107 protein-coding genes, 4 tRNA genes and 2 rRNA genes (1 of these 113 running past the window's edge) are annotated in these 115,343 nt (G+C 41.3%); 50 read left to right on the top strand and 63 right to left on the bottom strand.

Features of this window, described 5'->3' with window-relative positions:
- On the bottom strand, positions 1–50 hold the 5' portion of the coding sequence (locus TPSD3_RS05680) for a 3'(2'),5'-bisphosphate nucleotidase (protein ID WP_086487615.1). 940 nt of this gene lie to the left of the window's left edge; only the first 50 of its 990 coding nucleotides appear in the window; it begins with the start codon at positions 48–50; the stop codon falls past the left edge of the window.
- Positions 51–466: 416 nt separating this feature from the next.
- Between TPSD3_RS05680 and TPSD3_RS05675 the strand changes: the two genes are divergently transcribed.
- From TPSD3_RS05675 to TPSD3_RS05665, 3 genes are all read left to right on the top strand, one after another.
- A complete protein-coding gene (locus TPSD3_RS05675) occupies positions 467–907 on the top strand; it encodes a DUF29 domain-containing protein (protein ID WP_086487614.1) in 441 nt (146 codons plus the stop codon).
- A gap of 133 nt (positions 908–1,040) precedes the next feature.
- A complete protein-coding gene (locus TPSD3_RS05670) occupies positions 1,041–1,319 on the top strand; it encodes a UPF0175 family protein (protein WP_086487613.1) in 279 nt (92 codons plus the stop codon).
- Positions 1,316–1,792 (top strand): PIN domain-containing protein, encoded by a 477-nt coding sequence (locus TPSD3_RS05665; protein WP_086487612.1) that lies wholly within the window; start codon positions 1,316–1,318, stop codon positions 1,790–1,792. The genes TPSD3_RS05670 and TPSD3_RS05665 overlap by 4 nt, the downstream gene beginning before the upstream one ends.
- Before the next feature lie 145 nt (positions 1,793–1,937).
- Here the strand turns inward: TPSD3_RS05665 and TPSD3_RS05660 are convergent, their stop codons facing one another.
- Positions 1,938–2,363 (bottom strand): type II toxin-antitoxin system VapC family toxin, encoded by a 426-nt coding sequence (locus TPSD3_RS05660; RefSeq protein ID WP_086487611.1) that lies wholly within the window; start codon positions 2,361–2,363, stop codon positions 1,938–1,940.
- On the bottom strand, positions 2,350–2,610 hold the full coding sequence (locus TPSD3_RS05655; RefSeq protein WP_086487610.1) for a type II toxin-antitoxin system VapB family antitoxin: 261 nt from the start codon (positions 2,608–2,610) through the stop codon (positions 2,350–2,352). The genes TPSD3_RS05660 and TPSD3_RS05655 overlap by 14 nt, the downstream gene beginning before the upstream one ends.
- 322 nt (positions 2,611–2,932) lie before the next feature.
- Between TPSD3_RS05655 and TPSD3_RS05650 the strand changes: the two genes are divergently transcribed.
- The 3 genes from TPSD3_RS05650 to TPSD3_RS05640 all read left to right on the top strand — a co-directional run bounded on the left by TPSD3_RS05650 (position 2,933) and on the right by TPSD3_RS05640 (position 8,343).
- Positions 2,933–5,044: a type II secretion system protein D gene (locus TPSD3_RS05650; protein ID WP_086487609.1), complete on the top strand. Its 2,112-nt coding sequence runs from the start codon at positions 2,933–2,935 to the stop codon at positions 5,042–5,044.
- A gap of 247 nt (positions 5,045–5,291) precedes the next feature.
- A complete protein-coding gene (locus tag TPSD3_RS05645) occupies positions 5,292–6,782 on the top strand; it encodes a hypothetical protein (protein WP_086487608.1) in 1,491 nt (496 codons plus the stop codon).
- A gap of 55 nt (positions 6,783–6,837) precedes the next feature.
- Positions 6,838–8,343, top strand: a complete 1,506-nt coding sequence (locus TPSD3_RS05640) for a hypothetical protein (RefSeq protein WP_140048495.1) — start codon at positions 6,838–6,840, stop codon at positions 8,341–8,343.
- A gap of 66 nt (positions 8,344–8,409) precedes the next feature.
- Here the strand turns inward: TPSD3_RS05640 and TPSD3_RS05635 are convergent, their stop codons facing one another.
- Together TPSD3_RS05635 and TPSD3_RS05625 are read right to left on the bottom strand one after the other, a co-directional pair.
- Positions 8,410–9,072, bottom strand: a complete 663-nt coding sequence (locus TPSD3_RS05635) for a sulfotransferase family 2 domain-containing protein (RefSeq protein WP_086487606.1) — start codon at positions 9,070–9,072, stop codon at positions 8,410–8,412.
- 571 nt (positions 9,073–9,643) lie between these two features.
- Positions 9,644–9,832 carry a Trm112 family protein gene (locus tag TPSD3_RS05625; protein WP_086486979.1) on the bottom strand — a complete coding sequence of 63 codons (189 nt, stop codon included), beginning with the start codon at positions 9,830–9,832 and terminating at the stop codon, positions 9,644–9,646.
- Positions 9,833–10,281: 449 nt separating this feature from the next.
- Here TPSD3_RS05625 and TPSD3_RS05620 point away from each other — a divergent pair, with 449 nt between their 5' ends.
- From TPSD3_RS05620 to TPSD3_RS05605, 4 genes are all read left to right on the top strand, one after another.
- Positions 10,282–10,761 carry a DUF4381 domain-containing protein gene (locus TPSD3_RS05620; RefSeq protein ID WP_086487605.1) on the top strand — a complete coding sequence of 160 codons (480 nt, stop codon included), beginning with the start codon at positions 10,282–10,284 and terminating at the stop codon, positions 10,759–10,761.
- Positions 10,762–10,938: 177 nt separating this feature from the next.
- A complete protein-coding gene (locus TPSD3_RS05615; protein WP_176329753.1) occupies positions 10,939–12,177 on the top strand; it encodes a muramidase family protein in 1,239 nt (412 codons plus the stop codon).
- 59 nt (positions 12,178–12,236) lie between these two features.
- Entirely contained in the window at positions 12,237–13,163 is a 927-nt protein-coding gene (locus TPSD3_RS05610) for an AEC family transporter (protein WP_086487603.1), read from the top strand.
- Positions 13,164–13,264: 101 nt separating this feature from the next.
- A complete protein-coding gene (locus tag TPSD3_RS05605; RefSeq protein ID WP_086487602.1) occupies positions 13,265–14,380 on the top strand; it encodes a branched-chain amino acid ABC transporter substrate-binding protein in 1,116 nt (371 codons plus the stop codon).
- Positions 14,381–14,455: 75 nt separating this feature from the next.
- Here the strand turns inward: TPSD3_RS05605 and TPSD3_RS05600 are convergent, their stop codons facing one another.
- Complete coding sequence (locus TPSD3_RS05600) at positions 14,456–14,899, bottom strand: CBS domain-containing protein (protein ID WP_086487601.1); 444 nt, start codon at positions 14,897–14,899, stop codon at positions 14,456–14,458.
- 210 nt (positions 14,900–15,109) lie between these two features.
- Between TPSD3_RS05600 and sat the strand changes: the two genes are divergently transcribed.
- A complete protein-coding gene (sat, locus tag TPSD3_RS05595; protein ID WP_086487600.1) occupies positions 15,110–16,300 on the top strand; it encodes a sulfate adenylyltransferase in 1,191 nt (396 codons plus the stop codon).
- Between the two features lie 79 nt (positions 16,301–16,379).
- Here the strand turns inward: sat and TPSD3_RS05590 are convergent, their stop codons facing one another.
- The 6 genes from TPSD3_RS05590 to TPSD3_RS05565 all read right to left on the bottom strand — a co-directional run bounded on the left by TPSD3_RS05590 (position 16,380) and on the right by TPSD3_RS05565 (position 22,840).
- Positions 16,380–17,498 carry a histidine decarboxylase gene (locus TPSD3_RS05590; protein WP_086487599.1) on the bottom strand — a complete coding sequence of 373 codons (1,119 nt, stop codon included), beginning with the start codon at positions 17,496–17,498 and terminating at the stop codon, positions 16,380–16,382.
- A 7-nt stretch (positions 17,499–17,505) separates the two neighbouring features.
- A complete protein-coding gene (locus TPSD3_RS05585) occupies positions 17,506–18,549 on the bottom strand; it encodes a pyridoxal phosphate-dependent aminotransferase (RefSeq protein WP_176329752.1) in 1,044 nt (347 codons plus the stop codon).
- A gap of 208 nt (positions 18,550–18,757) precedes the next feature.
- Entirely contained in the window at positions 18,758–19,807 is a 1,050-nt protein-coding gene (locus TPSD3_RS05580) for an isocitrate/isopropylmalate dehydrogenase family protein (RefSeq protein WP_086487597.1), read from the bottom strand.
- Between the two features lie 3 nt (positions 19,808–19,810).
- Positions 19,811–21,082 (bottom strand): 3-isopropylmalate dehydratase large subunit, encoded by a 1,272-nt coding sequence (locus TPSD3_RS05575; protein WP_086487596.1) that lies wholly within the window; start codon positions 21,080–21,082, stop codon positions 19,811–19,813.
- 3 nt (positions 21,083–21,085) lie between these two features.
- Positions 21,086–21,601: a LeuD/DmdB family oxidoreductase small subunit gene (locus tag TPSD3_RS05570; protein WP_086487595.1), complete on the bottom strand. Its 516-nt coding sequence runs from the start codon at positions 21,599–21,601 to the stop codon at positions 21,086–21,088.
- Between the two features lie 15 nt (positions 21,602–21,616).
- Positions 21,617–22,840, bottom strand: coding sequence for a hypothetical protein (locus TPSD3_RS05565; protein ID WP_086487594.1), 1,224 nt, complete (start codon positions 22,838–22,840; stop codon positions 21,617–21,619).
- A gap of 189 nt (positions 22,841–23,029) precedes the next feature.
- Here TPSD3_RS05565 and TPSD3_RS05560 point away from each other — a divergent pair.
- The 4 genes from TPSD3_RS05560 to apaG all read left to right on the top strand — a co-directional run bounded on the left by TPSD3_RS05560 (position 23,030) and on the right by apaG (position 23,856).
- A tRNA-Pro gene (locus tag TPSD3_RS05560) sits at positions 23,030–23,106 on the top strand.
- A 42-nt stretch (positions 23,107–23,148) separates the two neighbouring features.
- Positions 23,149–23,225 (top strand) — tRNA-Arg (locus tag TPSD3_RS05555).
- Between the two features lie 69 nt (positions 23,226–23,294).
- A tRNA-His gene (locus TPSD3_RS05550) sits at positions 23,295–23,370 on the top strand.
- A 105-nt stretch (positions 23,371–23,475) separates the two neighbouring features.
- A complete protein-coding gene (gene apaG, locus TPSD3_RS05545) occupies positions 23,476–23,856 on the top strand; it encodes a Co2+/Mg2+ efflux protein ApaG (protein WP_086487593.1) in 381 nt (126 codons plus the stop codon).
- Positions 23,857–23,864: 8 nt separating this feature from the next.
- Here the strand turns inward: apaG and TPSD3_RS05540 are convergent, their stop codons facing one another.
- Positions 23,865–24,407 carry a macro domain-containing protein gene (locus TPSD3_RS05540; RefSeq protein ID WP_086487592.1) on the bottom strand — a complete coding sequence of 181 codons (543 nt, stop codon included), beginning with the start codon at positions 24,405–24,407 and terminating at the stop codon, positions 23,865–23,867.
- 17 nt (positions 24,408–24,424) lie between these two features.
- Between TPSD3_RS05540 and TPSD3_RS05535 the strand changes: the two genes are divergently transcribed.
- Both TPSD3_RS05535 and ettA read left to right on the top strand, forming a co-directional pair.
- Positions 24,425–26,545: a hypothetical protein gene (locus TPSD3_RS05535; protein ID WP_086487591.1), complete on the top strand. Its 2,121-nt coding sequence runs from the start codon at positions 24,425–24,427 to the stop codon at positions 26,543–26,545.
- 42 nt (positions 26,546–26,587) lie between these two features.
- On the top strand, positions 26,588–28,258 hold the full coding sequence (gene ettA, locus TPSD3_RS05530; RefSeq protein WP_086487590.1) for an energy-dependent translational throttle protein EttA: 1,671 nt from the start codon (positions 26,588–26,590) through the stop codon (positions 28,256–28,258).
- A 66-nt stretch (positions 28,259–28,324) separates the two neighbouring features.
- On the opposite strand, the gene TPSD3_RS05525 is transcribed toward ettA, so the two are convergent.
- Entirely contained in the window at positions 28,325–29,146 is an 822-nt protein-coding gene (locus TPSD3_RS05525; RefSeq protein ID WP_176329751.1) for a hypothetical protein, read from the bottom strand.
- Positions 29,147–29,395: 249 nt separating this feature from the next.
- Here TPSD3_RS05525 and TPSD3_RS17475 point away from each other — a divergent pair, with 249 nt between their 5' ends.
- Entirely contained in the window at positions 29,396–29,548 is a 153-nt protein-coding gene (locus TPSD3_RS17475) for a hypothetical protein (protein WP_176329750.1), read from the top strand.
- A 3-nt stretch (positions 29,549–29,551) separates the two neighbouring features.
- Positions 29,552–29,752 (top strand): hypothetical protein, encoded by a 201-nt coding sequence (locus TPSD3_RS05520; RefSeq protein ID WP_217884390.1) that lies wholly within the window; start codon positions 29,552–29,554, stop codon positions 29,750–29,752.
- Between the two features lie 59 nt (positions 29,753–29,811).
- Here TPSD3_RS05520 and TPSD3_RS05515 read toward each other — a convergent pair whose 3' ends face one another.
- Positions 29,812–30,105 carry a transposase family protein gene (locus tag TPSD3_RS05515; protein ID WP_245391531.1) on the bottom strand — a complete coding sequence of 98 codons (294 nt, stop codon included), beginning with the start codon at positions 30,103–30,105 and terminating at the stop codon, positions 29,812–29,814.
- A complete protein-coding gene (locus TPSD3_RS05510) occupies positions 30,089–30,598 on the bottom strand; it encodes a hypothetical protein (RefSeq protein WP_086487587.1) in 510 nt (169 codons plus the stop codon). Before TPSD3_RS05510 ends, TPSD3_RS05515 begins: the two co-directional genes overlap by 17 nt.
- A 66-nt stretch (positions 30,599–30,664) precedes the next feature.
- Between TPSD3_RS05510 and TPSD3_RS05505 the strand changes: the two genes are divergently transcribed.
- From TPSD3_RS05505 to TPSD3_RS05475, 7 genes are all read left to right on the top strand, one after another.
- The gene (locus TPSD3_RS05505) at positions 30,665–31,180 is read left to right on the top strand and encodes an OmpA family protein (RefSeq protein ID WP_176329749.1); all 516 of its coding nucleotides are present in this window, start codon (positions 30,665–30,667) and stop codon (positions 31,178–31,180) included.
- Positions 31,181–31,374: 194 nt separating this feature from the next.
- Positions 31,375–31,677: an urease subunit gamma gene (ureA, locus tag TPSD3_RS05500; RefSeq protein ID WP_086487585.1), complete on the top strand. Its 303-nt coding sequence runs from the start codon at positions 31,375–31,377 to the stop codon at positions 31,675–31,677.
- 91 nt (positions 31,678–31,768) lie between these two features.
- Positions 31,769–32,419, top strand: coding sequence for an ABC transporter substrate-binding protein (locus TPSD3_RS05495; RefSeq protein ID WP_176329748.1), 651 nt, complete (start codon positions 31,769–31,771; stop codon positions 32,417–32,419).
- 9 nt (positions 32,420–32,428) lie between these two features.
- Entirely contained in the window at positions 32,429–32,878 is a 450-nt protein-coding gene (locus tag TPSD3_RS05490; RefSeq protein ID WP_086487583.1) for a helix-turn-helix domain-containing protein, read from the top strand.
- Positions 32,879–32,933: 55 nt separating this feature from the next.
- Positions 32,934–33,461, top strand: a complete 528-nt coding sequence (locus TPSD3_RS05485; protein ID WP_176329747.1) for a transposase — start codon at positions 32,934–32,936, stop codon at positions 33,459–33,461.
- Between the two features lie 89 nt (positions 33,462–33,550).
- Positions 33,551–36,286: a cyclic nucleotide-binding domain-containing protein gene (locus TPSD3_RS05480; protein ID WP_086487581.1), complete on the top strand. Its 2,736-nt coding sequence runs from the start codon at positions 33,551–33,553 to the stop codon at positions 36,284–36,286.
- A 126-nt stretch (positions 36,287–36,412) separates the two neighbouring features.
- A complete protein-coding gene (locus tag TPSD3_RS05475) occupies positions 36,413–36,811 on the top strand; it encodes a CBS domain-containing protein (RefSeq protein ID WP_176329746.1) in 399 nt (132 codons plus the stop codon).
- A gap of 49 nt (positions 36,812–36,860) precedes the next feature.
- Here TPSD3_RS05475 and pdxH read toward each other — a convergent pair whose 3' ends face one another.
- Together pdxH and adk are read right to left on the bottom strand one after the other, a co-directional pair.
- Complete coding sequence (gene pdxH, locus TPSD3_RS05470) at positions 36,861–37,514, bottom strand: pyridoxamine 5'-phosphate oxidase (RefSeq protein ID WP_086487579.1); 654 nt, start codon at positions 37,512–37,514, stop codon at positions 36,861–36,863.
- Positions 37,515–37,602: 88 nt separating this feature from the next.
- A complete protein-coding gene (gene adk, locus TPSD3_RS05465; protein WP_086487578.1) occupies positions 37,603–38,262 on the bottom strand; it encodes an adenylate kinase in 660 nt (219 codons plus the stop codon).
- Between the two features lie 70 nt (positions 38,263–38,332).
- On the opposite strand from adk, the gene TPSD3_RS17235 reads away from it, so the two are divergent.
- From TPSD3_RS17235 to TPSD3_RS05435, 6 genes are all read left to right on the top strand, one after another.
- Entirely contained in the window at positions 38,333–38,518 is a 186-nt protein-coding gene (locus TPSD3_RS17235; RefSeq protein WP_140048493.1) for a hypothetical protein, read from the top strand.
- A gap of 194 nt (positions 38,519–38,712) precedes the next feature.
- Positions 38,713–38,931: a hypothetical protein gene (locus tag TPSD3_RS05455; protein ID WP_086487576.1), complete on the top strand. Its 219-nt coding sequence runs from the start codon at positions 38,713–38,715 to the stop codon at positions 38,929–38,931.
- Between the two features lie 224 nt (positions 38,932–39,155).
- The gene (locus TPSD3_RS05450) at positions 39,156–40,076 is read left to right on the top strand and encodes an Rpn family recombination-promoting nuclease/putative transposase (protein WP_086487575.1); all 921 of its coding nucleotides are present in this window, start codon (positions 39,156–39,158) and stop codon (positions 40,074–40,076) included.
- A gap of 84 nt (positions 40,077–40,160) precedes the next feature.
- The gene (locus tag TPSD3_RS05445) at positions 40,161–41,192 is read left to right on the top strand and encodes an IS630 family transposase (RefSeq protein ID WP_086486662.1); all 1,032 of its coding nucleotides are present in this window, start codon (positions 40,161–40,163) and stop codon (positions 41,190–41,192) included.
- Between the two features lie 65 nt (positions 41,193–41,257).
- On the top strand, positions 41,258–42,154 hold the full coding sequence (locus TPSD3_RS05440) for an Rpn family recombination-promoting nuclease/putative transposase (protein ID WP_086487574.1): 897 nt from the start codon (positions 41,258–41,260) through the stop codon (positions 42,152–42,154).
- Positions 42,155–42,671: 517 nt separating this feature from the next.
- The gene (locus TPSD3_RS05435) at positions 42,672–44,960 is read left to right on the top strand and encodes a hypothetical protein (protein WP_140048492.1); all 2,289 of its coding nucleotides are present in this window, start codon (positions 42,672–42,674) and stop codon (positions 44,958–44,960) included.
- A gap of 53 nt (positions 44,961–45,013) precedes the next feature.
- Here the strand turns inward: TPSD3_RS05435 and TPSD3_RS05430 are convergent, their stop codons facing one another.
- Together TPSD3_RS05430 and gshA are read right to left on the bottom strand one after the other, a co-directional pair.
- Positions 45,014–45,658: a ProQ/FINO family protein gene (locus tag TPSD3_RS05430; RefSeq protein ID WP_086487572.1), complete on the bottom strand. Its 645-nt coding sequence runs from the start codon at positions 45,656–45,658 to the stop codon at positions 45,014–45,016.
- A 104-nt stretch (positions 45,659–45,762) separates the two neighbouring features.
- Positions 45,763–47,370, bottom strand: a complete 1,608-nt coding sequence (gshA, locus tag TPSD3_RS05425; RefSeq protein WP_086487571.1) for a glutamate--cysteine ligase — start codon at positions 47,368–47,370, stop codon at positions 45,763–45,765.
- 145 nt (positions 47,371–47,515) lie between these two features.
- Here gshA and TPSD3_RS17230 point away from each other — a divergent pair, with 145 nt between their 5' ends.
- A complete protein-coding gene (locus TPSD3_RS17230) occupies positions 47,516–47,788 on the top strand; it encodes a hypothetical protein (RefSeq protein ID WP_140048491.1) in 273 nt (90 codons plus the stop codon).
- Here TPSD3_RS17230 and TPSD3_RS05420 read toward each other — a convergent pair.
- Genes TPSD3_RS05420 through TPSD3_RS05410 form a run of 3 tightly spaced genes read right to left on the bottom strand, consistent with a single transcriptional unit; the run spans position 47,744 to position 49,484 of the window.
- A complete protein-coding gene (locus TPSD3_RS05420) occupies positions 47,744–48,313 on the bottom strand; it encodes a hypothetical protein (RefSeq protein ID WP_086487570.1) in 570 nt (189 codons plus the stop codon). The two genes, TPSD3_RS17230 and TPSD3_RS05420, sit on opposite strands and share 45 nt — an antisense overlap.
- On the bottom strand, positions 48,310–49,110 hold the full coding sequence (locus tag TPSD3_RS05415) for a hypothetical protein (RefSeq protein ID WP_086487569.1): 801 nt from the start codon (positions 49,108–49,110) through the stop codon (positions 48,310–48,312). The genes TPSD3_RS05420 and TPSD3_RS05415 overlap by 4 nt, the downstream gene beginning before the upstream one ends.
- Before the next feature lie 8 nt (positions 49,111–49,118).
- Positions 49,119–49,484: a hypothetical protein gene (locus TPSD3_RS05410; protein ID WP_086487568.1), complete on the bottom strand. Its 366-nt coding sequence runs from the start codon at positions 49,482–49,484 to the stop codon at positions 49,119–49,121.
- A gap of 185 nt (positions 49,485–49,669) precedes the next feature.
- Between TPSD3_RS05410 and TPSD3_RS05405 the strand changes: the two genes are divergently transcribed.
- Positions 49,670–50,356: a hypothetical protein gene (locus TPSD3_RS05405; protein ID WP_140048489.1), complete on the top strand. Its 687-nt coding sequence runs from the start codon at positions 49,670–49,672 to the stop codon at positions 50,354–50,356.
- 28 nt (positions 50,357–50,384) lie between these two features.
- On the opposite strand, the gene TPSD3_RS05400 is transcribed toward TPSD3_RS05405, so the two are convergent.
- Both TPSD3_RS05400 and TPSD3_RS05395 read right to left on the bottom strand, forming a co-directional pair.
- Positions 50,385–51,203 (bottom strand): thermonuclease family protein, encoded by an 819-nt coding sequence (locus tag TPSD3_RS05400; protein WP_086487566.1) that lies wholly within the window; start codon positions 51,201–51,203, stop codon positions 50,385–50,387.
- Between the two features lie 116 nt (positions 51,204–51,319).
- A complete protein-coding gene (locus TPSD3_RS05395; RefSeq protein ID WP_176329745.1) occupies positions 51,320–54,346 on the bottom strand; it encodes a mechanosensitive ion channel domain-containing protein in 3,027 nt (1,008 codons plus the stop codon).
- 462 nt (positions 54,347–54,808) lie between these two features.
- Between TPSD3_RS05395 and TPSD3_RS05390 the strand changes: the two genes are divergently transcribed.
- From TPSD3_RS05390 to TPSD3_RS05380, 3 genes are all read left to right on the top strand, one after another.
- The gene (locus TPSD3_RS05390) at positions 54,809–56,590 is read left to right on the top strand and encodes an N-6 DNA methylase (protein ID WP_245391530.1); all 1,782 of its coding nucleotides are present in this window, start codon (positions 54,809–54,811) and stop codon (positions 56,588–56,590) included.
- Between the two features lie 48 nt (positions 56,591–56,638).
- Positions 56,639–56,821 carry a hypothetical protein gene (locus tag TPSD3_RS17470; RefSeq protein ID WP_086487563.1) on the top strand — a complete coding sequence of 61 codons (183 nt, stop codon included), beginning with the start codon at positions 56,639–56,641 and terminating at the stop codon, positions 56,819–56,821.
- Between the two features lie 205 nt (positions 56,822–57,026).
- Complete coding sequence (locus TPSD3_RS05380; RefSeq protein ID WP_086487562.1) at positions 57,027–57,512, top strand: hypothetical protein; 486 nt, start codon at positions 57,027–57,029, stop codon at positions 57,510–57,512.
- A 153-nt stretch (positions 57,513–57,665) separates the two neighbouring features.
- On the opposite strand, the gene rlmH is transcribed toward TPSD3_RS05380, so the two are convergent.
- Entirely contained in the window at positions 57,666–58,136 is a 471-nt protein-coding gene (gene rlmH, locus TPSD3_RS05375; RefSeq protein WP_086487561.1) for a 23S rRNA (pseudouridine(1915)-N(3))-methyltransferase RlmH, read from the bottom strand.
- 192 nt (positions 58,137–58,328) lie between these two features.
- Here rlmH and TPSD3_RS05370 point away from each other — a divergent pair, with 192 nt between their 5' ends.
- Positions 58,329–58,655 carry a hypothetical protein gene (locus TPSD3_RS05370; protein ID WP_086487560.1) on the top strand — a complete coding sequence of 109 codons (327 nt, stop codon included), beginning with the start codon at positions 58,329–58,331 and terminating at the stop codon, positions 58,653–58,655.
- Positions 58,656–58,665: 10 nt separating this feature from the next.
- Here TPSD3_RS05370 and TPSD3_RS05365 read toward each other — a convergent pair whose 3' ends face one another.
- The 7 genes from TPSD3_RS05365 to gltB form a co-directional block, all read right to left on the bottom strand.
- A complete protein-coding gene (locus TPSD3_RS05365) occupies positions 58,666–59,658 on the bottom strand; it encodes a glycosyltransferase family 2 protein (RefSeq protein ID WP_086487559.1) in 993 nt (330 codons plus the stop codon).
- A gap of 14 nt (positions 59,659–59,672) precedes the next feature.
- Entirely contained in the window at positions 59,673–60,290 is a 618-nt protein-coding gene (locus TPSD3_RS05360; RefSeq protein ID WP_086487558.1) for a hypothetical protein, read from the bottom strand.
- Between the two features lie 11 nt (positions 60,291–60,301).
- Positions 60,302–61,204: a GTPase Era gene (era, locus tag TPSD3_RS05355; RefSeq protein WP_086487557.1), complete on the bottom strand. Its 903-nt coding sequence runs from the start codon at positions 61,202–61,204 to the stop codon at positions 60,302–60,304.
- Complete coding sequence (rnc, locus tag TPSD3_RS05350) at positions 61,201–61,896, bottom strand: ribonuclease III (protein WP_086487556.1); 696 nt, start codon at positions 61,894–61,896, stop codon at positions 61,201–61,203. The genes era and rnc overlap by 4 nt, the downstream gene beginning before the upstream one ends.
- Positions 61,897–61,901: 5 nt before the next feature.
- The gene (locus tag TPSD3_RS05345) at positions 61,902–62,306 is read right to left on the bottom strand and encodes a hypothetical protein (RefSeq protein WP_086487555.1); all 405 of its coding nucleotides are present in this window, start codon (positions 62,304–62,306) and stop codon (positions 61,902–61,904) included.
- Positions 62,307–62,582: 276 nt separating this feature from the next.
- Entirely contained in the window at positions 62,583–63,989 is a 1,407-nt protein-coding gene (locus TPSD3_RS05340; protein WP_086487554.1) for an FAD-dependent oxidoreductase, read from the bottom strand.
- Between the two features lie 119 nt (positions 63,990–64,108).
- Entirely contained in the window at positions 64,109–68,557 is a 4,449-nt protein-coding gene (gene gltB / locus TPSD3_RS05335) for a glutamate synthase large subunit (RefSeq protein ID WP_086487553.1), read from the bottom strand.
- A 471-nt stretch (positions 68,558–69,028) separates the two neighbouring features.
- Here gltB and TPSD3_RS05325 point away from each other — a divergent pair, with 471 nt between their 5' ends.
- Both TPSD3_RS05325 and TPSD3_RS05320 read left to right on the top strand, forming a co-directional pair.
- Entirely contained in the window at positions 69,029–70,015 is a 987-nt protein-coding gene (locus tag TPSD3_RS05325) for an AAA family ATPase (protein ID WP_086487551.1), read from the top strand.
- A complete protein-coding gene (locus TPSD3_RS05320) occupies positions 70,012–71,004 on the top strand; it encodes a DUF4435 domain-containing protein (RefSeq protein ID WP_176329744.1) in 993 nt (330 codons plus the stop codon). The genes TPSD3_RS05325 and TPSD3_RS05320 overlap by 4 nt, the downstream gene beginning before the upstream one ends.
- A 102-nt stretch (positions 71,005–71,106) precedes the next feature.
- Here the strand turns inward: TPSD3_RS05320 and TPSD3_RS05315 are convergent, their stop codons facing one another.
- The gene (locus tag TPSD3_RS05315) at positions 71,107–72,288 is read right to left on the bottom strand and encodes a pyridoxal phosphate-dependent aminotransferase (protein ID WP_086487549.1); all 1,182 of its coding nucleotides are present in this window, start codon (positions 72,286–72,288) and stop codon (positions 71,107–71,109) included.
- 297 nt (positions 72,289–72,585) lie between these two features.
- On the opposite strand from TPSD3_RS05315, the gene rpsT reads away from it, so the two are divergent.
- Positions 72,586–72,879 (top strand): 30S ribosomal protein S20, encoded by a 294-nt coding sequence (gene rpsT / locus TPSD3_RS05310; RefSeq protein WP_086487548.1) that lies wholly within the window; start codon positions 72,586–72,588, stop codon positions 72,877–72,879.
- A 72-nt stretch (positions 72,880–72,951) separates the two neighbouring features.
- On the opposite strand, the gene hypD is transcribed toward rpsT, so the two are convergent.
- From hypD to coaD, 3 genes are all read right to left on the bottom strand, one after another.
- Positions 72,952–74,097 carry a hydrogenase formation protein HypD gene (gene hypD / locus TPSD3_RS05305; RefSeq protein WP_086487547.1) on the bottom strand — a complete coding sequence of 382 codons (1,146 nt, stop codon included), beginning with the start codon at positions 74,095–74,097 and terminating at the stop codon, positions 72,952–72,954.
- A gap of 62 nt (positions 74,098–74,159) precedes the next feature.
- Positions 74,160–76,208 (bottom strand): YgiQ family radical SAM protein, encoded by a 2,049-nt coding sequence (locus TPSD3_RS05300; protein WP_217884423.1) that lies wholly within the window; start codon positions 76,206–76,208, stop codon positions 74,160–74,162.
- Between the two features lie 75 nt (positions 76,209–76,283).
- Entirely contained in the window at positions 76,284–76,775 is a 492-nt protein-coding gene (coaD, locus tag TPSD3_RS05295) for a pantetheine-phosphate adenylyltransferase (protein ID WP_086487545.1), read from the bottom strand.
- 122 nt (positions 76,776–76,897) lie between these two features.
- On the opposite strand from coaD, the gene TPSD3_RS05290 reads away from it, so the two are divergent.
- Complete coding sequence (locus TPSD3_RS05290; protein ID WP_086487544.1) at positions 76,898–81,136, top strand: response regulator; 4,239 nt, start codon at positions 76,898–76,900, stop codon at positions 81,134–81,136.
- A gap of 24 nt (positions 81,137–81,160) precedes the next feature.
- A complete protein-coding gene (gene coq7 / locus TPSD3_RS05285) occupies positions 81,161–81,802 on the top strand; it encodes a 2-polyprenyl-3-methyl-6-methoxy-1,4-benzoquinone monooxygenase (RefSeq protein WP_086487543.1) in 642 nt (213 codons plus the stop codon).
- Positions 81,803–82,100: 298 nt separating this feature from the next.
- Here the strand turns inward: coq7 and TPSD3_RS17895 are convergent, their stop codons facing one another.
- From TPSD3_RS17895 to TPSD3_RS05235, 10 genes are all read right to left on the bottom strand, one after another.
- Positions 82,101–82,922 (bottom strand): DUF2326 domain-containing protein, encoded by an 822-nt coding sequence (locus tag TPSD3_RS17895; protein ID WP_245391529.1) that lies wholly within the window; start codon positions 82,920–82,922, stop codon positions 82,101–82,103.
- Entirely contained in the window at positions 82,919–83,893 is a 975-nt protein-coding gene (locus TPSD3_RS17890; RefSeq protein ID WP_245391528.1) for a hypothetical protein, read from the bottom strand. The genes TPSD3_RS17895 and TPSD3_RS17890 overlap by 4 nt, the downstream gene beginning before the upstream one ends.
- Positions 83,880–84,128 carry an ABC-three component system middle component 8 gene (locus TPSD3_RS05275; protein WP_086487542.1) on the bottom strand — a complete coding sequence of 83 codons (249 nt, stop codon included), beginning with the start codon at positions 84,126–84,128 and terminating at the stop codon, positions 83,880–83,882. The genes TPSD3_RS17890 and TPSD3_RS05275 overlap by 14 nt, the downstream gene beginning before the upstream one ends.
- A complete protein-coding gene (locus TPSD3_RS05270) occupies positions 84,112–84,987 on the bottom strand; it encodes an ABC-three component system protein (RefSeq protein ID WP_245391527.1) in 876 nt (291 codons plus the stop codon). Before TPSD3_RS05270 ends, TPSD3_RS05275 begins: the two co-directional genes overlap by 17 nt.
- A gap of 800 nt (positions 84,988–85,787) precedes the next feature.
- Entirely contained in the window at positions 85,788–87,326 is a 1,539-nt protein-coding gene (locus TPSD3_RS05260) for a hypothetical protein (RefSeq protein ID WP_086487539.1), read from the bottom strand.
- A gap of 38 nt (positions 87,327–87,364) precedes the next feature.
- The gene (locus TPSD3_RS05255; protein WP_086487538.1) at positions 87,365–88,588 is read right to left on the bottom strand and encodes a glycosyltransferase; all 1,224 of its coding nucleotides are present in this window, start codon (positions 88,586–88,588) and stop codon (positions 87,365–87,367) included.
- 30 nt (positions 88,589–88,618) lie between these two features.
- A complete protein-coding gene (locus tag TPSD3_RS05250) occupies positions 88,619–89,815 on the bottom strand; it encodes a glycosyltransferase (protein WP_140048487.1) in 1,197 nt (398 codons plus the stop codon).
- Between the two features lie 32 nt (positions 89,816–89,847).
- Positions 89,848–90,120: a hypothetical protein gene (locus TPSD3_RS05245; RefSeq protein WP_086487536.1), complete on the bottom strand. Its 273-nt coding sequence runs from the start codon at positions 90,118–90,120 to the stop codon at positions 89,848–89,850.
- Between the two features lie 177 nt (positions 90,121–90,297).
- Entirely contained in the window at positions 90,298–91,251 is a 954-nt protein-coding gene (gene rluC / locus TPSD3_RS05240; protein WP_086487535.1) for a 23S rRNA pseudouridine(955/2504/2580) synthase RluC, read from the bottom strand.
- Positions 91,252–91,259: 8 nt separating this feature from the next.
- The gene (locus TPSD3_RS05235; RefSeq protein ID WP_086487534.1) at positions 91,260–93,506 is read right to left on the bottom strand and encodes a DNA translocase FtsK; all 2,247 of its coding nucleotides are present in this window, start codon (positions 93,504–93,506) and stop codon (positions 91,260–91,262) included.
- Positions 93,507–93,712: 206 nt separating this feature from the next.
- Between TPSD3_RS05235 and iscX the strand changes: the two genes are divergently transcribed.
- On the top strand, positions 93,713–93,925 hold the full coding sequence (gene iscX, locus TPSD3_RS05230; RefSeq protein ID WP_086487533.1) for a Fe-S cluster assembly protein IscX: 213 nt from the start codon (positions 93,713–93,715) through the stop codon (positions 93,923–93,925).
- A gap of 115 nt (positions 93,926–94,040) precedes the next feature.
- On the opposite strand, the gene TPSD3_RS05225 is transcribed toward iscX, so the two are convergent.
- A tRNA-Leu gene (locus TPSD3_RS05225) sits at positions 94,041–94,127 on the bottom strand.
- A gap of 47 nt (positions 94,128–94,174) precedes the next feature.
- Here TPSD3_RS05225 and rnr point away from each other — a divergent pair.
- Positions 94,175–96,442: a ribonuclease R gene (rnr, locus tag TPSD3_RS05220; protein WP_086487532.1), complete on the top strand. Its 2,268-nt coding sequence runs from the start codon at positions 94,175–94,177 to the stop codon at positions 96,440–96,442.
- A gap of 118 nt (positions 96,443–96,560) precedes the next feature.
- Positions 96,561–100,004: a YhdP family phospholipid transporter gene (locus TPSD3_RS05215; protein ID WP_086487531.1), complete on the top strand. Its 3,444-nt coding sequence runs from the start codon at positions 96,561–96,563 to the stop codon at positions 100,002–100,004.
- A 75-nt stretch (positions 100,005–100,079) separates the two neighbouring features.
- Here TPSD3_RS05215 and TPSD3_RS05210 read toward each other — a convergent pair whose 3' ends face one another.
- From TPSD3_RS05210 to cydP, 6 genes are all read right to left on the bottom strand, one after another.
- Positions 100,080–101,063, bottom strand: a complete 984-nt coding sequence (locus tag TPSD3_RS05210; protein ID WP_086487530.1) for an SLAC1 anion channel family protein — start codon at positions 101,061–101,063, stop codon at positions 100,080–100,082.
- A 67-nt stretch (positions 101,064–101,130) separates the two neighbouring features.
- Positions 101,131–101,760 carry a DUF2202 domain-containing protein gene (locus TPSD3_RS05205; RefSeq protein ID WP_140048486.1) on the bottom strand — a complete coding sequence of 210 codons (630 nt, stop codon included), beginning with the start codon at positions 101,758–101,760 and terminating at the stop codon, positions 101,131–101,133.
- Between the two features lie 102 nt (positions 101,761–101,862).
- Complete coding sequence (gene cydX, locus TPSD3_RS05200) at positions 101,863–101,973, bottom strand: cytochrome bd-I oxidase subunit CydX (RefSeq protein ID WP_086487528.1); 111 nt, start codon at positions 101,971–101,973, stop codon at positions 101,863–101,865.
- A 12-nt stretch (positions 101,974–101,985) separates the two neighbouring features.
- A complete protein-coding gene (cydB, locus tag TPSD3_RS05195) occupies positions 101,986–103,125 on the bottom strand; it encodes a cytochrome d ubiquinol oxidase subunit II (RefSeq protein WP_176329743.1) in 1,140 nt (379 codons plus the stop codon).
- Positions 103,126–103,131: 6 nt separating this feature from the next.
- Positions 103,132–104,721 carry a cytochrome ubiquinol oxidase subunit I gene (locus TPSD3_RS05190; protein ID WP_086487526.1) on the bottom strand — a complete coding sequence of 530 codons (1,590 nt, stop codon included), beginning with the start codon at positions 104,719–104,721 and terminating at the stop codon, positions 103,132–103,134.
- An 11-nt stretch (positions 104,722–104,732) separates the two neighbouring features.
- Positions 104,733–104,906 carry a cytochrome oxidase putative small subunit CydP gene (gene cydP, locus TPSD3_RS17465; RefSeq protein ID WP_176329742.1) on the bottom strand — a complete coding sequence of 58 codons (174 nt, stop codon included), beginning with the start codon at positions 104,904–104,906 and terminating at the stop codon, positions 104,733–104,735.
- 182 nt (positions 104,907–105,088) lie between these two features.
- On the opposite strand from cydP, the gene TPSD3_RS05185 reads away from it, so the two are divergent.
- The 3 genes from TPSD3_RS05185 to TPSD3_RS05175 all read left to right on the top strand — a co-directional run bounded on the left by TPSD3_RS05185 (position 105,089) and on the right by TPSD3_RS05175 (position 107,965).
- On the top strand, positions 105,089–106,423 hold the full coding sequence (locus TPSD3_RS05185; protein ID WP_245391526.1) for a sigma-54 interaction domain-containing protein: 1,335 nt from the start codon (positions 105,089–105,091) through the stop codon (positions 106,421–106,423).
- Positions 106,424–106,934: 511 nt separating this feature from the next.
- Positions 106,935–107,390 carry a helix-turn-helix domain-containing protein gene (locus TPSD3_RS05180; RefSeq protein WP_086487525.1) on the top strand — a complete coding sequence of 152 codons (456 nt, stop codon included), beginning with the start codon at positions 106,935–106,937 and terminating at the stop codon, positions 107,388–107,390.
- Between the two features lie 47 nt (positions 107,391–107,437).
- Positions 107,438–107,965 (top strand): transposase, encoded by a 528-nt coding sequence (locus TPSD3_RS05175; RefSeq protein ID WP_176329741.1) that lies wholly within the window; start codon positions 107,438–107,440, stop codon positions 107,963–107,965.
- Here TPSD3_RS05175 and TPSD3_RS18315 read toward each other — a convergent pair whose 3' ends face one another.
- Complete coding sequence (locus TPSD3_RS18315) at positions 107,966–108,157, bottom strand: CAP domain-containing protein (protein ID WP_425353085.1); 192 nt, start codon at positions 108,155–108,157, stop codon at positions 107,966–107,968. It abuts the gene before it with no gap.
- A 99-nt stretch (positions 108,158–108,256) separates the two neighbouring features.
- Between TPSD3_RS18315 and TPSD3_RS05170 the strand changes: the two genes are divergently transcribed.
- A complete protein-coding gene (locus TPSD3_RS05170; RefSeq protein WP_086487523.1) occupies positions 108,257–108,973 on the top strand; it encodes an IS1 family transposase in 717 nt (238 codons plus the stop codon).
- A gap of 77 nt (positions 108,974–109,050) precedes the next feature.
- Here the strand turns inward: TPSD3_RS05170 and TPSD3_RS05165 are convergent, their stop codons facing one another.
- The 8 genes from TPSD3_RS05165 to TPSD3_RS05130 form a co-directional block, all read right to left on the bottom strand.
- Positions 109,051–109,266, bottom strand: coding sequence for a hypothetical protein (locus TPSD3_RS05165; RefSeq protein WP_086487522.1), 216 nt, complete (start codon positions 109,264–109,266; stop codon positions 109,051–109,053).
- A gap of 5 nt (positions 109,267–109,271) precedes the next feature.
- Positions 109,272–109,562: a BrnT family toxin gene (locus TPSD3_RS05160; protein WP_086487521.1), complete on the bottom strand. Its 291-nt coding sequence runs from the start codon at positions 109,560–109,562 to the stop codon at positions 109,272–109,274.
- A gap of 220 nt (positions 109,563–109,782) precedes the next feature.
- Positions 109,783–110,481: a hypothetical protein gene (locus tag TPSD3_RS05155; protein ID WP_086487520.1), complete on the bottom strand. Its 699-nt coding sequence runs from the start codon at positions 110,479–110,481 to the stop codon at positions 109,783–109,785.
- Between the two features lie 287 nt (positions 110,482–110,768).
- Positions 110,769–111,800 (bottom strand): IS630 family transposase, encoded by a 1,032-nt coding sequence (locus TPSD3_RS05150; protein ID WP_086486662.1) that lies wholly within the window; start codon positions 111,798–111,800, stop codon positions 110,769–110,771.
- Between the two features lie 123 nt (positions 111,801–111,923).
- Entirely contained in the window at positions 111,924–112,178 is a 255-nt protein-coding gene (locus TPSD3_RS18310) for a ParE family toxin-like protein (protein ID WP_086487519.1), read from the bottom strand.
- On the bottom strand, positions 112,175–112,468 hold the full coding sequence (locus tag TPSD3_RS05140) for a hypothetical protein (protein WP_217884389.1): 294 nt from the start codon (positions 112,466–112,468) through the stop codon (positions 112,175–112,177). Before TPSD3_RS05140 ends, TPSD3_RS18310 begins: the two co-directional genes overlap by 4 nt.
- Before the next feature lie 43 nt (positions 112,469–112,511).
- Positions 112,512–112,627, bottom strand: a 5S ribosomal RNA gene (rrf, locus tag TPSD3_RS05135).
- Between the two features lie 127 nt (positions 112,628–112,754).
- Positions 112,755–115,343 (bottom strand): 23S ribosomal RNA (locus tag TPSD3_RS05130); the annotation flags it as partial.

The raw sequence follows: 115,343 nt of genomic DNA, 5'->3' as shown, positions 1-115,343 counted from the left end.
GCTTTTAACGCTGCTTCGATTGCCACTTGTTTTTCTTTGATGTAAGCCACGGTGTGTTATCCTTGAAAACGGGTCTAACCAATCGATTACCAAAATCGCGCCCGTTATTTTGCGCAGTTTAAACCCATGACGCAAGGGGACAACGGATATTCTATGTTTAATCCCCCGAATCTTAGGCGAAAAAGGCAATGATGCCACGTCGAGTCTCAGCAAGAAAATGGTGTGGATTTTCGCCGCGGCGCGTCTGGACGGCATTTCTACATGGCATGTGGGAACGAGGAAAAAACAATATTCAGTTGCATGATTGAAAACATCCTAATATAAAATATATACTAAATTGTCTGAGTCAGAATTTCCAGAATTAAAGAATGTTCAAAATTGATTCTTGCACGTCGTTTATTTTCAGCAGATTTTCTATTCTTTAATTCTGGAACTTCCATAAATTGCTTTAAAAGGTTAATTAAAAATGAATAACACTAAGTTGTATGAAAATGATTTTAATGCGTGGATTGCTCAACAAATTAGTTTGTTAAAAGCGGGGAAAACCAATGAAATTGATACTGAGCATCTTATTGAAGAATTAGAAGATATGGGCATAAGTAGTCTAAGGGAATTGGAGAGTCGTTTTGTCATCTTAATTGCTCATTTGCTTAAATGGCAATTCCAATTTGATCAGCAAAGCGGGAGTTGGCGGGGTTCAATCAATGAACAACGAGTACAAGTATTGCGTTTACTCAGAAAGATACCTAGTTTGAAACGCCAGATAAATGATGCAATAACGGATGCTTATCCCGATGCTTTAGAAATTGCAATCGATGAAACGGGTTTACCCGAATCTTGTTTTCCTAAAACCTGCCCTTATTCGGTTGAGCAGTTGCTGGATAAGCAGTTTTATCCTGAGACATAAAAGCAGGTGTTTTCTGTCTGAGTCAGAATTTCCAGACACAAGAATTTTCAAAATTAATTCTTGCACGTCGTTTATTTTCAGCAGATTTTTTACTCTTTAAATTCTGGAAATCCTAATTAACGAGAAAAATACTATGCAAACCTCTATTGAAGTGACTATTGATGAATCTATTTTGCTGTCTTTGAAAGCTAAAAAACAAGAGTTTTCTGAAATGTTATGTTTTTATACTGCATTGGCTTTGTATAAGCAAAATAAACTGAGTTTGGGCAAAGCAGCAAACTTGGCGGGTTATAGTCGTTTAGATTTTATTGATAAATTACGTTTAGAAAAACAACCCATATTTGACTATGAAACTGAATTAACTCAAGAAATGATTCATTCAGGCGATACGCTGTTGGAACGCTTAAAGTGATTGCTGTATTTAATACGACCCCTTTGATTTCTTTGGCGGCAATTCAAAAGTTACATTTATTGCAGCAATTATTTAATTCAATTTATATACCTCAAGCTGTTTACTATGAAATAAAAGCCAAGCATTCATTTGCTTATCAGGAAATAGATGCTGATTGGATAAAAGTTAAAGTTGTTCAAGACAAATCCTATTTGCGTTTGTTATCTAATGAATTAGATGATGGTGAGGCAGAGGCACTTTGTTTAGCAAAAGAATTAGTAGCAGATACACTGGTTATTGATGAACGCATCGCTTATAACATTGCGAAATCACAGGGTATTTTTGTTATTGGTACATTGACTGTATTGTCAATGGCAAAAAAAGCACATTTAATTGAAACGGTCAAACCTTTGCTTGATGAAATGGTTTGTTCTGGACGTTGGTATAGTGCTACTGTTTATCATGATTTTTTAAAAGAATTAGGTGAATTATAAGATATTTTCTGTCTGAATCAGAATTTACAGAATTAAAGAATTTTCAAAATTAATTCTTGCCCGTCGTTTGTTTTCAGCAGATTTTCTATTCTCTTTATTCTGAAAATCCTAAAATTCCGTAAATTCTGATTCAGATGAATAAATTTTATGGTAATAATAAATTTTCAAAAGGATAATGATTTTTCCAGCGATAGGTGTGAAAATCACGCAAGTCTGTGGATAATATACGACCATGCCCTAAATGCTCTGCTAAAATAACCAGCGAAGCATCTGCAAAATCCATCGGTAAATCAGCGTATTTGTCCATCAGCCAATTGATTTGTGGGGCATGTTCAGCACCTATTTCAAAAATTGTAAATAACCCATTTTGGTAGTGGGTTAGAAACTTTCGTTGTGCTTCACGCCCAATTCGCTGGTAAAGTAAATAAGATACCTCTGTCATTACTGCACAAGTGGTAATAAAAGAAACATTATCAGTCGCCATCTTTTGCAGGCATTGCTTGGCGATTTCATGGTGCTGGTCACGTTTGTTAGCGAGTGCCACCCAAAAACCAGTGTCAACGATAATCATATTTCTCATCCACAATACAAGAAAATACTTGTTTATAGTTCGCTGACAGCGTGGGTTCTGCTTCACCACAGCCGATAAAATCTGATTCTAGTAGTGTTTTGGCTGAATTTTTTGGAGCTTGGCATTTAAGCTGAGTCGCCACCCAATTACGCAACACTTCTTCGATAATTTCCTGTTCCGATGTTAGATTGCTTATCGAACGGGCTTGTTGTAACAATTGATCGTCTATAACAATATTTAATTGCATGATTGAAAATATCCTTTATAAAATTAATACTAAATTGTCTGAATCAAAATTTACAGACACAAGAATTTTCAAAATTAATTCTTGCACGTCGTTTATTTTCAGCAAATTTTCTATTCTCTTAATTCTGAAAATCCTAAAATTCCGTAAATTCTGATTCAGACAAAAAATCCTGTAAATCCCGATTCAGACCAAAAAAACCGAAAACCCATAAAATCCCACTTCTCACCATGAACCACAAAAAAATTTAACCTTTGCACTTTTAACTAAACTCTGGTTAAATTCTCTCATTTTTTCGATTTAAACCCATTACTTCCCTGTAAATATGCTTAAACCGTTCTCTGTTATCCTGTTGCTTGGCTTGCTTAGTGCCTGCGCTACGAAACCTATACCTAAAAATGTCACGCTGCCTACGCCGTTACGACCTCCGTTGCAAGCTCTGCCTGATGAGTTTACGACGGTGGCGGGCGACGAAAAAAATCAAAACGTCCCTGAACCACAAAAAGAAACCTTGATTACGGTCATTCCACCCGCACAAGCCAGTTCCGTCATTATTTCTGATCAAGGCTCCGCGCCACTGCCCGAATTTAAAGCACAATCCGCAGTCAGTATTAATGTCGATAATCTGCCTTTAGCCGCATTTATTAATGAATTATTCGGCAATGTATTGGGTTTGTCTTTTCAACTCGATAGCACGTTACAAAATAAATCAGATTTAGTCACATTACGCATCACCCCCCCACAAGAACCTAAACAACTTTATCAAACGGCTTTACAAGTTTTAGCTGATTATGGCGTTGCCGTCAGCTTGTTGCCTAATAATTTGTTAAAATTTACTATCCAAGATAAAACCACGGCCTCTTCTGAACCCCCACTGCTCATCAGCGGGCGCGCTTTGCCTGAAGTGCCTGTGTCGCATCGGCCTGTTTTTTATAATGTGAATTTGAAAATTATTCGCGCTAATCAAATTGAATCCATTTTGCGCGGACTCATCACTGACAGAGATTTTTCAACCCGTTTAGATTTACAAAGTAACTCCTTGCTCTTGTCAGGCCCATTGGATAAAATTAAACTCGCTGTGAATATTATTCAATTCTTTGATCGCCCCTCTATCCGCAGTCAACATGTGTTAAAAATTACACCTGCTTTTATTCCTATAGATGAATTGGCTAAACAATTAAGTGATATATTGCGATTACAAGGTTATTATGCAGGGGTCGGCTTAAATGCACTAGAACAAAGTGCCAGTGTGATTTTATTACCGCTTACACGTAATAATGTTTTGTTTGTGTTTGCTTCGGATGCCAGTGTTTTTCCACCCATCGAACAATGGGCTAAACAATTAGATATTCCTGTCTCTCTTGAAACGAGTTCTAATGCGGTCGGGCTGTTTTATTATCCTGTACAACATGTTCCCGCGGCTGATTTGTCTAAAATGCTTTCTCCTTTGCTCAGTACCATTCAGCACGCCGCAGTAGAAAATCAAGCACCCATCGTTCAAAATCAAGCCAATCCACAGGTTAAGCCCGCAAGAATTGGACAAACTCAAGATGTTTTGGTTGTTGATGAATTGAACAATATGTTAATTTATCAGGGGAAAGTGGATATTTGGATGAATCTTTTGCCTATTTTACGGCAAGTTGATAAACCCGCTCGACAGGTTTTGGTCGAGGTGGTGATTGCAGAAATTACGTTAAACGATGAAGAACGCAGCGGCGTTGAATGGATTACAACAGGGCTTAATATTGGTTCTCTTGATGGCGCATTACGCACGTTGGGCGGCTTAGGTATCGGTGGTGGTGGGTTGAATTACAGTTTTGTCAACAGTTTAGGGCAAACTCGTGCTATCCTAAACGCCTTTGCCAGCGGCAGCCGAGTCAATATTCTGTCTTCGCCCCGTTTGATGGTAAAAAGTGGACAGGAAGCCACAATCAATGTCGGTTCTGAAGTTCCCGTGATTACTGCTCAAAGTGTGGATTCCAGCACGGGGCAAGTCGGCGGCAACAGTGCCTTGTTGCAGCAAATTCAGTATCGACGCACAGGGATTAATTTGCAAGTTAAACCCATTGTTTATGCAGGGAATCGAGTCGATATTGAGTTGACGCAAGAAGTCAGTCAAGCCGAAGAAAACACAACAAGTGCCATCAGTTCGCCCGTTATTTTGAATCGCTCTGTCAGCACGCAATTGAGCCTGAGCGATGGGGGTTCGGTTTTATTGGGTGGATTGATGACGCATACTATCAATCGCGGTTGGACAGGTGTCCCTGTCTTATCCGATGTGCCATTGCTGGGGCATTTGTTTAAAACACAACGCGCCCTCACCACCCGCACCGAATTGATGGTGTTGATTGTACCTTATGTACTAGGAACGGATGAGGCTTTGGAAGAGATTACCCAGTTATTTCGTCATCGTTTACAATTAGAGGGTTTACCTTGATTGTCCAATTATCCTGTGATTCACCACTTTTGTCGTTGTCTTACTTTAGCTTATGTTAAATATTTTTACCACTATCTGTTTGTTTTTATTTTAAAAATGGGTTGATTCGTTGTGGAAAGCGTAAGGCAAAAAAAATTGTTTTTCTCCACAGAGAGTGCTATCCTGATTGACATGTGTTGTGCATACTCCTACACTTTGGGGTATGCTGAATAACCTAAGAAAAACTTAACTTTTAAGGAGTTTCACAATGAAACAAAAACGATTGGTTTTTGCAATCGCCACTGCTTTAGCGGGTAGTCCAATGCTCGCTAATTCGACCGTCACCTTGAACGATGATGGTACGACAACTGGTGTTAGCGTGTGGGCTAAGGAATCGAAGAGAGATGATACAGCGGTAGCTATAATTGATGGTATTACGGCCAATAATTTGGAGATTAGTGTTCCCGTCGGCTTTGGTTTCCCCTCCGGAGGGGTGGAGCGGTTCGTGCGCCTTGATCTACAAGGGGCGAAGTTTAAAGGGTCTCCTGTATGCGATGTATCAGCTATTACTGGTGGTGCTGTTTGTATATCAAGAACAGGTGGAAATGGCGCGACTTATGCCAATTTCAAAGTAACCAGTGGAGCTACTGCCGTTCCGTCTAACGGGTTGATATCGTTTACATTAACAGCTACTGAGGGGCTAACTCCCTCTAACGTTAATGAAATTAAGATTACTTATAGTCTGCACAACAATGATGTGAGTGCCGATAATTTAAATCAGTCTCTCGCTACTGGTATTTTGAACAAAAAGACGGGAACTTATGTTGAGTTTAAGCCTGTCATTTCGATTGAGGCTACTCCTCAGTTGCCGTTAACAGCGGATGTTAGTCAGGGCTTTCTGCAATTTGTTCCCGATACGTTTAGTAGCGCAGGTAGTGGACCAATTGGTTTTTTCAGCTATCCTGATCCCGTTGCCTCAAGTATTTTGACTCTTGACAATATCGCAACTCCTGCCGATTCAGCTCCTGCTACCGTGGCTAGTGTTATTAGTGCTGCGACACTGACTGTTACTGGTGATTTTACCTCTGTTCAGGATTTTACAGGTACTTCTGGTCTAGGGACTTATTCCACTGCTACGAACCGTGTTTACTTGGATACGACTGATCCTGTCGTTGCCCCTGCTAAACCTTGTGATGCGGTTAGTACTCCAGCGAGTGCGGTGACGGAAGGAACGGCAACTTTTGATCTGGGGACAGCGTATACTGGAAATGCCTACATCTGTATTAAGCCGAACGGGATAACTCCCATGAATCCATCTGTGTACAGCATGGCTGTTAGCTTCACAGCAAATACGGGTTACGTTGTTGAGAATTATTCTTTCGATAAGGTTGGGGAAATACGCCAGAATGGTACGGTGCTAGACACACCTTACATTACCACCAATGCGGGCTATATCAGTCGCATAATATTTACAAATACGGGAGCTAAAGCTGCACCTTATACGTCTACCATAGTCACTGACTCGGGCGCAACGGCTACGCCAGGCGTGGGCGCAATAGGGGAAATTCCTGCAGGGGCCAATTTGCAAGTTAATGCTGGTGATTTGGTTGCATTTAGTGGTAAGCCACGCGGTGCGGTTCGCTTCGTTATTACTGCTCCCAATCCATCCATTCAAGCAGTTTATCAAACTGTCAATCTTGCTTCCGGGGATGTTCAGTCTGTATTGTTGAATCGTCGTGGAGGCGGTGATGGTAAGTAATGTGCATAGTGGTGAAGTTGGTCTTAACTTACGTTTGAATAAGGAGCAAGTAATTATGGGTATTAAACGTTTATCTCCGCTAGCGGTGGCGGTTTCTTTGGCTCTGGGCAGTGTTGGTGCGGTAGCACAAGTTGATATTGATGCTCCAGTCGCGGTTAACTACGCCAGTCAGTTGGGATCAGGTGTGACATTGTCTAGTGGTACGGGTTGTGATGTTGATGTAATAGGTAAGCTAGGCACTGCAATTCCGGCGAACTCTACTCGGTATGTACGATTTGGTCTAACAGGGGGAGCAGGATTCGGTGCAGCGTTGGTTGCTGCTGATTTGGTTATCCACACCGCCGGTGCTGTGTCGACGCTTGTGTCTGGCGGTGCTATTGGTTCGAATTTCGTAATTTTTTCAGTTAAAACGGATGCTACTGCCGCTGTCGCAACAGACACCTTCGCTCTTGATGTCACCTCAATAAAGATTGGGGCAGACAAAACGCCAGTTCAGTTGAACTATAGTGTTCATACGAATGACGTAAGCGCGTCGCAGGGATTGGATGGAACGGCGATAGAAAAGAGCTTACCAAATATCAATTATATTGGTTACGCCCCTGGCTTCTCTTATGGGGTTACTCCGTCTAATTTGGTAGGCAGCGTAGAGAAGGGGTTTGAGGTGTTTAACACTTCAACCAACACTAATCCTAGCGGCTCTGCGGGTAGCTTAGGGAAGTTAAGCTTTGCTCCAGCTCTCAATGTGTGTAATGGTGCGGGAAATTACATTTCACTAGCTGATATTTTGCAGACAACCACTACTCTTGAGTTCCAAGGTGATTTATCGCTGATTCAAGATGTTGATAGTGATGGCAATGGGTTGGGAACGTTTGGTTCTACTGCGACTGGCGTAAGTAATGGTAAGGTTGGTTTTTATACGACAGCAGCATGTACAACAGAGGTTGCTCTCCCTCCGACTGCTGCGGTGTCTTCGGATGGAGACAAGGTCACTTTTTCAGGAACTGATGTGTTGGGTCTTGATGCTAGTTTCCTCTGTGTCATCCGCCCAGAAGACTCCAAGGTCAAGATCACGCCGGACGATAGTTATGTGTTGAATTTGCTTCCTGTTTCTCAGTCAGGTTATGCTGCGTCGGCGGTTTCCGCTCCAACAGGTGATATTTTAAGAGATGGTGTGGTATTGGAAGCCCCTTACTTCACTATGGCTACGGGTTACATCAGCCGTTTCATGTTAAATCATTTGACACCTAGTGGAACTGATGCAGCCTTCACCATTGAACTGCGTACTGATGCAGGCAACACGATTGTTCCCAAGACAGATGGTCCTTACCCTTATGATGCCGATACTAAGACCTTCTCAGGTGTTTTACCTGCGGGAACATTGCTGCAAGTCAATGCAGCAGACTTAGTGTCGAGCTTTACGGGTAAAAACCGTGGTTCAGCGGTATTCACCTTTGTTGCTTCCAACAACGACATTCAAGGTATCTACCAAGCGGTTAATACCAATACAGGTGAGTTAAGCAATCTTGTGATGGCTCGTCCAGGTGGTGGTACAGGCAAATAGTCTTTCATTTTAAAGGCTAGAGACTGTCAATAAAGACAGGTAATCTTTCGGGATTGCCTGTTTTTTTTATGCCTGTCGTTGCAGCAAAGCCTGCTGATACAGCGCGACATCTTCAGCGTGATGGTGTGCAATTTCCTCTCGCAACGAGTCCGCGATAGGATAATGTCCTGCGGACTGGCCGACATTAATTTTTTGTGCTTCGATATGGGCGTGTAGATAATGCTTAGTGAAAAAAGCAAAATCCCGTTGATAATGTTCAGTAATTCCGATAAATGAAAAATACGCCAATGGAAAACCAAACAAAAACTGCCCATACACATTTCTCAACTCAGGTCCCAGACAAAACCGTTCTAACGACCAATTTTCCGTCATCATTTTATGACGCAACGGCTTCCCGACTCCCGAATGCGGATTATTTTTCCAAAAATAATAATGGGATAGCACCCGATCTACGGGGTTTCTCATCCACGTGACGAAATTAATGTGTTGCGTATCGGCGAGAAGTAAATATTTCACGGGCAAAAAATGCCCATGAATACATTCTATTTTTTTCTCCTCCGAATCCGCATGAACTAAAGCCTGCTGAAAAGCCCTTCTATGCCGCTCCGTCACAGGCGTATTAAGCGGCGAATCGGCATAATCGTGTAAAAGTTTCTCCCCAAAATGCTGCTGTAATGCTGCGGCAAAACTCGTCCCTGCGGTTTTGGGTAAATGAACGGAGATAATCAAGATGGGGTGTCCTTTTTTTTTGGGGGGTGGATTTGTTTAAGTGCTTACTTTTATATTTTGTGCAAACGAGCGCAAAATCTGATTTTCCCTCGTTCCCAAGTGCCACTTGGGAATGCAGTCTTGACCGCGTTGCGGTCAGTCATTCATCAGTCTGCCATCCCGTATAAACAGGAGTCAAACCGACTTGTCCCAAATAATTACGCACACTAGAATAACACCAATGTTCAGCCAAATCGACATAACCGTGTTTCACTGGATTTTAATGGATGCCTTCTAATTTTCCTCTTTTTTTTGTACTGACCGCGACGCGGTCAAGACTGTATTCCCAAGTGGCACTTGGGAACAAGATAAAGTCACCATGTCAGTAATATAAAATTGCCATTCACGCCACATCAATCAACTCTTTTTCTATATATACCAAAATTAAATCATTTATAAAAATTTATTTCAGAATCAGAATTTCTGAATTTTCAAAATTAATTCTTGCAACTCGTTTATTTTTATTAGATTTTTAATTCTGAAATTCTGTAACTTCTGATTCTGACAGAAAATTTTATGAATGGCTTAACGCTTACGCCAACTTATCCATTTCCTCCAACGACAAACGACGCGCTTCTTCGGGTAACATTACCGGAATGCCGTCCCGAATCGGATAAGCAAGGCGTGCGCCTTTGCTAAGTAATTCCTGTTTTGTTTTATCGTAAATTAACGCGCCTTTAGTCACAGGGCAAACCAAAATATCAAATAACTTTTTGTCCATGTTTATTTCTCTTGTGCAAACGGGCTAATAACTGCTTACCAAAGGCTTCTGGTATAGAACCCATTTGAAATCTAAAAAAGATGTTAAACTTACCGATTTAAGAAGAATAAAATGGAGAAAGACATATCATACTCAAGCAATTTAAATGAAAAAGAATGGATGATGAGAGCCTATATGACTAGAGCATCTCCCAAAGATAAAGACAAACCCGTCCGCTGAAATGGGGGTATAGGGAGATATTAGAAAGTTTTTTTGTCATTGCTCAAAAAGATAAAATTACCACTATTTTGAACGATGATAAATTTAAACCCGCCGCATGGTAATTCATAAAACAGATGGGGAAATAGATAAAAATTTAATTCACTCGTATTTTATTTTATGCTTAACCTTATTTTGCGATATATTTACTGCTTTGCTTTGATTTTTTAAGAAGTTGAGATAACTGTTAGATGGATGCGGAACAATTACACGATATTATTGAATACGCCAGTGTGCCGATGTGGCCATTGGCGGCGGGGTGGTGGTTATTGCTGGCGATGGGTTTACTGTTACTTCTGCTGTTTTTAGGACACCGTCGGCGACAACAAGCACGCCCTGTTTGGTTGGATACCGCTTGTAAAGAATGGCACAGCTTGCAAAATCCACAACTCCCTGTTTCTGTTCGGTTAAAAGGTCTGGCCGTACTGTTGCGACGGGTGGCCATTCAACGTTACGGACGAGAGGCGTGTGCGGGGTTAAGTGGCACTGCGTGGCTCTTATGGCTCACACAGCACGATCCCGCTCAATTCAATTGGGCAGAATCACGGGTGGGCGATCTGCTCGTCCGTTCAGCCTACATGCCGCCTGACGTGCATTTAGACGAACAACACGTGAAACAAATGGCCAATGCTATTCGTGTTTGGATTGGACGCTGTATGTGGCGCGGATAAGCTAGTGTTTACGTTGATTTGTAGGATTGCTTTATGCCACAATGCTGTTGAGATTATTTTTATAACGAGATCAGTTTGTTATGCAAAGTGAATACAATAGAACCGTATCATTGCGTTTTAAGTATGCTTTTAATTCTCAACCTATTGTATTTTAGCCAGCTTTCGGAGTTTAACTGCATGATGTGTCGCCTTCATTTTCGCCAATTTTTGGGAATAGTGGCGGTTGGGCTGTTGAGCGGGTGTACTATGCTCACGCCAGGCCCTACTGAACCTGTGGATACTACCCCGATTCCGCCCGGCAGTCCGGGCATTATCGACACCACACAACCCCCCTCCACCGGTGGGCAAATGCCGTTGTATCATACCGTACAACCCGGAGAAACCTTGTATGGTATTTCGCAACGTTACAACCAACAGTGGCAGCAAATTGCCCAGTGGAATAATATCCAACCACCTTATAATCTCTCCGTTGGACAACGTTTACTGGTTTCTGCTTCTGGAGGCATGACCGGGACTCCTTCTGGCCCCGTGATTTATCCCATTGAAACGGCACAGCCGCCTGCGCCGGTGATTATTGACACGCAACCGTCTTTCCCGTCGCAACCCAGTACACCAGCCGTCGTAGATCGCCAGTTGGGTTATCATACGGTACAAGCGGGCGAAACGCTTTTTAGTATTTCACGACGCTATGGTTATACACCAACACAGGTTGCGGAGTGGAACGGTTTACCGCCGCCTTACACCTTGTCGATAGGACAAATGTTGTTGGTGTCTCCACCGGACGGCGTTTCTGGTATTGTCACTTCTCCTACTGCGCCAGTGACTGCTCCCAATCTCAGTGCGCCCAATAGCGGGCAACATGTTGTGCAGACTGGAGAAACGTTATTTAGTATTGCGCGGCGTTATGGTCATACGGTAGAGCAGGTGGCCAGTTGGAATGGTTTAACGCCCCCTTATACTTTATCAGTTGGACAGCGTCTCTTGGTCAGTCCGAGCGGCAGTGTCCCTGTAGCGACGACACCTAGCGTTTCGGCCAATGTGTCTTATCATACAGTCGCCGCGGGAGAAACCTTATTTAGTATTTCTCGCCGCTACGGCAATACGGTAGAACAAGTGGCTGCGTGGAATCGTTTAACGCCGCCTTATTCGCTTTCTGTGGGACAACGTTTGACGGTAGGACAAGCGGGAACAACACAAACAGGTCTTTCTGCGGCAAGCAGTTCACCTCGTTTAAGTCAAAGCAGTAGTTCTACAACGAGAGGCTCAATTGGTTTTCACACGGTGCAACCCGGTGAAACTTTAGCGAGTATTGCCCGTGATTATCGTCTTACCACACATGATCTGTCGATTTGGAATGGTATTGGGATGCCTTATACGGTTTATCCCGGTCAACGCTTGTTGATTGTGCCACCTTAAACGGCTCATAAAAATACCTGTGCCAAACTTCGGTTTGGCACATTGCTGAATTGCTTATTATGCCTGCTGTTATTACCTTATTGATTCCGCTTTTTTTAATGATTTTGTTGGGATATATTTTAAAGTATTTCAATATTGTTCATGTCGAATTTTGGCCTGCCTTAGAAAAAATCACTTATTTTGTTTTTTTCCCCGCCTTATTAATTCATCAATTATCGCAACCCCCCCTGCATGATTTAAACGCATTGCCTTTGGCAATTGTGTTTGCATTGGCTGTGTGTTTATCTGCGGTGTTATTGTTATTATTGCGGCGTTTTTTACCGATTTCTGAAGTGGTTTTTGGCTCTTTATTTCAGGGTAGCATTCGTTTTAATAGTTATTTAGGCGTAGCGGTGGCTTTATCGCTGCATTCTACGTTGGGATTGTTGGTCTCTGCGGTGGCTTTAATCGCCATGATTCCCTTGATTAATGTGTGGTGTGTGTTTGTGCTGGCGCGGGGAAATGGGAAGCAGAAAATGACGGCGACGGCTTTTGGTGTGGTGTTGTTGAAAAATCCATTGATTATTGGGTGTTTTATTGGTATTTCTCTAAATTTTTTATCGTGGGAATTACCGTTATTTATTAAACCCTTATTTCATATTTTAGGACAAGCCACTTTACCTTTAGGATTATTAGCAGTGGGTGCGGCTTTGCAATTAACGGCGATTCAGAATAATTCTTGGGTATTATTGCTGAGTCTTATTTTAAAATTATTGTTATTTCCCGTGCTGGTATGGTTACTTTGTAAATGGTTGAATATCATAGAAGTGATGCAAGATATTGCAGTGATGTTTGCTGCACTGCCAACGGCAACATCAGCTTATATTTTGGCGCGCCAAATGAGAGGAGATTATGTGTTAATGGCGAACATTATTACGGCACAAACGTTGTTGGCGATGTTGACCATGCCTATTATTATGATGTTATTGGCTTCTCACGCCAATTGACCGCATAGATGTTGCCGTTTCTCAACAGCATCCCCATATTGGTGATGGCTGATTTTATCAGTTATACGTATTTTAACACCACAAACGGAGGCAGTTATTGCATGAAATTATTACCCCAATGGATTAAAACCGCTTTATTAGCCACGCCTTTTGCGTGGGGCGGCATGGTGTCTGCGTCAGACAACATTGTGATTGCGGTCAATGGCCCCATGACAGGATCGTATGCCACCTTTGGCCACCAAATGAAACTCGGCGCGGAAAAAGCCGTTGAGGACATCAACGCCGCCGGTGGCGTTCTCGGTAAACAAATCACATTAGAAATCGGCGACGATGCCTGTGATCCCAAGCAAGCGGTGGCCATTGCCAATCAAATGGCCAGTCGTGGTGCGGTGTTGATTGCGGGACATTTCTGTTCTGGTTCTTCTATCCCGGCTTCAAAAGTGTATGAAGAAGAAGGCATTGTGCAGATTTCCCCCGCCTCAACCAATCCTAAATTGACCGATGAAGGCGGCCCCAATGTGTTTCGCGTCTGTGGTCGAGATGATCAGCAAGGCGCAGTGGCCGGTACTTTCTTAGCGCAACAATTTCCCGATGCCAATGTGGCCATTTTGCACGACAAAACCGCTTACGGCAAAGGTTTAGCCGACGAAACTAAAGCGGCTTTAAATGCGGCAGGTAAACAAGAAGTTTTGTATGAAGCCATTACTGCGGGCGAAAAAGATTACTCTGCGGTGGTGTCTAAGTTGAAAAAGGAAAATGTGGGCGTGGTCTATTTAGGCGGTTATCACACCGAGGCGGGTTTAATTATTCGCCAAATGCGGGAACAAGGCATGAGTACTATTTTAGCTGCGGGCGATGCCTTAATGACGGATGAATTTTGGTCGATTACAGGCGATGCGGGTGCCGGTACACTGATGACTTTCAGTCCAGACCCGCGTAAAAATCCCGTTGCAGAACCAGTGGTTGCTGCGTTCCGTGCCAAAGGCATTGAGCCAGAAGGTTATGTATTGTATACCTATGGCGCAGTGCAAGCGTGGCAACAAGCAGTAGAGCGAGTGGGGACGACAGATACAGAGGCAGTGATTAAAGCCCTAAATGAAGGGACATTTGATACGGTGTTAGGTCAAATCAGCTTCGATGATAAAGGGGATGTGGAAGCACCGGGCTATGTGTTTTACGTGTGGGAAAATGGCACTTACCGTTATTTTTCTGAGTAATCCTAGCGTTCGCTGAGTGCTTTTTTTGGCGTACACGCAGGGGTGAGCCTATCGTGTACGCCGATGGGGGAGAGGTTATAAGTTGATAAAATTACGCAAATACTGCACTTCTACGTCCGTCTCTTCTAATTGTATCCGTACCAAATCGCCAATTGACACCAAACCCACCACTTTTCCCCCATCGACGACGGGCAAATGTCGGAATTTTTTCTCGGTCATAATGGCTTGTACATCTTTCACCAGAGAATCTAAAGTGCCGACGATCAAGTCTCGTGTCATCACTTCGCCCACTTTAACACGATCAAAATCAAGATGATTCTTCGCACAAAAGCGTAAAATATCCCGTTCGCTTAAAATACCCACTGGCTCTTGCTTGGCATTCTGTACCAATACCGCTCCGACTTTGGCATCGCACATGGTTCGTGTGGCGGATAATAGACTGGCATCTTCATTGACCATGATGGTGTCGCCTTTATTTGCTTTGCTATCTAACACCATTTTTAGGGTGATTGCCTCCATAACCTTCGACTCCTTGTTGTTGATTTAGGGTGTGGACTCAGTAAAAATGGGGACTTCAATCCCACATTTCCATTCTACCACGATCTGGGGAGTAAACTGGCGAGTACAAGCAGAAGGCAGCAGAGGCTTAACTTTATGATTAAAAAACTTTAGAATGCCATAGAATTTTGTTATTCGTTTAATTTTCCACAGACCGAAAAGAGTACCTTTATGATTCGTCCTTATGCTACTGATTTTCTGATGCCCTTATGGGTTGCCGATCCGGCGCGCCGCGCTCAATTAGAACAAGAAGCGCAAACGTTGCCTAAATTGCTGATTTCTTCGGCCGCGGCGGCTAATGCGGTGATGTTGGGTGGGGGATATTTTACGCCGTTGACGGGCTATATGAACGTGGCTGATACCCTCAGCGTGGCCGATCAGTTGAAAACCCAAGCGGGCTTATTTTGGCCGATTCCCATTGTGAATATTGTGCCGGAGGTGAGCGGGATTACCGGCGCGACACGTATTGCTTTATGCGATCCCAATCAAGACGGTCAGCCCGTGATCGCCGTTCAAACCGTGGCCGCGATTGAAACCCTCAGCGATGCCCAAATGCAACACGTCGCACAACGTATTTTTGCCACCGATGATGTCAAACATCCCGGTTATGCCACGTTTATGGAACAAGGGCGTTATGTGGTCTCAGGCGCGATTGAGGTGTTGAATTTTAGCTATTTTCAAACGGAATTCCCTGATACATTTCGCACTGCGGTGGCCATTCGGGAAGAAATCCAACAACGCGGTTGGCAGACCGTGGTGGCGTTTCAAACCCGCAATCCTATGCACCGCGCCCATGAGGAATTGTGCAAAATGGCACAAGCGGCCGTGAATGCGGATGGCGTGTTGATTCACATGTTGCTGGGTAAATTAAAGCCCGGTGATATTCCGGCTGATGTGCGCGATGCGTCAATTCGGAAAATGGTAGAATTGTATTTTCCAGAAAATAGCGTGATGGTGACGGGTTACGGTTTTGATATGTTGTATGCGGGGCCACGGGAAGCGGTTTTACATGCGATTTTCCGTCAAAACGCGGGTTGTACTCATTTTATTGTGGGGCGCGATCATGCGGGCGTGGGCAGTTATTATGGGCCTTTTGATGCGCAAACGATTTTTGATGACTCTGTTCCGGCGGGGACGTTAGACATTGAGATTTTCAAAGCCGATCACACCGCTTATTCTAAAAAATTAGGTCGGGTAGTGATGATGTGCGATGTGCCTGATCATCAACCTGAAGATTTTATTATGCTGTCCGGGACCAAAGTGCGGGAAATTTTATCCGCGGGAGAATTACCGCCGCCTGAATTCACCCGTCCCGAAGTGGCGAAAATTTTAATGGCTTATTATCAAAATACTAGCGATTAAATAACCATTAAAACGAAGTTATTGTAGAGACGTAATAAATTGCGTCTCTACTTTTACCAAATGCTGGCTTTTTTTCCTTTTACAGTGCCAATAAATCCGCTAAAAACAAATCTAATTGCGCCCGCGTCACATGCTGCATCACGACAATATGCGCCCAATCGCCTTCAATCGCCAAATCCCATTTTTTACTTAATGCCCGCGGGGGCGGTTTTAATAACACAATATTAGAATGTGGATTTAATTGACAAGGGTAATTGTGTTGCTTTAATTGTTGATATAAATAGTGCGCATTGCTTAAACAAGTTTGCACTTCTTGTTTTAATCCTGCCTCGCCTTTCACCTGCAAAATATACCATAAAATTAATGGCGAATGACCATTACGCGATCCGCTAATTGTGGTGTCTAAAGTATCGACATAAGCAATATGTTTTGCTTCGGGAATAGAGCGCGTTAAAATAATCCCACTGGGAAAAGGACAACCCATAAATTTATGTCCTGAAATGGCTAAACTTTGAATGGGATAACGAAAATCAGGATATTTTACTTGATCCAATTCTAAAAAAGGTAACATCATCCCAAATAATGCCGCATCACAATGAATATAATAATGTTCGGTTTTCGTTTGCGCTAAAATTTCCATAATGCGATCAATAGAATCAATCGCGCCTTTCATGGTTGTGCCAATATTTAATGATAAAATAACAGGCTGATTGGAATATTGTAAAATGGCTTCGGCTAATGCGTTATAATCAATTTCACCGTTGTTTAAACTCGGCACAATATGATGCGACATTCGCAATAAATGCGCGGCTTTAGGAACGGAATAATGACTGTCTTGAGAAAAATATAATATCCCATTCGGATAATATTCCCGCGCCACCAATAATCCTTGTAAATTCGCCTCTGAACCCCCGCCCGTAATGTAGCCGTGATAATCTTGATCCACAGGAAAATGATATAATTTCGCCACAAAATCCAATACTTCCCGCTCATAAGCCCAACTGCATAAAGGAAAAGTATTGTCTTCAAATGGATTGCCTAAATTATTAAAACCAAATAATAAAAATCGGCTTAATGGCTCAAGAAATGCCAAATCTAAATTAATCGGATAACCCAACGAATCGTGACAACGACAACTGCGCGCATAAAGTTGATCTAATTCAAGATGAACGGCTTGTAAATTGGGTCTTTTATTCATGACAAGATCAAGAGTTTTGTTGTAAATAAGTAGAAAAACGATTTAATGCCGGCGCAATGTCTTCTATCGGACACGCAAAATTAAGACGAATAAAACGCGGATCAGGGGTTTGAAAATCTATCCCCGGTGCGCTATTTAAAGCAAATTGTCTAATGAGTTCTAAAGAAATAGTTAAAGAACTTTTATCTAAAGCCGACACATCAAAAACCGCAAAAAAACCTGCCTCTGGAATCGAATATAAAGACAAATGATATTCGGGTAATAAACGATTTAATTCTTGCCAATTTTTTCTCAGCATTTCGCAGTGTTTTTGAATTAAAAAATCCCAGTTTTTTAACAACATCTCCCCGACTAATTGACTGGGTAAACTGGTGCAAATATTCATGGTGGCTTTGGCATTGGTCATTTTCTCAATATAACGCTCAGGCACAATTAAATAACCTAAACGAAACCCTGCAATTGACAGCGATTTAGAAAAACTATTGACAATGAAATGCTGATCCGAATAATGAATGGCACTGGGAATTTTTTTATCACTTAATGACAAGGCTTGATAAACCTCATCAAAAATAATTGGCACGCCTAATTCACAAATTTCTGCCAATTCCTGCTCCGATAACACCGCGCCATGAGGATTACTCGGCGAATTAATTAATAACGCATGGGTATTTTTAGAAATTTGCCGTTTTAAGGCAGGAATATCAATATGAAAACTCTCAGGATGTAAATGCGCCAATTGATAACGCGCCGCAAATAAATTCGCGTAAATGCGATAAACAGGATAACAAGAATCAGGTAAAATAATTTCGCCGCCATTACTGGTTAATAAGGCAAATGCAATTGTTAATGCACCCGATGCCCCATCAGTAATGCAGATACGATTCGGATTTAAATCGTAATTAAATTTTTCCCCATAATAACGCGCTATCGCTTGACGCAAACGCTGCAAACCATTCACATCCCCATACGAAGTATGCGCACTTAATTCTTTAGGTGTTAATTGAATATCAACATGATCAAAAACATTAAATGCAGATACGCCTTTACCCAAATCTAATGGCTTTAAATACGCAGGAGATTCTTTAAAAAAACCTCTAATACTTCATCCATTGCCAAAGAAGAATAAACATGATATTCCTGCATGGTTTTTACCGTCCCAATGGTGTAAAGAAAACAGAAAATAGACAATAAGGCAGCTTTACATCAGACACGTAAAAAAAACCATTTCACTTAAAACGCGCCCTCCTACCTCGTTTATTTTAATGCAAGGCCGACAACACCCGATCTCCCATGCCCGCCGTTGAAACCGTCTCATAGCCCTCTGCGGCTAAATCGGCAGTACGACATTGACTTAATGCAATATTAACTGCATTTTCAATGGCTTGCGCAGCCATTTCATGACCAAAAGTGTGCCGACACAGCATCGCCACAGATAAAATAGTCGAAATGGGATTGGCTTTTTGCTGCCCTGCAATATCGGGCGCAGTCCCGCCCACCGATTCAAATAAACCAAAACCATGCGCATTTAAACTGGCTGAAGGCAATAATCCAATTGAACCCACAATGCCCGCACCTAAATCGCTTAAAATATCGCCAAAAGTATTGCAGGCTAATAACACATCAAAATATTGCGGTTTTAACACCATTTGCATCGCCATATTGTCCACTAAAATATCGTGACATTCGACTTGAGGAAAACGGCGGGCTTCTGCATGTAAAACGTCTAACCAAATTTGAAAGACATCTTTAATCACATTGCCTTTATGCACAAAATGTAATCGTTTACGACGTTGCTGGGCGACTTGTAAGGCTTGTTGCACAATTCGTCTGACTTCAGTTTCATGATAGTATAACTCCTGTCCCGCCCAACGCCCCGCGGCATCGCTGCCATGTCGCATTTGTCCATAGTAAATACCGGACACCAATTCCCGAACGATATACAAATCAATTTCCCGTTCCCGCACCGAACACAACGGAGAAACATCCGCCGCAGCCGAAAAAGTACGAATAGGACGCAAATTCGTAAATAAATCATAGTGTTTGCGTAAAATGCCAATCGGCTCATCAGCCACCGCACCAAACAAAATGCCCGCATTCGGATTGGTTTTTAACTCATCACACAAAGTTTCTGTTTCAACCGAAAGATAACGACCACTTTGTTTAAATTGTTCTTCACCGACAAGGTGTTGCGAAATATCAACATCAATTTTATAGCGTTCAGCAATCGCCCGTAAAACGCGCTCGCCTTCGGCAACAATCTCCGTGCCGATGCCTTCCCCCGGCATCAGTAAAACATGATAACGTGACATGGTTTATTCATCCGTAATATAGCCAGCAATGGCACTGCGGGCGGCCACGTAAGGCGATGATAAGTAAACAAAAGAATTCGGGTTGCCCATGCGACCACGAAAATTACGATTGGTGGTGGATAAACACACTTCATTGTCCCCTAATACGCCACCATGCGCGCCATAACACGCTTTACAGCCCGGTGATTCGATCACCGCACCACTTTCTACAAGCATATCAATCACTTGACTCTGCGCCATACGGCGATAAATTTGAGTCGATGCCGGCACCACCATTAAATGCACGCCTTTGGCAATTTTCTGCCCTTTTAATGTCCGTGCTACTAATTCAATGTCTTCAAATTTCGCCCCCGTACAAGACCCCACGTACACTTGACTGATTGCAACACGTTCTGCTTTGGCTTGTGCGACGGTACAGACGTTGTCAGGACGGTGCGGATAGGCCACCATCGGTTCTAATTGTTCCGCTTGATAGTGTAAACGTTGACTGTATTGGTAATCTTTATCCGTCGTCACGGGATCAAGTGTGGCATTCGGAGCGGCACGATTTAAGTAAGCAATTGCCTTATCCGACAAGGACATAATGCCATTTTTTGCCCCCGCTTCCACCGTCATATTGCATAAGGTCATGCGTTCTTCGGCCGATAAGTGATCAATGGTTGATCCCGTAAATTCCAAAGTTTTACCCGACGCGCCATCCATGCCAATGTCTTGCAATAAACGCAAAATAATGTCTTTTGCAAATACGTTGGGCGGTAATTCTCCTTCAATTCGTACTTCGATAGTCTCTGGTACGCGAAACCATAAACGACCCACACGAAACACATTGAGCATGTCCACTAAACCCACACCCGTCCCAAACGCATTAAACGCGCCGTAAGTCACGGAGTGCGAATCTGTACCTAAAATCACTTGATTGGGTAAAACATGACCTTGTTCACACATTAAAATATGACATACACCATAATTCGCGCCGTAGGGATAGTAGTTCTTAATGTCCTGCTCTGCGGCAAAATTGTCCATCGCCATCGCTAAACGACGACTGATCGCGTCTTTCGCTGGCACAAGGTGATCTTGAAATAACGCAATTTTATTGGGATCGAATACTTTGGCATTTTTGCCAAATTCTTCATAAAACGCCTCGCGTAAGGCTTCTAACACCGGATCATGTGTAAAACACATGTCAATATCCGCTTCAATAAATTCTCCCGTCGCCACGTGAGATTTGCCAGCGGCACGGGCTAAAATTTTATGCGTCATGCTTTGTGCAGGCATGGCCTAGGCTCCTAAATGTAAATGCTGTTTGTTGTACGGGGTAAGGCCGCCTGCTTGGATAATGTCGGTCAGCGGGCCAAAATCATTAAACTTAAACTCTTGATCGCCCACGCGAAAAGTCAAAGCAGGCACGTCAACGGTCACTTCTGTCCCCACTATGTTTTCATCAAACGGATGATCGTAAATGATCGGCAGCAATAAGCCCATATTCACACAATTACGGAAAAAAATACGCGCAAAACTCCGCGCAATCACCACTTTCGCACCCGCATACGCCAAGGCTTGCGGTGCCGTCTCTCGACTGGAACCACAACCAAATTCACGCCCCGCAAAAATAACGGTAAACGGCGAACGACGAGTCTGCGGATCAACAAAAGGCGGATTGGCACGGTAATCAATTAAGGCAATGCTGGCAAGATGATCACGCCCCTCATAAGGCTCAAATCGCCCCGGCGACATGACATCGGTATCCACAAAATCACCACAATAAAAGGCTTTACCTTGAATCAGTTGCTGCATGAAAAATCCTTATTTTTAAAAAGGTTGAGTATTCAGATAATCACGAATATCTTGGCGCGTGAGCCATTTATCTTTGGTTTTGGCATGGGCAAGTAAGCCCTCAATCAAGGCCGTCGTGGGAGTGACATCAAATTGTTCTAACATGTAACGCACGTTAGCACTGCCACTGACTGGCGCAATCAACAATTCTTGCGAGCGTCCCAAATCGCTGGCAGGAACGGCAGAAAAAACATAGTCTTCAAATGCTAAACCCAAAGCCTTTGCCTTCAATACCGCGGCAGAATGGGTGCCGGCCGCAGTAGTAAACGCTTGTTGTCCAATAATCGGCGCGGTTTGCGCGATAGGAACTTGGGTATATTCGGACAATTTATCACAATAAGGCTTGATTGCGGCTAAATGATGGTGCGTATTTCCTGCTTGGGCTAATAACAAAGCCACTTGTTCCAATGCCGTGTTGCCGGTGCGCTCTCCGATACCCAAAAAAGTACCACTGATAATGTCAGCTCCCGCACGTGCCGCCGCAATGGCATTGGCCACGCCCAGCCCTTTGTCATTGTGTCCATGCCACATTAATTCCAGTTGAACGCCCTGTTTGGTGAGATACTCCAAAACAAATTCAGTGATACGTGCAGCACCTTCCGGCGTGCTATCGCCCACGGTATCGCAAAGGGTTAAATTTTTGATCTCTACTTCTAACGCCCTATCAATGGTTTGAATCATATCATCGGGTGGAGTGCGGGTGGCATCTTCGATACTGAGGCCAAACGGGGTTTTTTCTTGAAGCAGATAATTGCCAACGGTTTTAATTCGTTGTAACAGTTCAGAAAACTCCCAATTTTCCACTTTGCGGCGCACAAGACTGGTGCCAATAAAGCTGTCGGCCCGAACTTTTATTTCTGGAAAAGCCCGCGCTAAAGCCACAATCGGCTCGACATCGCTGACTAAGGTACGGGCAAGGAAACTGAAATGCAGCGGTAACTTTTTTTCTTGGGCATGGGCTAATAGGGCATAACAATCATCAAATTCTTGTGTTGAAATGGCCGGAAAGCCAATTAAAACCGCCTGCGTACCCACTGCCGCACTTAATTCAAGTAATTCTTTTCTTTCGGTTAAGGTGGGTTTACGGACATAAGCCCCTTGTAATCCATCACGAATGTCATCTTCTAAACGAACCCGTGCCAACAGGGGATCGGCGGGATTCCATGAATAAAGATAATCCTGAATACGTTCTGTGGTCATGACGTTCCTCACAACTGTAGGGTGTCTTTGGAATAGGACATTTTAGCTGACTAAGCGAAAAGTGGCTATCTATAATAAGCGGGTATGAAAAAATACTGATTTTTTTCTTGACACTTGGTTAGAAGTGGCTTATCATGCCTAACTTTGGTGCAGGTACTTATTGATCAGTCGTCTACAGTTAAAAATAATCGGGGTATAGCGCAGCCTGGTAGCGCAACTGCTTTGGGAGCAGTGGGTCGAGAGTTCAAATCCCTCTACCCCGACCATTCTCATCATAGACTTTACACTTATCATAGATTTTAACACTTGCGCCTGTAGCTCATTCGGATAGAGCATCGGCCTTCTAAGCCGAGGGTAGCAGGTTCGAGTCCTGCCAGGCGCGCCACTTCAGTCCGAAGTTGTGGGAATAACGCCCAACCTGTGCAGCCACACCCGTTTGACGCAACTCGTTATGGTGAGCGTAGCTCAGTTGGTAGAGCCCCGGATTGTGATTCCGGTTGTCGTGGGTTCGAGTCCCATCGTTCACCCCATCCCTTACTGTTTTACCAGTTAATTCTTAAATTCTTAAAAAATTCGCAGTCATCACGACGGCTCATTTCATAAATCCCCGACGATTCACCTCCAAAGGATGGCGCATGATGTTATCGCCCTATCATATTCGTGTTGAAGTCAAAACCCATTATCTCAGTGAACAATCCAGTCCCGAACAGAGACGCTACGTTTTTGCCTACACGGTGACTTTGCACAATGTGGGGACAGTCGCGGCGCGGCTGTTGTCTCGCCATTGGATTATCACCGATGCCAATGAACAAATACAAGAAGTGCGCGGCCAAGGCGTGGTCGGAGAACAGCCTTATTTGCGTCCCGGCGAACGCTTTGAATACACCAGTGCAACAGCTATCGCTACGCCAGTCGGCACAATGCACGGCAGTTACCAGATGTTAGCGGATGATGGTTTGGCGTTTGATGCGGAAATTCCCTTATTTCGTCTGGCCTTACCACATACTCTGCATTGATTTCGGGCTTATTCTGTCATTAATTCTGACTCTCCGAAGCGGGCTTCTAATTCTCTTCGATACGTCTCAAGAATGGGAATATTGTAAGCCATGATACATACTTTTTCCAAGGTGTCAGGATGGGTGTCCAAAAACTCTTGAATGGTGTCCAGCGCAATTTGACAAGCCTCTTCAATAGGATAGCCTGAAGCACCGCAGCTAATAGAAGAAAAAGCGATAGTTTTAATAGGGCGAGTCAGACTAAATCGTAGCGCATTGCGATAACAAGATCGCAATAATTCCGCTTCTCCGTATTTGCCTCCGAGCCACACGGGTCCGACCGTATGGATGACAAATTTTGCCGGCAAGTCATGACCTCTGGTGATTTTGGCTTGGCCTGTTTCGCACCCGCCTAATGTTTCGCACGCATCCGACAATGGAAGCCCCCCATAACGGTGAATGACCGCTTCGACTCCGCAGCTACCGCTTAGGGTTGGACTGGCTGCATTGACAATGGCATCCACATCCATTAGGGTGATGTCTCCGAAGAATAATTCAATTTTATTTTGCATGGCATTAAGCTCCCACTATGATAATTTTTAACAGTGTTTTTGAACCGATTATTTTGGGCAGTGTGTTAATTTTAGCGTTATTATTTTACCGCTATCAACAAAAATTAGCATGGCATTTTAAGGCGATTTTGACGACCGTTTTTATTATTATTGCTTTAACGAGTGCGTTGCGTTTTTTTCAAATTGCCCAAATCCAAATTTATCATGTTCATGATTTATATCATTATGTGATTGGGGGGAAGTATTTTAAATATTTGGGTTATGATCAACTTTATTTAGCCACCGCGCAAGCTTTGTTAGATCAGGGTATGAATTTGGATGAGGTTAATATTAGAAATTTAGCGCACAAACGTCAAGGTTATCATGAAAATTGGCGCGAATTACTACAACAACAACTTAATCCGATTCCTGCTTCTATTTGGGACGAATTTAAAACAGATATTTTTCTGTTTTCCATCCAATTAAATCATGATCCACAACAGTGGCAAAAGATTTTTAATGATCATGGGTTTAATCCTACCCCATTTTGGGCCTTGCAGGCGAAGCCCATTTTATCTTATTTGCCGTTACAGGTGTCTTTAGCGTGGTTAATTTATTTTGATTACGCGCTTATTATCATAACTGGTTTATTGCTGTGGTTATTAACGCGAGATTGGCTGTTGCGTTGGGCGATGTTAGCGATTTATTGGTTTATTTTTGCTTATTATCCTAGTTTTGGTTTGCAAGCCAATTTATATACCATTGGCAGTTTCTTACGTTACACTTGGTTTTTTTACCTTAGTTTAGGCATGATTTTTTTGGCTAAATCGCGTTATTATCGTGCGGGATTTTTTTTAGCTTTAGCGGGATTAGAACGTGTTTTTCCTTTTGTGTTTTTATTTATTGCGGGATTAGGATTAGCGGTGGGATTGACGCGAGAAATTTTTAATCTGTCTAAAATAGAAATCAAAACCATTAAACAATCTAATTTAGTTTATTTTGCTTCGGGAGCATTGAGTGCAATGATTTTAATCGTAGGGATGAGTTTATGGGCTTATCCTGCGGGTTATTTTGCGCAATTTGCCAGCAATATTAGCGCGCACAGTGGTTTATTTGCAACCAATAATGTGGGCTATCAAAAAATGGTGGTCAATTTAAGTGAACGCCCCGGCTATCAGACGTGGTCTATTGCAGCGAATGATCCGCCCGAACAATCACACTCCGCCGATGCTGATCAAGATCGCTTATTTCATCACATCTTATCTCAACGTTATCAAAGCAATACTTTAGCTTTTTCTTTTAAAGTAGGTTTAATTTTTGTCTTGGCATTATTGGCATTTAAAACTTTGCCTTTGGTGCAAAGTACATGGATTTTAGGTACGGCTTTTATTTTTTATTTAACATTAATGTCTTATTATTATCATGCGTTTTTGGCTTCTTATGTGGCGATGGTTTTATTGTATCAGGCCACGCCGAATATTGCGCATAGTTTATATTGGTTAATGAGTTGCTTAATAATCGCTATTTTTGCCTTATGGACACCGCATATTGCAGGGGTTAGTGTGATTATTTCTGTGGTGTTATGGTTTACTATTCCGCTGATCATTACCCATTATTTTTTACTGGCGCGTCAACAGATATTGGTTTTTTTAGGATTGGTGGCGGGTTTGGCTTTATTGTGGTATATGGATCAGGTGAGTATGAACCCACAACAATCTCCTTATGAACATTTTAATGTGCAATTCACCACCGATGCCAATCAACTATTTTTACAAAAACCGCGTTATGAATTATTAGAACTGAATTATTTAGATAATTATGCCCGTCGCATTCGACAACACAGCTTGATTTTAAAACAAAATGAATCAGTCGAATTTACCATTTCTCATACAGAGCCATTTCCGAAAAAACCGCTGCAACTTATTTTAAGAAGTGATTTTAATTACCCAATTACTTTACGTTTTTGGGTGAATGGGCAAGCGATTCGAGATAAAGTGGTAAAACGGGTGGGACATTTTTGGGTGTATGAAACGGTGGTGATTCCTAAAACTTATTTAACATCAGGGGAAAACTCGTTTAAAATTGAAGTGATCGAGGGTAAAGCTTGGGCTTTAGCACAAATTTGGTACGGTTATTTTATTGCCGCGGATGATTTTTAAAATGTTATTATTTTCTCCATTTACAAGGTATTAATTTTTATCATGGCACAGTATATTTATACCATGAATCGCGTGGGTAAAGTTGTTCCCCCGAAACGTGAAATTTTAAAAGATATTTCTTTATCCTTTTTTCCCGGTGCCAAAATTGGCGTATTGGGTTTAAATGGCGCGGGAAAATCGTCGTTATTGCGCATTATGGCGGGAGTGGATAAAGAATTTAATGGCGAAGCCCGCGCACAACCCGGTATCCAAATTGGTTATTTACCGCAAGAACCACAATTAAATCTTGAGAAAAATGTGCGTGGTAATGTAGAAGAAGGTGTGGCGAAAACAAAGGCGTTATTAACGCAATTTGATGACATTAGCATGAAATTTGCCGAGCCAATGAGCGATGAGGAAATGAACGCTTTATTGGCAAAACAAGCTGAATTGCAAGATGCGATTGATGCCTGTCAAGGTTGGGATATGGAGCGGACTTTGGAAATTGCCGCCGATGCCTTGCGTTTGCCGCCGTGGGATGCCGAAGTCGCCACTTTATCGGGTGGAGAAAAACGGCGTGTGGCGTTATGTCGTTTGTTATTGTCCGCGCCAGATATGCTGTTATTAGACGAGCCAACTAACCATTTAGATGCGGAATCAATTGCGTGGTTAGAACGCTTTTTACAAGAGTATAAAGGAACGGTGATTGCAATTACTCACGACCGTTATTTTTTGGATAATGTCGCGGGTTGGATTTTGGAATTGGATCGCGGTTATGGCATTCCTTTTGAGGGGAATTATTCTTCGTGGTTAGACCAAAAAGAAAAACGTTTGGCACAAGAAGAACGTCAAGAATCGGCACGGCAAAGAGCGATTAAACAAGAATTAGAATGGGTGCGTAGCAATCCCAAAGGTCGTCACGCTAAAAGTAAAGCCCGTTTGGCGCGTTTTGATGAATTGGTTAATCAAGATGTGCAGGAACGCAATGCGACTCAGGAAATTTATATTCCACCCGGTGCGCGTTTAGGTGATTTGGTGGTAGAAGCGGTTAATTTGCGTAAAAGTTTTGCGGATCGTTTATTAATTGACGGGTTAAATTTTAATTTACCGAAAGGGGGAATTGTCGGCGTGATTGGGCCGAATGGTGCGGGTAAAACGACGCTATTTCGCATGATCACGGGACAAGAGAAACCCGACGCGGGAGAATTGCGGGTGGGTTCGACGGTGCAATTGGCTTATGTAGATCAGTCCCGCGATGCTTTACCTGATGATAAAACGGTCTGGGAGGTGATTTCTGATGGTCACGATAACATTGTGGTGGGAAAATATGAAATTCCCTCTCGTGCTTATGCAGGGCGTTTTAATTTCAAAGGCACGGATCAGCAAAAATTGGTGAAAAATCTGTCGGGTGGGGAGCGCAATCGAGTGCATTTAGCCCGTTTATTAAAAAGTGGCGGTAATGTGCTGTTATTAGACGAGCCAACTAATGATTTAGATGTGGAAACATTGCGGGCATTGGAAGAAGCGTTATTGGCGTTTCCGGGCTGCGCGGTGGTGATTTCGCATGATCGTTGGTTTTTAGATCGAATTGCGACGCATATTTTAGCTTTTGAAGGCGACAGTGAAGTGGTGTGGTTTGAAGGTAATTATGCCGATTATGAAGCGGATAGACACCGTCGTTTAGGCACAGATGCTGACAATCCACATCGCATTAAGTATAAAAAGTTAATGTGAGGCGATAATTAACTTGTCAGTTGCTTCTGTTTGCATTTTATATTCAGACAGAAGCAACGCGTAAAGTTAAACCCAATTACTGGGATTAAGCAACCCTAAAAATCCGCGTTTCAGTCTTCTTTCTTCACGGTCTAAACTGGCTTGAGTTTGTGCCAGCCATTTATCAAAATCATCATTTTCTTGCTGGGTTTTTTCTTTGCGATGGCGGATGATCATGTCTTTACCTTGTTGCGTTAATTGATAACGTTCTTCCAATGGTAAAGCATGTTTCTCCCGACAAATAAACTTGGCTAATTCGTCTAAAAAAACATCATCTATTTTTCGCGGATCAAGCGAGTAATGTTGCCGTCCCAATCCATCGAAATTGCGCAGGCTTAAATCGATTTTCTGGGTTTTGGCATTGGCTGTGAATTTAAACTCGATATAAATCAGCGGTTCAAGATCGAATAAAACCCGCGTTAATTGGTGATTGCCATCATATTCTTCTCGATGATGAAAACGCAGATTGTGAGAAACTAAATAATCGCGTTGGTTTTTGGCATGAATTTTGTTGGCTTTAGCGAAACGAAATTTAAATTGTCCCACACAAGAAAAACGCAGAACAAATTCATGTTGTGCTTCATCATAGTCACACAAAACATAGTCTTGCTGTTTTAAATGTTCCAGCGTGCTAAAACCTTTCACTTCGTAATTGGCGTAAATATCAGGTTGAACAAAATTAAGTTCCCGTGATAATTCAAACAGATACAAGTGAATTTTTTTAACTTTCCGTCCCAATTCAGCCAAAGTAGCTGCTTTTAATTTCTGATCTCGATCAAGTTCAATGTTATCCGAACGCAAATGGTCAGCTTTTTTCTTTAATTCACTCAGTGCAGGCATGATCATCATCTCAGGTTTTTTGTGGGGGCGAAACTGCTCCGTTGGACGACAAAACAAAGCAATCCGTCGTATAATATTTCATTATCGTATTAATCTTACAATTCAACGGTAATAAGTGCAAGTCTGTACACAAAAAAATTTGCGATAAAAGACTTGAACTACCGTTAATCGGGTAAATGGGGCGTTGGGGGAGGAGAGCAAGCGTAGGGTGTATAAACGCAGTGCCATACCCCTTTTTTCAATACGACTACCAGCTTGGTGGATGACGCTATCGCTTATCCACCCTACTTTAACTTTAACTGGGTGGTGAATAACGTTTTATCCATTGCACAACAATGGGTTATTACTAAGAAAATTGCAGGCGATGTCAGTTTGACGAATTATAGCACCCGCACCACAAAAGGAGTATAAAAAATGACCTATTCAAGAGACTTTCGAGAACGTGTATTAAAAACTAGACAAGAAGAGAATCTGACCCTTGCAGAGGTAGCAGAACGCTTTAAGGTGGCGATAGCCAGCGTAGTAAGGTGGGGTAAAGTCTTAGAACCCAAACGGACGCGCAATAAACCCACTAAAATAGACATGAGAGTTGTGGTCTCAATTAAAATCAAGTAGTTGTGTTTAATCGGAAGTTATGTAGTCCTGCACAGCAGGACAAAATTTTATCATAAAAATCAAGAAATTGCATTTTCCACAACAATACGCTTTGAAGATAGAATTCTATTCTCCTCTTTTTGTTCTAAAGTAAGCGGCTTATTTTTGGATTTCTTGTGAGGAAGACACACCGATTTACAATCATATTGTTTATCCATACCTAAAAAACCTAAATCAACTAAAATGTTAGACTCAATAAAATATTTTTTATCTGGAGAAAGCATTTTCTTTAACACGTTAAAATCATGGCATTTACCATTTACAGGATGGCTTATATACAAAATTTCTTTAAGTTCATTAACAATCACTAACATCTTTACTGTGTGAGTTTTTTTTACCCGAATAAAATTCCTTTTGGATTTCTTTATCCGATGGACGTTGTATATCTTGCTCTGTCACATCAATAATCAACTCCTCTATATCGGAAAAATAAGCTTTAAAATCATCGATATTGTCTATGTCTCTGGCAGGTATATGTTTTAAAGCACACAAGGCATGAGTTAAAATACGCAAGCCTAATTTCTGCGTTTTCTTGGCGTGAGAACCATCCATACCTGCCATCACACCTAAAGCATCATCAGTTAAACTTTGCTTTAAACTGGTTAGCGTAAATAACAATAATTCTCTCTCGTTATTAATGCAGTAAGTGGCTTTATCATTCATCAATCTTGATTTGAGTGTTGAACCTTGTAAAGTGAGATAAGATTGTTTAAAAACTTCCAGCAGTATATCAAACTGCTTTGCATCCAGAGCGATTAAGGCTCTCCATTGTCTGGTTGTGTTTTTATTTGTCAGATTGAAATTCATTTTGATACTCCTTTTTGGAATCGGTTAATACTAGGTTTTTTTGATACCACAAGTCTAATTTTTCCTTTGGGCAGTTATGCCGAAACGCCCGCCTTAAATTTCCCCAGTAATGCTATCGACATTGAACAAGCCTTACAAGCTCCGCCAAAATCGATTATTTTTCGTGGTTTTAATCCCAATCCTACAATGCGTGGGGTAGAAGAAATTGTCAATGATCCGCCTAAAGTGGGCGCAAAAATCCTATTTGACTACGATTCTGCGACCATCAAACCTGATTCTTACCCCTTACTAAAAGAATATGCAACAGCCCTACAAAATGGGCTTGCGGATGCCATTATCACCATTGCAGGTCATGCCGACAGCGACGGCGAAGCGGATTACAATCTTGACTTATCGCGTCGTCGTGCTGAGTCGGTAAAAACCTTTTTAATCAACAACCACAATCTACCCAACCAAGCTCCCCAACGCCTCCGCGTCGAAGCCCACGGCGAACAACAACCCATAGACAGCAATGAAACTGAAGAAGGAAAAGCCCGCAATCGTCGAGTAGAATTTATAAGAATAGGGACTTGGAATAAATAAATTCAATTGTTTTTATTGTTAAAATCTAACAAGAGAACCTCATCTCTTCCTCTAGCAGGAAGGCAGGGAGCGGTAGAAATGCGGATAGTCCAGATTATTTTTGCTTAGTGTTGTGGAGAACATGATGATATAGCGCATTTTTTATGCTACATTAATCACAGAGTTTTTAAAATGAATTAAAAGTGGAAACCATCATGGAATTATCCCCCCGCGAAAAAGACAAATTACTCATTTTTACCGCCGCCCTACTCGCCGAACGTCGCAAAGCCAAAGGATTAAAACTGAATTATCCAGAGGCGGTGGCTTATCTGTCCGCAGCCATTATGGAAGGGGCTAGAGAAGGCAAAACAGTGGCACAATTGATGAGCGAAGGCAGTCAATTGCTCAGTCGTGAAGATGTCATGGAAGGCGTACCAGAAATGATTGCTGAAGTACAAGTAGAAGCCACTTTTCCCGATGGCACTAAATTGGTGACGGTGCATCAACCGATTATTTAATTATTTTCGCTTTTTAATACATCAAAAAAATTAAGGATAACAGGTAATAAACTGTTATCCTTTTATTTGGCTTTAATTCTGGGGAATGAGCGTGTATTTATTTTCTCGAAAAGTTTCTATTACTTTGGTTAGCCTCACCATTATTGTGGCAATTATCAGTTATTTTGTGTTTTTTATTAAAACAGCCAATCCAATTTATATTGGTTTTGCAGGAGCTGCTCATAAAAGTTCGGGTAAAAGTATTATTAATGGCATTGAATTATACCTTGAAATGCTGAATGATAAAGGAGGCATTAATGGGCGTAAAGTCAAGCTAATTACCGCTGATGATAATGGCGATCCGACCTTAGCTGAAAAAGCCGCACAGCAATTAGTGGACAGTGAAGCCGTGGTGGTGATTGGTCACGGCAACAGTGTCACGTCTATAGCAGCCAGTAAAGTTTACAAAACTGCCCAGCTACCCGTGATTGCGCCGACAGCCACCCATGTGGATGTTACTAAAGACAATCCTTGGTATTTTCGAGTTATATTTAATGATGAGCAACAAAGTAAATTCTTAGCTTATTATGCCACTCATATTTTCCAAAAAAAGCACGCGGCTATTATTTCAGATGAACAAGTATATGGTCGTTATTTAGCCGATAAATTCACTCAATTCTTCACCGAACAAAGCGGCCAATTACAACACCATTGGCAGCTATACCAATTTTTTCAGAGTCGTATGATAATACTTTTCAAATAGGAGAGAATAATGAACAAAAGATATGAAGATTTGGAAAAGTTAATGTCAACAGGTGAAGCGAGAGAAGTGAAGCGAGCGATGGCAGTAAGAATGTCTTTGCTTGGTTTTGTGCGTGCGGAAGCGGCTTTAGCGTGTTGTATCAGTGTGCAATTTGTGGATAAATGGAAAGCCATTTATTTAGCGTCAGGGGTGGAAGGATTAAAGTTAGCGTATAAAGGCTCGCCAGGGTATTTAAAGCCGCGTGAACGAGAAGATGTGATTAATTGGATACAAGAAAAGAAGACAATAACAATAGAGGAACTAAAGAGATACTTAAAAGAGGAGTATGATGTTTTCTATTCTTCAAATACTTCTTATACTAAATTATTAGAAGAAGCGAATTTAAGTTATAAGAAGACACACAAAGAGAATTCGGCAAAAGATGAGGTAAAAGTAGAAGCTAAAAAAAAAAGAGATTAAGGATTTAATAGATAAGGAGCGTGAACAGATAGAAAGTGGAGAGGTAATGTACTGGATGCAAGACGAAAGCCATCAGTTGTGGGGAGATATTTGTGGTTATGTTTGGTCGAAAAAAGGAGAAAGAACGTCAATAAAGATGAGTAATTATCGCACTTCTCAAACGTGGTATGGAGCGGTGAATATTTATACGGGAGAATTTATTTTAGATAGGGCAAAGAAAGCTGATACAAAATATACGATAGACTTTATTAACTGGCTCATTTACAGATATAAAGAAGCCCGTCATGTGATTATTTGGGATGGTGCAAGTTATCATCGTTCTGAAGGTTTAAGAACTTATTTAGAGAAATTAAATGGGGGACTTCCAGAATCAGAATGGAAAGTTCGTTTATTAAGATTTGCGCCCAATGCCCCAGAGCAAAATCCAGTCGAGGATATTTGGCTTCAAGGTAAGAATTGGGTCAGAAAGAATTTTCATCGTCTATCAAGCTTTAAAGAAGTCACTAGTATGTTTGAGACCTTTTTGTCAGGTAAAGTGTTTAAGTTTAATAAAATTAAACAGTATCTTATACCTAATATCTAGCTAGATATTAGAACTTAATTTGTTTTTATATCTCACATAATTTTGGTATAGACAGTCAAGATACTTTATTAGATCAAAAAATTGATCTTATGATTGAACAATTAAAAAAAGATAAGACCACAGAATTATTATTTCTATTCACACAAGCTGATTTTGGTGCGCGTTTAGCAAGCCGTTTATTTGAAGAAAAATTAACCGTCACTTTAATTGCACCGGATGCTTATGCCAGTGCTGCTTTTCAGGAAACTTTTGCGCCATCGTTTAAGCGCGGTGAGCATCATCCTGAATTGTACATTTCAACACCGCTTATTTTCGCAGCGGGCAATCAGGAATTGCAAATTTTTCAAGATCGCTACATTCTCGCTTATAAAGAAAAACCCGATTGGCGAGCGGCCTTTGCTTTCGATGCCATTGACGTAGCCGTGACCGCATTAAAACAAGCCCAAATTGAAGGAAAAACCAAAACACGTGCCGCAGATCGCCAAAAAATCCGTGAAAGCATCGCCAGTTTTCGTTATCGACATCGGGCTATTCATGGAATTACTGGGCTGAATTATTTCAATGAGCAAGGGGATGTCACCAAGACCAATAGAATGGCATTATTTCGCCCTGAATCTGGCCAATTAGTGCCTGCTTTCGCGCAATTACAAATACTCACCAATGACAACAATGAGGATATTGCGGAATTTGAATATAAACAGCAAACGGATAATTTTCTCAAAGTTGGCAACGAATATCTGAGAAAAATTAATATTGTCTATACAGGCGTTAAACTAGAGCGCATTCATGATCTCGATGTAAAAAATTTAACCGCAGAATTAGAATTTAAACTGTGGTTTCGTTTTAATAAAAATGTTGAGCCTGAACAAATCACATTTATTAATGCGGTGGAGAATGTGACTTTAGGCGAACCACTCATTCGTATTGATAATGATGTAAATTATCGTCTTTATCATGTTAAGGGTAAATTTAAGTTAGATTTTTTATTAAATCCTCCTGAATTTAATCATCATTATTTAGGTGTTAGTTTTAATAATAGTTATTATGGCTATAATGAATTGATTTATGTCACCGACATGTTAGGAATGGGATTAACTGAGGATTATGTTGAAGAACTGTTGGCTATTTATCAACAACAACGCCTCTTATCGCCTAGTTTAGGTTGGGTGGTTTATGATGTACAGTTTTTTCAGGATTTCATTCATAGAAATTTGCTAGGACATCCTGATTATTTGAATGCCAGTGATGGATTAAAATTTTCTCGGTTTAATTTAGCATTGACTTTGCGTAAAGATGAAATTAATTTTGCTAATTATTTCAATACGTTTTGGCTTATTCCTATTATTACTAGCATTATTTTAATGTTAGTGATTGTGCTGTTTATGCAGCAGCATTATACGGGGATTGCCAAGATGAAAAAAACAATTTGGTTCATCAAACTCATTTTAATTTACGCGCTGTTATTTTTTGCTGAAATTACGCTCACTAAATATGCGTTTACTGTTGGATCATTTTTTGAATTAGGACTGAAAACGATTAGTATTTTATGGTGGTTCACTTCTGCCTTTTTTATTAATTCAGCTTTATTGCAATTTGTGTGGCAACCCATAGAAAGACGCACACAACGCCCTATCCCTGGCGTATTAACAGGCATGATCAGTTTCTTAATTTATTTGCTGGCTATTTTTGCCATTATTGCTTTTGTTTTTGATCGGCAAATTACAGGTTTACTGGCCACCTCTGGAATATTAGCCATGATTATTGGTTTGGCGGTGCAGTTAAATATTTCTAATATTTTTTCTGGCATTGCTTTAAATTTAGAGCGGCCATTTCGCGTGGGAGATTGGGTGCAAATTAAGGAATATCCCGAAGGACAAGTGATTGATATGACTTGGCGCAGCACTCGCATTAAAACACGTAATAACATTTTATTATGCGTTCCCAATAGCTTGGCGGCCGAATCAACCGTATTAAACTTTTCTCAACCCAATTCACCTTATCGCTTGAATGTTAAAGTGTTTATTGATGCCAGCCATTCGCCAGAGCGGGTGAGAAAAATTTTATTAGATGCGTGCTATACTTCTGATGGGATTTTAAGCGATCCTGCGCCTGCTGTTTTATTCCCAGAAATTAATGAAGGGATTGCGTGTTATTTAATTGCCTGTAGCCTTTCTGATTATAGTAAACGCCCTGTGATTAATCATACTTTATGGTTAAAGATTTGGATTAATTTAAATCAAGCAGGCATTTATCCTGCTATTCAAAAACAACACATTTTTTGGCAATCTGAATTGCCTAAGAAAACAGGAGTGATTGAAAATCCATTACAACTGATTAATGTGATCGATATTTTTACTCCTTTATCGCCATTAATGAAACAGAAATTAATTTCTAATCTTTCTGCCCATTATTTAGCCGCGAATAAAATTGTGGTGGAGCAAGGGCAATCAGGCGATTCTTTATTTATTATTGCTGAAGGTGTGGTGAGTGTATTGGTGAATGCCGATAAAGGACAAAAAATTGAAGTGGCACGTTTAGGATCGGGCAGTTTTTTTGGTGAAATGGCGTTATTAACGGGCGAAGATCGCAGTGCCACAATTCGCACGTTAACGGACACTACTTTATTTGAAATTACCAAAGCGGATTTTGCGCCTTTTATTGCCAGCACGCCAGAGATTTCAACCGTGATTAGTAAGATTCTGGTGCAGCGACAACAAGCCACCCAATTGCATTTAGGGCAACAATTCACATTAGAAGTGGTTCATGAGGATAATTTTGTGGAGAGAATGCGCCATAAAATTTTGGCATTTTTTGATATGATTTAGGCGTTTTAAATCCCGCTGCATCATTTAAGAATCACAGCAAAAACAAGAAACTTTACAAATGGGGTCATCTTGTTGAGAATGTTTCTTTCCACCTTATTTTGTCACCCTATTGCCTAAGGAATGATCATGTCTTTGCGTAAAATTACAGTGAGAGAACACATGTCAGCAACGCCTGTTTTACTGATGCCCGATGCCGACATTTTACATGCCATCCAGCAGTTGGTCGAATCGCATCAGTCGGCCGCTGCGGTGGTGGATGAGCATGGTAATTTGATTGGCGTTTTATCAGAAAAAGATTGTATGAAAGTGGCTCTTCATGCGGGTTATTACGAAGAAGCGGCGGGACGTGTGGCTGATTATATGCAAACCCAAGTACAAAGCGTTGATGCTGACATGACTATCATGGAGTTGGCGGCGGCATTTTTGGAAAAACCTTATCGTTTTTATCCTGTTTTGGATGATGCCCGAGTGATCGGTCAGATTACTCGTCATGATGTGTTAAAAGCACTGCAAAAAGTGTGGTAAACGCAGCATTCTTGTCCCGTTCCCTTTAGGGAACGGTATTTTTTATGCCTCACGGCGCAAGCAAAACCCGCTGCCATTCTTCGTTTTCGGTTTGACGGGTATACAGCACCCGATCATGTAAACGATTTGGCCGCCCTTGCCAAAATTCCAAACGCGACGGGGACAAACAATATCCGCCCCAATGTTCGGGTCTGGGAACGATTTTATCTTGATAGTGTTCTGTGAGAGCTTGCAATTTTTTCTCTACGACTTCTTTACTATCAATCACCTGACTTTGATCCGATGCCCAAGCTCCCAACTGACTCCCCAACGGACGGCTGTGAAAATAAGCATCCGAATCTTCTGGCGAAATTTTCTCTACTCGCCCTTCAATGCGCACTTGCCGCTCTAATTCCGCCCAATAAAACAATAAACTGGCGCGCGGATTTTCGGCCAACATGTGTCCTTTTTGGCTGTGATAATTCGTGAAAAAAACAAAGCCTTTTTCATCAAATTCTTTTAACAACACAATTCGCGCACTCGGATAACCGTCACGACTCGCTGTGGCTAATGTCATGGCATTAATATCCAGTAAATCGGCATTCATGGCTTCTTCAAACCATTTACTGAATTGCTTAAAGGGATCGGCATGGGTTTCTGCGACATTTAAACGTGCTTGGGTATATTCGCGGCGTAAGGCTTGTAATTGCTGTGGATTGCTCATGATTGGAGTCAAATTAAATAACGGGGCATTCCCACGCTTAAAGCGCGGGAACGAGAAAAAATAATAGAATGGCTCTATTGAGAAAGAATTATTGTTTTTCTAAAGCCTGAAAAATTTGGTCTCGAATTTCTTCGACCGCACCAATACCATACACCCGCACATAACGCGGTGCATTTTCGCCGCCTTTTTCTGCCCATTGGGAATAATAGCCAATAAGCGGCTCTGTTTGATCGTGATAAACCTGTAAACGTTTTCTGACCGTGGCTTCTTGATCATCATCGCGTTGTACAAGGGATTCACCCGTCACATCGTCGATGCCGTCTTGTTTGGGGGGATTGTAGATCACGTGATAAGTGCGTCCTGAGGCCAAATGGGTGCGGCGGCCGCTCATGCGTTTGACGATTTCTTCATCATCCACGGCGATTTCTACCACACAATCAATGTGAACGTTGGCTTCTTTCATGGCATCGGCTTGGCGTAGCGTACGCGGAAAGCCGTCGAGTAAAAAGCCATTGACACAATCGGCTTGTTGAATCCGATCTTTGACCAAGCCAATGATGATGTCGTCAGAGACTAAGCCGCCTTCGTCCATAATTTTCTTCGCCGCCAGTCCTAATTCTGTGCCTGCTTTGACCGCGGCGCGCAACATGTCACCGGTGGAAATTTGGGGAATTTGGTAGCGTTCTTTGATGTAATTCGCTTGTGTGCCTTTGCCCGCGCCAGGGCCGCCCAGTAAGATTAATCGCATAAAAAGTCCTTTATCGAGTTGGTATGAAAAAGTTAAATCTGACTAAAGTCAGAGGTTAATTGGGTTATTCTTGTTGAATTACGGTGGCAGTGTAGAGTTAGCGTGTCTATTGTCGAACGGACAAGCCTTAAAAACAAGTAATAACCAAATGGATTTTTTCTATAAACCTGCGTCAGTTGTACTATTAGCATTTGCTTATAAGGCGCACGCCGATGGCAGCGGTCAAGATTGGCTACTCCATTTTGGTCGCGGGTAAACAACCAAAAAGGCAACGCGCATCAAATGGGTGTCGTGAATATTATGCCAAAATTCGGTTTTGTGTAAATAAAAAAGGGGAAAGTAAGACTTTAGGAGGTGTATGGATTTATCGGGCGTTATGGATTATCTTATGGTTTACAATGACGCAAGAGAATTGGTTGGTTTGTTTTCACGCAGAACAAGAGTAATTTTATGACAATGAATATACGTCGCAAAAGATGGATTGCTTTGGTAGTAGGGATTGCTGTGTTGATTTTGAGCATAGCGATGGCTTGGTTTATTTGGCAGGGAAGTGAGCGCGATCCGAAAAATGATCCACCCCCAGCCCAACTACCATCTTTCGGTTCAGTTTGGACTGATCCTAAAGGTGAGTTTCACGCCATTCCTTATTTTGATCTATACCAAAATTAAGTCATTCATAAAATTTTTCTATCAGAATCAGAATTTACAGAATTTTAGGATTTTCAGAATTAAAGAATAAAAAATCTGTTTAAAATAAACGACTTGTAAGAATAAATTTTGAAAATTATTGTGTCTGCAAATTTTGATTCTGACAAAATAAGGATTCTACGAACCCTATCTTTTTGGTATATCATTGGTTTTATTTCTTGGCATTAATAAGAGAGTCATCGCTAATGCAAAACCACCGCAAAGCAAAATATATCAATCCATTCACCGATTTTGGGTTTAAGAAACTATTTGGTGAAGAGGCGAATAAACATTTATTAATTGATTTTCTGAATCAGCTTTTACCCGCGAAACATCAAATACAGGATTTGTTTTATAAAAAGGGTGAGCAATTGGGGTCTGGTGAATTAGACCGTAAAGCGATTTTTGATTTGTATTGTGAGAGCCAAGACGGTCATAAATTCATTGTTGAGTTGCAAAAAGCCAAACAGAACTTTTTCAAAGATCGTAGCGTTTTCTACGCCACCTTTCCCATTAGAGAACAGGCCGAACGTGGCGAATGGGATTACCAATTACAGCCTGTATATTGCATTGCATTATTAGATTTCGTGTTTGATGATCATAAAAATGGAGAGCATTATTTGCAAAATATTCAGTTGCGTAATGACGTTTGTGAAATATTTTACGATAAATTGACTTTCATTTTCATTGAAATGCCCCGCTTTAAGAAAAAGCTTGAGGAACTACAAACGCATTTTGACAAATGGTTGTACTTTATCAAGCACTTAGAAAACCTTGATGATATTCCCACTGATTTAAGAGAAGAGATATTTGAACAAGCCTTTACGGTTGCTGAAATCGCACGCTTTAATCCGCAACAACTTGAAGATTATGAAAACTCGCTTAAATACTATCGTGACTTAAAAAACGTCATTGATACCGCTGTTCAAGAAGCCACGCTAGAAGCAGAACAGCGTGGGGTTGAAAAAGGTATTGAAATTGGGGTTGAGAAAGGCATTGAAATAGGTGAAGAACAAGAGAAACTAAAACGTCTTCAATTAGCTATTCAGCAAGGTTTTTCTGTGGAGCAAATCGCCAAATTATTTGGTGTCGATGAAAGTGAGGTGAATCGCTTGAAAAGTGGATAAAGAAAAACCCTGTTTTATTTCTTGGCATTAATATACCAATTTTTTCAGAGTCGTATAATAATACTTTTCAAATAGGAGAGAATAATGAACAAGAGATATGAAGATTTAGAAGAGTTAATGTCAACAGGTGAAGCGAGAGAAGTGAAGCGAGCGATGGCAGTAAGAATGTCTTTGCTTGGTTTTGTGCGTGCGGAAGCGGCTTTAGCGTGTTGTGTCAGTGTGCAATTTGTGGATAAATGGAAAGCCATTTATTTAGCGTCAGGGGTGGAAGGATTAAAGTTAGCGTATAAAGGCTCGCCAGGGTATTTAAAGCCGCGTGAACGAGAAGATGTGATTAATTGGATACAAGAAAAGAAGACAATAACAATAGAGGAACTAAAGAGATACTTAAAAGAGGAGTATGATGTTTTCTATTCTTCAAATACTTCTTATACTAAATTATTAGAAGAAGCGAATTTAAGTTATAAGAAGACACACAAAGAGAATTCGGCAAAAGATGAGGTAAAAGTAGAAGCTAAAAAAAAAGAGATTAAGGATTTAATAGATAAGGAGCGTGAACAGATAGAAAGTGGAGAGGTAATGTACTGGATGCAAGACGAAAGCCATCAGTTGTGGGGAGATATTTGTGGTTATGTTTGGTCGAAAAAAGGAGAAAGAACGTCAATAAAGATGAGTAATTATCGCACTTCTCAAACGTGGTATGGAGCGGTGAATATTTATACGGGAGAATTTATTTTAGATAGGGCAAAGAAAGCTGATACAAAATATACGATAGACTTTATTAACTGGCTCATTTACAGATATAAAGAAGCCCGTCATGTGATTATTTGGGATGGTGCAAGTTATCATCGTTCTGAAGGTTTAAGAACTTATTTAGAGAAATTAAATGGGGGACTTCCAGAATCAGAATGGAAAGTTCGTTTATTAAGATTTGCGCCCAATGCCCCAGAGCAAAATCCAGTCGAGGATATTTGGCTTCAAGGTAAGAATTGGGTCAGAAAGAATTTTCATCGTCTATCAAGCTTTAAAGAAGTCACTAGTATGTTTGAGACCTTTTTGTCAGGTAAAGTGTTTAAGTTTAATAAAATTAAACAGTATCTTATACCTAATATCTAGCTAGATATTAAAACTTAATTTGTTTTTATATCTCACATAATTTTGGTATAAGAGAGTCATCGCTAATGCAAAACCACCGCAAAGCAAAATATATCAATCCATTCACCGATTTTGGGTTTAAGAAACTATTTGGTGAAGAGGCGAATAAACATTTATTAATTGATTTTCTGAATCAGCTTTTACCCGCGAAACATCAAATACAGGATTTGTTTTATAAAAAGGGTGAGCAATTGGGTTCTGGTGAATTAGACCGTAAAGCGATTTTTGATTTGTATTGTGAAAACCAAGACGGTCATAAATTCATTGTTGAGTTGCAAAAAGCCAAACAGAACTTTTTCAAAGATCGTAGCGTTTTCTACGCCACCTTTCCCATTAGAGAACAGGCCGAACGTGGCGAATGGGATTACCAATTACAGCCTGTATATTGCATTGCATTATTAGATTTCGTGTTTGATGATCATAAAAATGGAGAGCATTATTTGCAAAATATTCAGTTGCGTAATGACGTTTGTGAAATATTTTACGATAAATTGACTTTCATTTTCATTGAAATGCCCCGCTTTAAGAAAAAGCTTGAGGAACTACAAACGCATTTTGACAAATGGTTGTACTTTATCAAGCACTTAGAGAACTTTGATGATATTCCCGCTGATCTAAGAGAAGAGATATTTGAACAAGCCTTTACGGTTGCTGAAATTGCACGCTTTAATCCGCAACAACTTGAAGATTATGAAAACTCGCTTAAATATTATCGTGACTTAAAAAACGTCATTGATACCGCTGTTCAAGAAGCAGTACAAGAAGCCACATTAGAAGCAGAACAGCGTGGGGTTGAGAAAGGTAAAGAGCAAGAGAAATTAGAACGTCTTCAACTGGCTATTCAACAAGGTTTTTCTGTGGAGCAAATCGCCAAATTATTTGGTGTCAATGAAAGTGAGGTGAATCGCTTGAAAAATGGATAAAGAAAAACCCTTCCGACTGTTTGAAAGTTAGTACCAATACCACATTCGATTCCACTGAGACAGAAACGGGTGTCGAGCCGCTACCATTCAGAATTTTGTAGCGGTTGCGTCTCCATTGTTTTTATCCTTGTGCTTGTACCCCTACGGACTCACCAAAATATCTGTTTACGCGCCTGATGTGTTAAAATTGACCTAATCCTGTGAACTATTGGGTTTATTGAGCGTTGCCAACGCCTCTTGATCCCAAACAATGGCGCGCACTAGAATATACCAAAATTAAGTCATTCATAAAATTTTTCTGTCAGAATCAGAATTTACAGAATTTTAGGATTTTCAGAATTAAAGAATAAAAAATCTGTTTAAAATAAATGACTTGCAAGAATAAATTTTGAAAATTATTTAATTCTGTAAATTCTGATTCTGACAAAATAAAGGTTTTATAAATCACATCATCTTGCTATAGCTCAGAACAAAGTAAACAAGACCCACCACTTATCCTAAAACAGCAGCCCAAGCGATGTTTAAACCCCTATTCCGCTATCTTAGTAAAACAGATACACCCGCTGACACCGAGCTATCCCCTATTGCGCTGCAAAAACCAACATGGATGGCTTTGGATTTAGAACAGCTTAATACGGGTATTGATAATGTGCATATTGATGTGACATTAGACCCGCAATTCTGTCGCCGCACCTTAAATTTAATCGATGATTTATTAAAAGAACGCAGCACCAATAAACGCCGCTTTAGCGATCAACCTTCTACCGAAGTGCAACACCAATTAGAACAATTTGGGCAGACTTGCAGTCATTTATTAATCAATAGCATTTATCAAGCACGCCAAACAGAAGGTATTGTGCGCATTCGCTTATTAGAATTAAGTTTAATTAAATTTATTTTAGAAAATGTGCAAGCGCGAGCCGAACAATTATTACAAAGTTTACGCCATCATTTATTAGACAATGAAACTGGCGGGCATCAAGCCCAACAACATTATGAACGCTCGATTTGGTTAAATAATAATTACAATCGCTTATTACAAAAAATAACCAGTGATTTATTTAACCAATTATATTGGGCAGAAATGGGTGAGGCAAAAATATTACGACAAAATTTATTTGGACAATCATGGTCTTTACCGATTGATCTATTATCTAATCCTGTGCTGCAAAATAAAGATTGGCAGGATCATGATATGTTAGTGCAGCATTATTGTTTATTATCTTCTGAAATGGATCATCCTTACAGTTATGCCTGTTTGAATGAACGTATTGATGTGTGGTTAGAATTGATTCTTGAGCAATTCCCTGTAAAATCTGATAATTACGCTAATCAAAACATTATTGAAATGTGGGAAGGACATTTATTACAATTCACATGGAAAGATGTGAATGATAATATTCAATTGTTATTCCATACCGAAGCCACACAACAACAATTAGAAGAAAATCCTGAAAGAAAAGAATTAAAATCTCTATTGCAACACCAACAAAATGCTTTAAAATTTCTCAGTCACGCAATCCAAGAAGCGGGCATTGCTGGCCATATTTTAGCGGCTTATGAAACACCTACCTTATCAGAACAATATGCGCAATTAATTAAACCTTATGTGTTATATCAAACTTTGTGTGGAGAATTGAATTTAGATCAAGTATGGTATAAATTGCAATTGGCAGAAAAAACCCGCCCTTTACGCCGCGCCAGTGATAAACCATTAAGCAAAACCGCATTGCAAGAAGCATGGAAAAAAGTTAATCGACAACAAAAACAATTATCTCCCGAATTAACCTATCAATTTATCCTACATTTCACCAACTATCGCCGTGATTTAAAACAACGTCATTTGATACATCGAGAAATGTCGCGTTTGCGTTTATTAACGCAAGACAATGATATTAAATTATCTCGTGCCAATCGCTTGCTTTACGAATTTTTAGAACAACAACAAACTGAACCCAGTTTAGAAAGCGACATGAGTGCGCGAGGGCATGTGATTTTAAAAGCGGATGTGCGCGGCTCAACAACGATTACAGCAGAACTACGTAAACGCGGGCTAAATCCTGCGACGCATTTTAGCCGTACTTTTTTCGATCCGATTCGGCAACATATTGAAACATTTGGCGCGGAGAAGGTCTTTATTGAAGGCGATGCGGTGATTTTGAGCGTATTTGAGCAGCAATCCCAACCCCAACATTGGCTTAGTGTGGCGCGGGCTTGTGGTTTGGGACGGGCGATGTTGTCGGTGGTGGAAGCGCAAAATCGTTTTAGTGTCAAGCACCAATTGCCGATTTTAGAATTGGGCATTGGCATTTGTTACAACCACACGCCCCCTGATTTTTTATACGATGGAGATCAACGCATTATGATCTCCACAGCCATTGGCGATGCGGATCGTTTGTCTTCGTGTTCGTGGAAATTGCGCCGTTATTTTTCTAGTAAAAATAACGTGTTGACGCGAGTAATGGTGTTTCAACAAGCTGAGGATGATAAGTTTAAAGGCGAAAAAGGTATGGTGACGTTTCGTTATAATTTAAATGGCATTGAATTAGATGATAATGCGTTTGTCAAATTATCCACTGAAATTGCGCTAAAAAAAGCCAAATTAAAATTACCATACGATTTTGGTCACAGTGTGTTTTTTGTCGGGCGATATACGGATAGAAAAAATAATTATCATCAATTAATTATCCGCCAAGCACGCGTGTGCATTTGGCGAGAAAATAGTGAAGTATTTAAACCCACAGATAATATTTATTATGAAGTGGTGACGCATCCACGTTTAATTAATGCGTTTAAGAATTTTTAGGGAGAAGCGTAATAAGCGTAATAGAAGGCTTCCCCAAATCATCAAAATCCAAATTATTCCCCGCTGGATTCTCCTCCCTCATCAGAAGAAATTTTGCGCCGTTTTTTCAATTTAATAATGGGTCGATTTCCTGCCGCATCGTTTTTTAATTCATCGGATAATAAGGGTGCGGAGGGATTGGCATGAGGAACGGGAACTTTGACCGCCGTGCGAATGACCACCGCAGGGCGTGTGCCGTGTCCTTGACGCGGGGGACGCGAAGGACGAGTAGAAGGGGCAGGGGCTTGACCGTCCTCTTGTTTTCGCGCTCGCACGCGGCGAGTGGGGTGTTGTACTGTGCCACGGCGTTTGGGCGGGGCTTCCGTGCGGGCAGGACGCGCTTTATCTTTTTTCGTTTTCGCTGGATGTTCTTGATACTCAGCCTCCACCACGCCACACGGCTGACCATCTAAGCCAATTCTCGCCACACCAGGCTGCACCACAGGCTTATACTCGGCAGAACTGGTATACAAAGCCAACGCGCCACGAATCGACATGCGCGTGACCTGTCCTTCAAAGGCCTCAAACAAGTCTTTATGTATTCCTATCTTTAAAGGACGCATCCGCGTGGCATCATCGACAAAAATGTCGGGGAAACGGCTTTTTAGTAAAGCCAGCGTAGGGGCAGCGTTTTGATTTATTTTCGTGTTAATAGCCATTCGTCAAATAGATTCGATGATGCGATCACAATAGATTGATCTTATTCTAACAAGGTCAAACTCGATTGCAATGCCAGAGTGAAAAAAGAATAAAAATTAATGGTTCAAGCACCCGTACAGCGCGTTAAAGCATCTGAAGTCTCTCTGGTTTGATTAAAATATTGAGTCAAATACATTTCAAAAGAGACCTTGTCATTTTTCTCTAATTGCGCTTGTTCTAATAAAGTGCGTTTTGCCAATTGTTCAAATTCGCTATCGAATAGGGTACTAGGCGCGGATTGTTTGAAGAATTGCGCATTTTGCAAAGATAACTGTAAGGTTAAAGGAAAAAAACCCATTTTTTTATTTCGCATTAACGCCAACATTTGCGCGGATGGTGTTAATTCTGGATGTGACAATTTTTCTTTTTCTTGGGCAATGGCTGCGCTATAAATGGGATAATGGGGATCGTCAATGAGTGCGGCAATGGTTTCTAATGCGTCGAACAATTCTTTTGCCCAATGATCCAAAACAATGGCTTGTCCCAAACGGCGCAAAGTTAAACCCGATGCACGACCGCGCAAAGCCACAGCACTTTGATTATACTCAATTTCTTCATGCTCTAATTCGGTAATTGGCGGGCTGTCTTGCAATAAACAAAATAATAACAACACTTCTAAAAAACGCAATTGCGTCTCCGTCACTCCCGTAGGCGCAAAAGGATTCACATCCAACGAACGCAACTCCACATAACGCACGCCGCGTTGTCGCAAGGCTTGAGATGGGGATTCGCCCGCGTGCAACACTTGTTTAGGGCGCATGGTGCTGTAATATTCATTTTCAATCTGTAAAACAGAAGTGCTTAATTGGCGATATTCCCCATTGACCCGCACACCAATCGCTTCGTATTTGGGATGTGGTGTATTCATGGCGCGGCGCAAACTGCCCAAATAAGTGTCTAAATTATGATAGCAAACATTAAGCGTAGGCGTTTTATTGTGATAACCCACATCGCTCATGCGCAAAGAAGTCCCATAAGGCTCGTAAAAAGTACACTCATCAAACACTTCAAAATAATTAGAATGTCCCGCTAGAAATGAGCGACATAATGCAGGAGAAGCACCAAATAAATAAATAATTAACCAACCAAAGCGTTGTAAATTACGAATTAAAGCAAAATAATTGTCATTAATAAAAGTTTGTAAAGGCTGATGATTATTTTCTAAAGCTTGATAAATCGGCCAAAAATCAAGCGGGACAGAATAATTAAAATGCACTCCCGAAATCACCTGCATCACCCGCCCATAACGAAAACCTAAACCCCGTCGATACACATGCTTCATCAATCCCGCATTGGACGTGCCGTACCACGCAATGGGAATACTCTCATCGCCATGTACCACACAGGGCATGCTGTTGACCCAAAGCATTTCTTGATCGGCCGCCAGATGATGGTAAACAAAGCGATGGGCATTGTGCATAAATTGCAACAATTCGGCAGGGTCTGACAGCGGCGGAGACACAAACTCAAGCAACGCCTCCGAATAATCGGTCGTCAAATGCGGATGTGTCAATGCCGATCCCAGCGCGACAGGGTGAGGCGTTTGCGCATAATCGCCGTCCAGCGTCACGCGCAGGCTTTCCTTTTCTAAACCTTTGAGACCGCGCCGTAATTCTTGCGCGATTTGTGCGGTCAACAAACGGTGTTGACGCTGATGAAAACGTTGGTACAAATCGGTGTCCTGATGCCAAAATAGCGTGTTGTCCAGTATTCCTGTTTTTTAGACGTTCGTCAATGAATTTGTCATGAAAAAAGGCGATCATGCCCACATATTGTGCGGGTGCAATAAGTTACATTTTATCAAAGAGGTCTGTATTATGTTGTCTCATATTTTAGAAAATCAATGCCGCGTTTTGCGTTCGTTCAAAGAAGAAAAACAACCCGAAACACAACCGCATCGTGCAGAGTTATTCTCGCTGTCGTTCATGCTCAAGACACTGACATTAGCAGAATCTTTAGTTTACGAACGGGTTTGTTCCAATACCCCTTGCTGGTTGTTAGCACAGCTAAAAGTGGCTAAACCCAACCAAACCGCGCCATTAGAATTATCGAAACAAAGTACGCCACCGTCGTCGCAACATCAGGAGTAGCAAAGGACGAATCACTCGATTTAACAATAATGCAAACACTAAAGTAGATAAAAAAACAGCCACCAATAATAGGATAATAAATAACCAAGGAGGAGCGTTAAATTGACTGATAAAATCCTGTTGTATCCCTGTGAATGTGGCAGATAAACTCATGACAAAACTAATTAATACCGCAATTCGCTGCACTAACCACGGTAATAAGCCAATCGTTCGATTTAACTGTGCCAATTCGGCACAATGTTGTTCATAATGCAAGCGATATTGTTGTTGCCATTGCGTATCGGAAAATAATAACGGCGGTGGCACGAAACGCGTGACATCGCCATCAATCTGCAACAAGGTGCGAAATTCACCTTGATACTGAATGGTGCGATCCGAATTGGAATAATGCAATGGCGTGCGAACTTCAAAGCCGCCGCGCTCAAATAAATCATGTAATAATTGTGCAAATAAAGCAGGCATAGTACGCCAAAGCTGAATGTTATGGCGCAATTGTGAAAGATATAATAACACCCGCTGTATCATGGAAATAAACGCTGTCCCCGATTAAAGAAACTGGCGGCAACTTCTCGAATGGTTTTCACCAAATTAGACCAGAATTGGACAGAGGTAGTAATGCCTTCTTGATGAATATGCAGCAAATTGGGATCGCAGTCTATTAAGAAACTTTCTGTCACTCGCGTCGTGACATCGCCATCCACATGAATCACTGTTTGTAACAAAATCCGTTCCGTACCAATTTCCCAAATTTTACGCAATAAACTTAATTGTACCGCATCTAATTCTAAATCTTGCGTTTGGCGTTGAATTTGCGCTCGCGTTAAATCATTATTCCACGCCACCGATTCTATGTCATAAAGTAAAGGGGGTTTTAATTGCGCTTCGTCGGCTCGTTTTTCCAATAAAAGGCGTTGTTCTTCTACATTAAGATCAAGGCCTTTTGCCCGCGCCAATTCATTAAAGACAGACACAAGTTGTTCTGACTGTACCTTAATGCGTTGCAGCATGGTGGCTTTTTCGCGCAAGGCAATTTTTTGCGCCTCATTAAGGTGAAATTGATTTAACTCTAATTCAGTTTTTTCAATGCCTCTATTGGCGCGATCATAAAGCTCTAAAAAAGCCATTAAACCCGCCCCCGCCCAGCACACCGGTTCTCGGCAGCCATATTCTACCAATTGCAGATGATAATCGCCCGCGATACTCCACAATGCCTCACGACGAGAACTGGGCATTTTACACGCGGACATATTGGCTTTAACAATGGTATTAATCTCTAATGTTAATACATCTTCAGCCAATGTCTTTAAAGAAAACTTAACCATATTGTGCCTTAATAAAGTCCAGATTCATCAGGATTGTTTTTAAGAAACTGAACCTGTTCATGTTGTTGGCGCGTTAATTGAGCGGCAAATAGGGTTAATTCTTTTAAGGCTTGAATGTTGTTGTGAATCAATTGCTGACTTTGTTGTTCTCGCTCGGCGTGATATTGACGAATATCATCTAAAGGAGACATTAAAAAATCCTCGTGCATTGCCGTGGTAATGTCGCCGTCCAACAAATTAATGCGACTGGAAATCACTCGCGCCGAAGGACTGGGAATTAAACGCCCTTCTTGTTCGCTATAATCGCCAACAATGGTTTTTACTTCCAATTGCACTAAGCGTTCTAATGAATCACTAATTTTTTTTAAATCCACAATGAATACTCTCTGGTTAAAGGGAAATGGCAAAAAATATAATTATTTCTCAATTCTAAAACGAATACTATTACTTTGTCTATAGGGATTTTGGCTATTTTTTAGCAAAAATCTTTTGTTATTGCTATAATCCGATCACGCGATGAGTAAAAATAATCTAAGGAAAGTGACAATTGGTGCAGTTTATGATTTTTGAATTAGTTGTATTTTTTTCAGGGTTATTATTGGTGGCGACAGTTTTACACTTTGTGCGCAGCGAGCGGCAATGTCGCCTGAAATATTATGCACGTCGTTTGGGGCATCGTCGCCGTTCTTTTCATTACCCCGAATCGCAATCGATTCAATTACCTGTGTTTGTAGAAGACGAAGGGAAATTGACGCTTGCCGCCAGCCGATCCAGTGATGAAAAAAATTATCTGGTTGATTTACACCATCTCACCTGCACTTGCAGCGATTGGCAGCAGCGGCGTGCCAACTACCCCGCGGCGGATATTCGTCGAATTTGTAAGCATTTATACGAAAAATTGTATCATCAAGGTTTAGAAGCAGATTTACCTGTCACACTGCGTTTAGCTCTGCAAAATGGACGCAAAGAGACTTGTTTTCAACGGATTGAGAACGAACACGGGGATTTTCTCATCGGTTTTACACCGCATTCTTTTTGGGTCAAAGTATTTGCCTGCATTCAAAATGAGCCGATTATTGCGATTTATCGTTTAGATTTAGATGGTTGGGCTTATGGGAAACAGCCGTCGCACAGTTGCTTGTTGCAAGCGCAAATTGATGCTTTATTTTTCAGTCCCGCAAAAACCGCGCCCGCCCCACAACCCCCTGCGACAGAACCCGTGACCCATCTGACACACCCAACCTAAAAAACCCTCTACCCCACAATTAAGCCATTCATCGCTTGGTATCGCCAGTGGAACGGGCTGTGTTTTTGGGAGGAGAAGAGCGGGTTTGGCTTGGTTTTGTGGGTTCGGTGGTTTTCTCTGCTTTTGCGGGTTCAGCTTGTCCTGCTTGCTGTAAAAACGCTTTATATTCCTTCGTTCTTTTGTATTCAGCGCGCAGTTCACCCGGTGCCGAGTAAATTTTCCACAAACCCAATTTTTTCGCTTGGGCTTTTTTCTGCAATTTCTCGAAATATTCAGCAAATTTTACATTTGGTGGATGTTGATCAGCCCAAGCGTAACCTTCTTTCACCAATGTGGCATTAAAAAACTCACCATTCTTTAAATATAAATAAGCCAAATCACGCCCAAATTTATCTTGTCTAGCATGATCATAAACCAAAACCACAGACGTTTCTTTAGGCAAACGACCCTTAGTATATTCGGCGGATTCTTTACCAAAAGGGCCAATTTCCATATACATAGAACGCCGGCTTTCTGGCGTATCAACACCAATTAAACGCACAGGAATCTGGCTTTTATCGTTCTTATGCGGTGCAGAAACCCGCACCGTATCGCCATCCACATGAGATAAAACTATCGCACGCCGCGCCCGCCCCAATAAAATTAAAAAAGGAAATGAAATAACCATCCATAAACGACCAAACAAAAGCAATCCTCCTATGATTAATAATAGAAATAACAGCAGCCAATAACTGCCAGAAATGCCTAAAAATGAAACGCTATTTAACCCTTCTAAAAACAATAACCACATCGTTTCTACCATACGATGAATGTGTTCAAATAATGACATTTCATCAGCTTCAGACATTAAACCTCCAATCACTCAATGTAAAGTTAAAAACAAGGCCTGTCATTTTACTATAGAAACGCTATAAAAAAACCTGACTTATTTTTAAAATAAGTTCAATCAGGCAAGTTAATGCTTCAAACTGCCTTAAAATACGTATCGGTGGAATCGGTCAAAGGGTTATCTTGTGGTACTTTTGTAGTAAGCACGTGAATATCGCGTTGAGGATAAGGAATAGTGATCCCCTCTTTACGTAGTGCATCCCAAATAGAAAACAATACAGCATCTCGCGCCACCAAACCACCAGGGCCAGAAAGATCAAAGTAGTAATCCACACGAAAACTCACGGCTGAATCCATAAATTCCCATAAACTCACCGTAGACGGTGGTTCTTTTAAAATCTCAGTGACTTGATTGAGTGCTTCTGTCATGACTTTTTTCACATGATGGGGATCATCATTGTAGCTTACTCCGATATACAAAGTGACGCGCAATACCTTGTCACTGTGCGTCCAATTGACGAAAGAATTGGTGATTAATTCCGAGTTTGGTACGATAACATCTTGTTTATTCCACGTTTTAATGGTGAGTGAACGCATTCCGATCTGTGTGACTTCGCCTTCATTGCCGCCGACGTTGACAATGTCGCCGGTGCGCAGCGGACGTTCTACGAGCAGCAAAATACCACTGACAAAATTATTCACAATGTTTTGCAAACCAAAACCAATCCCCACCCCTAAACCACCCAATAACACCATTAATGTGGTTAAATTAATACCCATAATTTTCAAGGCAATTAACAATCCAATCACCAACACAATATATTGGGTAAAAATAGATAAACTGCTACGTACCCCCAAATCTAAAATATTGCTATAAATCCAACGATAAGTAACCCGTTTTGACCAACTGCTAAACCAAAATACCGCCCAAAAAGTAAAAATCGATAACAGTACATTACCAATACTAATATTGGCTTCATTAATGGTAAACACGGTATAATCAAAAAAGCCTTTAACACTGCTCATAAAGACTTCATCATTAAACCAACCATTAATCCAAAATAACGTAAAAATAGCCCCAATCGCTAAACCCACTCCCAATAATTTATCCAATAACGGAATAATATCTTGTGTCCATAACAAACCATATTCACTGTACTTTAACGCAAAGTTTTTCAGCAATTTAATAATATCTTGCAATAAACCCCGCGCCACTAACCACGCAACAAATATAAATAAAAATAAACCCAATCGCCACGCTACATACCAACCTAAATTTAAATAACCAATCAATCCCATTAATGCCACAGCCAACAGTGCCAATGGAATCATTAAGGTGGTTAAACGAATCACTAATAACCAATAACCGCTGATCGTTTGTTTTAATGAACCAATTAATAAATGTCGAATGTGCATAATCGGGAAAATAGTAATCGATAAAAACAACATAAATCCCGTATCAATTAAATCTTGCACCATCAACCCAATAGGTAAAATATGCCCCAATGTGGTAATCATAATTAAACTGCTGGTTAAAATCACCATCCAACGCAATTGGCGATATAACTTTATTTTGGCGAGGTCAACTTGTTGTTCTGATTGAGAAGTTTCACGCGGATGTAAAATAAGCCACGCCAAATCCACAGGAAATTTAATACCCAACCACAATAAAGCCACCGTGACACTAATTAACACGCTGGGATAAGGCGGATCAGCCAGCCAAATCATCAATAATAAAATCCCTGTCAGAGTAATTCCAATACGATTAATATGCAGCAATTTTAATAAAATTAATAAACTGCGAGCCGATGAACTCATATCCGCCATTTGATTGAGTCGATGAAAAATTCCCATCAAATAATAACGAATAAAAAATACTATAATTAACCATAAAAATACCACCAGAATAATCACTGACCAGCGTTTTTCATCAATTTGTTGAAACGCTCTTAAAAAGCCACGCACTGTAAATTGAGTTTGTTGCCAAAAGATGTGCGGCACTTCGCTAATTTCTGACAATAACGTTTGCCAACCGGTCATATTTTCAGGTAATTGCCGCCGTTGCATTAAACGATTACGCAAATTATTGGCATAAGCTGTGGCCAATGGCATTTCCAAAGGCAATAACAATAAATGCACTTCAGTGACACGCTGTAATTGTTGCTGTAAATCTTTGGTTAATTCGCTTAGGGCTTCTTGTTCTTGTTTAAACCAACGTTGAGAGCGTTGATCGCTGGCGATTTGACGTTGTTTTTGCACGGTTAATTGTTGTTGCAACACGCCAATTCGATTGCTCAACGCTAAAGTTAAAGCGGTTAAATCTTGTTTTAGATGATCGGTTTCTCGTTGATGCTGTTGATTAATGCGATCAGGCATTTTTTCTAATAAATTTTTTAACCGCATTAAAGTATCATTCATGAAATTAAATTTTAATTCATCCGTCACCCATTGCGCCCGATATTCAGCCACTTGAATTTGTGTTTTTAATAATTGCCGTTGTGCTTCTGGAGCGGTTTCTGGTAAGCGTGATAATTCTAATTGTAATTGGCTGGCTTGATTAAAATAATTTTGCCGTTCTTCTTGAATGCGAGATTGCAGTTTTTCTTTTTGCTGCAATTCGTAGGCTTTAGTCACTTCATTTTCCCAACGCACGGCTGAATCCACCTTTTTTTCTAACAAGTCAATTAAGACTTGTAAATTTGCTAACCGTAATTGCTCAATACCTAAACTTTTTTCTAGCAATTCAATAGCTATTTGCTGTTGTTCCAAACGAGTTTTTAAAGCGGCTGCTTCGGTTTCATTGGTGGTTTGGGTGGCTTGCAGGGTCTCTAGGCGTTGACGGCGATCTTGTAAAGCGGTGCGTTGTTCACGGATGAGCGTGGTTAAATTTTGTTGCGTAACGCGAACTTTATCTAATTCTAATTGTGCCGCTTGTTTGGTAAAGCCTGCTTCTTTTAATAATTCTTCTGAAACTTGCTCAGGTTGTAATTGCGCAATTCGTTCTGCCAATTCTTGTGTTTGGACATCTAATTGGCTTTGTTGTTGCTGTGTGGTTTCGCGTTCTATTTTTAAAAGATTTTGCCGTTCTTCCACAATTTCAGGCGTTAAACTACTGGCTGTGGCTGCGTTGCTATTACTGGCTTCTGTTTGAGCAGAAACCATAAAACTCATTCCCAGTAATAATAAAATTATTAATACTTGATATTTCCACATTGCATTATGGGGGCGAAAAAAGGTAGTAATTAGTACAGTATTTATGTTTAAATAAGCAGGAATTTTCATAAAATAAATAACCTTCATGGATAATGTTCTATTTTAATGGCGTTTAAAATCTCAAATTAGGGATTTCTACAAATCAGATTTTACCCCGTTGAGAGATTGACACATTATAGAATAGAGTAATATAATTGAAAAGAAGTATTCCATAATTTGTGCATCATGATTTGTTCAATATTCTATTAGATAACAGACAAAATTTACAGAATTTCTAAATTTTCGGAATTAAAGAATAAAAAATCTGTTGAAAATAAATAACTTGCAAGCATCAATTCTGAAAATTCTGATTCGGACAAAAAATTTTACGCTATACTCACCCAAATTCACCACAAACAAGACGTAATCCCAATGTTAGACCTGAAACCCACGCATAAAGTCATCAAAGACTATTACGCTGCTATTCAAGAACTACGCGACGCTGGCTACACCAAAGAAGGATCGGTCGCGCCTTATTTTGCGAATGTGTTGCGACATTGTGCGGGCTTAAATCAGGAGCTTGATGTGGTGGAACAGTACACGTTTAAGCGAGATAAACGCAGCTCTGCACGGCTTGACGGAGCTTTAGTGGATCGGGAAATGAAAGTGTTAATTTATGGGGTTTGGGAGGCGAAAGATGAAGGCGATGTTTTAGATCGAGAAATTAAAAAGAAATTTCAAGATGATGATTATCCAAGCGATAATATTTTGTTTCAATCTCCCGCTAGAATTGTTTTATTCCAGCAAAATAAACGGGTGTTTGATAAAGAAATTAAAAACGATCCAAAGGCTTTAATTGAAGCCTTAGATTTATTTTTTAGTTATCAAAAGCCGCTTTATAAAGAATGGGCTGAAGCCGTCGAGGATTTTAAGGATAAAGTTGGGCATTTAGGCACGGAATTGGTTGGTATTATTGAAAAGGAATTAATTGAAAGTAAAACTTTTAAAGATGAATTTAATCACTTTTGGGAATTGTGCCAAGAAACGATAAATCCTAATATTTCCAGAGCCGCTATTATTGAGATGTTAGTGCAGCATTTGCTCACGGAACGTTTGTTTAGAACTATTTTTAATAATCCTGATTTTGTACGTAAAAATGTCATTGCTAAAAAATTAGAGGAAGTCATTGCCGCTTTAACCACCAGAAGTTTTAGCCGTGATCAGTTTTTAACACGGGTTGAGCGTTTTTATAAGGTAATTGAGAAAAACGCCGCGACAATTGTCGATTATCAGCGTAAGCAAACTTTTTTAAATACTTTGTATGAAAAGTTTTTTCAAGGCTTTGCTGTCAAAGTCGCAGATACGCATGGAATTGTTTATACGCCGCAAGAAATTGTTAGCTTTATGGTGGAATCGGTGGATGATTTTTTAAAAACGGAATTTAATAAAAGTCTGTCCAGTAAAGGCGTGCATATTCTTGATCCGTTTGTGGGAACGGGTAATTTTATAATGCGGATTATGGAGCAGATTAGTCCGTTGAAATTAGAATATAAATATTTGCATGAATTGCATTGTAATGAGGTGTTATTGTTGCCTTATTATATTGCGTCTATGAATATTGAACATGCGTTTTTTGAGAAAACGGGAAATTATAAGTCTTTTGAGGGGATTTGTTTGGTTGATACTTTTGAGATTATCGAAGCCAAACAACAAGCCTTAAATATGTTTGCGCCTGAGAATGCAGAACGGGTTAAAAAGCAACAAGAAACGCCTATTTTTGTGATTATTGGCAATCCACCTTATAATGTGGGGCAAGTGAATGAAAATGATAATAATAAAAATCGAAAATATCCCGTATTAGACAGTTTAATCAGTCAAACTTATGCTAAAGATTCTAAAGCAACCAATAAAAATGCTTTGTCAGATGTGTATGTAAAAGCGTTTGCTTGGGCGACAGAACGGCTTAAAAATCAAGCAGATGAAATTGTGGCGTTTGTGACGAATAATAGTTTTTTGAATAATCTGGCATTTGATGGAATGCGAGATTATTTAGCCACTGTTTTTGATCAGATTTATATTTTAGACTTAGGGGGAAATGTGCGAAAAAATCCTAAATTGTCAGGAACTAAGCATAATATGTTCGGAATTCAAGTGGGTGTGAGTGTTGTTTTTTTGATTAAAAATCATCAGTATCGTTATGAAAATTTATCTTGATAATTGTGTTTTTAATAGTTTATTTGACAAAGCAATGTCACCTCAAAAATGAAAGTTTATCTGGACAATTGTAGTTTTAATCGTCCCTATGATGATCACTCTCAAGTCATTGTAAGAATTGAAAGTGATGCTAAAATGGTGATTCAAGAGATGATTCAGAAGCAAGAAATAGAGCTTGTTTGGTCATTTATACTGGAATATGAAAATGATAAAAACCCGTTTAACGCTTAGAACTCGGCATTTTACGCACAAACCAAAAAATACAAGAATTAGAAGAAAGAAATCAAATAAATTCTGAGCAATTTTTAGCTAATTATACGGCTGAAAATTTACACGGTGGCGATGAGGAATATATAACATGGTTAGGTGAATTAAAAATGCAACAACGCTTGACTGAAAAATTAAAACAGCTTCAAGAAATTGATTATGTTATTAAATGAATTTTAAATATTTGAATGAAATGGATATAGAAAACACGCCCAGTCTGGGCTTATCAGCTCAAGCGATTCTTTTGCGCGAATTGCATCAACTTAAATTGAATGAGCTAGACATAGAAGAATCTTTACAAGCCTATAGTTTACTTGATAATAATTCCACCTGTTTTGATGAATGGACAACATTAGAACTTGAGTTTTTAGCGACTTATGATGAATTAAATTATTTAGATGATGATTTTATTGAATCAAATCCTGATCAGTTAGATGATTATTACCTTGAATTATATAGAGAAGATATGCTCAATGGTTCATTTGAAAATAGTTTGAATGATGATCTTTTTGAACAGCCAGAAAAACAAGAAAGACAAAAATATTTATATCACTCTTTTATTTTATTTATATCTTATATTCTTGAATTATTAGGCATTATTTTGATTAAATTAGGGAAAAAATTAAAACAATTTGCATATTTTTTACAAAACTAAGGTGTAAAGCTGACTGATGAAAAAAACTATCAATTTCAGAACGCAAAACCGATCTGGTATTTGAAATAATCAGAAAGCTGCGATAATAAATATGATAATAGCTGATTCAAAGTGTAATTATACTGAATACCACAGTGAAAATAACAACACCCATTACGCCCGATGATAAGGATGTCCTTGCGTCAAAGTCCAAGCGCGATACAACTGCTCTGCTACAATAATACGCACCAGCGGATGCGGCAACGTCGCCGCCGACAACGACCAACGATCATTAGCACGCCGCAAACAATCAGCCGCTAACCCCTCCGGGCCACCTACCAATAAAGCCACTTGACTAAAATGCTGTTGCCAATGCGCCAATTGCGCGGCTAATTGCGGACTCGACCACGATTGACCCCGCTCATCTAAAGCAATCACATGCGCACCCGTAGGAATCGCCGCTTGCATTTTTTCACCTTCCTCTTGTTGTAAACGGAGTAACGACGCAGTTTTAACGCGCTTTTTTAAAGGAATTTCAATCAATTGCAAACGACAATGCGCAGGCAAACGTTGAGCATATTCTTCATATCCCTCCGCGACCCAATTCGATACTTTATTTCCAACGCAAATTAAGTAAATAACCATCACTCATTACTACACATTGACTTAAAAAAAGCTCTATACTTATGTTTAAAGCTGTTTTAGAATTCTGCTATCCCGTGTTAAATCTTGATGTGAGAAAAAAAACGGGACGGCTTTATGTTTATTTAAAATTTTCTCAATTCCAAAAAAACAGCTATTCTCTGTTTTCTCCCTAACATCACTCGGACAACCGTCATGAACAGCACATTAACCACCCCACGAGGGACTTTTCAACTCGAAGGATTGAGTGCAAAATTATCCTGTTACGCTTATCATTTTATTGCGCCATTAGGCATTGGTTTTGGTGTGTATGGATTAGTGATGGGATTTTATCGTGAAAATGATTTTGTGATATTAGCGGCTTTTATTGCATTAACTGCTGCATTATCACTCAGGTTATTTGTGGAGCTTATTTTTGAAAAAAACGGCAAAGCCATTAGATATATTAAAACCCAAAAAGAAACGACAATTAACGCATCAAAAACAGGCATAAAAATAAACAAGTTATTCCATAAAAACTAAAAAACGTTTATTAAGTCCACGGGCGTTGTGGCGAGATTTTTCCACCTTGTGTATCGCGCCATGCTTGACGTAATAAATGGCAAACTCGTTTAGAATAATCGGCTTTTACAGAATCGCGGCGGGCGTTTTTCCATGCGCGCAATTGATGCCAGCGTTGTTCTAACTGATACCACGCCCACGCGCCGCTGGTGCCGTGATGTTTATAAAAATACAGCAAAGCACTGCGCATTTGCCATGCGTTGACTTGTGCGCCGCGTTCGGTCATTTCGACCTCAAGCGTGCGCGACGATTCCCCACCAATATGTATCACTTCACACGCGGGAACATACCAAATTTCATGGCCTTTTTGTTGAATTCGCCGACATAAATCCACTTCTTCATAATAAAGAAAAAATCGTTCATCAAAGTAATCCACTGCTTCCAACACGTCCCGTCGTACAACAGAAAATGCCCCCGGCACCCAATCCACAAGCGCGGCAACCGTATCATCTGCCCACGTGCGATCAGCGCGACCAAAAAAACGCGAGTGGCGATAACGCCCCGATAAACCCGACATCATTAAGAAATGATTTAATAAACTGGGAAATAAACGCGCCGACGGTTGCCATTCGCCATCACGACCGATTAAACGCGCTCCGATTAAACCCGCTTTAGGGTGATCGTTTAAAAAAGTTAAGGCATTAGCAATGGTGTCTTTGTTAATAAACGCATCAGAATTTAATAAGGCAATTAAAGGCGCAGTCGCATGTTTAAAACCCAGATTATTCGCCGCGGCAAAACCTAAATTAATTTCACTACGAATTAAGGTAATTTGAGGAAAATATTTAGCCACCATATTTGCCGATCCATCGCGTGAATAATTATCCACCACAATCGCTTGACAAGGAATAGAGCCACTGCATTGATCTAATGTGCTTAAACATTGATGCAATAATTCTCGCGTATTAAAAGACACAATGACCACAGATAATGCAGCTTGTTCTTGCTCACTTTTCACCAACATAATGGCAACATTCCTTAAACGGCTAATGATTGTTTTAAACGGTTTAAAATCAGCGTTAAATCAGTAATAAAATATTTGCGGTCATCCATGCACAAAGTATTCTCTTGCAGAGCCATAAATTGCCACGTTTCGCCCGTTGTCACACAACCATATACAGTGGCGATAGGGGTATTTTCCTGTTGATTAAACCATTGTGCGGCCACCATTTCAGCCGCACATTGACCTAATCCTTCCTCAATATCATTTTTTTTCGCCTCAACCAACATAAACACAGGAGCTTGCACCGTCGGTAACGCGGGAGATCGACTGAGAATAAAGTCACAAATACCATGCAAGCCTTTTTCTTTATCCACATCAAAACGCACACCAGAATAAACGGTGATATTTTTCTCTAATAAATCGCTAATGAACAAAAGAATAGGCGCAATAATAAATTCAGATCGGGCTTTTTCACTGGCCAGAGCCAGATGTTGACCGCGTTGCAATATTTCTTGTAACCACAACGCAGGCACAATGGGTTCTGTGACTGTCGCTGGAAATAAATCTTGTCGAATCATCTGCAATGCAAAGGCTTTACGCAAGGCATCTAACGACCAGTCGGCATAGCTGAATTGACGTTTACGACGCGACATGTGTTTTTTTCCTACCGTTCCTGATCTGTATAACCCAACTGACGCAAAGCCCGTTCATCATCTGACCAGCCTGCGCGCACTTTAACCCACAGTTGTAAAAAGACTTTTCTGCCCAGTAATTCTACAATCGCCTCGCGGGCTTCGGTGCCGACTTGTTTTAATAATTGGCCTTGTTTACCGATCACAATGGCTTTTTGACTGTCACGCTCCACCCAAATTAACGCGCTAATATGCGCTAAACCCTCTTCATCGGCGAAATGTTCCACTTGCACCGTTAAACGATACGGTAACTCTTCGCCTAAACGTCGAATTAACTTTTCTCGCACAATTTCCGCAACCAAAAAACGCTCACTGCGATCCGTCAATTGATCCTCAGGAAAATGCCATTCACTTTCGGGTAAATAAGTGGCAATTTTCTGTTCTAATTCGCTTAAATTAATGCCTCTTAATGCCGAAATTGGGAAAATATCAGAAAAAGAATATTTATCCTGCAATTGCGCAATAAAAGGCAGTAACAATTCCCGATCTGCTAATTGATCCACTTTATTAATCGCTAATATCACGGGAATATTGGAAGAATGATCCCGCAAAATGCTCAATACATGATCATCTTCTTGAGTCCATTTTGACGCTTCCACCACCCACACCACCACATCAACACCCACTAAACTACTGATCGCCGCGCGATTTAAATAACGATTCATCGCATGGCCTTGACGTTGATGCAAGCCGGGGGTATCCACATAAATAAACTGCGTATTGTCCTGTGTTTTAATCCCCAATAAACGATGGCGCGTGGTTTGGGGTTTACGCGAAGTAATGCTTAATTTTTGACCAATTAAATGATTTAATAAGGTCGATTTACCGACATTCGGCCGCCCGATAATTGCCGCATAACCACAATGTTGTTTCATACTTTTACTAAATAATCCAATACCAATTGTGCCGCGGCTTGTTCTGCTTGGCGGCGGCTTGTGCCGGAACCTGTCGCGGCCTCTTTTAATAAGGACACTTCACAGCCCACAATAAATTGTTGATTGGGCGACTCACCAATCGTTTTTAATAAACGATAATTCGGTAAGGGTTGTTGTTTGGCTTGTAAATATTCTTGCAAGCGCGTTTTAGGGTCTTTAACAATGTTGTCTAATGACAACGGCTGCAAATGATCGGCGAATAATCGCAACACCACCATTTTGCATTTTTCTATGCCCGCATCTAAATAAATCGCCCCAATAATCGCTTCTAACGCGTCGGCTAAAATCGACGAACGTCGCCAACCGCCACTTTTCTGCTCACCACTGCCCAAACGCAGGTAATCATAATGCGGATCGCTTAGTTGTAAATGCCGTTGAGCGATTTCCGCTAACGTGTCGCGTTTCACCAAACTGGCACGTAGGCGCGTTAATGCCCCTTCACTGCCTTTGGGAAAACGCTCAAATAATGCTTCCGCAATAATTAATCCTAATAACGCATCGCCTAGAAATTCTAAACGTTCATTATTAGGATTACCTGCGCTGCGATGCGTCAATGCGGTTTGTAACAAGTTGACATTTTGAAATTGGTAATTTAAAGCCCGATATAACGGGGAATAATCAACGTGTTTCAAGGAACTTAATCACTCACCTCAATAGTTTTATCAAATTTAACCGTCAACCAAAAATCGCTCGCTAAATGCGCTTCTTGGTTGTAACGCATGGTGACCGAAAAAGAAGGATTACGGCTGATCGTGATCAAACGGTTAAACGTTTCTTTCTCGTGCAGTTTAACCGTACTGCCTTCAATACTCAGGGTATTAGATAAAATCCGTTGTATGCCTGCGGCATTGCGTTCGGTTTTATTGTTGGCCAATTCTTTTTGTAAGAAATCCATCGCTTTATTCAAGCGCATATTTTCCATGACCAGAGGAAATGCGGTGAAAAATATCCACAGTACAAATGCCAGAATACCCAGCAAGGTCATTAAACCTGTGCCACTCATTCCGTGCTGTTTTCGTTTATTTATCGCTGTTTTCTGCATGATGTTTACCTGCTGTTATGAAGTAAGTCGTTAAATAAAAATATTCAGCCATTTTCTACCGCCCCCTACCCCCCTCCTGCTAGGAGGGGGAAAGAGATGAGCTTATCTTGTTAGATTTTAACAATAAAAACAACCTATTACTCCCCCTCCTAGCAGGAGGGGGTAGGGGGCGGTAGAAATGCCGATATTCCAGATTATTTTCGTTTAGGTACTAACGAGATTTGAGAGGTAGAGTTTAAAAAACAATGCTGACAAATCCACGACAGAAAATAAAATTTAAACTTGCAAATAATCCAAAATCCCCTCAGCCGCATTTCTGCCTTCAAAAACGGCCGTCACCACCAAATCCGAACCGCGCACCATGTCACCACCCGCGAAGACTTTAGGGTTATTGGTTTGATGGGGATACGTGGCTGCTGCGGGAGCGAGTACGCGGCCACCGTTATCCGTGGCAATGTTAAAATCATTGAACCACGGCGCAGGACTCGGACGGAAACCAAAAGCAATAATCACCGCATCCACTTCTAACACTTCCTCACTGCCGGCGACCACTTGCGGCGAACGGCGGCCACGCGCATCCGGCGGTCCTAATTCGGTACGTACCACTTTTACCGCTTCGGCCTGTTGTTCTCCGATAATGCCAATGGGCTGGCGATTCCATAAAAACTGCACGCCTTCCTCTTTGGCATTGGCCACTTCGCGCTTAGAACCGGGCATATTCGCCTCATCACGTCGATAAACACAAGTGACACTTTCCGCGCCTTGTCGGATCGCCGTGCGGTTGCAATCCATGGCTGTATCACCACCACCCAACACCACCACGCGCTTGCCTTTGAGATTGACGAAATCACCCCCGCCCTGATCCCAACCTTCCTGATGTTTAATATTACCAATCAGATAGGGTAAGGCTTTGTAAACGCCCGCTAAATTTTCTCCCGAAAAACCACCCGACATAAATTGATACGTTCCCATGCCGAGAAAAACCGCGTCGTAATCGGATAACAATCTATCAAACGGAATATCTTGACCAATTTCCGTATTTAAACGAAATTCCACGCCCATGCCTTCTAACAATTTACGGCGGATTTTCACCACTTCTTTTTCCAACTTAAACGAAGGAATGCCGAAAGTCAGCAAGCCACCAATTTCATTGTATTTATCAAATACAATCGCTTTAACTCCGTTACGCGCCAACACATCCGCACAAGCCAACCCGGCTGGCCCTGCGCCGACAATTGCCACGCGCTTATGCGTGGGTTTAACTTTGGATAAATCGGGTCGCCAACCTTGCTTATAGGCTTCATCGGTGATGTATTTTTCCACCGCGCCGATGGTCACTGCGCCAAAACCGTCATTAAGCGTACAAGCCCCTTCGCACAAGCGATCTTGGGGACAAACGCGCCCGCAAATTTCAGGTAACGAATTGGTTTGGTGAGACAATTCCGCAGCCGCGAACAAATGCCCTTCCGCCACCAATTTTAACCAATTGGGAATGTAATTGTGTACGGGACATTTCCACTCACAATACGGATTACCACAAGCCAAACACCGTTCAGCTTGATGTCCTGCATCATCAGCATCGAATTGTCCATAAATTTCTTTCCACGTATAAATACGAATTCGGCTTTCTGTTTTAGCGGGATCGATACGTGGCAGGTCGATAAATTGAAAATTATTGCCCATCTCAAATTCACATACAGTCAAAGGGTGGAACGCAACACAATGGCGAATGGCATAATTGTAACAATTTCATAGACATTATGCGTCGCCATTGTCCGTGATAATAATATATTCAGCCGAATTTAGGCCGCTTGGTTGACAATATTGTCTAACAATGCGCCCACATCGGCCGCTTTGGGTTTGACCAGCCAGAATTTGCCAATGTAATCACCGAAGTTGTCTAACAAATGTTGTCCCCATTGACTGCCGGTCGCGGCGACAAAATCTTCTATCATGCCGCGTAAATGATGACTGTGGGCTTGCATGTATTCTGTGGACAAGCGATGAATGTCGATCAATTCGTGATTGTATTTATCGACAAAACTGCGATCTACATCCAACACAAACGCAAATCCACCGGTCATGCCCGCGCCAAAATTCAATCCGGTATTGCCTAATACCGTGATGATGCCGCCTGTCATGTATTCGCAACCGTGATCGCCTACGCCTTCAACGACGGCACACGCGCCCGAATTTCGTACGCCAAAGCGTTCTCCTGCAATGCCGGCCGCGTACAGCGTGCCACCGGTCGCACCGTATAAACAAGTGTTACCGATGATGGCCGTTTTTTGGCTGTCAAAACGAGAATTAGCGGGCGGCCGAATCACAATCCGTCCTCCGGCCATGCCTTTGCCGACATAATCGTTGGCATCGCCGGTGAGATCAATATGTAATCCGCCAGCATTCCACACGCCTAAACTTTGCCCGGCCGTACCGGTCAAGCGTAAAGTGAGCGGAGAAGCGGCCATGCCCATATTGCCGTAACGTTTGGCGATTTCGCCTGACAACCGTGCGCCAATCGAACGATGAATATTGCGCACCGTGTAAGCATATTCGCCGCCGGTTTTATTCTCAATGGCGGGCAGAATATCGCGCACCATTTGTTCAGCCAATTCACCGCGATCAAAAGGCGCATTAGAAGGATGCAAACAGAATTGGGGCTGTTCTTGCGCCACACCGGCATCGCTGAGTAAAGGCGTTAAATCTAAACGACGTTGTTTGGCCGTTTCGCCTTCTGCGGGACGCAATAAATCAGTACGGCCGATCAATTCATTCATCGAACGCACGCCCAATTGTGCCAATAATTCTCGTACTTCTTGTGCGACAAAGGTAAAATAATGAATCACCATTTCAGGCAAACCAATAAAATGCTCTCGACGTAACACTTTATTTTGCGTAGCCACGCCGGTCGCGCAATTGTTCAAGTGACAAATACGCAAATATTTACAGCCTAAGGCGATCATCGGTGCCGTACCAAAACCGAAACTTTCCGCGCCTAAAATCGCAGCTTTAATCACATCTAAACCGGTTTTTAAACCGCCATCGGTTTGAATGCGCACTTTATCGCGCAGATTGTTGGCGCGGAGAATTTGATGCGTTTCCGCTAAACCCAATTCCCACGGGCTGCCCGCATATTTCACTGAAGTGATCGGACTGGCTCCCGTTCCGCCGTCGTAGCCGGCAATGGTAATCAAATCCGCATAGGCTTTGGCTACGCCGGCCGCAATCGTTCCGACACCGGCTTCAGCCACCAATTTAACGGAGACTAAGGCTTGCGGATTAACTTGTTTTAAATCAAAAATTAATTGTGCCAAGTCTTCAATCGAGTAAATATCATGGTGCGGCGGCGGAGAAATCAAAGTGACTCCCGGCACGGAATAACGTAAACGAGCGATCAATTCATTGACTTTACCACCGGGTAATTGTCCGCCTTCGCCGGGTTTCGCGCCTTGGGCGACCTTGATTTGTAAAACTTCGGCATTGACTAAGTAATGCGGAGTCACACCGAAACGTCCGGACGCGACTTGTTTAATCTTCGACATCCGTTCTGTGCCGTAGCGAGCGGGGTCTTCTCCGCCTTCGCCCGAATTGGAACGGCCGCCTAAGCGATTCATGGCAATGGCTAAGGCTTCATGTGCTTCTGGCGATAACGCACCCAATGACATGGCCGCACCATCAAATCGTTTCACAATCTCACTTACTGGCTCTACTTGATCCAGTGAAATAGGCGTAACGTCTTGATTTAAGATTAATAAATCACGTAAATTAGTTGGCGGACGGTGATTCACCAAATCGGCAAACACTTTATATTGCTGATAATTGCCTTCTTTCACGGCCGATTGCAGCGCATGAACCACATCTGGATTGTAAGCGTGGTATTCGCCATGGTGCATGTATTTGAGTAAGCCACCGGTTTCGATGGTTTTGCGCGGATTCCAAGCACGTTGACTGAGTAGCCGTTGATCCTGATCTAATTCCTCAAAATGAGTGCCACCGATACGGCAGGTTGTCCCGACAAAACAACGATTAACCACGTCCCGATGCAGCCCGACCGCTTCAAATAATTGCGCGCCGCGATAGCTGGTAATGGTGGAAATGCCCATTTTAGAAATAATCTTGTATAAACCTTTATTAATACCATGACGGTAATTCACTAAGGCTTTAACCGTGTCAATCTCTTGAATTTCACCGGCTTTAATCATGTCCAGCACGCATTCAAAAGCCAAGTAAGGATAAATCGCCGTCGCACCGTAACCGATTAACACCGCAAAATGATGGGGATCGCGGGCTGTCGCGGTTTCGATCAATAAATTGGCATCGCAACGCAAACCTTTATGAATCAAATGATGATGCACCGCGCCCGTGGCCAATAACGCATGAACCGGCAAGCGATCTTTAGCCATATTCCGATCCGATAACACCAACATCACCGCGCCTTCGGTCACTGCTTTTTCGGCTTCTTGACATAATTCGTCAATGCGCTGTTGCAGATTGTGCGACGAATCGTAAGTCAAATCTAACACACAGTGGCGATAAGCATGGAGTAATCGTTGATATTTATTCGGCGAAAGCACAGGAGAAGAGATTTCAATGCGTTTGGCATTTTCTTCTGCTTCGACAAACATATTGCATTCTTCACCAAAACAAGTCCGCAATGACATGACAATTTTTTCGCGTAAAGGATCAATCGGGGGATTGGTCACTTGGGCGAATTGTTGGCGAAAATAGTCGTAAAGTGAGCGGGTTTGTTTCGATAAAACCGCAAAAGGCGTGTCATCGCCCATTGATCCAGTCGCTTCTTGACTGCTCTCCGCTAACACGCGCAACACTTGATCGCGCTCTTCAAAAGTCACTTGGAATTGCTTTTGAAAAATCGAGAGTTCTTCTGGAGTCAAGGCGTTATGAATGGGCGCGTTGCCGGTCAAATCGTCTTCTAAACGCTGGGCGTGTTTGCGCATCCATTGTTGATAAGGGTGGCGATTTTTCAGTAATTCATCAATATCGTGCGACAATAACAATTGTCCGGTTTGGGTATCGACCGCGATCATTTCGCCGGGTTTCAGGCGACCTTTGGCGATAACGCTTTCTGGTGCGTAATCATACACGCCCACTTCGGAAGCCAGCGTAATATGTCGATCATCCGTCACCACATAGCGCGCTGGACGCAGCCCATTGCGATCCAACACACAAGCCGCATAACGCCCATCCGTTAAAACAATCCCGGCGGGGCCATCCCATGGCTCCATGTGCATGGAGTTGTATTCATAAAAGGCGCGTAATTTGGGATCGAGATTGTCCACATTTTGCCATGCGGGTGGAATCAGTAAACGCATGGCGCGGAAAATATCCATTCCGCCCGCTAACAGGGCTTCCAACATATTATCCAACGACATCGAATCCGAGCCGCTCATAGACACCAATGGCCGCACCGCTTCCATATCGGGAATCAACGGCGTTTGGAATTTGTAGCCGCGGGCTTGCGCCCAATGACGATTGCCTTGCACGGTGTTAATTTCGCCATTGTGTGCGAGATAGCGGAAAGGCTGCGCCAATCGCCATTCTGGCCATGTATTCGTAGAAAAACGTTGGTGATAAACACACAAAGACGATTCAAAACGAGGATCATGTAAGTCAGAATAGAACACGGGCAAAAGATCGGGCATCACCAGACCTTTATAAGAAATAACCCGCGTCGATAGGCTGGGAATGTAGAAAACGGGATCATTTTGTTGTGCGGCAACGGCTTTTTCCGTTTGGCGACGCGCAATATAAAGCAAACGTTCAAATGCGTCTTCACTCATGCCATCGGGCGCGTTGACGAGAATTTGAGCGATAATGGGTAACGTTTTCAGGGCTTCTTCGCCACACGCGCTGGGATCGGTGGGAACATCGCGCCAACCCGCTACGTGGAGACCGTTTTGTATTAAAAAGTGATTTAATTGTTCACGGGCGAAATCAGCGCGGGCTAAATCGGGATGTAAAAACACCATGCCCACACCGTAAATTGCGCTGAGTTGGATACTGTGTTGTTGGGCGATGTGTTGTAAAAACAGGTCAGGTTTGCGGAGCAGTAAACCGCAGCCGTCGCCTGTTTTCCCGTCGGCAGCGATGGCTCCGCGGTGGGTGAGGTGCGTCAAGGACGCGATAGCGGTTTGCACCAACCAATGGCTGGGTTTGCCATCCATTTGGGCGATAAGTCCGAAGCCACAACTGTCTTTTTCAAATTCGGGTTGGTAGAGTCCTGTGGGCATAAAATCTGTCACCGAGGGTTAATGGTAAAGAAGGGGTGAAGCGGTTAATTCATCTTTAAGGGGTTGCAGTGTCGAGGCATGGGCAAGGCGTATGCCGTTTGGGCGTTTTGGTTATTCAATTCGGGTCATTATGCGACACAGCGTATTTTTCGAGGACGCTGTGGTGATTTGGGTCTGCGATGGGTTTTCGGCGTTGTTACGGGCGATGTCGGTTTAAACGTTGTGGGTTTTAACGACATTTTTCGAGGCGAAACTAAACGAGGATTATAATAGGAAGTGGGACGTTTGTCACGAGGGTTGTTTTTTTGGGGTGTAGTTTGTTATCCGTAACATCTCCGAAGAACTCAAGAATTACGTCTGCTGAGAATTTAGAATAAAAAATAACACAGTAATGGCTTGACACGGTTTGAATGAACAGTTGATAATTTGCTTTACGCTCATTTAATTTTACAAAAGGACAATATTATTACTATGACTAATTTAATTATTAAAAAAGTTGAAATCTACGGGCTTTGGGGACGTTATGACATTGAGTGGAATTTACAGGCTGATGTGAATATTTTATCTGGAATTAATGGCAGTGGAAAAAGTACAATACTTGATTTGATTCATAATGCTTTTGATTTTAGTAAAATGCAGATTTATAGAGAGAAAAAATCATTATTGTATTCTATCAGAGCAAAAATGGAAGAAAGAGATGGATATAGAGAAACATCACTATTTGCCCATGTTAATGAGATAAAACTATCATTTAGTGATGATACGATTATTATTTATGGTAATAATAAATCTAATCTTTCTTCAAAAGATATATCATTACAATATTTGAAATTTTCAAAAATTAAAAAAAATTTAATCCGTACCTTCGATACGAGACTAAAGCCTATTGAAGCCGTACAAAAGCTCTCTGATGATCGAGTTAAAACAGAATTAGATTGGCACATCCATCAATTACAAATAAAATATATGGATTACCAGTTGAATCTGAGTAGAAAAAAAGAAAAACTGCTTAAATCAGAACAAGAGCATTCTTCTTATGATGATGTTGCTGAAAAATTTCAAAAAATTACTTTTTCACAAGAGAAATTTTTAGGGATTATCGATACGCTATTTTCAGAAACGAACAAGAAAGTGAATCGGGATAAAAATCAGCTTGAATTTTTATTAGGTGATAAAGAGATTAATGCTTACGAATTGTCATCAGGAGAAAAGCAGCTTTTAATTATTTTATTGACTGTATTGGTGCAAGATAACCAGCCTTCTCTTTTGTTAATGGATGAACCTGAAATATCTTTGCATATTGATTGGCAGGAAAATCTTATTAATTATATTCGTGGATTAAATCCTAATGTCCAATTAATTCTTGCGACGCATTCCCCTGGTCTTATTATGAAAGGGTGGGGAGATCGAGTCTTTGAACTTAGTCATTTAACAGTTAAAGATAGGTCAATATCTTGATTCGATTAGCAGATTTTCAGGAAAAGCGTAACGAATTATCTCCCACACGATCAAAAATATTGGTTTTTGTGGAAAGTTATGCTGATGTTCGTTTTTGGTACGGTATTCTTGAGCCTTATCAAAAACAAGCACAAATTCGCTTCGATATTTCACCTCATTCAGGGGATAATTTGACCACAGGAAAAGATAGTCTTATCAAATTATTTTCTAATACAGGAAAGAACTATCTTATTTGCCTAGATAGTGATTATGATTATATTCTGCAATCAGAATGTGGTAAAGAAATTGCCCAAAATCCATATATTTTTCAAACTTATGCGTATGCGATAGAAAATTTAAAATGTTATGCAGAAAGTTTAAACTCTCTTTGCGTCAAAGCCACAAACAGTACAAAACAACTTGTTGATTTGTGTGATTTTCTAACAGAATATTCTAAAATAATATACCCATTATTGGTTTTAAATCTTTACTGTAAGCACATAGGTAAATCCGCCGATTTTTCAATAGGGGAATTTGGAAAAATCGTAACTTTTGGCGATATAATTCCTAACAAATATGAGATAAATCACGGTAATTACAAAGAGAAACTCAAGATAATTCAAGAATCAGTTTCTCAAAAAATACAAACATTCAATCATAATAACTTGTTCCCTGACGATGAATTTTTAAAAGGACTTAGTGAATTAGGTTTAAATGAGACAAATGCTTATTTGTTTATGAAGGGTCATCATCTTTATAAGTTTATAGAAAAATTTTTAGTCAATATATCTAAAGAATTAGAAGCTAAAGAGAAAAGTGAAATAGAAGAATTAGCAAATAATTCAATCAAGCCTGAAGAAGAAAAAACAAGCAAAATAGGAGAGTATTTTAATTCGAGAGTTTCCATTACAGAGCTTTTAAAAGTTAATGATAAATTCACTGATTGCGATTTATTTAAAAAGATAGAAGAAGACATTAGGAAGTATTTAACTCTCAAACAGATTTTTTAAAATCTTAAAAAAAATCAATAAGCTGACCCAAACACACACGGGGACTAAAGCCCCGTGTTTGGGATTTAAGGCGTTATAGACGCGGTGAGAAGGGAGGACTAACTACGCCAAGGCGGTTTGTAAACGTTGCATGGCTTTTTGTAAATTTTCCATACTGGTGGCGAAAGATATACGTCCATAGCCCGGCGCACCAAACGCCGACCCCGGCACCAACGCCACACCCGCTTTCTCAATCAAATACTCCGCTAAAGCCAAATCATCCTTCATCCCCATGCGTGCAATGACCCCTTCAAAACTGGGAAAAATATAAAACGTTCCCTGACACGGTGAACATCTCACACCATCAATCTTTAACAACTCACTTAACACAAAATCATGACGCTCTTTAAACACCTTAACCATATCGGCAATAAAAGATTGATCACCATTCAGTGCGGCTTCAGCGGCATATTGTGCGATAGAAGTGGGATTAGAGGTACTTTGGGACTGAATATTTCCCATTGCTTTTATTAACGGCTCAGGGCCTGCCGCGTAACCAATGCGCCATCCTGTCATGGCATACGCTTTAGATACACCATTTAACACAATAGTACGCTCGTACAATTCTGGTGTGAAATTCAAAATGTTTTTAAACGGCATTCCCTCCCACAAAATATGTTCGTACATATCATCCGTCGCCACCAAAACATGAGGATAATTTAACAACATCTTACCCAAAGCCGCTAATTCTTCATTCGTGTAATGAACGCCAGTGGGATTAGAAGGACTATTTAACACGAATAAACGCGTTTTATCCGTAATAGCAGCGGCGATTTGTTCGGGAGTTAATTTAAAATTCTGCTCAATCCCCGCACTCACAATCACCGGCACCGCCCCCGCTAACAAGCACATATCAGGATAAGAAACCCAATAAGGCGCAGGAATAATCACTTCATCACCGGGATTTAACAGGGCTTGAGCTAAATTATAAAAACTGTGCTTACCGCCAACAGAGACCAGAATTTGTTTTGCGGTATAAGTCAGTTGATTTTCGCGGGCGAATTTCTCAACAATGGCTTTTTTTAAAGAAGGCGTGCCTTCGACGGCGGTATACTTGGTTAAACCGCGATTCAAGGCAGCGATAGCGGCTTCTTTGATATGTTGGGGAGTATCGAAATCGGGTTCACCTGCGCCCAAGCCGATGATGTCATGCCCTGCGGCGCGCATTTCAGCGGCACGATTGGTCACAGCCAGCGTTGGAGAGGGTTTGATCGTTTGTACACGATCCGAAAGTTGTACCGTCACGTATGTATTCCTTCGAGTGATTGTAAATAACTAAGGGTTGGATAACCGCCATTAAAAACCTGCTCCTATCAATGTCTGATCAATATGAGCAAGTGATTCACTATACCAGAATGACGTGATTGATAGAATCGTTCAGAATATGCGCCAGCCATCCTCCATTTAAACCCTACCCAATCCCTCAAAAAGAAACAATACACTAAAATTTTCTTGACAAATTGAAAAAAAACCAGCATATTTAAGGATTAAATCGTTTATCCCTAATGATTTTTGATTCTTACCTTAGCAGGAGTTTCCATTTTGGCCAATTCACCCCAAGCCGCAAAACGTGCGCGTCAATCCGAAAAACGTCGTCAACAAAACGCCAGCCAACGCTCCATGTTGCGCACTTACATCAAAAAAGTGGTTAAAGCCATCGAAACCGGCAACACCGAAGAAGCCAAAGCGGCTTATCAAGTGGCTGTGCCTGTGATTGATCGAATGGCAGATAAAGGCTTGATTCATAAGAATAAAGCGGCGCGCCATAAAAGCCGTCTTAACCATCACATCTTCAAATTATCCCAAAACACAGCCACAACGACTGCCGCGGTGTAATTCGGTTATTGCTGTTGCCGCCCTAGCGATTCAGCGACGCGGCAAAAACGATATTCAGCCTGTTTTAGCCCATTATTCGCGGCCAATAGACAATTCTGGTGTTATTTCCGCAGGTTGCGCCGTAGGCGCAGTGGATCGAATTCCCACACTCCACCAAATACGGCACGCGCCCTCGTCGGAAACCATACACGGCCCAACCGGAGAACGGGGGGTGCAAGCCGTACCATACAAACGGCAACCATCGGGATAAATTTGTCCCAACACCACCCGCGCACAATCACATCCCGCTGGCATTTCTCCCGCCCGTTTGCGGTTGGAAGCGTTTGTCGCACAATCGGGAAAACGCCAGCGCGCATCATAACGCGCCTCGCGTAAACTAAAACCCGAATCCGCAATAATCCCAATCCCACGCCACATCGCTGCGGTCACAGTAAAGACGTGATGTAGATGAGTGTGTGCGGTTTTGTTGCCGTGTGCGCTGACCAATTCAGGATAGCAGTTGTCCAAAAACAGCCGACCTTCCACATGTTGGCGTAGCACCGAATATAACGCAGCCAATAAACTCACCGGCGTAAACCCCGCCACCGCCGCCGGTAAACCATATTTTTCAACAATAAACGTCCATTCTTCTGCACCCATAACGGTGGCGACATGTCCGGGCGCAATAACACCGTCGAATGTGGCTTGTCCGGTACGCAGCAGCATATCCACCGCCGGCCACGTCAAACGCCCTGATAATAAAATAGATAAATTCTCCGGAATTCCTTGCACCAACAAAGCCGCTACCGGTGCCATCGTGGTTTCAAATCCTGCGGCAAAAAAAACCACCGCTTGATCGGGATGGTGTTGTGCGATATGTAGGGCTTCCAAAGGCGAAGCGATAGGGCGAATATCCGCACCGGCGGCTTTTGCCTGTTGTAAGGAGCGAATTTCTCCTTTAGCCACATTCACCGGCACGCGCAACATATCCCCAAATGCCACCAAAATCACCGATTCATGCAAAGCCAATTGAATCGCCATATAAATATCTTCTTCAGGACAAATACACACCGGACAACCCGGCCCGGGTATTAATTCAATCGCCTCAGGTAAAGCGGAACGTAAACCAGCGGTGGTAATGGCACGTTCATGTCCGCCGCACACATTAATGACTTTTATTTTTTCGGGCAGAGGTAATTCTCGTATTTTCTTTAACCAATCATTGGCAGTGAGTGACATGATGAAATACCGTCCGTTTTGCGGGTAAGGTCAATTGGAAATTCTGATTCTGACAAAAAATATTATCGCGTTCGTTTTCTTTTTATGGGAATGGCATGAGTGTGTTGTGTTTTAAATAAACGGGTTTTTTGAGCGGGAATTATTGGAGTTTTAGGTTCAGTTTTAGATGGGGGTTGATAAGCGGGAATTAAATGGTGCTTACCCGAACCAATTAAATCAGCGCGTCCCATTTTCTTTAAAGCCTCGCGTAATAACGGCCAATTTTCAGGATCGTGGTAACGCAAAAACGCCTTGTGTAAACGTCGAGCGCGTAGTCCTTTTGCAGTGTGTACGCGCTCACTGTTGCGTCGTACTGCTTGCAATGGATTGTAACCTGTATGATACATGGTGGTTGCCAAAGCCATAGGCGATGGCAAAAACGCCTGCACTTGATCGGCACGGAATTGATTGCGTTTTAGCCACAAAGCTAAATTCAACATGTCCTCGTCGCTGGTGCCGGGATGCGCCGCAATAAAATAAGGGATTAAGTACTGCTCTTTTCCTGCCGCTTTAGAATACTGATCGAATAAAATTTTAAAACGATCATAAGCCGCCATGCCCGGCTTCATCATTTTGCTTAATGGGGCTGATTCTGTATGCTCAGGCGCGATTTTTAAATAACCGCCGACGTGATGTGTCACCAATTCCTTGACGTAATCTGGCGACTCTACCGCCAAATCGTAGCGCAAACCCGACGCAACCAGTACCTTTTTTATACCGGGTAAAGCCCGCGCTCGTCGGTATAAACGGATTAAAGGCGCGTGATCGGTGTTTAAATTCTTACAAATACTGGGATAAACGCAGGATAAACGCCGACAATGGGCTTCAATCTCTCGACTTTTGCAGTGTAAACGGTACATATTCGCCGTTGGGCCGCCCAAATCGGAAATAATCCCCGTAAAACCCGGTACTTGATCCCGAATCGTCTCAATTTCCTGCACAATCGAATCTTCAGAACGATTTTGAATAATACGTCCTTCGTGTTCTGTAATCGAACAAAAACTACAACCACCAAAACATCCCCGCATAATTGTAATCGAAAAACGGATCATTTCATAAGCAGGAATTGATTGCCCTTGATAAAATGGATGCGGTTGACGGGTATAAGGTAATTCGTATAAACGATCCATTTCTGGCGTAGTCAGTGGCCACGGCGGCGGATTTACCCACAACCATTGCTTGCCGTGCGCTTGGGTTAAAACCCGCGCATTGTGTGGATTCGATTCCAAATGCAGTAAACGAGAAGCATGAGCGTACCAAATCGGATCGCTGCGCACTTGATCAAAAGACGGCAATTCGATATACGTTTTTTCTTTATTTAGCACAGAACGTGGAACAAGATTAATTTTTTGTTTTTCATTTTGAGATTGAACGGTGCTATTTTCACTCGGACTCATGGCGTAAGGATTCACAGGCGGATTCAGGGGACCTGGTTGATCCAATTGAGAAGAAGCGATGCTTGTCCAGTCTTCGGGCAACTGTTGACGTACAAAAACCGTTCCGCGTAAATCCGTAATCTGCTCAATCGGCTCGCGGCGCGCCAAACGATGTGCCAAAGCCACTAAAGCCCGCTCGGCATTCCCATAAAGTAGAATATCGGCATGGGCATCAAGTAATATTGAACGACGAATTTTGTCTGACCAATAATCATAATGAGCAATACGACGCAAACTCGCCTCAATTCCCCCTAAAACAATCGGCACCTCAGGATAAGCCTCACGACACCGGTGGCTATACACTAATACGCTGCGGTCGGGGCGTTTTCCTGCGATTCCATTGGGCGTGTAAGCATCATCGCTGCGCACTTTACGATCAGCCGTGTAGCGATTCACCATTGAATCCATATTACCAGATGTAATCCCAAAAAATAAATTCGGTTGACCCAATGCCATAAAATCACTTGTATCTTGCCACTGTGGTTGTGCGATAATGCCCACACGAAACCCTTGCGCTTCCAGTAAACGCCCAATAATCGCCATGCCAAAACTGGGATGATCCACGTAAGCATCCCCAGTGACAATAATCACATCGCAACTGTCCCAGCCCAATTCGTCCATTTCCGCTCGACTCATGGGTAACACAGGTGCAGTGCCAAAACGCTGCGCCCAATAAGGGCGATAGGAAAAAATATCAGGCGTTGACAAGGCTTATCTCCGTGTTTTTTTGCACTTTTCCGACAAAGCAGACAGCACTTGAGGGTGAACAAAATCCTTAATCGGCCCACCTAGAAAAGCAATTTCACGTACCAAACTAGAAGAGATATAGGTATATTGAGTCGCTGGAGTCAGGAAAATCGTTTCAATGGAAGGAATAAGAGTACGATTCATGCCTGCCAATTGAAATTCGTATTCAAAATCAGATACGACACGTAATCCGCGTACAATCACATTGGCTTGGCATTGGGTGGCAAATTCGGCCAGTAAGCCGTCGAAACCACGCACCTCAACCGCTTCTAAATCAGCCAAGACCGTCTGTGCCAAACCAACACGCTCCTCAAGGCTGAAAATCGGTGCCTTAGCAGGATTGGCAGCGACAGCGACAATCACGTGGTCAAATAAAACCGCAGCGCGCCGCGCAATGTCGCTGTGACCATGAGTAATGGGATCGAAGGTACCGGGATATATTGCCGTAATTCGCATAATGGGTAAATTCTAAGGTAAAAGGTAAAAGATGAATCATTGCGCACGCTAGTGTAGCATAGCTTAAAGAGACCGCAACAAAATGTTGCAGCGCAGTAATTTTAATACAGGGAGATTGTCCAGTGAGAATTCATTTTAATCAATTAAAAATGAGCAGTAAATTTATGTTGGTTAGCAGTGTATTAATTGCGACCGTCGTATTAAGTATTTCTTTCTTTGTGAATAAGAAAATTGAGCAATTAACCGAAGAAAAAGTCAATGCCTTTACCCAAAAATTAGCCGTTTCTTATGCCTCTGTGATAGATTCTAAATTAGAAGATGCGCTTGGTAATTCTGAATTATTGACACAAATGTTTGCTTTATTTGCTGAAAATAGACACCTGAATTTTACCAGAGAAGATGCCAATATTTTTCTAAAAGAATTTATTGAAACACATCCTGAATATACGGGAGTCGCAGTTGTATTTGAACCCAATGCGTTTGATGGTCGAGATGCGGAATATGTCAATGCAATTGGTCACGATGCGACGGGACGTTTTGTCCCTTATTGGACATTGGATTCACAGAAAAATGGAATGCTAGAACCCACCACAGGTTATAACACTGAAAGTTGGTATCTTTATCCTAAACGTTCATTACAACCTGAGATTATAGAACCTTATGAATATAATGTGCAAAATAAACCTGTTTTGATGACTTCTTTGGTCGTGCCTATTTTGGGTAAAAATAAGCAATTTTTAGGTGTTGCTTGTATTAATTTATCGATAAAACAATTTGCTAATTATTTTGAAAAGATTAGTATTGATGGTTTTGAAGAGGCTTATGTGGCGGTTTATTCACGGACGGGTATTTTAGTGGGAACAAGTCGTGAGGATGCGACCCATCGTTTAGGTAAAACATTACAAGAAGTGGGCGTGGAACAGCGTTATATTGATACTGTTATGCAGCATCGAGAATTTTTCTTAGAACGTTATTCTGTTTTGCTCCAAGAAATGATTTTAACTTTTGGTTATCCTATTGAAATAGGAAATAATTATTCTAAATGGATGGTGGCTGTCAATATTCCTACGGCAGATATTGTGCATCAATCTCGTGTGGCTTTTTTCACGATTATGTTAATTGGTGTTCTGGGTGTGGCTTTAGCCTTGGTCTCTATTTACTTATTAACGCGACGCATTTTAAAACCATTGCGCCAAGTGAATGAGCATTTATATTTATTAAGTCAAGGACAACCTAATTTATGCCAAGATATTGCTTATATTGGTAAGGATGAAGTTGCGGAATTGGTGAATTATGCCCATCAACTTAAATACAGTATTTTAGACACCATTCATCAAGCCAAAGCCATCGCCAGTGGCGATTATAATAATGAGATTAAATTGCTCTCTGAAAAAGATGAGTTTGGTTTGGCTTTATCCAATATGTTATTAAATTTACGCGAAGCGGTAAAATTAACTCAAGAACAAGATTGGTTAAAAACGGGACAAACTGAATTAAGTAATAAAGTCAGTGGTGAGCAAAATATTGTCACATTGGCGGAGAATATTGTGAATTATCTTGTTCCCTATTTAGGGGCGCAAGTGGGTGCGATTTATTTGCTTTATGATGAGGAAACGGATCAGCCTTATTTAAAAATGGTGGCCAGCCACGCTTATGTGTGGCGCAAACATGCCAAACATGAGTTTAGTATTGGGGAAGGTTTAATTGGCCAAGCGGCATTGGAACGCAAAACCTTTGTGATTGCACAGCCGCCAGAGGATTATTTATATGTGCAAACGGGTTTAGGTGGCAGTGCGCCAAAACATATTGTGGTGACTCCTTTTTTATATGAAGGCAATTTAAAAGGGGTGTTGGAAATAGCGACATTAAGCGGCTTTACTTCGCTGCAATTAGAATTCTTAAATCAAGTCAGTAATAGCATTGCCATTGCGGTGCATTCAGCGACTTCTCGCACTTTGATGGCCGCGCTATTAGAACAAACGCAATTGCAAGCGCGAGAAATGGAGCAGCAAACGGAGTTATTACAACGCCAACAATCCGAATTGCAACAAGCCAATGAAGAGTTGCAAAGTCAATCAGAAGAATTGCAAACGCAACAAGAAGAATTGCGACAAGCCAATGAAGAATTGCAATCCCGTACAATTGAATTAGAACGCCAACGTTTAGCCGTTCAAGATAAGAATAAAGTGTTAGAATCGGCACGAATTGCCATTGAAAGTAAAGCCAAAGAATTGGAATTGGCCAGCCGTTATAAATCTGAATTTTTGGCCAATATGTCGCATGAATTGCGCACGCCATTAAACAGTTTATTAATTCTCGCGCAATTGTTAGTACGCAATGCAGAGGGGAATTTAACGGAGAAACAATTGGAATATGCCAAAACCATTCACAGCGCAGGGGCAGATTTACTGACGCTGATTAATGAAATTTTGGATTTATCCAAGGTGGAAGCAGGGCGAATTGAGATTAATCGAGAACCTTGTCCTATTCAAGAATTATTGGCTTCTGTGGAGCAGAAATTTCACCATTTGGCAGAGGAAAAGCATCTGTCATTTAAAATTATCCGCGAGGCTAATGTGCCTGATGTGATTCATACCGATGGGCAGCGGTTAAAACAGATTATTAATAATCTATTATCCAATGCGTTTAAATTTACTGAACAAGGGCAAGTGACTTTAACTTTGGCGCGTCCCAGTGCGGCGTTTTTGAGAGAAAAACAATATAATCCGTCTAATGATTATTTAATGATCAGTGTCAATGATACGGGTATTGGCGTGCCTAAAGACAAGCAAGCGATTATTTTCGAGGCGTTTCAACAAGCCGATGGCACCACCAGTCGCCGTTATGGTGGCACGGGATTGGGTTTGGCGATTTCTCGACAATTGGCGCGGTTATTGGGGGGCGATTTATTCTTAACCAGTGAAGTGAATGTGGGCAGCACGTTTATTTTATTATTCTCTCTTAATTTAAATAATAATGGTAAAAAATCAACCTTTTTACCTGAGCAATCTATTTTAAATCAAACCTTGAATGATTTAAATCAAATTTCTGATTCCACCTCTTCGCCCCATACCAAATTAAATAAGGATAAAGAAACGGCTCCTGTCTATTCTGCTGCGCCTAAAGAAACGGTAGCATCCAGTGATAAATTACATGATGATCGAGATATTTTACATCACAATGATAAAACTTTATTGGTGATGGAAGATGATCGTACTTTTGCCAATATGTTGGTTGAATTGGCGCATGAGAAAGGTTTTAAATGTATCCGTGCGGAAGACGGCAATACTGGATTAGAATTGGTGCATCGTTATAAACCTGATGCGATTATTTTAGATGTGGGTTTGCCGCGAATTGATGGCTTAACGGTATTGGAAAAATTAAAAGATAATTCGGATACGCGACATATTCCTGTACACTTTATTTCAGGCTCAGATCAAGCCCGTAATGCCAAGCGAATGGGCGCAATGGGTTATTTATTAAAACCTGTGAATATGGGCGAATTAACGCAGGCATTTGAAAAATTATCAGAAGTGATTGAACAAGTGATTAAACACTTGTTATTAATCGTTGACAATGCCCAACATCAAGAAGCAATGTTTAAAGTGATTGCAGATAAAGATGTGGAATGCACAATATGCCACACGGTCAGCGAAGGCATTGCGCAATTAAAACAACCGCACGTTCAATTTGATGCCATTGTTTTAGATGTGGATGTAGAAAATGCGCAAGGATTGGCTTTATTATCGCAATTAGTTAAAGAGGAAGAATGGGCAAAAATTCCTGTTATTCTTTATGCTAATCGTACTTTAACTGAAGATGAAGAACAAACCTTAAAACGTTTTGAAGACAGCTTAACGGTAAAATCGGTGGCTTCTCCCGAACGATTATTAGATGAAGCGACGTTATTCATGCACCAAATCGCCAATACTTTATCAGAAGAAAAGCAACAAATGTTGCGTATGGTGCATGATAAAGAAGCCATTTTAGCGCATAAAAAAGTGCTATTGGTGGATGATGATATGCGCAATACTTTTGCCTTAATGACGGTATTAGAAGACAAGGATATGGAGGTCAGTATTGCCAATAATGGAATTGAGGCGTTAGCGATTTTAAAGCAGAAAAAGAATATTGATCTTATTCTCATGGATATTATGATGCCAGAAATGGACGGTTATGAAACCATGCAGGCGATTCGCAAACAAGCTGAATTTCGTAAATTACCCATTATCGCCCTCACAGCCAAAGCCATGAAAGATGATAAGGTAAAATGTATTGAAGCGGGCGCAAATGATTATCTAACTAAACCTGTTGATATTGATAAATTATTATCGTTAATGCGGGTTTGGCTGTACAAATAATTTTCTCAATAATGGAGAGATAATATGCAACGTAAATACAGTCCTTTAGACGATTTAATTATCAATTTTGATCAAGCCGTGCGCACGGTATTTGGAGAGCCACTTAGCACTGGCCGTGCCGATCCCAGTCAAAACCTAATGGATGGCGAAATGGACGCGGCTGAAAAACAATTATCTGCCCGTTTAATGCGCATTAATCACGCAGGCGAAGTGGCCGCACAAGCCTTGTATCAAGGGCAGGCGTTGACGGCGCGCAGCGTGCAGGTTCAAGAAAATATGAAACGTTCTGCACTGGAAGAACATGATCATTTGCGTTGGTGTCAGCAGCGCGTGACAGATTTGGGCAGTCACGTGAGTTTTCTCAATCCTGTGTGGTATTTAGGATCATTTACTATTGGTAGCGTGGCGGGAATGGTGGGAGATAAATGGAGTTTAGGTTTTGTTGCAGAGACGGAACGCCAAGTGGTCGCGCACATTAATGATCATTTATCCCGTCTTCCTGAACCCGATCAAAAAAGTCGCGCTATTTTAGAACAAATGCGTCAAGACGAAGCCCATCACGCCACGGTTGCCGTTAAACACGGCGGCGTTCCTCTGCCCAAACCGATTCCTTGGTTAATGCAGCAAATGTCAAAAGTAATGACGCGGACGGCGTATTGGGTTTGATTTCGTTGCCATTCAATTTTCTTTTCTGAATGTTGTCAGAATCAGAATTTACAGACACAAGAATTTTCAAAATTGACTCTTGCAAGTCGTTTATTTTCAATCGGTTTTTTATTCTTTAATTCTGAAAATTCTAAAATTCTGTAAATTCTGATTCTGACAGAAAAATTTTATAAATGGCTTAATTTTGGTATAGGAGGGGGAAGAGAACAGGTTATTATCCCGTTAGTTTTAACAACAAAATTTTGTGGTGAATTTATCTCGTTATCTCGCCATGCGGGAATTGGGTGTGTAACGTGAGTTACCATTCTCTCATTTTAAAAATCCTGCCCTGTTGATTTTCATCATGCAATAACAAAATTATTTCATCTCCATCAAATACGGGACAATCCTTATTATTCCGTATGGGAAGATCAGAATCAATTAATGTAATGATATGCTGAATTCCAAAATCAGTATATCGTCTAATTACATTGAGCAAGTTTTCTTTTTTACGATTATCTAAAGTTTCAAACACACCATCATGATAAACAAAGCGTGGAAATTTTTTATCATGATGCGCTCTAATAATAGCTAAATCAAACGCCATACAAAGTAACTTCTTGTAAGTATGCCCCTTGTCCGCACTGGTAGAATTGCCTGAATCATCAAGAATTTCAGCTTTAAACTCAAGATGTCCCTCTTTGTTTGGCGAAACAGTCAGCAATGCTTTTCTATCAATAACTTCCTCAACGATTTCACTAAAGAATCTTCTAATTAAGGAAAAAAGACTGGTTGAATCTGAATTCTGTTGCTCTACATCTTGTTCTATCTTAGATTGTAAATGCCCTTTCTCTTCACTCAATAACCTAATTTCAGAGCGTAATTCTTGTAGGCGATGTAAAAAATCGAGTTGTCGTTCAAGTGAGGTTATATCCGCTTTTAAGGTAACTAACTCATCGGTAACTTGTTTGTATTTATCAAAGACATTTGTATCGCTCAAAAAAGATAAAATATCCGAACGCTGTTTACCTAAACGATCTAGTTCATCATTAATACGCTTTAATTCGGTTTCTATTTCGTCCTTTTCTTCCAAGAGATACGCACGTCTTTCATCAGTAATCGCTTTATTAAAAGCAATCAATTGTTGAAAGTCTTTCTTAATTTGTCCTTGAAAAAAACACCTGCTTCTTCAAATAATTTTGAAGCAGCATCTGGGTTAAATAATATTTGTACCTCCTTTAAAGAGGAGAAAATTTTCTTTTTGTTTTGATTGAGCGAGTATCTCTGCATATTAAGCAAAGCAATGTCTTCATCGATTTCATTAACCAATTGTATTGTTTTATCTTGGTCATCCATACGAAAATCAAAAGCATCCAGCAAGGATTGTTTTTTTTCAACCTCCTCTTTTTTTAACTGGAGAGTGCCTGTAATTTTACTAATATCTGAAATTGAGCCATCAAGCTCTTTACTTATGATTTTAGCTTCTTTTTTCTTATCTTCAAATGCCTGCTCTTTTTCATAGTGTTGTTTAATCACAACCCCGTTAAAACCCAATATATTGGCTAACTGAGGTTTCCAATCAACATGTTTGACAAACTTAGCCAATTTAAAGACATCTTGGTAATCGTTTTGTAATCGTAAAAAATAACCCAAACTTTGACGAAAATTCCAAGGTTTTAGTGCATCTAAATCAAGCAGACCATCTAATAGGTTTTTTGCCCGATCAAATGGCACATTAAAATGATCCCATTGTGAATCTGAAAGTAAAGAAAAATCTTGCTGACCTTCGGATGATTTTTTAAAACTAATCTTTGTAGCTTCTTTGACGCTTCGTTGTATGGTTATAAAAGAACCATCTAATAATTCAATTTCAAGAAAAAAAATGAATTCCTTAAAAATATCAGAATGCTTGAATAAAAAAAACCCCTTATCTCGACCAGATAAAAGACAGAAATCCAGTAATCTACCCAGTGTTGTTTTTCCTAGATTATGGGTATCCTTATTTTTATTCTCTGGTAGCCGAATTTCAGCCATGACAACATTTAGACCCGCAATAAAATTAACGGGTTCAAAAATATCAGGCTTATTGGCATACAATTTAGAGAGTTTCATTTTTTCCTATATATTCCACTGCGTCGGTTTTAGGGCGATAGTCAATTAAGCCCATAATGAAAAGAAAATTTAATGCAGGTAAAAATAAAACATCTCCACCATTAACTGATTCTTTTGCATAATTTAGCAGAGCAGAATAATTTTCTACTCGTTGTTTTTTAAGATATTCTAACAATAAAAATGAAACATAAATCACTGTTTTATCAGGATGTGAATGTTTAGTCGGTCTCAGCATCGCTCTTTTCTCCAATATCGCAGTTCCAATACATATAAAAAAGCACGGTTCTAGTTAATTTTTGGTTCTTTTTTAAGACAGGATCGCGGTTAAAAAGCAAATCAGTAAGATAATTCATCACGTCATCAAAAAGTTGGTAATCTCTGCGTTTAGCAATGATTTTAAAATTAAACTCGTCAATAACGGTTTCATATTTCTGAGTATATTCAATATTTTCTGGTGCAGACAAAAAATTTCTAATCTGCTCTGTTTCCTTTAAATACTTTTTTCGTAGAGCTGTAGCATATTCATCACTCATATTATTGAGCCTATTTTTCTCCTCATAAGAAATACGTGGTGTCGGAGGGTGTTCAATATATTCTCGAACTATATTTGTATTTCTTGCTAACGCTTCAACAATTTCGGCTAAATCATCAGGACTAACAATTAGTGGTGAGTTTATTGGATCAAGATTTGCGCGTTTAGGGACATCTGGAAAAGTTTTCAAATAACTCTCTAATTGCTCTACACCGCAAAGATAAATAGACTCCTCTGGAATCCCGCACTTTGTAGAGATATGTGTGCGAATTTCGCTCTCCGCAATAGCACTTAATTTCCTATTAGAAAATAACATATAGTGATCTAGTTGTTTATTGTCCTTTAGATTTTTAATTTTGGGAATTTCTTTTGCAATGATGTTGCTTTTGCTTTCAACACTAAAAAAATCAGATTCCAAAAAATTTCTGTTATGTCCGTTGGTATGTTTGGCTTGTATGATAACTGTTCCCTGCCAAGGAGCGGATTTACTAGGGAAAATTTCCGCTGTACCTACGAATTTAGCATCTCGCCCACCATCTTTTCCTTTAGAAAAGCCTTGCACAGATATTCCAAGCAACTGTTGGCATAAAAATACTATACCAAAAAGATAGGGTTCGTAGAATTCTTATTTTGTCAGAATCAGAATTTACAGACACAAGAATTTTCAAAATTTATTCTTGCAAGTCGCTTATTTTAAACAGATTTTTTATTCTTTAATTCTGAAAATCATGAAATTCTGTAAATTCTGATTCTGACAGAAAAAATTTTATGAATGACTTAATTTTGGTATATCAGATTTTCAAACTGATCTGGGCTGAGGTCTTCATAATTATATTTCATGAGTGCAGTACCAAAACATTCCTATTTTATCAAACACACAATAGTCTTAAATTTTACCTTTTTCAAAATCCCTACACCACAAAGATAATTTTCCAACAAAACGAACCAATGGCACAATTTAGAAAATTGGGGGTAGGGTAAAAAATTTAAATTACTCATTTCACTACTTGACTAGGACTACTGAATTTTTATTCAATAGCACCTATACCAAAATTAAGTCATTCATAAAATCTTTCTGTCAGAATCAGAATTTACAGAATTTTAGGATTTTCAGAATTAAAGAATAAAAAACCTATTGAAAATAAAAGACTTGCAAGAGTCAATTTTGAAAATTCTTGTGTCTGTAAATTCTGATTCAGACAAAATAAAGGTTTTATAAATCACATCATCTTGCTATATCTTTCCGTCCTTCAGGGCGGAAAGATAGGCTCAGTCGGCACAGCAGAGATAAAGGTGTCTTCACTAGATGGGGAGCTTGTCGATAGTGTCTTGTTGTAACAACTTAACTTCCCGGCACCAACATCACCCCCGCAGGACAAATCGCCCCCGGCCCCCCACCAAAGGCCCATCAGCTTGCTGCTCAGTTGACGTTAATTCACAGCGGGCATTGACCACTTCGTAACCGTGACCACATTGAATTTCAGTCCCTTCAGGCAGTTTAGTTGGATCAGGTATGTTACACGCCATGCCCTCAACGACTTGGGGATCAAGCACTCCGCCCTCCATAAACGCCATCAAACCGGGAAAACCCACCGGAGAACGAGAAGTTCGCAGATTTTTGCCATTGAAAAAGCCTAACATTTGCAAACCATCCACTTGCATCCATGAAAACTCATTGCCCGTAGGCGAAGCAAACATCACATAACGTTCGGTTGTTTTGGCTTCAACATCCGGATAAGTGGTGACTCCCAAACAATCAGGATTGACAGAATAAACGCCATGGGCATATTCAGTTTTTTTAGTAATATTATTAACGTACATCAGAGACACATTACCCTGACCATCAAAATACTCAAAACCCGTCTCAATCCACATTACACCGCGTTTAATCCCCTTACCCGCATAAGAATAAACGCCATTTAAAGTGGCTACAGAACACCCCGCATCAGGCATTTTTGTCAGACGATATTCCCGTCCACCGAAAGATTGCAGCGGCGTTTCCCCCACAGACAAGTAATAAAACTCATCCCCAGAAACTGGCACAAACATCGAAAATGACCCCCCATTAGGATAAGTCACCGTACCTTGACAATCTTCATCCACTTGATAAGTGGCATAATTGCGGTAAGTGGCGCGGTCAATATTATTCACAGAGAAACTGTCCATATTCCCCTGACCATCAAACACATCAAAACCCACTTCCACATAGTCTTTCAAATACGCACCGTGCTTTGTCAACCCACTGACGGTATAAGCATAAATTCCCTTGAGAACGCTGTTATTACACGTTTCATTATCATCCATCAGCATATCCACGTAACCATCTGCATTGGCATCCCCTTCAAGCAGACCATCACCGTCAATGTCTTCACTGTCCACAATGTCCTTATTCGCACTGATTTTCAAACGAACACCGCCCAACAAAGCACCATGACCCCCAAACCAGTCAGAAACTTTGGTGGCATCGCCACTAGGCTTAACCAACACCAAACTAAATTGATAAACCCCCGGCGGCAACACCGTTATGTCCACCGTATCTTCAAACACACGTCCCTTTGACGGCACAGGAAAAGCCGTCACAACGCTGTCAGCCACATCACCCGTTTGCATGTGTAACAGCAATTGCAATTCGGCTTTGCCCTCAAAAAAAGGCGGCAAACTGGCTGGCAAATCAATATCAATGTAAATGGGATCGCCATTGTAATAAATATGCTGATTCGTCAGAATTAAACCATCACGGGCATTGGGTTTACCTAATGCGTCGTTAAATGTTTTCATTATAAAATCAACATCTTGTTCAGGAGTGGATGGGTCATTAGCCCACAGTGGCGTGCTGGCAATCGACAAGGCCAACGCAACGGATAAAGACCGTTTTTTTAACAGAGAGGTGGTGTTTTTCATAGGTATCCTTTGGAAAAATAGCGGGGGTAAAAATAAACTTACAACCAAGACTCAATCCATTCACACGCCACTGTTGCGCCCTCTTCAGCGCGGATTTTTTCCCCTAAAATACGGGCATGTTGTCGAGTTTGTTCGTTTAACACTTTGCGCTCTAAAATTCGCGCCAAACTGTCGGCAGTGATCTGATGGGGATGGGCGGCAGCACCGACTTGTAATTTTAAAATTCGGGTGGCATTAAAAAACTGATCATTCCCAAGCGGCTCAATTAACATCGGACAATCATGCCGCAACGCCCGCGCCAACGTGCCAACCCCGCCATGATGAATAATGGCGGCCGTGCGCGGCAATAACCAATCTTGGGGTAAAAAATCAACAAACTGCACCTGCTTTGGATCACAGTCATCTGGCAAAAAATCCGCGTGAAAATTGGCACATCCCCGTTGTACCACCAAACGCAGTCCCAATTGCGCCGCAGCCCGCACATGCAGGGCTAAAACCTGGCGCGGATTCACCACAGGAATACTGCTAAAACTGAGATACAACGGAGGATCGCCCGCTTCCATAAAACGACGCAATGCTTCATCGGGCTGCCACCGTTGCCAAGCAGGAGACGCATAAAACCAAAAACCACACGCCTGATAATGCGCATAACTGGGCGCAGTCGGCGCAAAATAAGCACTGGCACCCAACAATGACCGCGGATTTTTCTCGGCATCTAACCCATTCATCGGTGGCACAATCCCGTTTTGTTCACACATTGTATTTAACGCAGGCATGAACCAGTCACGCAATACTTGAGTATTGCTAACTTCTTGTGCATTGGGTTCAAGACATTGGAATTTGGGCGTGACTGAAGCCGCAATCCATGGCAACTTGATTTTTTGCGCCAACAATGTCCCAAATAAATGCCGTTGAAAACCACAAATCAGCAAATCCGCACCCGCACACGCCACTTCTAACTCGTTCAAAATCACAGGCATTTCATTCAAAATTCGCTGCTGCATGATGGCAACTTGTTGCGCGATAGGAACAGAGGGAGCTTGCCATTCATCCCAATCTAACGCACGAGAGCGAGCGGTTTCTTCCGTGAGTTCTGTGCCACACGCATACGTTGCCAAACCCAATTCACTGGCATAACCGAGCATAGACGGCCGCAACGCCATTCGTACTTGATGCCCACGTTGCTGCAAACGCTCGCCTAAGGCAACATAGGGTAAATGATCACCCAGCGTGCCAGTGCTAGAAATCACAAGAGTTGCCATGTGGCGAGCCTTTATTGTGAGTAGAAAAAATTAGCAAAACCAGCTTTCAATCCGTTCACAAGCCATTTGTAAACCGTTTTCAGCATTAATTTTAACTGCTAAATCTTGTACCTGAGCGCGGCAATGCGGCGTAAGCACTTTTTGTTCTAATAATCGAATTAAGCCATTAACGGTTATTTTATGCGGATGAGCGGCAGCACCGATGCCATGTGCGACGACTTGGCGCGCATTAAAAAATTGATCGTTGCCATAAGGTTCTACCAACATGGGACAACTTTGGCGTATCGCGTTGGCAATTGTACCAATACCGCCGTGATGAATCACGGCCGCCGCACGGGAAAATAACCACGGATGCGGCAAAAAATCGCTAAAAAATACCGCGTTATTATCGCAATCATCAGGCAATAAATCCGCGTGAAAATTCGCCCAACCGCGTTGCACAATTAAACCCCGTCCCAATTGCGCCGCCGCACGAACATGCAAGGCCAGCACTTCGGCAGGATGTTGCAACGGTAAACTGCTAAACGACAACACCAACGGTTCAGGATAACGCTGTAAAAAAGCGTACAAATCGGCATGATCTTGTGTTTTCTGATGCAAGTCATCGTAAAACCAAAAGCCTGTTTGCGTATAAAACGCATGTACCGCACTGACTTGGGAAAAATGAGGACTGGCAGCAAGAATGGCTTGCCTGCGTTGTGCGGGTTGCTCCCAATTCGGTGTAACACCTAATTCAGTGATGATTTCTGCTAAAGTGTGCGTCAGTGCCTCTCCCAATGCCGCACGCTCAGGCGACGGTGGCGCACAATGCAAGGCAGGCATGAGCGAAGTGGTCAACCAAGCTATCCCTGTCCGCGCCGCGGTCAAAGCCGCTAAAGTATGGCGTTGGTAAGCGCAAATCAGTACATCTGCATCCGCGCAGATTTCACACAATTGCGCAAAAGCAAGCGGAATTTCGCGCCTACAAAATGCCTGCCATTGTGGAATCTGTTCTGCTATTGAATATTGAAGCTCATCCCAATCTGTCGCTCCGCGTCGTGCTTCCGTTTCCCCCATTAAAATTCCACACGGCACAGCAGTTAACCCCGACTCAGCCGCTAAGGTGAGCATGGCAGGATTGACGGCCATACGCACTTGATGCCCCCGCGTTTGGAGCAAACGACCCAAGGCAAAATAGGGTAAATGGTCGCCTAACGTTCCTTGTGTTGCAATAACTAGAGTTGCCATGAGCGGAGTTTGAACCAAAAAACAATACAATATTAGGGAAAATGCGTGGTCAGATTGAGGACATGGAGATGCGGGCGTGTTGCTTCATTACCAGAAGAGCCAATTGCGCCGAGAAAACTGCTATAAGCAGTGTCAGTTGCAGCTTGTACCACCGGCACGTCTCCAATAAATTTGTTTTCAACCGTTAAATTAAGTGAGGGGTCAGCTTGACCGCCAATAATCTGCTCTAATTCTTCCAAAGTGAGTTCGCCATCTTCGGGCAGGTCGTTTTCAAGCGCGTTTGGTGGTGTGTTATTCGTGGTCATAAAGGGTCTCCTGAAAAACAATGGGTGGGTAAAAAAACAAAATTATTTGTAAGTAATTAAACAAAAACTTATCGAATTACCAAAGTATGATCTTAACTCACGCAAACGGTCAACCGACAGCCTTTACCAAGAAAAAATTTAACAATTTAGAATGTTTAGTTTTAACGTTATCTAACCCTACTGCAACTTATCTAAGAATTGCTGTAATTCTGGCGGTAAAGGCGCGTTAATTTCCAAATGGTACTCGCTATCAGGCAGATCGATGGTCAGCGATTGCGCGTGTAAAAACAGGCGTTTTAAGCCCAATTGACGCATTTTCTGATTAAAATCATCAATCCCATACTTTTCATCGCCCGCTAAAGGATGTCCGGCGTGAGCGGCATGGACACGAATTTGATGCGTGCGTCCGGTCAAAGGTTCTACTTGTATCCACGTGGCGTTGTGTTCGGGAAAATGGCGCAAGACTTTAAATTGACTCACCGCGGGTTTGCCGTCTTCTGTCACACGAACCATACGTTCTCCCGACTGTAACGTATTTTTTTTCAAGGGCGCATCAACCGTATGGCAGCGATTTGGCCACCGTCCTGCGGCTAAAGCAACATATTTTTTATGTAATTGTCCCGTGCGCAATTGTTCATGTAAACGTCGTAACATACTGGATCGACGCGCAATCATTAAACAACCTGACGTATCTCTGTCCAAACGATGCACCAATTCCAAATAAGGTGCATCAGGATACAATGCCCGCAAACCTTCAATGACACCGTATTGCACCCCACTGCCGCCGTGTACAGCCATGCCCGCGGGTTTATTCACGACCAATAACTGCTTATCTTCATGCAAAATGGCCGCGGACAATTGCGCCAAAATGCCCGCATGAGGCACGCTGGGCGTTTCCGTTTCCGTCATTTGCAAAGGAGGCACTCGAATTTCATCACCCATTTGCACGCGATAAGTGGGTTTAATTCGTCCTTTATTGACCCGAACTTCACCCGTGCGCAAAATGCGATAAATATGACTTTTGGGAATGTTTTTTAATTGATTTTGTAAAAAATTATCAATGCGTTGTCCGGCTTGTTCCGCGCTGACAGATAAATAATGGACTTGGGTTTTAGATAAAATAGCGGTCATTTTGACAATTATTCGGCTGATGGAATAGAAAAATAATGGGGATCGCCTGCACGTTTTCGCAGATCAGTCAGCAATTGTTCCGTTTCTTGACGGCTGACATAAGCCCCATGCAAGCGCACTGGCATCCCTGTCCCCGGACTTAAATACAACATATCCCCTTGTCCCAACAAACATTCCGCGCCTAACTGTCCCAGAATGTGGCGTGATTCTGTTTTACTCTCCACTTTTAACGCAATTCGCGTGGGAATATTCGCTTTTAATAAGCCTGTAATGACATTAATTGAAGGAAATTGTGTGGCCAGAATTAAATGCAAACCTGCGGCTCTGGCTTTTTGGGTCAATTGGCTGATTGGCTCTTCAATCGACTGATTCATTGGGGACAAGGTTAATTCAGAAATTTCAGGAATCACAATGACCAAATAAGGTAAAAAATCATCCTGTTCTTTTACACTATCTCCCTGCTCATTTGGCACTTCAGTTTGGTTGTGCAACCACACTTCATTATAACGTTCAATATTGCGCACATGATGTTTAGCCATTAAACGATAACGCCGCTCCATTTCTTTAACACACCATTGTAAAATCGGTAATAATGTCGCCACATCTTCAATTAACGGCACTAATAAATGGGGAATATCATGATAATGGCTTAAATACTGTTTCTCACCACTGAATAGAACAAAACGCAAATATTCTGGTGTATTTTTCACCAATAAACTGACTAATAAAGTGTCTAAGAAAGTATGGCATTCTTCTGCATCCACACCCGCAATGATCAAATGAGGAACACGGTTTAATTCTAATAACACCGTTTCTCCCACTGAATTCTGTCCAACCACTAATGTGGCCACAGAAGCCTGCTGCCATAATGCACTATTAAACAATTGCGCCAATGGGATAATTTGACGATTCGGATTGGGTAATTCTAAGGCGAAATGATTGGGCGCAGTTTCTATCATTTTTACCCGATTCACCGACAAAGCCGTGGCTAAATCAGGAATAAACGCATTTAATTCCGCACTATTAAATGTTGAGTCAAATTCAATTTCAAATCCCACCAATACAGGTCCCGGATGGGTCGCACGCACTTGGATAGAATGCCCCAAAGTAGAAAATGCCGATTTTAACCACTCAATCAACACACTGTCTTGCACCGCAGGGACATGCGCAGGTAAAGTCAAACCATGCGGGTCTGCCAACAGGGCTTTTTTCACAGAAACCGAAGCGATCAGCGGAGAATTTGACACTTCACCGACGGGCTTTAAAGATGCGCCATCCTCTAACATATTGATATTTTTAGTTAAAATGGGACGGCTGGCGGGTAGATCATCGGCTTCAGTTTCCATCAATTCATTTTTTTTTGCCACTCGTGTGGCTCCGGAAACTGATTTTTTTTCTGGGTTTTCGGGAGTTTTAGCCTCTTGCGGCTGTTTTTCCTGATGATCAGACAGATCGCGCTCGTCCTCTTCCCCATCGTCATACTCCCAACGATTCTGACGACGCTCTTGAAACGCCGCCCATTTCTCAACGAGAAACTGCGACACGCGAGTATAAATTAAAACAGTAACCCGGCGAATCATTAAGCCCATTTGTTTTAATTGATGTAATAACCACGGCACAAATTGATGCAACACATATTTTTCTAACACGGGCATAAAACGCAAGGTATGAAAACCTAAAGTATCCATTAATTTTAACCACGATAAACCCGTTAATAATGTCACCCCTGTAAAAAATAATGCCAATAATAATAACGTCGCCCCCAATTGACTAAAAACACCCTGCAAACTTTTCCCCACCACCATGCCTAAAATGCCCCCCGCATGGCTTGGTAATAACACCGCTTCCGAAGCAAAATGCACAATCGCTAATCCACAGCCCGCACTCAAGGTTAAAATAAAACCAATACCCGGCACCACTAAATTTTTCGGCTCGGCTAAAATATCATGGTGACGACCTTTATAAATCATCCACCCCATATAACCCACCATAATGGGAAATAAATAAGCAAAAAAACCAAATAAATAAAAGAAAATATCAGCGAATAAGGCACCAGCCACTCCGCCTTTATTACGGACTTCTTCGACTTGTCCGCTGTGCGACCAACCGGGGTCTAAAGGATAATAGGTCAATAAGCTGACAAATAGGTATAATCCCATGAAACAAAAAAAGATCAGCACAATTTCGCGCAATCCGTGGCCGATCAGTTTTTGCGTAGCGGTATTTAATTTTCGTTGACGGCGGGCTTGGCTCACGCAAAATCCTCATGATGACAGATGACAAAAGATTGAAAGTATTAAAATCCATTAACGGACTATTATCGCACAGCTTTGTATAGATTTTAATCAACACGTTAAATTTCAATGTTCAAGTGAATTGTTGCCTTGCGAAGTCTCGTAGCGGCCGCCACATTGTGCTTTTTACGATTGTGATTGTTTTTTTGAAGCGACAGGAGAATTTTATGAATACAAACGCAGGTTTAAAGTGGACAGATGTACAAGATATTGCTGTTGAATTGGCGGAACACCACCCGGAGGTTGATCCACAATACGTTAATTTTCCTGACATGCACCAGTGGATTTGTCAATTGCGCGAATTTAGCGACGACCCGCAGCGTTCCAATGAGAAAATTCTGGAAGCCATCCAAGCCGCTTGGATAGAAGAAGTCAGCTAAACGGGAGAATTCATGTTAGAATAGGCACATTACGCGCCAAAGAGAGGATGTAAAGAGAAGAAACGACGGAGAAACGTCAAAAAAAATAGCCTAAAATCATGCAGATACAAACAAATGGTGCCGAGAAAAGGACTTGAACCTTCACGGGGTTTCCCCCACTAACACCTGAAGCTAGCGCGTCTACCAATTCCGCCACCTCGGCAACAAAATGTTGAGCGAGCATGGTACATTACGAAAAATGGATTGTCAATGGTTACACGTAGAAAGAAAGAAAAATCATCCCCTAAGGCTGACTCCCCAAGCCCTGCCCGTTCGCGTCCTAAACGTAACGCGCCTGTGCTTCCCGATGTTGATCCGTTTCTCAGTCGGGAGCAGGAAAAATACGAAAAACCCATTCCCAGCCGCGAATTTATCATGATGCGTCTGGCACACGTTGGCGTGCCAATGACTTTGCCGATGATCGCCGACGACCTCAAGCTGCATGGCGAAGAACAGTTAGAAGCCCTGCGGCGACGTTTACGGGCGATGGAACGAGAAGGGCAAGTGATACGCAATAGACGCGGCGGCTATGGTTTAGCGGAGAAAATGGACTTAGTACGCGGCCGAATTATTGCGCATCCTGAAGGATTTGGCTTTTTAGTGCCAGATGATGGCAGCGATGATTTGTATTTACCCGAAGCGCAAATGCGTAGTTTATTACATGGTGATCGGGTGTTGGTGAGTCCGGCGGGCTTGGATCGGCGCGGACGACGCGAGGCCGTATTAGTCGATGTGTTGGAACGACACAATTCCGATGTCATCGGGCGTTTTTTTAATAAAGGCGGCGTTTGCTTCGTTGAACCGAATAATCGACGTTTACATCAAGATATTGTGGTGGCCACCGAAAGTTGTCGCCATGTGGAATCGGGGCAAATTGTGGTGGTGCGTTTGACCCAACAACCGACTAAAAATCGTCCCCCTTTTGGTGAAATTGTCCAAGTGGTCGGCGAACATCGTGCGCCCGGTATGGAAATTGATATTGCGATTCGCAGTCACGAATTACCTCACGAATGGCCAGAAGAGGTCTTGCAAGAATTACCCAAATTATCGTTAGACATTTCTGATACGATTCCTGATCGCTTTGTAGAAGGTCGGCCGTGTCAGCGGGAAAATATGCGTCATTTGCCGTTTGTTACGATTGATGGCGAGGATTCCAGAGATTTTGACGATGCGGTTTATTGCGAGCCGCGAGGCAAAGGCTGGCGACTTCGGGTAGCAATTGCCGATGTGTCGGCGTATGTGAAGCCCGGCACGGCCTTAGATGAACACGCAAAAAAACGGGGAAATTCGGTTTATTTTCCCAATCGCGTGATTCCGATGTTGCCTGAAATTTTGTCTAATGAGTTGTGTTCACTGAATCCACACGTGGATCGACTGGCTTTAGTGTGCGACATGCAGATTGATTGTTACGGCAATGTGCGCAAAACGCAATTTTTTGAAGCCGTCATTTGTTCATCGGCACGCCTCACTTATACCCAAGTGGCGAAAGTTTTGGCGGGAGAAACGGATCAATTTCCTTATCCTGAATTATTGCCGCATATTGATCATTTACATCAATTATTTCGCCTGTTATTAAAACGCCGTCAACGTCGCGGAGCCATTGAATTTGAAACCACAGAAACGCGGATCATTTTTGATGAGCAACAAAAGATACAAGAAATTGTTGCCGTTACGCGCAATGATGCCCACCGTTTAATTGAAGAAATGATGTTAGCGGCCAATGTGGCCACGGCGGATTTTTTAGTGGAACGGGAAATGCCGTTATTATTCCGCAATCACGAAGGGCCAAATGCGGAGAAATTAACCGATTTACGCCAATTTTTAGGGGGTTTGGCCTTGCGTTTAGCGGGAAAAGATGCGCCCACCGCGTTGCATTATGCGAAATTGGTGGAACGCATCCAAGATCGTCCTGATAAACAATTGATTCAAACGGTGTTATTACGCAGTTTACGCATGGCTTTTTACAGTCCTATTAATTTAGGTCATTTTGGTTTAGCTTATCCTGCTTATACTCATTTTACCTCGCCTATTAGACGTTATCCTGACTTATTGGTTCATCGTGCCATTAAACATTGTTTAAGAGAAAAAACGCCTGAAAAATTTAATTATGCACAACATGAATTAGAATCTTTGGGTGAACATTGTTCTATGACTGAGCGTCGGGCTGATGAGGCCACTCGTGATGCGATAGATTGGTTAAAATGTGATTTTATGCGCGATAAAGTGGGGCAAATCTACGAAGGCATGGTGTATAGCGTGACATCGTTTGGTTTGTTTGTGCAGTTGGATGGGATATTTATCGAAGGTCTGTTACATGTCACTGCGTTGCGCAATGATTACTATCACTTTGATCCTGCAAGACATTGTTTGTATGGCGAGCGGTCGGGGACAATTTACCGTCTATCGGATCGGCTTAAAGTGCGCGTTATGCGGGTGGATGTGGATGAACGTAAAATTGATTTTGAATTGGTGTCTTAATCAACAAAAGGTGATGATGATTGATAAAATCGTGTGCTAACACAGTGTAAAATTCTCTTTGCACGTCAGCCTGTTTTTAATCACTTCATTTTGCCGTAAATAATTCACTGTTGTCACCTTGATTAAGCTATTACGTTTAATTTTTATTAGCATTTTGGTGAATGGGTTATTGGTTGTTTTTTTATTGGGTTTATTGATTCTGACTTACCCTTATTATTCTCCGATTTTGCGTGATGAAATTGAAAAAATATTAAGTCAACAATTACAACATCCTATCCGTTTTGAAACCATCCATCTTACCTTCATCAATCACCACCTGACGCTGCAAATGCGTGAGGTGCGTTTTCCCACGCCCACGACTCAAGCCACTGATCTGCATGTTAAACAAGCGCAGGTGCAAATTGATCTTTTGCACAGTTTACGCAGTAAAACCATGCAGTTAAGCAAAATTCAGCTTGATATACAGCAACTAACCTTGTTTCAATGGGAAAATCACTATGGTGTTTTCCCATTTTTCCCCTCCGACCACGCCAGTGACAATCCCACTTGGCTGACATGGTTACAACAGCAACCGCTAGAATTAAACGTGGATCAAATTCACCTTTGGTCAGTAGAACAGCAACAAGGGGCAGTGATACCGTTATTCTCTCTCCACTGGCGTGCGACAGAATCAGCGAAAAAGTCGCGTTTACAGCCAGCCGGGTTTAACGTTTACATTGAACCCCATCAAGTTATTACAGATGCTTTTACGGTGACTATTCCGTCTGTTCCTGTGTCTTCTTTAGTGACGGGATTAAATTTTTTTGCCAAAGATCAAATAGAGGATCAATTATTAAATTATTTACTCCACACGCAAGGGCATTTACAACAAATTATTTTAAGCTATCAATCGCCTAAAGATTGGTCATTGCATTTTGATTTGCAACAGATTGCCAATCAAGCCACTGCACAATGGCCAGCCCTAGATAATTTAAATGCCCACATCGAATTGAATCCCCATCATGGAGAATTGCAATTACGACACAGCGATGTACATTGGCAGCCGCTTGCATTATATCAAGAAACCATCACATTAAAACGTTTAAATGGTCGCTTTCGTTGGCAGAAATTAAACGCCAAAGATTGGCGCATTTCTCAGCTTCATTTACAAACTTATTTGGACAATCAATATCCTGTTTTATTACAAGGAGAATTGGCGTTAATAAAAGAAAAAATCAGCAGTCAATTATCGTTGTCCATTCCACAACTGCCTTTAATTCAAATACATCGTTACATTCCAGAACAAGCCATTCCGCACACGGCTCGTTGGTTAAAATCTGCTTTAACAGGTGGTTATCTCAATGAGATTCAAATTGATTTCACAGGCTTAATGGAAGATTGGTTTTCTGCCGAAAAAGCAGGATTTAATGCACAAGGTAAAATTACCGAAGGTCAATTGCATTATCATCCCAATTGGCCTGCGTTAAAAAATATTAATGCAGACATTCAAATACAAGGTAAAACTTTACAAGTGAATGCGCAAAAGACAGATTTATTGCAACGCAGTCATTCGCCTTATGTTAAAGCCATTATTCCTGATTTATCAGCAGATTCACCTATTTTAACTGTACAAGCACATGTCGAAAGTGATATGGCTGAAGGTATTGATTTTATTCGTGTTAGTCCTGTGAGAAAGGTGATTAATCCCGATCAAGATTTACCCAAAATGACCGGTAAAATGGGATTAGCATTAGATTTAATGATTCCATTAGATAAGAAACAGGAAAGCGAGGTAAAAGGAGAAATTGAATTTAAAAATGTAGAATTATACGATTCCAAATTAAATCTACAATTAGAGCAATTAATGGGATCAGTAAAATTTGACAGCGAACAGTTACAAGCCCAATTACAAGGACAATGGGCAAAAAAAGCCGTGACAGTGCAGTTAATATCGGCTTTAAATGATGCTAAAGCTCCCGTGAAAGTGACTTTATCAGGTCAAGCCGATGTGGCATTTTTAGAACGGCAACGGCAGCATTTTGCGCCGGCATTCAATTCACTGAATTTATCCGATTATTTAGCGGGGGAAATGGCTTGGCAATTACACGTTTCCATTCCCAATCGCAAGCAACGCTCAACCCATCAGGCTAATACCCAATTGCAATTTAACAGCGATTTAAAAGGATTAGCGATTTTATTACCTGCGCCATTCGGTAAAAATAAACAGGAAGTACGTCATTTAACCATAGAAGCAACATTACCTGAATCATTCACCGATTCTCCCGTGTTATTTTCATTAAATGATAACGATAATTTAGCCTTATTTTTACAATTGGATAAAAACAAACCTATCAAAGCCTTATTACAACTGGGATCGGCTGCAATAAATCAAACGATTTCCACCGTTCAATTACCTGTAGAAGGCTGGATGATTCATGGGCATTTAAAAGAATTTGATCCGATGGCTTGGTATAAAATAGTAGCAAAATTTCGTAGTGGACAAAAGGATTCCTTTTCACTCCCCGCTTTACAATTGGATATTGCGATTGATCATGTGCCATTAACCGTTTTACATTTATCTCCCGTACAATTAGAATTGCAACATCAAAATCATCACTGGCAATTACAAATAGACAGCACAGGCATTAAAGGTGACATTAATTATCACCCCGATCATACTGTAATGGCTAAGTTAAAAAAACTGCATATAACGCCTTTTATTGATCAAGAAAAACAAAAAAAAGAAAAGACCATCATTCAATTAGAACCTGCGCAAATGCCTGAGATGGAAATAGCAATTGCTGATTTTATTGTGGATCAATATCGTTTTGGACATTTGACCTTAAAAGCACAACATGATTCTCCCACTGATCTGCATTATCATGCGGCAATTGATAATGATTATTTAACCGTGGTGGCACGTGGCCATTGGCAGGGAGAAAAAGATCAACAACGCAGCACGTTAATATTATCAGGAATTAGTGATAATATGGGTTTAGGTTTGCAGCAATTAAATGTCACGCATCCACCGATTGCAGATGGGCGTTTAGAATGGTTATTAGACTTAATTTGGCCGGGCAATCCAAGTGCATTTCGTTTAAATAAAGTGGTGGGAACGCTGAGTTTATTATTAACTGAAGGGCATTTGGTCGCGCTTAACCCCGGTACGGTGGGGAGAATGATGAGTTTATTTGATTTGCAAGCCTTACCGCGGCGTTTAAGCATGGATTTTAGAGATGTTTTTGATGAGGGATTAGGTTTTGCGATTATTGCGGGCGATTTTGCCATTCTTGACGGTTATGCAAAAACGGATAATTTAATTGTGCAATCTTCAGCGGCTCGTGTGTTAATTACAGGCAAAACAAATTTTTTACATAAAACTTATCAACAAATTGCCACGGTGACTCCACATATTAGCAATACTTTACCGATTGCAGGCATTATTGCAGGTGGATTAACGGCGGGAGCAGTGACATTAATTGTGCAGCGTTTATTACAAGAACAAATTGATAAAACCATTCAGTATCATTATCAAATTACAGGAGATTGGGCAGAGCCTATTGTAGAGCGAATAACGCATTAAAAAAAAGTGCCAAGTGATGACTTGGCACAAGGACGATAAGCAGAATTATTTTTTATGTTGGAAAGCGGTAATCACTCACTTTTCTACCACGCAAATTTCCCCCTTAATAATATGCTGAATGGTACGCACAGCCACCGTGGTAATAATGAGCGTGCTTAGGATTAATAAAATGTAAGAAAGAAACTCAAAAAAAGGCTGTTGTGTCAATTGATAACGCACGATTGTTGCAATAGTCATCGCCGCCATCGGAAAAGTAAACGCCCACCATGAAATAAAGAATTTTAAACGGGTAAAATTCTTATACATAAAAAATAATAATAAGGTAAAAAATAAACCCACGTTATATAAAAGCTGTCCTGTTAAATCCAATTGCCCCACCATTTTGACATAAGCCACAAATCCAATCGCGGGCGGAGCAATGAAAATAAACAAAGTCGGCATAAATTTTTCCACTAATTGATGATGAAAAATAATGCGATAAAAAATTAATGTAAATAAAACCAACCAGAAAAATAGACCAATGGAAAAGAAAAAAAACACAATTTCCGTTGGTACATAATGAATTCCTGCCACAGGGATAATCACATTACCCACAATGGGAATAAACCAAGCGGGATTAGAATGATGAATTTCTACATTATGATTAATCCAAAAACTCAAGACATAGAGCGTTAAAAATAAATGCAAAATCGCACCCGCATACCATGCGTAAATGGCCATACTCGCTTGAATTGAATGATAAATAACGGCGATCAGTAACATAGAAATGCTAATGGCCGCGAAAAAATTAAGGCGAATGGGATGGGTAAATTCACCGCGCACTTCGGCAGGATATTTGACCATTTTTAACCCATAAATAAGCGAAATAACCGCAAATAAAATCAAAACCAAATACGCCAAACCCATCCCTATCCAATGCGGCAAACCCAATACCTCGTGGGCTTTTTGATACGAAATCGCCAAGCCCGAAAGCCCCATCACCACCGCAAAAAAAGTCACCGGAAAATGCTGTAAACGATTAACTGGGTCGTCCACAGAAACAGTATTATGCTGAGTCATATTGTTTTACTTTACCTGTACGTTAGTTGTCAAAACGCATCATTTTACTATAATAATCAAAGATATGCTAAATTTGACATACTTGCCCCGCTCCCAAAATGGCATCTACGGTGGCTTGGGGCAAAATTTGCGCAGTGTAAAACATTTCAGATTGCGCCATCCACGTGCGCACAAATAAATTTAAATGACGGTATGAAGCCTGTAATAAATGCTCATAAGTATTTATTAAATCAGGGTTTTTTGTCTTCGTTAAAGCCTGCTGCAAATCCTGAATATCCGCCTCTTCCACCCACGCACCCACCAATAACGCATCATGGGCAGTTTTTTGTCCACGCGCCACCAATTCGTCGTACAATTTTTGCAGGTCAGTATTTCTAAATACCCCCACATCGGCTGACAGCAAATCATCCAAGTGATAAACCGTGATTAAATCACCAATTCTGTCGATATGTCGTTGTTCTGATTCAGAAACATGTTGATGAATCAACGAATCCCAATGCCGAGCTAAAGACAAATAAACGTCTCGTGCCAACTTTTCTTCTTCATGCAAATACAAAATACTGTGCTTATCTGCCTCCAACAAATCACCACCTTGTAGCGCAATTGAACCACACATTCCATGATGTCCGTGATGTCCGTGATGTCCGCGACCACCACAACAAGAATAACCTGAACCCGCCGCATTTTTTTCTGTCAATATGATAATTCTCCAAATATAAGCTGTTAATAACAGGAAGGAAAAATAAATATTTTTTGCAAAATCATTGCAAATCACTTTATTTTTCCTTTTTAAGCGAAATTATTTATTTTCTTCTGTCTCTGCACTGTCTTGGGCTTCTAACCACAACACATTGATAATCCCCAATGAACACGCCAAAGCTGTCCCTAACATCCATGCAAAATACCACATGTTAAACTCCCATTAATACGCAGAATGTTGATGTGCTTCAATATGTTGTGCGGTGATTTTGCCACGCAACACCCGATAAACCCAACTGGTGTAAAAAATAATCAAGGGTAAAAAAATCACCGTCGCATAAAACATAATGGTCAAAGTTAAATGACTCGATGCAGAATCCCAAATGATTAAACTGTGATCAGGATTGGCACTGGAGGGCATGATAAAAGGAAACATCGCACAACCCGCCGTCAAAATAACCCCCGATAACATCATGCTACTGCTGATAAAAGCCAATTTTAAATGCTGCATCCAAGAAAACCACATCGCCAATCCCGCGCCTAAAAAAGCACTCACAGGAGCTAAAACGGTCAAAGGATAACGTTCGTAATTGGTGAGCCACGCGCCTGCTTGTTTTACAACTGTTTTGGCTAAGGGATTGGGAAGCGCGTCCGTAGCGGGCATGGTCAACACCTGATAGCCCTCAATTCCCCACACCAACCACACTCCCGCCAACGCAAAACTGCCCAAAAATAAGCCTCCAAATAACCACACTGCCCGCTGACTCCGCGCATAAATCTCTCCCACTGTGCGAATTTGCAAATAAATCGCCCCGTGCATCACCAACATAGAAAGACTCACCACGCCCGCTAATAAACCAAAAGGATTCAGCAATTGCCAAAAACTGCCCGTATAAAATGCCCGCAAATCCTCATCAAAATAAAATGGCACGCCTTGTAATAAGTTCCCAAACGCAATACCAAATACAATCGCAGGCACTGTTCCACCAATAAATAAACCCCAATCCCATGTAGAACGCCAATACGGATGTTTAATTTTACTGCGATAATCAAAGCCCACAGGACGTAAAAATAACGCAAATAAAACCAGCAATAACGCAATATAAAAGCCTGAAAAAGCAACCGCATAGACGATAGGCAACGCGGCAAAAATCGCCCCGCCTGCCGTAATGAACCAAACCTGATTGCCTTCCCAAGTCGCGCCCACACTATTAATCACAATACGCCGTTCCATGTCATCGCGTGCGACAAAAGGCAGCAAAGTCCCCACGCCCATATCAAAACCATCTGTAATCGCAAAACCGATGAGCAGAATACCCACAAATAACCACCAAATCAGTTTTAATGTTTCATAATCCAACATAATGAATTACCCTTTGAGTGTTGCATGTTCTACGTGAGTTTGTTCAAAATGATAACGGCTTGTCCCCAGACTGCTAGGGCCGAGGCGGGCATATTTGATCATCAAAAACATTTCCACAAAAAACAACAAGGTATAAAATCCAATAAACCCACTTAAACTAAAATACAAGTCATTCAATGAACGAGTTGAAACACTCAAGTGAGTGGGTAAAATTTCAGCGATTGACCACGGCTGTCTTCCGTATTCCGCCACCACCCAACCCATTTCTGAAGCTATCCACGGCAACGGCAAGCACAACAAAGCAAACCACAAAAACCAACGGCGATTCGGTTGTGTCAGAGTACGTTGTGCGGTGAAATAAACGGCCAACGCAAATAAAAGTAACATGGTAAATCCCGCCCCAACCATAATACGAAACGCCCAGAATAAAGGCGCAACTCGCGGAATAGTATCTAAAGCGGCTTGACGAATTTGCTCTGGCGTGGCATTCACCACTTCAGAAGTGTATTTTTTCAATAATAAGCCATAACCCAAATCCGCTTTATATTTCTCAAATTCTGCTTTGGTATCTTCTTGAATTTGCCCTGCTTTTAGCTGTTCGCGTAAAGATTGGAATAAAGAATAAGCCACCATACCGCGCTTAATTCGCGCTTCATTTTCCACAATTAAATCTTTAATGCCTTTCACTTCTTCATCAAAAGAGCGCGTGGCAATAATACCCATGACATAAGGAATTTTAACTGCATAATCAGTATGTTGTGTTTCCTGATTGGGAAAACCGAACAGGGTAAACGCGGCGGGGGCTTCTTCCGTTTCCCATTCGGCTTCGATGGCGGCGAGCTTCACTTTTTGTACTTCTCCCGCTGTATAACCGCTTTCATCTCCCAACACAATCACCGATAAAATAGCCGCTAAACCAAAACCCGATGCCACCGCAAAAGAGCGTCGCGCAAATTCCACATCACGCCCTTTTAACAAATAATACGCACTAATCGCCAATACGAATACAGAACCCGTCACATAACCCGCCGCGACGGTATGCACAAATTTAACTTGAGCGACAGGATTAAAAATAATTTCACTAAAACTCACCATTTCCATGCGCATGGTTTCGTAACTGAATTCCGCGCCGATAGGGTTTTGCATCCAACCATTGGCAATTAAAATCCATAATGCCGACAAATTAGAACCAATGGCCACTAACCAAGTCACCATTAAATGTTGTCGTTTGCTCAATTTATCCCAGCCAAAGAAAAACAGACCAATAAAAGTGGATTCTAAGAAGAAAGCCATTAAACCTTCAATGGCTAAAGGTGCGCCAAATATATCGCCCACATAATGCGAATAATAAGCCCAATTGGTGCCGAATTGAAACTCTAAAGTAATTCCTGTCGTTACGCCTAATGCAAAGTTAATGGCAAATAATTTTCCCCAAAATTGCGTCATGTCTTTATAAATCTGTTTATTCGTAATGACATAAACCGATTCCATAATGGCCATTAGGAATGATAAACCTAATGTTAAAGGGACAAACAAAAAATGATACATTGCGGTGATTGCAAATTGTAATCTTGAAAGTTCTACAACACTATCCATTATGCGCTATCCTACTCAAGGTGTGTGCTTGGGGAAAAAAATATTGTATCCATATCTGGCACCGTCCAATGTTGTGCGACAGGTTCGCTAAAGAAACACTGTTTTAAAATGTATAAAATCAATAATTTAATTGCTAAAATAGCAATAATTTCCCGTTGTAAGGGGCTTAAAAAACGTTTTTGCATGTTCACCTCCTTTAGATGCTTGATGCAGGTTTCATTTAAAATACACCTCTTCCCTTTGGCAAAAGCAATGCCGACTTTTTATAAAACGCTAATATATTGTTTATATTGATAAAAATTAATTTGCGTAAAATTAGGCTTTTGGTTTAAACTGTCAAAAATAACATAAACACGATAATTTAAGCATGACAAAAATGACAGTTAAACCCCATCTTGAAGCCTTACAATTTTTACAATACTATCCCGTTCCCGCTGCGCTGCTCAGTCCACATTATGAAATTTTGGCGACTAATGCGGCTTATCAGGCTTGTTATGGTCAATTTTTTTCTGAAAAAACTTATTGTTATGCGGCTTCACATCATTACCGCGCTCCCTGTGACCAAGAAGGAGAAAATTGCCCGCTTAAAGCCACGCTGGAGACGGGAGAAGCACATCGTGTTTTACATACTCACTATACTCGTCATGGAGAAAGTCATGTTAACATCCAAACTTTACCCATTCGCAATGTTAAGGGCGATATTGTTTATTTATTAGAAGTTTTACATACCCTTAAAATTGCCAGTTCTGACGCAATGGATGAGGGATTGGTCGGGCGTAGTGCTGCATTTAATCAAGTATTAGCCCTGATTTCGCGGGTAGCTGGCAGTGATGCGACGGTGCTTTTATTGGGAGAATCTGGGACGGGTAAAGACTTGATTGCACAAGCAATTCATAAAGAAAGTGCTTACGCCAAAGGGCAATTTGTGCCAGTAGATTGCTCTGGTTTATCTGAGACTTTATTTGAAAGTGAATTGTTTGGACATGAAAAGGGAGCGTTTACAGGCGCGTATCAACGCAAATTAGGCTTGGTAGAATATGCGCATGATGGCACATTATTTTTAGATGAAATTGGCGATGTCCCATTGAATTTACAAGTTAAATTACTGCGTTTATTAGAAACAGGGATTTATCGACGAGTAGGCAGCATTGAGCCACAAAAAGCAAATTTTCGCTTAATTTGTGCCACTCACAAACCACTGGCTAATATGGTACAAGCAGGCACGTTTAGACAAGATTTGTACTATAGAATTAATGTGTTTCCTATCGTTCTGCCCCCATTAAGAACCCGACGCGAAGATATTCCTTTATTATGCGAATCGTTATTAAAGCGAATTGCCCCCCATCGCACTTTGAAATTACATGAAAGCAGTTTGACGTTTTTGCAACATTATCCTTTTGAGGGAAATATTCGTGAATTGCGTAATTTATTAGAACGTGCCAGTTTATTAGTCGATGGGTCTGATATTTTTCCACATCATTTAAATCCTGATTTAAATACGGATATAAATGCCTTGGATTTAGACGTTAAATCTATTCCCTATTTTAATACGCCTTTATTGCCTTTGGCTGAGGTAGAAAAAAAATATTTAATCTGGGCAGAAGCTAATTTTTCTGGGACGTTAAAAGAATTAGCCCAACAATTAGGATTACAAGAGCGGACTTTTTATCGGAAACGAGAGAAATCTGATCTGACAGGGTGAATTTGTCTGCCTTCCGATATTCAGTCACCTAATTTTCGTATGCGTTTGAATTTATCCGAAAATATCCCTGATTTAAAATTCAGTATGTTCGTTAAAGTGCAGTTTACTTTGGGGCGATAAGTGCGTTTGGTTTGCAAACATTACCACGGCGTTTGAGCATGGATTTTCGAGATGTATTTGATGAGGGGTTAGGCTTTGCTATTCTTGATGATTATGCGAAAACGAATAATTTATCTGTAAATTCTGAATTCTGACAAGAAAATTTTATGAGTGATTTAATTTTAGTATAGTCATTTTTACTGCGTTATTTTTGCTCTTATTTGTTTGCAAAATTCGATAAAATATTGAAAAGATTGAATATGATTTGTTTTTTGATTTCTTTTGATTAACTCCTTTAAAAAATACTCCTCTACTACACTTTGAGGGTTATTTTTATTGTAAATCACCTGCTTTTCTGCTGTACCAATTTTTTCAGAGTCGTATGATAATACTTTTCAAATAGGAGAGAATAATGAACAAAAGATATGAAGATTTGGAAAAGTTAATGTCAACAGGTGAAGCGAGAGAAGTGAAGCGAGCGATGGCAGTAAGAATGTCTTTGCTTGGTTTTGTGCGTGCGGAAGTGGCTTTAGCGTGCTGTGTCAGTGTGCAATTTGTGGATAAATGGAAAGCCATTTATTTAGCGTCAGGGGTGGAAGGATTAAAGTTAGCGTATAAAGGCTCGCCAGGGTATTTAAAGCCGCGTGAACGAGAAGCGGTTATTAATTGGATACAAGAAAAGAAGACAATAACAATGGAGGAGCTAAAGAGATACTTAAAAGAGGAGTATGGTGTTTTCTATTCTTCAAATACTTCTTATACTAAATTATTAGAAGAAGCGAATTTAAGTTATAAGAAGACACACAAAGAGAATTCGGCAAAAGATGAGGTAAAAGTAGAAGCTAAAAAAAAGAGATTAAGGATTTAATAGATAAGGAGCGTGAACAGATAGAAAGTGGAGAGGTAATGTACTGGATGCAAGACGAAAGCCATCAGTTGTGGGGAGATATTTGTGGTTATATTTGGTCGAAAAAAGGAGAAAGAACGTCAATAAAGATGAGTAATTATCGCACGTCTCAAACGTGGTATGGAGCGGTGAATATTTATACGGGAGAATTTATTTTAGATAGGGCAAAGAAAGCTGATACAAAATATACGATAGACTTTATTAACTGGCTCATTTACAGATATAAAGAAGCCCGTCATGTGATTATTTGGGATGGTGCAAGTTATCATCGTTCTGAAGGTTTAAGAACTTATTTAGAGAAATTAAATGGGGGACTTCCAGAATCAGAATGGAAAGTTCGTTTATTAAGATTTGCGCCTAATGCCCCAGAGCAAAATCCAGTCGAGGATATTTGGCTTCAAGGTAAGAATTGGGTCAGAAAGAATTTTCATCGTCTATCAAGCTTTAAAGAAGTCACTAGTATGTTTGAGACCTTTTTGTCAGGTAAAGTGTTTAAGTTTAATAAAATTAAACAGTATCTTATACCTAATATCTAGCTAGATATTAAAACTTAATTTGTTTTTATATCTCACATAATTTTGGTATAGTACCCAATAATCAACTTGAGCTGAATAGCTACGATTATAACCAAAACCAATTTCAGTAATTTCTTGATTTAAGATAGATTCTTGGCCATTTGGGTGACTCATCCAAAAATTTACTGCACTTGCTGGTGTAGAGTTGGACATTTTAGCTATAGTACCACCCCAAACATCGGGCGGTAGTCCCCTCTAGGTGGTGATAAATGGTATAATATCCATTTTTATAGAGATAAAGAGGAAAAGTGAATGAAATGTCCCCGTTGCCAATCCCAAGCGATTGTAAAGAATGGAAGTATTAATAGCGGAAAGCAAAAATATGCCTGTAAAGACTGCGGTCGTCAGTTTGTGGAAAATCCGCAGAACACCAATCAGCCTATTCCTCAAACGACGGTAGAACTGATTGATAAATTGCTTCTTGAACGGCTGTCTTTAGCCGCTATTGGTCGGGTAACGGGCGTATCAGCCAGTTGGTTACAAAGATACGTCAATAAAAAATATGAACAAACCCCACGCGAAGTCCATGTAAAAAAAAAATCTAAACGGCGGCTTACCCTACAGTGTGATGAGATGTGGTCTTTTGTCCAAAACAAGAAAAATAAACAGTGGATATGGCTTGCCTTAGATATAGAAACCCGTGAAATTGTAGGAGCTTATGTGGGTAAACGAGATGAAGCCGCGGCGCAAAAGTTGTGGAAATCTCTTCCGCCAGTGTATCGGCAGTGTGCTGTTTCGTATACTGATTTTTGGCAGTCCTATCAATCTGTTTTTCCTAGTAAACGCCATCATGCTGTTGGCAAACAAACAGGTTTAACCAACCTTGTTGAGCGTCTTAATTGCACTCTGAGGCAGCGTATTTCTCGTCTGGTCAGAGAAACGCTATCTTTCTCTAAAAAATTAGAAAATTACATCGGAACAATTTGGCACTTTATTCACCATTACAACGAATCGTTAGATTTGGGATAATTTTATTCATATCACTACTTGGCTAGGACTACCCAGCATTTATACCCTACTTGGCTGGGTCGGCTTTGATCGACAAGTTATAGTTTTTGCAGATGGTTTGCATACTCAATAATTTCTTTGTCTTTTTTTAGTAAATCATTAACCATCTGGCTAGTATCCATATTTTTTAGTGATGCCAATTTCTCGATGAATTCGGCTATTTCAGGCTCAAGATAAATTGGCAGATTGAAACGGGCATCAGGGCTATAAAATTTGCCTCTAATCCCTTTTGAAAAATCATATTCTTTTTTCATAGATTTCACTCGTTATATTGCATAATTTCTGATTTTTCAGCCTTTCTTGCTGAAATTACTCTGATTTTACACAGGGCAATACTTTCCATTTTAAATGTATGGCAAACTAAAAGTACGCTGCCAGAACTATCCAAGCCGAGAGTAACCCATCTTTCCTCAGTTTCGCTATGTTCCTCATCAGGTATTGAAATTGCGCTGGGATCACGAAAAACTGTTATTGCACGTTCAAAGCTTACACAATGCTTGGTAAAGTTGCTTTTGGCTTTTTGAGAATCCCATTCAAAATCATATTGCATACTGCACTCTTTATTCAAATGATGGTTTTACAGTATAACAAGGAGTTTACCCATGTAGTGCAGTAGAGTCGGATTGGATTTCTATTGTTGGGAGGTGCAGCCGCGTCCGCCCAACGCCCGAACTAAGCCGACCGTTACCGCCGCAAGGCATAAAACAAACTAAAAAAAACCAACAGCAACGGGTCAGCTTTGAGCGACAAGTTATGATAAAACCTAAATGTTATTTTATACTCTTCTTAAAAGAGTAGTCCATTTCAACCCAATCTTTTGGGATTGAATGTTCTAATGTTCTACTAATTACTTCTTCCAAATTATGGGAGTTGTCCTGAGTTATAAAAATAGATTCTAAGTATCTTGAAAATGGCATTTTTCGCCCCTGTTTATTCTGTGAAATTGGATAGTTTATATCTTCTTGTAGCACTATCCATTTTATAGATTTTAGTAATTCTTCCAGTGTTAAGTCGAAAGAATTTCCGTCAGAATTGTAAGTTTTTTCTCCATGAGCTTTTTTAACTCTTGTTATCAATTGTTCTGATGGTACTATTGGGTTGTATTGCAGAAAAACCTCAATATTTTGTAGGTTTATGTTGCCATCTATCGCTAAGTTAATCAAAACATCCCTCAAGTTAGTTGCTGACATCCCTCCATATGTAATTTTATTAAAAATATCAGTAATAATATTTGTATGTGATAACGCTACTGTTGTGTTATTTTTATTTATATCTACACGGTAGTCATAAGTAGTTCCATTGCCTTGTACAGCTTTATATCCAGGGAATGAAATTGAAATAGTTGTTCCGTCACGACAAGTATCAATCTCAACCCGTGATACATGAAGGTTTCTATTTCTAGCATTTTGAGTGAAATTATTTTGTCGAAAAATTTCTTGGAGTTGATTTTGTAAGTCTTGAAAACTCATTTTTCCATTCCTCATAACAATCGAAATCAGCCGCGTAGTGAAACGGAATCGGATTAAATTTCCATTATTGAGCGGCGCAGCTGCGTCCGCCCAATTAGTAACTAAGCTGTTTTTATATAGTATTCCATGTTATCCTAACAAACGCCCCTAAGCAACAGCAAAAAGCCAAAAAACAAGGTTACATTATCAGCATAACACACTATATATCATATTATACGGAAACAAATAAATCTATGCTATACCAAAATTATGTGAGATATAAAAACAAATTAAGTTCTAATATCTAGCTAGATATTAGGTATAAGATACTGTTTAATTTTATTAAACTTAAACACTTTACCTGACAAAAAGGTCTCAAACATACTAGTGACTTCTTTAAAGCTTGATAGACGATGAAAATTCTTTCTGACCCAATTCTTACCTTGAAGCCAAATATCCTCGACTGGATTTTGCTCTGGGGCATTGGGCGCAAATCTTAATAAACGAACTTTCCATTCTGATTCTGGAAGTCCCCCATTTAATTTCTCTAAATAAGTTCTTAAACCTTCAGAACGATGATAACTTGCACCATCCCAAATAATCACATGACGGGCTTCTTTATATCTGTAAATGAGCCAGTTAATAAAGTCTATCGTATATTTTGTATCAGCTTTCTTTGCCCTATCTAAAATAAATTCTCCCGTATAAATATTCACCGCTCCATACCACGTTTGAGAAGTGCGATAATTACTCATCTTTATTGACGTTCTTTCTCCTTTTTTCGACCAAACATAACCACAAATATCTCCCCACAACTGATGGCTTTCGTCTTGCATCCAGTACATTACCTCTCCACTTTCTATCTGTTCACGCTCCTTATCTATTAAATCCTTAATCTCTTTTTTTTTAGCTTCTACTTTTACCTCATCTTTTGCCGAATTCTCTTTGTGTGTCTTCTTATAACTTAAATTCGCTTCTTCTAATAATTTAGTATAAGAAGTATTTGAAGAATAGAAAACATCATACTCCTCTTTTAAGTATCTCTTTAGTTCCTCTATTGTTATTGTCTTCTTTTCTTGTATCCAATTAATCACATCTTCTCGTTCACGCGGCTTTAAATACCCTGGCGAGCCTTTATACGCTAACTTTAATCCTTCCACCCCTGACGCTAAATAAATGGCTTTCCATTTATCCACAAATTGCACACTGACACAACACGCTAAAGCCGCTTCCGCACGCACAAAACCAAGCAAAGACATTCTTACTGCCATCGCTCGCTTCACTTCTCTCGCTTCACCTGTTGACATTAACTCTTCTAAATCTTCATATCTCTTGTTCATTATTCTCTCCTATTTAAAAAGTATTATTATACGACTCTGAAAAAATTGGTATACCAGTGCCTGAGCGGACTTTAACAGCGTATGAAACCATTAAATTCACATGAAAAATATCAATTTAATGCGTTAATTCAGGATTTTGTTGTAATCTTCATGTGTTCCAATCCAAAACCACACATAACCATCATGCACCTCAACAGCTAAGGCATGATAATCTAATGTGACTCGTACAGACCAAAATGCCCCAACTTTTTTGAAATGAAGTGAAGGATGGTGTGGATTTTGACGCAATAATGCGTAGGACTTATCTGCCCGTCTCTGGATTTCTTCTGGTAACTGTCGATAGCAATACCAAAAATCAGGGTTAGTATGATGAGTCAAAGTGGTTTTGTCCGACCAGCCGCGTGATCCGCTAATGCTTTTTCAGCTAAGGCTTGAAGTTTGCCTGACTTTGAATCTTGTTCAATTTGCCGATCCCACTGCTGCCAAGCATACTCTTGAAACCACTCCCTAAATTTAGCGAAATCTGAAGGACTGAGCTGCTGAACTTGTGCTTCAATATGTTCTAGGATCGTCATGGTTTCCGCCTTGTAAGCTGTATATAAATAGTCATAAAAAATAGTTTTTACAGCCTTAAATGATACAAAACAATAAAAGAAAATAATAGACAAAGAAAAAGCCCTAGCTAATTAGCTAGGGCTTATATATTTAAATTCTTGGCGGTAACCTACTTTCGCATGAGGAGGCCTCACACTATCATCGGCGCGTTGTGGTTTCACTTCCGAGTTCGGGATGGGGTCGGGTGGTTCACACAGGCTATGACTGCCAAGAAAACTGGTTTTTACACGACTTGCTTTTTTATTTTTATTTTCGTTTTCGTTGAGCAACGGCAAATCGGTTTATCAAATCAATCCTACTACTTAGGCGAAACTCACCCTACAAACCCTTGGGTGTTATATGGTCAAGCCGCACGGTCAATTAGTACAGGTTAGCTTCATACATTACTGCATGTCCACACCCTGCCTATCTACGTCGTCGTCTTCAACGAACCTTTAGAGACTTTCGTCTGGGAAATCTCATCTTGAGGGAGGCTTCCCGCTTAGATGCTTTCAGCGGTTATCCCGTCCGTACATAGCTACCCAGCAGTGCCATTGGCATGACAACTGGTACACCAGCGGTACGTTCACTCCGGTCCTCTCGTACTAGGAGCAACTCCTCTCAAATTTCCTACGCCCACGACAGATAGGGACCGAACTGTCTCACGACGTTCTAAACCCAGCTCGCGTACCACTTTAAATGGCGAACAGCCATACCCTTGGGACCGACTACAGCCCCAGGATGTGATGAGCCGACATCGAGGTGCCAAACTCCCCCGTCGATGTGAACTCTTGGGAGGAATCAGCCTGTTATCCCCAGAGTACCTTTTATCCGTTGAGCGATGGCCCTTCCATGAAGTACCACCGGATCACTAAGACCTACTTTCGTACCTGCTTGACTTGTCAGTCTCACAGTCAAGCACCCTTATGCCTTTGCACTCAATGCGCGATTTCCGACCGCGCTGAGGGTACCTTCGCACTCCTCCGTTACTCTTTGGGAGGAGACCGCCCCAGTCAAACTACCCACCATACACGGTCCTTATACTGGGTAACAGTATCAAGTTAGAACCCCGAACAGACCAGGGTGGTATTTCAAGGTTGGCTCTGCACGCACTGGCGTGAGTGTTTCACAGCCTCCCACCTATCCTACACAAGTCGGTTCAAAGTCCAGTGTAAAGCTATAGTAAAGGTTCATGGGGTCTTTCCGTCTAGTCGCGGGTATACGGCATCTTCACCGCAAATTCAATTTCGCTGAGTCTCGGGTGGAGACAGTGTGGCCATCGTTACGCCATTCGTGCAGGTCGGAACTTACCCGACAAGGAATTTCGCTACCTTAGGACCGTTATAGTTACGGCCGCCGTTTACTGGGGCTTCGATCAAGAGCTTCGCTTTCGCTAACCCCATCAATTAACCTTCCAGCACCGGGCAGGCGTCACACCCTATACGTCCACTTTCGTGTTAGCAGAGTGCTGTGTTTTTAATAAACAGTCGCAGCCACCTGGTCACTGCGACCTTCTTAGACTTCCCCTGTGCAGGGTTCATCCAGAAGGTACACCTTCTCCCGAAGTTACGGTGCTATTTTGCCTAGTTCCTTCACCCGAGTTCTCTCAAACACCTTGGGATTCTCACCCTGTCCACCTGTGTCGGTTTGGGGTACGGTTCTACTACACCTGAAGCTTAGAGGCTTTTCTTGGAAGCAGGGCATCAGTCACTTCGTCTCTGAAACGAGACTCGTCGTCAGTTCTCGGCATTAAACCAGCGGATTTGCCTACCGATTCTGCCTACCACCTTAAACACGCACAACCAATCGCGTGCTGACTTAGCCTTCTTCGTCCCCTCATCGCAGTGCAGCAAAGTACGGGAATATTAACCCGTTTTCCATCGGCTACGCATATCTGCCTCGCCTTAGGGACCGACTCACCCTGCGTCGATTAACGTGGCGCAGGAAACCTTGGACTTTCGGCGTGCGGGTTTTTCACCCGCATGATCGCTACTTATGTCAGCATTCGCACTTCTGATACCTCCAGTCTGCCTCACAGCAGACCTTCACAGGCTTACAGAACGCTCCCCTACCATGCCTTACGGCATCCGCAGCTTCGGTAGAACGCTTGAGCCCCGTTATATCTTTCGCGCAGACCGACTCGACCAGTGAGCTATTACGCTTTCTTTAAAGGGTGGCTGCTTCTAAGCCAACCTCCTGGCTGTCTGTGACTTTCCACATCGTTTCCCACTGAGCGTTCATTTGGGGACCTTAGCTGGCGGTCTGGGTTGTTTCCCTTTTCACGACGGACGTTAGCACCCGCCGTGTGTCTCCTGCGATGGTACTTCTCGGTATTCGAAGTTTGCATGGGGTTGGTAAAGCGAGATGCCCCCCTAGCCCAAACAGTGCTCTACCCCCGAGAGTAAAACGCAAGGCGCTACCTAAATAGCTTTCGAGGAGAACCAGCTATCTCCGAGCTTGATTAGCCTTTCACTCCTAGCCACAAGTCATCCCCGTCTTTTTCAACAGACGTGGGTTCGGACCTCCAGTTGGTGTTACCCGACTTTCATCCTGCTCATGGCTAGATCGCCCGGTTTCGGGTCTACTGACAGCGACTTAACGCCCTATTCAGACTCGCTTTCGCTAGGCCTACCTGATGGTTAAGCTTGCCACTGCCAGTAAGTCGCTGACCCATTATACAAAAGGTACGCAGTCACATTTCTTCAAATGCTCCCACTGCTTGTACGCACACGGTTTCAGGGTCTATTTCACTCCCCTCGCTGGGGTTCTTTTCACCTTTCCCTCACGGTACTGGTTCACTATCGGTCGATAACGAGTATTTAGCCTTGGAGGATGGGCCCCCCATGTTCAGACAGGATTTCTCGTGTCCCGCCTTACTCTATGTATGCTTAGTTCTATCGTTTTATGTTTGCCTACGGGCTATCACCCTGTGTCGCTGGACTTTCCAGA

The sequence above is a fragment of the Thioflexithrix psekupsensis genome, assembly GCF_002149925.1.
Lineage (GTDB): Bacteria > Pseudomonadota > Gammaproteobacteria > Beggiatoales > Beggiatoaceae > Thioflexithrix > Thioflexithrix psekupsensis.
This window is presented reverse-complemented; position numbering and strand designations above follow the sequence as displayed.

Excerpts from the sequence above, each read along its gene's own strand:
- TPSD3_RS05675 (WP_086487614.1), top strand. The coding sequence starts at position 467 with ATGAATAACACTAAGTTGTATGAAAATGATTTTAATGCGTGGATTGCT.
- TPSD3_RS05670 (WP_086487613.1), top strand. The coding sequence starts at position 1,041 with ATGCAAACCTCTATTGAAGTGACTATTGATGAATCTATTTTGCTGTCT.
- TPSD3_RS05660 (WP_086487611.1), bottom strand. The coding sequence starts at position 2,363 with ATGATTATCGTTGACACTGGTTTTTGGGTGGCACTCGCTAACAAACGT.
- TPSD3_RS05655 (WP_086487610.1), bottom strand. The coding sequence starts at position 2,610 with ATGCAATTAAATATTGTTATAGACGATCAATTGTTACAACAAGCCCGT.
- TPSD3_RS05650 (WP_086487609.1), top strand. The coding sequence starts at position 2,933 with ATGCTTAAACCGTTCTCTGTTATCCTGTTGCTTGGCTTGCTTAGTGCC.
- TPSD3_RS05645 (WP_086487608.1), top strand. The coding sequence starts at position 5,292 with ATGAAACAAAAACGATTGGTTTTTGCAATCGCCACTGCTTTAGCGGGT.
- TPSD3_RS05640 (WP_140048495.1), top strand. The coding sequence starts at position 6,838 with ATGGGTATTAAACGTTTATCTCCGCTAGCGGTGGCGGTTTCTTTGGCT.
- TPSD3_RS05625 (WP_086486979.1), bottom strand. The coding sequence starts at position 9,832 with ATGGACAAAAAGTTATTTGATATTTTGGTTTGCCCTGTGACTAAAGGC.
- TPSD3_RS05620 (WP_086487605.1), top strand. The coding sequence starts at position 10,282 with ATGGATGCGGAACAATTACACGATATTATTGAATACGCCAGTGTGCCG.
- TPSD3_RS05615 (WP_176329753.1), top strand. The coding sequence starts at position 10,939 with ATGATGTGTCGCCTTCATTTTCGCCAATTTTTGGGAATAGTGGCGGTT.
- TPSD3_RS05610 (WP_086487603.1), top strand. The coding sequence starts at position 12,237 with ATGCCTGCTGTTATTACCTTATTGATTCCGCTTTTTTTAATGATTTTG.
- TPSD3_RS05605 (WP_086487602.1), top strand. The coding sequence starts at position 13,265 with ATGAAATTATTACCCCAATGGATTAAAACCGCTTTATTAGCCACGCCT.
- TPSD3_RS05600 (WP_086487601.1), bottom strand. The coding sequence starts at position 14,899 with ATGGAGGCAATCACCCTAAAAATGGTGTTAGATAGCAAAGCAAATAAA.
- sat (WP_086487600.1), top strand. The coding sequence starts at position 15,110 with ATGATTCGTCCTTATGCTACTGATTTTCTGATGCCCTTATGGGTTGCC.
- TPSD3_RS05590 (WP_086487599.1), bottom strand. The coding sequence starts at position 17,498 with ATGAATAAAAGACCCAATTTACAAGCCGTTCATCTTGAATTAGATCAA.
- TPSD3_RS05580 (WP_086487597.1), bottom strand. The coding sequence starts at position 19,807 with ATGTCACGTTATCATGTTTTACTGATGCCGGGGGAAGGCATCGGCACG.
- TPSD3_RS05575 (WP_086487596.1), bottom strand. The coding sequence starts at position 21,082 with ATGCCTGCACAAAGCATGACGCATAAAATTTTAGCCCGTGCCGCTGGC.
- TPSD3_RS05570 (WP_086487595.1), bottom strand. The coding sequence starts at position 21,601 with ATGCAGCAACTGATTCAAGGTAAAGCCTTTTATTGTGGTGATTTTGTG.
- TPSD3_RS05565 (WP_086487594.1), bottom strand. The coding sequence starts at position 22,840 with ATGACCACAGAACGTATTCAGGATTATCTTTATTCATGGAATCCCGCC.
- apaG (WP_086487593.1), top strand. The coding sequence starts at position 23,476 with ATGATGTTATCGCCCTATCATATTCGTGTTGAAGTCAAAACCCATTAT.
- TPSD3_RS05540 (WP_086487592.1), bottom strand. The coding sequence starts at position 24,407 with ATGCAAAATAAAATTGAATTATTCTTCGGAGACATCACCCTAATGGAT.
- TPSD3_RS05535 (WP_086487591.1), top strand. The coding sequence starts at position 24,425 with ATGATAATTTTTAACAGTGTTTTTGAACCGATTATTTTGGGCAGTGTG.
- ettA (WP_086487590.1), top strand. The coding sequence starts at position 26,588 with ATGGCACAGTATATTTATACCATGAATCGCGTGGGTAAAGTTGTTCCC.
- TPSD3_RS05525 (WP_176329751.1), bottom strand. The coding sequence starts at position 29,146 with ATGATGATCATGCCTGCACTGAGTGAATTAAAGAAAAAAGCTGACCAT.
- TPSD3_RS05520 (WP_217884390.1), top strand. The coding sequence starts at position 29,552 with ATGACCTATTCAAGAGACTTTCGAGAACGTGTATTAAAAACTAGACAA.
- TPSD3_RS05515 (WP_245391531.1), bottom strand. The coding sequence starts at position 30,105 with ATGTTAGTGATTGTTAATGAACTTAAAGAAATTTTGTATATAAGCCAT.
- TPSD3_RS05510 (WP_086487587.1), bottom strand. The coding sequence starts at position 30,598 with ATGAATTTCAATCTGACAAATAAAAACACAACCAGACAATGGAGAGCC.
- ureA (WP_086487585.1), top strand. The coding sequence starts at position 31,375 with ATGGAATTATCCCCCCGCGAAAAAGACAAATTACTCATTTTTACCGCC.
- TPSD3_RS05490 (WP_086487583.1), top strand. The coding sequence starts at position 32,429 with ATGAACAAAAGATATGAAGATTTGGAAAAGTTAATGTCAACAGGTGAA.
- TPSD3_RS05485 (WP_176329747.1), top strand. The coding sequence starts at position 32,934 with ATGCAAGACGAAAGCCATCAGTTGTGGGGAGATATTTGTGGTTATGTT.
- TPSD3_RS05480 (WP_086487581.1), top strand. The coding sequence starts at position 33,551 with ATGATTGAACAATTAAAAAAAGATAAGACCACAGAATTATTATTTCTA.
- TPSD3_RS05475 (WP_176329746.1), top strand. The coding sequence starts at position 36,413 with ATGTCTTTGCGTAAAATTACAGTGAGAGAACACATGTCAGCAACGCCT.
- pdxH (WP_086487579.1), bottom strand. The coding sequence starts at position 37,514 with ATGAGCAATCCACAGCAATTACAAGCCTTACGCCGCGAATATACCCAA.
- adk (WP_086487578.1), bottom strand. The coding sequence starts at position 38,262 with ATGCGATTAATCTTACTGGGCGGCCCTGGCGCGGGCAAAGGCACACAA.
- TPSD3_RS05455 (WP_086487576.1), top strand. The coding sequence starts at position 38,713 with ATGACAATGAATATACGTCGCAAAAGATGGATTGCTTTGGTAGTAGGG.
- TPSD3_RS05450 (WP_086487575.1), top strand. The coding sequence starts at position 39,156 with ATGCAAAACCACCGCAAAGCAAAATATATCAATCCATTCACCGATTTT.
- TPSD3_RS05445 (WP_086486662.1), top strand. The coding sequence starts at position 40,161 with ATGAACAAGAGATATGAAGATTTAGAAGAGTTAATGTCAACAGGTGAA.
- TPSD3_RS05440 (WP_086487574.1), top strand. The coding sequence starts at position 41,258 with ATGCAAAACCACCGCAAAGCAAAATATATCAATCCATTCACCGATTTT.
- TPSD3_RS05435 (WP_140048492.1), top strand. The coding sequence starts at position 42,672 with ATGTTTAAACCCCTATTCCGCTATCTTAGTAAAACAGATACACCCGCT.
- TPSD3_RS05430 (WP_086487572.1), bottom strand. The coding sequence starts at position 45,658 with ATGGCTATTAACACGAAAATAAATCAAAACGCTGCCCCTACGCTGGCT.
- TPSD3_RS17230 (WP_140048491.1), top strand. The coding sequence starts at position 47,516 with ATGTTGTCTCATATTTTAGAAAATCAATGCCGCGTTTTGCGTTCGTTC.
- TPSD3_RS05420 (WP_086487570.1), bottom strand. The coding sequence starts at position 48,313 with ATGATACAGCGGGTGTTATTATATCTTTCACAATTGCGCCATAACATT.
- TPSD3_RS05415 (WP_086487569.1), bottom strand. The coding sequence starts at position 49,110 with ATGGTTAAGTTTTCTTTAAAGACATTGGCTGAAGATGTATTAACATTA.
- TPSD3_RS05405 (WP_140048489.1), top strand. The coding sequence starts at position 49,670 with ATGATTTTTGAATTAGTTGTATTTTTTTCAGGGTTATTATTGGTGGCG.
- TPSD3_RS05400 (WP_086487566.1), bottom strand. The coding sequence starts at position 51,203 with ATGTCTGAAGCTGATGAAATGTCATTATTTGAACACATTCATCGTATG.
- TPSD3_RS05395 (WP_176329745.1), bottom strand. The coding sequence starts at position 54,346 with ATGGTTTCTGCTCAAACAGAAGCCAGTAATAGCAACGCAGCCACAGCC.
- TPSD3_RS05390 (WP_245391530.1), top strand. The coding sequence starts at position 54,809 with ATGTTAGACCTGAAACCCACGCATAAAGTCATCAAAGACTATTACGCT.
- TPSD3_RS17470 (WP_086487563.1), top strand. The coding sequence starts at position 56,639 with ATGAAAGTTTATCTGGACAATTGTAGTTTTAATCGTCCCTATGATGAT.
- TPSD3_RS05380 (WP_086487562.1), top strand. The coding sequence starts at position 57,027 with ATGAATTTTAAATATTTGAATGAAATGGATATAGAAAACACGCCCAGT.
- rlmH (WP_086487561.1), bottom strand. The coding sequence starts at position 58,136 with ATGGTTATTTACTTAATTTGCGTTGGAAATAAAGTATCGAATTGGGTC.
- TPSD3_RS05370 (WP_086487560.1), top strand. The coding sequence starts at position 58,329 with ATGAACAGCACATTAACCACCCCACGAGGGACTTTTCAACTCGAAGGA.
- TPSD3_RS05365 (WP_086487559.1), bottom strand. The coding sequence starts at position 59,658 with ATGTTGGTGAAAAGTGAGCAAGAACAAGCTGCATTATCTGTGGTCATT.
- TPSD3_RS05360 (WP_086487558.1), bottom strand. The coding sequence starts at position 60,290 with ATGTCGCGTCGTAAACGTCAATTCAGCTATGCCGACTGGTCGTTAGAT.
- era (WP_086487557.1), bottom strand. The coding sequence starts at position 61,204 with ATGAAACAACATTGTGGTTATGCGGCAATTATCGGGCGGCCGAATGTC.
- TPSD3_RS05345 (WP_086487555.1), bottom strand. The coding sequence starts at position 62,306 with ATGCAGAAAACAGCGATAAATAAACGAAAACAGCACGGAATGAGTGGC.
- TPSD3_RS05340 (WP_086487554.1), bottom strand. The coding sequence starts at position 63,989 with ATGGGCAATAATTTTCAATTTATCGACCTGCCACGTATCGATCCCGCT.
- gltB (WP_086487553.1), bottom strand. The coding sequence starts at position 68,557 with ATGCCCACAGGACTCTACCAACCCGAATTTGAAAAAGACAGTTGTGGC.
- TPSD3_RS05325 (WP_086487551.1), top strand. The coding sequence starts at position 69,029 with ATGACTAATTTAATTATTAAAAAAGTTGAAATCTACGGGCTTTGGGGA.
- hypD (WP_086487547.1), bottom strand. The coding sequence starts at position 74,097 with ATGTCACTCACTGCCAATGATTGGTTAAAGAAAATACGAGAATTACCT.
- TPSD3_RS05300 (WP_217884423.1), bottom strand. The coding sequence starts at position 76,208 with ATGAGTCGAGCGGAAATGGACGAATTGGGCTGGGACAGTTGCGATGTG.
- coaD (WP_086487545.1), bottom strand. The coding sequence starts at position 76,775 with ATGCGAATTACGGCAATATATCCCGGTACCTTCGATCCCATTACTCAT.
- coq7 (WP_086487543.1), top strand. The coding sequence starts at position 81,161 with ATGCAACGTAAATACAGTCCTTTAGACGATTTAATTATCAATTTTGAT.
- TPSD3_RS17890 (WP_245391528.1), bottom strand. The coding sequence starts at position 83,893 with ATGAAACTCTCTAAATTGTATGCCAATAAGCCTGATATTTTTGAACCC.
- TPSD3_RS05275 (WP_086487542.1), bottom strand. The coding sequence starts at position 84,128 with ATGCTGAGACCGACTAAACATTCACATCCTGATAAAACAGTGATTTAT.
- TPSD3_RS05260 (WP_086487539.1), bottom strand. The coding sequence starts at position 87,326 with ATGAAAAACACCACCTCTCTGTTAAAAAAACGGTCTTTATCCGTTGCG.
- TPSD3_RS05255 (WP_086487538.1), bottom strand. The coding sequence starts at position 88,588 with ATGGCAACTCTTGTGATTTCTAGCACTGGCACGCTGGGTGATCATTTA.
- TPSD3_RS05250 (WP_140048487.1), bottom strand. The coding sequence starts at position 89,815 with ATGGCAACTCTAGTTATTGCAACACAAGGAACGTTAGGCGACCATTTA.
- TPSD3_RS05245 (WP_086487536.1), bottom strand. The coding sequence starts at position 90,120 with ATGACCACGAATAACACACCACCAAACGCGCTTGAAAACGACCTGCCC.
- rluC (WP_086487535.1), bottom strand. The coding sequence starts at position 91,251 with ATGACCGCTATTTTATCTAAAACCCAAGTCCATTATTTATCTGTCAGC.
- iscX (WP_086487533.1), top strand. The coding sequence starts at position 93,713 with ATGAATACAAACGCAGGTTTAAAGTGGACAGATGTACAAGATATTGCT.
- rnr (WP_086487532.1), top strand. The coding sequence starts at position 94,175 with ATGGTTACACGTAGAAAGAAAGAAAAATCATCCCCTAAGGCTGACTCC.
- TPSD3_RS05210 (WP_086487530.1), bottom strand. The coding sequence starts at position 101,063 with ATGACTCAGCATAATACTGTTTCTGTGGACGACCCAGTTAATCGTTTA.
- cydX (WP_086487528.1), bottom strand. The coding sequence starts at position 101,973 with ATGTGGTATTTTGCATGGATGTTAGGGACAGCTTTGGCGTGTTCATTG.
- cydB (WP_176329743.1), bottom strand. The coding sequence starts at position 103,125 with ATGTTGGATTATGAAACATTAAAACTGATTTGGTGGTTATTTGTGGGT.
- TPSD3_RS05190 (WP_086487526.1), bottom strand. The coding sequence starts at position 104,721 with ATGGATAGTGTTGTAGAACTTTCAAGATTACAATTTGCAATCACCGCA.
- cydP (WP_176329742.1), bottom strand. The coding sequence starts at position 104,906 with ATGCAAAAACGTTTTTTAAGCCCCTTACAACGGGAAATTATTGCTATT.
- TPSD3_RS05185 (WP_245391526.1), top strand. The coding sequence starts at position 105,089 with ATGACAAAAATGACAGTTAAACCCCATCTTGAAGCCTTACAATTTTTA.
- TPSD3_RS05180 (WP_086487525.1), top strand. The coding sequence starts at position 106,935 with ATGAACAAAAGATATGAAGATTTGGAAAAGTTAATGTCAACAGGTGAA.
- TPSD3_RS05175 (WP_176329741.1), top strand. The coding sequence starts at position 107,438 with ATGCAAGACGAAAGCCATCAGTTGTGGGGAGATATTTGTGGTTATATT.
- TPSD3_RS18315 (WP_425353085.1), bottom strand. The coding sequence starts at position 108,157 with ATGTCCAACTCTACACCAGCAAGTGCAGTAAATTTTTGGATGAGTCAC.
- TPSD3_RS05170 (WP_086487523.1), top strand. The coding sequence starts at position 108,257 with ATGAAATGTCCCCGTTGCCAATCCCAAGCGATTGTAAAGAATGGAAGT.
- TPSD3_RS05165 (WP_086487522.1), bottom strand. The coding sequence starts at position 109,266 with ATGAAAAAAGAATATGATTTTTCAAAAGGGATTAGAGGCAAATTTTAT.
- TPSD3_RS05160 (WP_086487521.1), bottom strand. The coding sequence starts at position 109,562 with ATGCAATATGATTTTGAATGGGATTCTCAAAAAGCCAAAAGCAACTTT.
- TPSD3_RS05155 (WP_086487520.1), bottom strand. The coding sequence starts at position 110,481 with ATGAGTTTTCAAGACTTACAAAATCAACTCCAAGAAATTTTTCGACAA.
- TPSD3_RS05150 (WP_086486662.1), bottom strand. The coding sequence starts at position 111,800 with ATGAACAAGAGATATGAAGATTTAGAAGAGTTAATGTCAACAGGTGAA.